This window comes from Olleya sediminilitoris (genome assembly GCF_016785945.1).
Lineage (GTDB): Bacteria > Bacteroidota > Bacteroidia > Flavobacteriales > Flavobacteriaceae > Olleya > Olleya sediminilitoris.
The window spans coordinates 1-95570 of sequence record NZ_JAEMEF010000014.1 but is presented as its reverse complement, the minus strand read 5'-3'; the positions used below and the strand labels follow the sequence as shown (position 1 = coordinate 95570).

The window sequence follows — 95570 nt, the reverse complement described above, 5'->3', positions numbered from 1 at the left end:
TGATACCAGCAACACCAGAAAACAATTTAAAGCGCACTTTACCTTAAAACGTTAAGACGCTTTAAAAACTAATAGTAATACACAAAAAAAAAGCCTGAACATTATGTTCAGGCTTTTTTTTATAAAGTATAATTACTAGAAGTTATTACTTAACTTCAAAGGTGATTTTAAGGTTAACTCTAAAGTCAACTACTTCGTCATCTTTTACACTAGCACTTTGATCTTGTACATACACAGATCTAATATTTTTAACGCTTTTAGATGCGTGCTTTACTGCTTTTTTAGTTGCGTCTTCCCAGCTTTTTTCTGAGTTTGATAATACTTCAATTACTTTTAATACTGCCATAATATTTTGTTTTAAATTATTGATTGTCCTTTAAAATTACGAATATTAAATTAGAAACGTGTAAGTTTCAAATTCAATTAGAACAATAAAACAGATAAAAGGTAGTATTTATTGGTTTAAATTAACCATTTATAGCAACAACTGAATTTACTTTACCTGCTAACATTTCTTTTAGCATATTTTCAATTCCGTTTTTTAAAGTAAAGGTTGATGAAGGGCATCCACTACATGCGCCTTGTAAAATAACTTTTACGGTTTTAGTAGTTTCGTCGTAAGACTCAAATTGAATGTTTCCACCATCACTAGCAACTGCTGGTTTAACATACTCTTCTAGGATGTTTACAATTTGTTTAGAGGTGTCATCAAGAGTTTCAAAGTGAGCTTCAACTTTTTCGATAGTTTTTTCTTCTACTTCTGGTGCATTTGGAGAAACAATCTCTTTAGCGTCTTCAATGTATGTTCTAATAAATTCTCTTAGCTCAAAAGAAATATCATTCCACTCTGCAATATCATATTTTGTTATTGAGACAAAATTTTCGTCAAAAAAGACACTTTTAACAAACGGAAAATGAAATAATTCCGTAGCCATAGGTGATGGTTTTGCAGTTTCGATTGAAGTAAACTCGTAAGATGCAGTTACTAATTTTTTGTTAGCCACGAATTTTAAAACTGAAGGGTTTGGCGTGCTTTCCGTGTAAACGGTAACTGCAACTTTTTTAGTTTCAGCATTTTCATTGACAACAACACCATTGTTATTTAAGTAGCTTTCTATTTGTTGTGCCACTTCTTGTTTTACATCATCCCATTGTACAATGTTATAGCGTTCTATAGCAATAAAATTACTAGAGATATATACTTTTTTAACGAAGGGTAGATAAAATAATTGTTGCGCTAAAGGAGAGTCTTTAGCGTCGTCTATGTTATTAAATTCGAAACTTTGATGTTTAGTAATAAACTGGTTTAATTCGAACTTTAATATGGCTGGATTTGAGGTTTCTTGTGTTGAAACTTTAAAATTACTCATCTTTGTTTTTTTTTACAAAAATACTAAACATAATAATAGATATCTATTATATTTATGTTTTACTGAATCAGGAGTTTATTACAAAATGTAAGGTTTGTATTATAAAACTATTTATATTTAAATCTTTAACTTTTAGGATTGAATTTATTTGCTCTAAATTTATATATTTGAGTTTTATTTATACTTTTTAAGTTAAAATCAAGTTATTAATTTAATAGTTTAGCTTTTATATAACTAACCAACCTACCTCGAAAAAAGAATTATGAATTTAAAAAACATATTTTTATTAGCTGTTGTTACAATTTTTGGATCACAGTTTGTTAATGCCCAAGAGGGTTTACCTATATATTCTGATTATTTAACGGACAACTATTACTTAATTCACCCTTCTATGGCTGGTGCAGCAAATTGTGCTAAGGTTAGAATAACTGGTAGACAACAATGGTTTGGTGATGATGATGCGCCTAAATTGGTGACTGCTAGTGTTAATGGTCGTATTGGTGATGGTCCTTCTGGTATTGGAGCCATTGTTTATAGTGATAAAAATGGTTACCACTCTCAAACAGGAGCGTATTTTACTTATGCACACCATTTAATGTTTTCAAGAAGTACTACAGATTTAAATCAGTTATCATTTGGTTTAAGTGCTGGAGCAATACAATATAAATTAGATGAGACTTCTTTTTTAGCTGATGGATTTGATCCAATTATTGCTGGTATAGAGCAGTCTGCAACTAACTTTAATGTAGATTTAGGTATGTCTTATTTTTTATATAATTTTTACGCTCATGCTACAGTTAAAAACCTTTTAAACAATGAAGGTGTTAATTTTAACGAGCAAGGTTTAAGTTATGATAATTTAAGAACATATTTAGTCTCTGTTGGAAATACCTTTGGAAGTTACGGAAGTGATTGGTCTTTTGAACCGTCTGCGATGTTTATGTACAGAGATGCTACTGAAGAGGCTTCTTTTGATATTAACCTTAAAGCATATAAGTCTGTTGACTTTGGTAAAGTTTGGGGAGGATTATCTTACAGACGTAGTTTAGATGGAGCAGAATTTGTTGATGGCACAGGTGTAAGTAGTCAAAAATTACAATATATAACGCCAATTTTAGGTGTAGAGGTTAATAACTTTGTGTTTGCGTATACTTACAGTTACCAGTCAAACTCTGTGGTGTTTAATAATGGTGGTTTTCATCAATTAACATTAGGGCTTAACTTTAATTGTGGTAAAGAAAGATATACCTGTAATTGTCCTGCAATTAACTAGTCTATTTTAAAATCTTATAAGAAAGCCTCGATTTAATCGAGGCTTTTTTATGCCTAAAACTATTGTGTTTTTAGTTCTTTTACATCAATGGTTCCGTTAGGAGAAATAACGTAATAGGTTGGTTTTATTTCTGTTTTAACTATTGGTTCTACTATTTGCGCTTTAGGCTTTGGTGTAAATTGTAATTTTATTTCCATACCAATCTGTACTACAGGTTGTAAAATAGAAGGGTTTATTACTACATCATAATTTTCATAGGTTAAAGGCTGATAGTAATATGAGGTTTGCTTTTTAGCTTCGGTTACTCCTTTATCTTGTTTTAATGCTTGAAATGAAATACTATTAAATGCTTGATAGCTTTGATAAAAATCTTTAGGGAAGTAACAATATTTTTGATCTGCCATCATAACATGGTATTCAGAAAGGTTAAAACCTAAAAGGGTATAATACTTTTTTTTATCATCAATTAAAGCTAATAATTCTGTTTGAAGATTTTTATAGACTTGAGCTATATTATCTATAAAATAATCCACTTTTACTAAGTTATAAATTTCATTTTTTGCACATGCAGTTAATATGTTTTCAAATTGTTGTGTGTTATTAAATTTAATATGGATGTTTTGTTGTAGCTCAAAACCCTTAGGAACTTCCGTATATGTTTTACTAAATAGCTTTTTGGTGACTTCTACTTCATAAACAGGTACAAATGAGATAACATCAATAGCAATATCCTTGTCAAGTATACCAAATTGAAGTAATTCAGTTTTAATCAGATTGACACGCTTAGTCATTAATTGATTAGTTATTTCTGCAGTTTGACCAATTTGAGATACATTAAAAACAGCAGTATACGAGGTTGCTTTTACGTTTTGTAATGCTCTAACATCAATAACAATAGTACTGCTTGGATTTAATTTTGGAGTAATATGTTTGGGAGTGTTACCATATACTATGGCGTTGCCAGTAGCAATATTTTGTCTAGATAAAGTTTGATTGTAGTTACCTTTATGCTGTGAAAAAGCATTTAAAGTAATAATTAGAAATAATAAAAATAGCTTGGTTTGTTTCATGATAAATTTAGTTTTAATTTAAGTAAACTTAACCGCAACTTTATTGATTTAAAAACTACAATGAGTGTAATAGCTGTATGACTTAGTATGTCTGTATTGTAAATTAGTAAAGTCAGTAGTTTTGACTAGTTTAATTATAAATAGCTAAAACCTGAATTTTAATTAATGGGTTAAAGTACGTAAGTTTATGTTTTATAAAACTTATTAATGAAAAATTTCAAATTAATATTAATCTGCATTTTATGTTTTGTGTATTGTAATACAATTAATGCTCAGCAAAATTTAGAAAGTAAAAAAGAAGCTACTTTTACAGTAAAGGGAGAGGTTATAGATAAGGATAGCTTTGACCCAATATCAAAAGTTAATGTACAAGTTAATGGTGGCTCTTACACAAGTACTAGTTTAAGTGGTGATTTTAGAATTAATGTTAAGATTGGTGACGAAATTATGATTAGTCATAAAGATTTTGAAACCATTTATTATACCGTTAAGTCGGATGACGATATCAAAGTAGAGGTGCAATCTTTAATAAAAGGTGTGTCTTATAAAACAAAACAAAGTAAAGTCCATTCGTTTGAAAGTATTATAGATTCAGCGCTCTTTTATAAAAAAATATCAGCCGAAAAAAGCATTCAATTTATAACAGAGAGTATTCCTAAAAGCAATTCGGTTAAACAAAACGCAGAAGCCTTTGAGGTTTTAGCAGATGTGTATATGCACTGGAAACAGTATGATCTTGCTGTAACAAACTACAGGATAAGTATTAAAAATGTCAACTCAAAAGACGTCCAATTAAAATTAGCAAAAGCCTTTTACCATAACAAAAACTATCAAGAAAGTTTAGCGTTATATAATAGTTTAAAGTCTCCAGATTTATCCAATTGGCAAAATGTAATACGTAATGAAGGTTTGGGAGATGTCTATGTAGCTATTAAGCAAAACACTAAAGCTGAAACCGCTTATAAAAAAGGTTTAGAGGTTGCAGAAGTAAACAATATTAAGCGTAAAGTTACAGACCTTAACTCTAAACTAGGTCAGGTATATACTTCTGAAGGAAAAAAACGTAAAGCAGAGGTTTTACTTGAAAATTCAGTTGCACTTGCAGCTCAAGAAAATAAAACACGAGAGGTCGAGCAAAAAATAAAATTTGCAGATTTTCAAAACGAAAAACGTTCATATAGTGAAGAGATTAAAATGAGAAAAGATATTATCAATGATATTGATATAATCGAAAAAGACTCAATCATTTCAAACGAAAGTAGTTTAACCAAACAGAAGCAAAATTATAAAATTGGTAATGCTTATTTTCTTCAAAAAGAATACAATGAAGCCATTCCGTATTTAGAAAAAAGTATTGAAGAAGCAGATGTAAAAGAAGATTTAATTGTAAAAAAAGATGCCACCAAAAAGTTGACAGATGCTTACGTGGAGTCTGGTAATTTTACCGAAGCTAAAAAAACCTTTGAAGAATATGTCAAAACAGTTGATCAGCTTTATATTAAAAAAGAGCAAGAAATATCACAAGCAGCACGATTTAATAAAAGCATAGCAGAAAAACAAAATAGGATAACAACCCTTGAAACAGACCGTAAATTAACTTTAAGTCAAGTTGCACTTTCAGAAGAAAAAAATAAAAGGCAGCAGTTAATAATTTATTCATTAATTGGAGGATTATTCCTGTTAGCTTTAACAGCTTATTTAATGTACAAGTATATTAAACAGCAAAAATTAGCTAACAATTTGCTAGCATTAAAGTCATTACGTAGTCAAATGAATCCGCATTTTATTTTCAATGCATTAAACTCGGTTAACAGTTTTATTGCTACAAATGATGAGCGTACAGCAAACAAATATCTTTCAGATTTTTCTAAACTCATGCGTGCAGTTTTAGAAAACTCTGAAGAAGATTTTATTCCGCTACAAAAAGAAATTGAGTTAATTCAATTATATACAAAACTAGAACATTTCAGGTTTAAAGATAAGTTTGAATTTCAAATAAACGTCGATAAAAATATTGATATCGAAGCCTATAAAATTCCACCAATGTTGTTACAACCTTATATTGAAAATGCAGTTTGGCATGGCTTACGTTATAAAAAAGAGATGGGGTTATTAGATATATCAATAACCAAAAAGCAAATAGGTGTCATAACAATAACTATTGCAGATAATGGTATTGGACGCAAAAAATCTAAACAATTAAAGACCGAAAATCAGCAAAAACATAACTCTAAAGGATTAGGTAATATCACAAAAAGAGTATCTATTTTAAATCAAATGTATAAAGACAAAGTAGATGTTTTTATTGACGATAATAGCGCAGAAGGTGATGTTGGGACCAAAGTCGTAGTAACTATAAAGAAAGATTAATCATGACATTAAAAGCAATATTAGTAGAGGACGAAGCACAAAGCAGAGCCATATTAAAAAACTATCTAACCAAATACTGTCCAAAAGTAGAGATTTTAGGCGAAGCCGAAAACATTAATCAAGCCTTAGAGTTAATACGTACTTTAGAGTTAGATTTGGTTTTTTTAGATGTAGAGATGCCCTACGGAAATGCATTTGACCTATTAGATAAAGTCGGTAATCGCGATTTTGAAACCATATTTGTAACCGCTTATAATAATTACGCTGTGGATGCTTTAAATGCTCACGCATCCTATTATCTAATGAAGCCTATTGACATAGACGAGTTAATTAAAGCTGTAGACTATGTTTCCGAAATTAAATCAAAAGAAGACGTCTTACAAGACCAGGTATTAATACCAAAAACAAATACAGTAGCAGGTAAAATAACCATTCCGCAACAAGATGGATTTGAAGTCTTAAATACCACAGATATTTTGTATTGCAAGGCAGACGATAATTACACTGAAATTTATTTAAAAAACGACAAAAAAAAGCTAGTTAGTAAAACATTAAAATATTTTGAAGATGCTCTAACATCATCAGGATTTGCACGTGTACACAAAAGTTATTTAGTAAACGTATCCGAAGTCATTAAGTACGTAAAAGGTAAAGGCGGAAGTGTTATATTAAGCAACCAAAAACAAATCATGGTATCAGCATCCAAAAAGTCTGATTTATTATCTTATTTTAACTAAACAAAACTATAAGTATGCCAATAATAAAACCAGTAAACGGTAAAACACCTCAAATATCAGAAGACTGTTATATTGCAGAAAACGCTACCATTGTAGGCGATGTACAAATAGGACAACAATGTAGTATCTGGTTTAATGCTGTATTACGTGGAGACGTCAATTATATAAAATTAGGCGATAAAGTTAACGTTCAAGATGGAGCAGTAGTACATTGTACTTATCAAAAATACCCAACCATAATAGGTAATAATGTGTCCATTGGACACAATGCAATAGTCCATGGTTGTACCATTAATGATAATGTTTTAATAGGTATGGGTAGTATTGTAATGGATAATTGCGTTGTAGAAAGTAATAGTATAATTGCAGCAGGAGCAGTCGTAACCCAAAATACGGTTGTAGAGTCTGGTAGTATTTATGCAGGCGTACCAGCAAAGAAAGTAAAAGATATTAGTAAAGAATTAATAAATGGAGAGATCAATCGTATTGCAGATAATTACGTTAAATATTCAGGTTGGTTTAAATAATATTTGGGCGTTACCACAAGGGTCGCGTCATCCATTATATCTTTTTTTGCCATACATGGCAGCAAAAAAAGGATGCCATTTCTACCGCTAACGCAACATGTCGCAAGAGTTAGATTCAATAGTAAGGATAAGTTCCTCAACAGAAGTTAACGCTTCAATTTTTGTAGACGATAAAAAAGTTGACAACGTCGTGTTGTTTTGACTTAGTATAATAGGGTAGTTATAAGATTTGTTGTTAAATCTTTTTTCAAACTCATCACTATGTAAAAACTCAATATTTAAAGCAGTTCGTTTTCTAAAATCTTTCCAAATAGTATTCTCTCTAAAAGCATCAAAAGTCAAAGCGCATAAACTACAAGCATATGTTTTAGGGCTAAATAATTTATGCGCAATATCTATTGCTAAGTTTTTTAAACCAGATTTGGCATTGTAAACAAATATTAATGTAGTCATGTAGACTAGGTCGTAATTAATACACCTTAATTACAAGATATTTATACTAACAACAATACCTTCGTTACTTCTTATATTACAAACAGTATCATCTTCAAAAATTAAATATTGACCTTTAATACCTTTTAAAACTCCAGTATAATTTGCGGTTTTTTTAAAGTTTAAAGATTTAGGTTTTTTAGGATATTGTAACACCGGAAACTCAATAGTTGTTTCTTCGTTATCCTCAATAAAAAACTGCATAGCTTCCTCAGGTATAAATGGCTTTAATTTATCTCTCCATTCAATTAAGTTTTCGTCTTTAATTTCATTTTTAAGCATGGTTCTCCAATTGGTTTTGTCACCAACGTGGTCTTTTAAAGCAACTTCAGTAATACCAGCTAGATAACGGTTTGGTACTTCAACAATCTCAATAGCTTCATGGGCACCTTGGTCTATCCAACGTGTTGGTACTTGACCTTTTCTAGTTACTCCAACTTTTACATTGCTAGAATTAGCTAAATAGACTATATGAGGTTGTAATTGTGCTTGTTTTTCATAGGCTAAATCACGATCTTCAATATCCAAATGCGCTTTGCTTAATTCTGGTTTCATGATCCAATCTGCTGCTTGTGGCACATCAAAAAAGCAACTTTTACAAAACCCTTGTCTGTAAATAGGCTTATCTAAATGGCAATTTAAACACTCGTAACCCACAAAATTAATAGTTAAGGTTTTGTTTAGTAATTGGTTAAAATTTATAAAGTCGTTTTTAAACACCAAATAGTAGTTAATGGGTTTAGAAAACTCGGTTTGCATTTTTGTTAACACACCTTGGTAGGTCATAAAAAAAAGTATTATTTTTAAAACTTAAAGATACAAATAACTATGCCAATACCTCTTGTAAATTCTATTGCATCTTGGTTTTTGAAAAAACGTTTTCATCAAATAGAATTGTTTTTAAAGTACCCAAACGAGGTCCAACAAGAACTTTTATTTAGCTTATTAGATATTGCAAAGGATACCGAAATTGGTAAACAGCACCAGTTTTCTTCTATTAAAAATTATGCAACTTTTGCAGATCGTGTTCCACTTTGCACCTATGAAGATGTACATGATAATATTGAGCGCGCACGACGTGGCGAACACAATATATTTTGGCCAAAACCAATAAAATGGTTTGCTAAATCTAGTGGGACAACAAGTGCAAAAAGTAAATTTATACCAGTTAGTAGTGACAGTTTAGAAGATTGTCATTATGCAGCTAGTAAAGATTTATTGTGTATGTATTTAAATAATAACGAGGACTCACAGTTGTTTACAGGTAAAAGTCTTAGGCTTGGTGGAAGTAAAGAACTTTACAAACAAAACGGAACTGTTTTTGGAGATTTAAGTGCTATACTAATAGACAATATGCCTTTTTGGGCAGAATATAGTAGTACACCTAGTAGTAAGGTTAGTTTAATGAGTGAGTGGGAAACTAAAATGGCTGCTATTGTTAACGAAACAATTAATGAAAACGTAACCAGTCTTGCTGGAGTACCAAGTTGGATGTTAGTATTACTTAATAATGTGTTGGAACAAACGGGTAAATCAAGTTTGTTTGATATTTGGCCAAATCTAGAAGTTTATTTTCATGGAGGAGTAAGTTTTAATCCTTACATAGAGCAATACCGAAATGTTTTACCTAAAAAGGATTTTAAGTATTATGAAATTTATAATGCTTCTGAAGGTTTTTTTGCTATCCAAGATCAAAACTACACAGGTGATTTATTGTTAATGTTGGATTATGGTATTTTTTATGAGTTTATACCAATGGATACTTATGGAACTAAAAATCAAAAAGTAATTCCGTTAAGCGAAGTACAGTTAAATAAAAATTATGCTGTTATTATAACCACTAACGCAGGTCTTTGGCGTTATATGATTGGTGATACCATCAGGTTTGTATCTATTAGTCCTTATCGTATAAAAGTTTCAGGACGTACAAAACATCATATTAATGTTTTTGGTGAAGAGTTGATTATTGAAAATGCTGAGGATGCCTTAAAAAAAGTATGTATTAAAACAAGTTCGGAAATTGTAGACTACACTGCTGCGCCAATATTTATGGAAGGTAAAGAAAAAGGTGCTCATGAGTGGTTAATAGAGTTTAAAACACCTCCTGCAGACATTAATTATTTTAATGAATTATTTGATAACGCACTTAAAAGTTTAAATTCTGATTACGAAGCTAAACGTTATAATAATATGACGTTAAATAAGCCAACCATACACATTGCTAGAGAGCAGTTGTTTTATGATTGGTTGAAACAAAACAATAAGCTTGGAGGTCAGCATAAAGTCCCTAGGTTGTCTAATACACGTCAGTATTTAGACGAGCTATTGATTTTAAATAGATAGTCTAAAAGAATTAATCTCTTATAGTTTAACAGGGTGAAATAGGTGTAATTATTTGTAAATCAGTTAAATATTACATATATTGGTAGTGCTATTAGTTTGACTTTGGGGAGAGTCATATTATAATTAATCAAAAAAACCACTTTAAACTTTAGTTTAAAGTGGTTTTTTATGTAATCTGATTTTATGATTAAGACACAGCTTTTAACTTTTTTATAGTGGTCTTACTTAGTTTTTGTTCTGCATAAGATTTAGTTACGCTAAGTTTCTTTGTCTCGCTTCCTGGTAACTCAAACATTGCGTCAGTCAATATTTCTTCACAAAGACTTCTTAAACCACGTGCTCCCAATTTGTATTCTATAGCCTTTTGAACAATAAATTCTAAAGCACCATCTGTAATACTTAATTCTATTTCATCCATTTCAAACAACTTTTTGTATTGTTTGATAATAGCGTTTTTAGGTTCGGTTAAGATTGCTCTAAGTGTTTTACCATCTAAAGGATCCATGTAAGTTAATACAGGTAAACGTCCAATAATTTCTGGTATTAGTCCAAAGTCTTTTAAATCTTTAGGTATAATATATTGTAATAAGTTGTCATGGTCTACAACGTCTTCTTTTATAGAAGCACTATAACCAACAGCTTGCATGTTTAATCGTTTAGAAATTACGCGCTCAATACCATCAAAAGCTCCACCAGCAATAAATAAGATGTTTTCAGTATTTACTTCAATAAATTTTTGATCTGGATGTTTACGACCACCTTTAGGCGGAACGTTAACTACTGTACCTTCTAATAATTTTAGTAAGGCTTGTTGTACACCTTCACCAGAAACATCTCTTGTGATTGATGGGTTGTCACTTTTACGTGCGATTTTATCGATTTCGTCAATAAAAACAATTCCTTTTTGAGCTTTGTCTAAATTGTAATCTGCAGCTTGTAATAAGCGTGTTAAAATACTTTCTACATCCTCACCAACATAACCAGCTTCTGTTAATACTGTAGCATCAACAATTGCTAAAGGTACATTTAACATCTTAGCAATGGTTTTAGCCATTAATGTTTTACCTGTACCAGTTTGACCAACCATAACAATATTTGATTTTTGAATCTCGATATCATCATTACTTGGTGGTTGAAGTAAACGTTTGTAGTGGTTGTATACAGCTACAGACATTACTTTTTTAGTGTATTCTTGGCCAATAATATATTCGTCTAAGAATGCTTTTATTTTTTGTGGTTTTTTTAGTGTTAACTCGGCAGACAGATCATTAGATTCTTCTTCTTTAGATTCTTCTATAACAATACCATGCGCTTGTTGTATACATCTGTCACATATGTGCGCATCTAAACCTGCAATTAATAAATTGGTTTCTGGCTTTTTTCTACCACAAAATGAACATTCTAATTCTTCTTTTGCCATTTTTTTGTATTAATAAAGTGAAGTTAACAGGATTAATATAATAGATGGTAATCCTGTTAATGGCATCACTAGTAAATTTTATAATTATTACTTTCGAGCTAAAATCTCGTCAATCATTCCGTATTCTTTAGCTTTATCAGCTTTCATCCAGTAATCTCTGTCGCTATCATTGTATACTTTATCGTAATCTTGACCAGAGTGCTTACTTATAATTTTGTAAAGTTCTTCTTTAAGTATCAAGATTTCTCTTGCAGTAATTTCAATATCACTAGCTTGACCTTGAGCACCTCCTAATGGTTGGTGTATCATTACTCTAGAGTGTGTTAAACCACTACGTTTTCCTTTTTCTCCTGCACATAATAATACAGCTCCCATTGATGCTGCCATACCAGTACAAATTGTAGCAACGTCAGGTTTAATAAACTGCATTGTATCATAAATACCTAATCCTGCGTATACACTTCCTCCTGGAGAGTTTATGTATATCTGGATGTCTTTATTTGCGTCTGTACTTTCTAAAAACAATAATTGTGCTTGTATGATATTAGCAACTTGGTCGTTAATTCCTGTTCCTAAAAATATAATACGATCCATCATTAAACGAGAAAACACATCAAAGATAGCAATGTTCATTTGACGCTCTTCAATAATGTTAGGTGTTAAGTTAGTAGGATACATACTACTAATTATTTTGTTGTAATATGTACTACTTATACCTTGGTCTTTTATAGCAAATTTTTCGAATTCTTTTCCGTAATCCATAGTTTGAATAAATGTTATTTTTATTGAAAAAATTAGGCGTTGCTTAGTCTTGCTAAACAACGCCTAAAGATAATGATTATTTTGTTAAACCACTGCCAATAGAATCTTATCAAATTGATAAAAATCCATCACGTAATTTATGCTTTATCACCATACACCTCTTTTACAAAAGCATCATATGACATTTCTTTTGCTTTGATGTTTGCTTTTTCTTTATAAAGATCTAGTAATTTTTGACTTACTACTTGTTCAGAAATACGTCTAACTTCGTCTTGGTTTCCTAAAACACGTGCAGCGATATCATCTAATTCTTTTTCAGAAGGATTTAATTGACCAAATTGTGCCATTTGCATTTTGATCATGTTTTTAGCGTTAGTTTTAACGTCTTCAAAGTCTACTTTAAGATCATTGTCTTGCATTAATTTACCTTCAATTAATTGGTAACGTAAGCTTTTTTCTGATTTTTCGTATTCTTCTTTAGCAGTTGCTTCATCCATTTCTTTTTCACCTGCAACTTGCATCCATTTAGTTAGGAATTCTGCTGGTAAATCAAATTTAGTGTTGTCTACTAGATGTTCTGTAACATCATTTAAAAGCTTTTGATCAGATTGCTGTACAAATTGCTTTTCTGCATCTTCTTTAATTTTAGCTTTTAATTCTGAAGCAGATTTTACGACGTCTTTACCAAATAATTTATCAAATAACTCTTGATCTAAGTCAGCAGCTTCACGACTGTTAACTTCGTTGATTGTAAAAGTTACTTCAATATCTAAACCATGTGCATCATCGTGTTGTATTTTTAATGCATTCATTAATTCATGATCATCTTCGTAAAGTCCTTTAGTTTTTAAAGTAATGACGTCTCCTGGTTTAGCACCAATAAATTTCTTTTCAGTAGCTTTACCTTTAAACTTGTCTAAAGTAATTGTAACAGTATTGTCAATTTCTTTATCCTCGTTTTTAAAAGTACCAGTAATTTCGCTATCCTTTTTTACTTCAGTTTCTGAAGTGATTTTACCATATTGGTTTTGGATACGCTCAATTTGCTCGTCAATCATTTTGTCATCAGCAACGATGTTGTAATGAGTGATTGCTTTTTTACTATTTAAATCTACGCTAAATTCTGGAGCAAGACCTAATTCAAATTCAAAAGAAAAAGAATCAGAATCCCAGTTTATTTCGTCTTGTTGTTTAGGTAATGGTTGCCCTAAAACGTCTATTTTTTCTTCAGTTAAATACTTGTTTAATGCATCTTGAAGTAATTTATTTACCTCATCAACTAATACAGCTTTACCATATTGTTTTTTTACCATTCCCATTGGTACATGACCTTTTCTAAATCCTGGGATGTTTGCTGTTTTTTTGTAATCTACTAAGATTTTTTCAACTTTATCGTTATAATCTTCTTTAACGATGTCTACTTTTACTACAGCATTTAATGCATCAATGTTTTCTCTTGTAATATTCATTATATATGATATAAAGCCCAATTGGGCAATTAACACTAGTTTTAATATCCTCAAGTATTTATGAGGAAATTATCTAACAGAATTTTATAAAGCAAGCTTTTATTTTGATTTTTTCTGTTAAAAAGGTGTGCAAAAGTACTACTTTTTTACAGTATTACAAAGTTTTTAACGTCTTGTGTAACAGACTATTTTTAAGTGTTACTTAGTTTTGGTATCTGTCTTTATAAAGGATTGCAATAACCATTGTAAAATAGATAATAAAATACTAAATAAAATTGCAGTCCAGATACTTGAAACTGCAAATCCATCAATAAATTTATCGGCTAATAAAATCATTAATCCATTGACAACAAATAAAAATAGCCCTAAGGTTAGTATTGTAATTGGTAATGTTAATATTACTAAAATAGGTTTTACAATTAGGTTTAAAATAGATAGTACTATTGCAACAATAATAGCTGTAACGTAATTATCTAAATACACACCATTTAATACGTGTGCTAAAGCAAATACAGCAATAGCGTTAATAAGTAATCTTATAATTAAATTCATAATAGGTTTTTATTTATTAGACTTTAATTTACAAAATTTGTTACAGCATCGTAAAATTCTTTAGGGTTTTCTGCGTGTAACCAATGCCCAGCATTAGATATGGTTATAATATTAGCTTTAGGGAAATGGTTTTTTATTAAAGCTTCATCTTGATTACCAATATATTCGCTTTTATCTCCTCTTAAAAATAATGTGTCTTCTTCAAATTTAGCATGTAATGGTAAAGCTTCGCCAACTTCAGAAACATTATCTGTTAATGCTTGTAGGTTTAGTCTAATACCTAATTGACCTTTTTCTACCCAATATAAGTTTTTTAATAAAAATTGTCTTGTGCCTAAATCAGATACATAATTGGCTAATTGTTTATCGGCTTGACCACGACTTTTTAAAGTTGAAAAATCTAAGCTATTTAAACCTTCTAAAATAGCATCATGGTGTATTGGGTAAAATCTTGGAGAAATGTCAGCAACAATAAGTTTGCTAACTAATTCTGGGTACAATGTTGAAAACAGCATAGCGGTTTTTCCTCCCATTGAATGACCTAAAAGTATAGCGTCTTTTATGTTATGATAATCAAAATAGTGTTTTAAATCTTCTGCTAAAGCTTCGTAATAAAACGCATTGTCATGAAAACTTCTACCATGATTACGTTGGTCTACTAAATGAACTTGAAAATCTTCAGCAAATTGATTGCCTAAGGTTTTCCAATTATCACTCATGCCCAAAAAGCCATGTAAAATTATAAAGGGCTTACCTTCGCCTAAAATATTAGAATGTAAAAGCATAATAATTATTTTAGTTTGTTTTTATACATATTTACTACGTTTTCAATACCTAAATATAAACTTTCAGATATTAAAGCATGTCCAATAGAAACTTCTAAAAGGTCTGGTATGTTTTGTTTAAAAAATTGGATATTATCTAGAGATAAATCGTGTCCAGCATTTACACCAAGCCCTAAATTATTGGCTAGTTTGGCACATTCTGCGTAAGGTAATATTGCTTTTTGATTACCTAAATTATATTGGTGAGCAAAAGCTTCAGTATACAATTCAATTCTATCTGTTCCTGTTGCTTTAGCACCTTCAATTTGGTTTAAATCTGGATCTACAAATATTGATGTACGTATGCCTTTCTTTTTAAACTCAGAAATAACGTCTACTAAAAAATCTTTATTTTTAATCGTGTCCCAACCTGCATTACTAGTTAAAGTATCAATACTGTCTGGTACTAAGGTGACTTGGGTAGGTTGGATTTTTAATACCATTTCCATAAATTTAGGAATTGGATTCCCTTCAATATTATACTCAGTATACACTTCTGGTTTTAAATCGTAAGCATCTTGGTATTTAATATGACGTTCGTCTGGTCTTGGGTGTATTGTCACACCTTGTGCTCCAAAACGTTGTACGTCTTTTGCAAACTGAACGACGTTAGGTGTGTCACCACCACGAGAGTTTCTTAAAGTTGCTATTTTGTTAATATTTACGCTTAATTTTGTCATAACATGCAATAATTTAAAACACAAAAATACAAAGTATAAGAGGCTTTTTGTGCTAAAATTTAATTAATTTGCACAAACAAAAGTTTTTATAAAATGAACCTTTCTGATTACATAATAAACGATATTAAACCACTACTTAACACAAGTGTTGTAAGTGATTTGCAATTACTGTTTAATCAACTAACATATTCTCATATTCCTATTAAAAACGAAGCTGATGTCTACTTAGGGTGTGTGTCAGAGAATGATGCACATTGTTTTCAAAAAGTACAAGTGATTTCTGATTGTAGTTATGCTATTGAAGGTTTTTTTGTAAGAGAAGAGGCAAACTGGTTAGATGTTTTGGAGGCTTTTGCACAAAACGCTACCAATATAATGCCTGTTTTAAATGAAAGAAACAAATATCTTGGCTATTATGAGCTAAATGATATTATAGGATTGTTTAATGAAACACCATTTTTCTCTGAAAATGGAGCAATTTTAATTGTTGAAAAAGGATTGCAAGATTATAGCTTTAGTGAAGTTAGTCAGATTGTTGAAAGCAACGATGGTAAATTATACGGAGCTTTTATTTCTAAAATAGAAAATGATGTAGCTCAAATTACCTTAAAAATCGGAAATGTAGGATTAAGTGAGGTCATGCAAACCTTTAGACGTTATAGCTATAATATTGTGTCTGGTCATGAAGAAGATAGCTATTTAGATGGTTTAAAAGAACGCTCTGATTATTTAAATAAATATTTAGACATGTAATTATGAAAGTTGCAATATATAGTCAATTTCAGAAAAAAAAACCATTAGCCTCTTTGGAGGTTTTGTTAGAAGTACTTCAAAAAAGAAATATTGAAATAGTAATTGAAGCTAATTTTTATAAAGGCATTTTGCCTAAAATAAAAACGGAGTATAATACTTTTTCTTTATTAGATGCTAGTTTTGATTTTTTAGTAAGTATTGGAGGTGATGGTACAATATTAAGAGCCATTACATTAGTTAAAGACTTAAATATTCCAATTGTAGGGATTAATACAGGAAGACTAGGTTTTTTGGCAACCATACAGCATGACGAGATTGAGGATGCTATTGATAATATAATTAACAAGCAGTATTCTATTTCAGAACGCAGTTTATTAACTATTGAAAGTTCTGAAGATAATGCTGAAATAAATAGATGTAATTTTGCTTTAAATGAAATTGCTGTAAGCCGAAAAAATACAACGTCCATGATTACGGTTGAAACCGAACTTAATGGAGAGTACCTAACCAGTTATTGGAGTGATGGTTTGATAATATCGACACCTACAGGGTCTACAGGATACTCATTAAGTTGTGGTGGTCCAGTTATAACACCTAATGCAGCAAGTTTAGTGTTAACACCAATTGCACCTCATAATTTAAGTGCAAGACCTTTAGTTATAGAAGATACAACTGTTATAACTTTAAAAGTTGATGGTAGAGAAAAGCAACACTTAGTCTCTATGGATTCTAGAATTGCAACTTTAACCAATAAAACGACTATCACTATAAAAAAAGCACCATTTACTATAAAAATGATGGTCTTTAAAAACGAAACTTTTCTTGATACTTTGCGCAAAAAGCTACTTTGGGGAGAAGACAAACGTAATTAAAACAATAAAACCCTGTTAAATCTGTTTAAAAGTGTAACTATTTCAATCAAATTGTTATAGGCTAATCTTATTTATTATATTTGCAAACTTTGAATATTTATGAAGCAGTTAACACTTTTAGTACTAACATTTTTTTGCATGCAATTTAGTAGTGCACAAATCAACGAATTTGGGTTGTATTTGGGTGGTTCTAATTTTATTGGAGATGTAGGTGCTACAGATTATATTGCACCTAACCAATTAGCTGTTGGAGCCATTTATAAATGGAACCGAAGCACAAGACATTCTTATAGAATATCATTAACTTTTTCAGAACTAGAAGGGATAGATAAAAACTCTGACGATCCAAGTAGACAAATAAGAGGTTTAGAATTTAGCAATCAAATCATTGAGTTAGCTGCAGGAATCGAGTTCACTTTTTTTGATTTTAATTTACATCAAGGCGGTTTTGTATCTACACCATATATATTCACTGGCGTAACAGCAACACAACATGATAATTTTTATTATAATAATTTAGGCGAAATACAATCTGAAGATTCTAATAGTATAGCTATAGGTATTCCAATAGTTTTGGGTTACAAAGCCACGATTTCTCCTAGTTTTGTACTAGCATTAGAAGTCGGAGCACGTTATATTTTTTCTGATGAGTTAGATGGAAGTGTTCCTGATAATTCTGAATTAGAAAGTTTAAGTTTCGGTAATTTAAATAATAATGATTGGTATACCTTTACTGGTATTACTTTAACATATACCTTTGGGAAAAACCCATGTTATTGCGGATATTAAATTGGATTTATTAAACCACATACAAAAACAAAACTTGCCAGAGCATATCGCCATAATAATGGACGGTAATGGTCGTTGGGCAAAACAAAAAGGAATGTTACGTGCTTTTGGACACGAAAACGGTACAAAATCTGTACGTCATACAGTAGAAGCTTGCGCAGAATTAGGCGTTAAAAATTTAACGTTGTATGCATTTTCTACTGAAAACTGGAAACGTCCTAAATTAGAAGTAGATACATTAATGAGACTTTTAGTCGCTTCATTAAAAAAAGAAATCAAAACACTTCGTGACAATAACATTAAATTAAATGCTATTGGAAACCTAAAATCTTTACCCAAAAAAGTATACAAAGAGTTACAAGAGGTTATTGATTTAACTAAGGAAAATACGCACATGAATCTTACTTTAGCCTTAAGCTATGGGTCAAGAGAGGAGCTATTAAATGCTGTTAAAGAAATCAGTACTAAAGTTAAAAATAATATAATTTCTACAGAAAAAATTGACGAAACCGTATTTAATGCACATCTTTACACGCAAAGTTTACCAGATGTAGATTTACTTATAAGAACAAGTGGAGAGCAACGCATTAGTAACTTTTTGTTATGGCAAATAGCTTATGCAGAATTGTACTTTACAAAAGTACTTTGGCCAGACTTTACAAAGCAACACCTATATGAGGCTATTATTGAATATCAAAAAAGAGAACGACGATTTGGGAAAACCAGTGAACAAATTAGCTAAACAATTACCATTGAAAACATTATTAAACTACACATTGTTTGTCATTGCTTTTTTAAGCACAATAACAATAAGCGCTCAAGACTTAAATTACGAAGACGGTAAAAAATACACAATTGCTGAAATCACAGTTAAAGGAAACACAAACTTTAGTGAGCAAACCATCATAACTTATTCTGGATTAAGAAAAGGTACCGAAATAATGGTTCCAGGAGAAGAAGTTAGTAATGCAATTAAAAAACTTTGGAAATCAAATCTTTTTAGTGATATAGAAATGTATCTATTAAAAGTAGAAGGAGATAGCGCTTTTCTAGAAATTAGATTATCAGATTTACCAGAATTAAAAGAAGTTAAAATAACAGGTGTTAAGAAAGGTAAACACGAAACTATTTTAAAAGAGAATAAGCTTCAAAAAGGCGCAAAAGTAACAGAGAATTTAATTACTACTACTCAAAATTACTTAGAGAATAAGTATAAGAAAAACGGTTTTCTTAATGCTGATGTAAAAGTAAATACTTTTGATATAGCTAATGATACTATTGATAAGCCTTTTGTTAATATGATTGTTGCAATTGATAAAGGAGAGAAAGTAAAAGTTAAGAATATTGATTTTGAAGGTAACACTGTTTTAAGCGATAAAAAGCTTAGAAAAGCAATGAAAAACACTAAAAAAATCAACCCTATCAGAATATTAAAACGTTCTAAATTTATTGAAGCTGATTTTAAAGAGGATCTTTCAAGTGTGGTTGATAAATACAAAGAAATAGGGTATAGAGATGCTAGAATTGTTGCAGATACTCTAATTAACAATAATGACAAAACAGTATCTCTAAATATAGCTGTTGAAGAAGGAGAAAAATATACTTATGGAGATATCACTTTTATTGGTAACACAGTTTACTCTGATGAAGTTTTAAAAAGATTATTACGTATAAATAAAGGAGATACATATAATGGTATCGAACTTCAAAAACGTATTGCAGATGAAACTAGACCTGATGGAGAAGATATCACTAATTTATATCAAAATAATGGTTATTTGTTTTCTACAATTAATCCGGTAGAGGTAAATGCAGATGGTAATGTTATTGATATGGAGATTAGAATATCTGAAGGTAAACCAGTTTATTTTAACAAAGTAACAGTTACAGGTAATCAAAAGACTAATGACCACGTTATTTACCGTGAGATCAGAACAAGACCAGGAGATTTATATAGTAAAGAAAACGTTGTTAGAACAATTAGAGAATTAAGTCAGTTAGGTTTCTTTGATGCTGAGCAATTAACACCAAATTTTAAAAATCCAAATCCAGAAGAAGGTTCTATTGATATGGAATATGCTTTAGTAGAGTCTGGATCTAGCCAAATCGAACTACAAGGTGGTTATGGTGGAGGTGGTTTTATTGGTACTTTAGGGTTGTCATTTAATAACTTTTCAATAAAAGATTTATTTAAAAAAGATGCTTACACTCCTGTTCCTATGGGTGATGGTCAAAAGCTAGCATTACGTTTACAAGCTAGTAGATTTTTTCAAACCTACAGCTTTTCTTTTTCAGAACCTTGGCTAGGAGGTAAAAAGCCAGTACAATTTTCAACGTCTATATCTCAAACCAAACAGTTTTTATTTGATGCAACTACTGGTAATGCAGATAAAGACAAACGTTTTAATATCACAGGTATTACAGTTGGTCTTGCTAAACGTTTATCTATTCCAGATGATTATTTTACATTATCTCAAGCGGTTAGTTTTCAGCATTATAACTTAAAAAATTATCAAACTGGATTATTCACGTTTGGTGATGGTTACTCTAATAACTTGTCATATACTTTAGGTTTAAGTAGAAATAATACATTTAATGATCCAATTTTTCCAATGGGTGGATCTAGTTTTACAGCAACAGCTAAGTTGTCTTTACCTTATTCATTATTTAGTAGTACAGATTATGATGCTTTAAAAGAGGAAAGAGACACCAATGCAGATATTGCAAACGATTCTGATGCTAACTCACTTTTAAGATCACAAGCAGCAAATAGAGTTAGTGAAATTGATCAAGAACGTTACAAATGGCTAGAGTTTTATAAAATTAAATTTAGAGGTGATTGGTATACAAAATTAGTAGATAAATTAGTCCTTAGGCCAAGTGTTGAATTTGGGTTTTTAGGAGCTTATAATCAAAATAGAGGAGTAATCCCTTTTGAGCGTTTCTTTGTTGGAGGTGATGGTTTAGGAAGTTACAGTCTAGACGGTAGAGAAGCTGTAGCACTTCGTGGTTATCAAAACCAAGCTTTATCTTCTTCGGATGGAGGGACAATTTATAATAAGTTCTCTTTAGAATTAAGATACCCAATTACATTAAAGCAATCTGCTAAAATTTATGCTTTAGGATTTTTAGAAGCAGGTAATTCTTATGATAGTTTTAATGAGTATGATCCATTCGCTCTTAAAAGATCTGCAGGATTAGGTTTAAGAATTTTTATGCCAGCCTTTGGTTTATTAGGTATTGACTTTGGTCATGGATTTGATCCACAGAATGGAGAGGTATCAAAGCATGGATGGGAGACGCACTTCATAATCGGTCAACAATTTTAATTTAATGTAGTTTAACCCAATAAAACCATTAAAATAATAACTAGAGTTTTTTTATTTTTTTTATTTTTGGCACGATATTTTCTAATACCATAACAGGGATTTGATTAAAGAATTAAAATTTTTAACATTAAAATTCGTTATTTTGAAAATATTAAACTAAAAAAAGTACTAACCATGCAATGTTAAACTTTATTTTGAGTTTATTAACAAGAAATAATTAAACCATATCCAAAATGAAATTAAAAGTTCTTATTGTAATTTTGATGCTTACAGCAGTTTTTTCTGCTAATGCACAACGTGGTGTTAGAATTGGTTATATTGATACAGAGTATATTTTAGAGAACATTCCTGAATATACTGAAGCTACAGGTCAGTTGGAAAGTAAAGTACAGAAATGGAAAACTGAAATTGAAACTAGTTTAAAAGGAATTAAGCAAAAAAGAGAAACGCTTAATAACGAAAAAGCACTTTTAACAAAAGAGTTGATTGAGGAGCGTGAAGAAGATATTTTTTTTGAAGAAAAAGAAATTTTGGATTATCAACAAAAACGTTTTGGTCCTAATGGAGATTTGATGATTCAAAAAAGACAGTTAATGCAGCCTGTTCAAGATCAAATTTTTCAAGCAGTTCAAGATATTGCTAAAGCCAAAAAATACGATTTTGTTTTTGACAAATCTGCAGATGTGGTTATGCTTTATTCAGCAGAACGTTTTGATATGAGTGATTTAATTATCAGAACAATTTCAAGAGCTTCAAAACGTACTCAAGCCAAAAATAAAGCAGAGCGTAGAAATGCTAAAGATGAAGACGCTGTAATAGAAGTTAATGATGCACAAGAGGCAAGACAAAAAATATTAGACGACAAAAAAGCAGAAAGAGAAGCGGCTACAGCAAAACGCAAACAAGAAATACTTGATGCTAGAGAAGCTAAGAAAAAAGCAGCAGCAGAGAAGAGAGCTAAAATTCTAGAAGATAGAGCTAAAGCAAGAGAAGAAAAGCTTAAAGAACGAAACGGTACCAATGATTCTGAAAAAACAGAAGATGGTATTGACTAAAAAACAGTTCTGACGTTTTATTAAGTTAAGAGCATAAATTTAAGAATAAAGAAAATAAAAAATTAGTAAATAAAGCTTTTGAAAAAAGTTACATAAGCTAAATAACAGAAAATCTTAGAAGACCGTCAAAATGCTAAAGAAGAAAAAGAGAGCACAGAAGATTAGAGCAACTAAGACAAATACAAATAATTTATAACACACAAATACTATTTTAAAAATGAAACAATTTAAAACACTTTTATTTGCTGCAGCATTATTTATTGGAGCGACAAGTTTTTCTAATGCACAAACAAAAGTTGCACATGTTAATACAACAGAGCTTGTAGCGTCTATGCCATCTATGAAAGCTGCTCAAGCTGAAATGGAAAAAATGGGTAAGACGTTTGAGGCTGATATCCAAGAAATGGTTAAAGAATACCAAACTAAAGCAAAGCAATACGAGGCTGAAGCTGCAACAAAAACTAACGAACAAAACCAACAACGTGGTGAAGAGTTAGCACAAATGCAACAAAGTATTCGTCAATTTCAAGGTGATGCACAAACACAATTACAAAAAAAAGAAATGGACTTATTAAAACCAATCACAGATAAAGCTAAAGCAGCTATATTAAAAGTTGGTAAAGCACAAGGTTTTAATTACGTATTAGACTCTTCTCAAGGTGGTGGTGTTATCATGGCTGAAGGAAAAGACCTTATAAAAGACGTTCAAAAAGAATTAGGATTTTAATATAAAATCCTTTTAAATTAAAATTAAGCTGTCTAACTTTAGACAGCTTTTTTTCTTTAAAATTATGAGTAAACAACCCATTGGTATTTTTGATTCTGGAGTAGGTGGAACATCCATCTGGAAAGCAATTCATGGATTACTTCCAACTGAAAATACAATTTATCTAGCAGATAGTATTAATGCGCCTTATGGACCAAAAGGAAAAGAGGCTATCATAGCGCTTTCTGAGAAAAATACAGAGCATTTATTAGAACAAAACAGTAAATTAATTGTTGTGGCTTGTAATACTGCTACAACTAATGCTATAGGCTATTTAAGAGAAAAATATAATGTACCATTCATAGGTATTGAGCCTGCTATAAAACCCGCTGCTTTACAGACACAAACTAAGGCTATTGGTATATTAGCTACAAAAGGAACTTTAAGTAGTGAACTATTTAATAATACTTCACAATTATATAATAATGGTGTTACTATAGTAGAGCAAGAAGGTGAAGGCATCGTGCAATTAATCGAGGCTGGTCTTATTTACTCTGACCAAATGACGGAATTACTTGTTAATTATTTAAAACCAATGATTAAATCTAATATAGACTATTTAGTTTTAGGCTGTACACATTATCCTTATTTGATACCTCAATTATCAAAAATTTTACCTAAACATATTAAGATAATAGATTCAGGTGATGCTGTTGCAAATCAAACAAAGCTAGTTTTAGAAAAGTATAATTTAGTAAATAATGCTAAAATTAAATCTGATAACTTTTTTTATACAAACGGAAAGCCAAAGGTTATGAAAACACTTTTGAATAACGTATATGACGTTAAGTATTTGAAATTTTAATCAACAAAAAAACCACGACATTTAAAAATGCGTGGTTCATTTATATAAATTTAAGCTTTAATTATATATTCTCTGCGTCTCTAAGACCTTGAATATAACTAGCTTTTTGTATCTGACGTCTGTTTTTTACAGATGGCTTAGTAAAGTACTGCTTCTCTCTTAAGTTTTGCATAACTTTTACGTTTCTGTGCTTACGTTTGTAACGTTTTAGTGCACGTTCTATATTTTCGCCTTCTTTTATTTCAATTCTTAACATATCTTAATTTTAAATAGGATGCAAATATCTATTAAATAATAATATTATTCAAATTAAAATTGCACTTTTTTTAATATTTTGTATTAAATATATTGTATCAGGATTATCCTAAATACGTTTTTAAGATCTTACTCTTAGATGTTTGACGTAAACGTCTAATACCTTTTTCTCTGATTTGTCTTACACGCTCACGTGTTAAATCAAAAGTACGACCTATTTCATCTAGTGTCATAGCTGGTTGATCACTTAATCCAAAGTTAAGTCTAATCACGTCACTTTCTCTAGGCGTTAGTGTTTCTAAAGCTCTTTCAATTTCAGTGTTTAAAGATTCGCGCATTAAGTTTGTGTCAGGATTTGGTGACTCGTTAGAGCTTACTAAATCATATAAACTATAATCTTCTCCTTCTTTTAAAGGTGCATCCATTGACACGTGTCTGCTAGAAATTTTCATAGATTGCTTAACATCACTGATAGTTAAGTCTAATTCTTTTGCAATTTCTGACGCACTAGGTGGTCTTTGGTTAATTTGCTCTAGGTGAGAAGTTACTTTTCTTATTTTGTTTATTGACCCAATTTTATTTAATGGTAGTCTTACAATTCTTGATTGTTCTGCTAAAGCAGATAAAATTGCTTGTCTAATCCACCAAACTGCGTAAGATATAAATTTGAATCCTCTAGTTTCGTCAAAACGTTTTGCTGCTTTAACTAAACCAGCATTACCTTCATTTATTAAATCTGGTAATGTTAATCCTTGATTTTGATATTGTTTTGCAACAGAAACCACAAATCGTAAGTTAGCAGTCGTTAATAAATCTAATGATTTTTGACAACCTTCCCTTATTTTTTGGGCTAATTCAACTTCCTCTTCTGCTGTAATCATGGGAAGTTTACTTATGTCTTGTAGGTATTTGTCTAGTGATTTAGATTCACGATTGGTAACTTGCTTGGTAATTTTTAATTGCCTCATTCAGTCCAGATTATTTAATGTTATTTTAACAATCTAACAATATAAATGACAAATCCTAATATTTAACACTTTCTTTTGAAAAAAAGTCTCAAATCATTAAATTTCATCAAATTTTGAGTTTTAAACGAGGAATTAATGTTAAAATTTCTCAAAAATTAATCTTTGGTTTTCTTTTTACCAAATAATCCTTTGATAGCATCCTTTACTTGGTCTTTAGGTGCTTCGGTATTTGTGTTTGATGTTGTGTCTTTTGGTGTTGCTGTGTTACCGTTGTTTAATAAACCTCCAATAACATCTTTTACACCTCCATTTGATTGTGTAGTTGTGCTATCGCTATTTTGTGATTGATTACCTCCTAAAATATTTCCAACAACATCTGTTAGTTTACCTTTTCCTTTATTAATTAGTTTTTGTTTTTCAATTTCTATTAATTGTGAGGTTAATGTTTTTACACCGCTTGTCAAGTCGGTTTGCACTTGTGGTTGTGTTGTGTTACCTGTTATATTAGCTGTAACCGGAATGGTTATATTGTTTACAGAATTATCATCTATTTTACTAATTAAACTATTAACGTCATTACCAAGATATTTTGCAGGTACATCAAAAATTATTTTATAGTCCATAGTGTTGTTAAATGTATGTGACCCATCAATGGTCATTTTTATATCCTTATAATTAATGTCAAATGGTTTTACTGTAACTTGCCCATTGTCAAACGATAGTTTTGTTTTTAAATCTTGAAGATTCAATTTACTAAAATCTAAAAAGCTTAGTTTGTTTTCTAGTAGTGAAAATAATTGTTCGTTTTTAGGTTGAATTTGTGTAGTTAATAATTCCGCGAAAGCGTCACCAGAAATACTATTTAAAAGTGGTGTAAAATCTTGTCCTAATTTACCTGATAAATTAATTGTACTATTAAGTTTACCTTGTAACGCCTTTGTAATTGGAGCTATGGCTTGTAGTAAGTTTAGATCGTTAAAAGATTGTGTGATGTCAAAGTTTTTGGCGCCTACATTCATGTTAAATGTTGGTTGCTCTGTTTTTGTATCTACTAAACCTTCTAAGGTTAGGTTACCATTAAAAAGACTTGAAGACACGTTGTTAAGTTGTGCTTTTTCGTCTGCTATTTTAAGGTTTCCTTTAACGTCTTTTAATATTAGGTTGTCATAGTATACTGTTTTTGCATCTGCTGTAATTGAACAATCTAAAAAAGCAGGTATTTTTAAAGCTGTTGCTGGTTCTGCACTTTGGTTAACAGGTGCGTCGCTTCCTCCTTCTACCATAAAATCACTAATTTTAAAGGTGTTAGATTGTAGGTTGAAATCTCCTTTTAGCTTTTGATCGCTTAGTAAAAAGCCTAATAAATTGTTTACAGTACCTGTAGCGTTTAAATCTGTTGTACCTGTAGATGCTATAAACTTGTCTAAGGTTATTGTGCCAGGATTAAAATTAACTGAAGCTTGATTTATGTTTATAGGATTTACTATGTCTGCTGATGAAAACACAAAATCTGATAACTCGATACTTCCATTATTTTTTATTCTTTCATAGGCATTAGTTTCGATAGCATTCATATCAAAACTTGTATTTAGTTTAGCTTTAAGTATTCCTTTTAATTCGTTTTCCAGCTCTATTGGATAGGCTTGGTTTAGGTTGCCAAGATTTAAAACACCATCTAAATGAGCGTCTACTAACATGTTTTTAGTTAAGTTTTTTATGGTAGCTGAACTTTTAAATTGATCTTGATCTATTTTAAAGTCTAAGGTGTTTAGATTTACATATGTGTCATCTACGTTTCCTGATTCGTTTTTTATTTGAGCATTAATACTAATGTTTTCTACACGCTTTGGTAAATCTGCAAATTTAAACGACGCATTATTTGATAAAACATTAATGTCTAAGATTGGTATAGTTGTTTCGGTAGCTTGCCCTTTGACTATACCATTAATTTTAAAATTACCTGAAGTATCAACATTGTCTAAGTTTTTTGCGTAAGTTTTTGGTATAACAGCTAAAAAATCTTTAAAGGTCGAACCTGGGTTTTCAAAGCTTATGTCAATATTTTGTCCTCCTTCTATTAGTTGTACAAATCCTTTAAATTCTAATGGTAAATCATTAATTAAAGCTTTGTTATCTTTAAATGTGTATTTGCTGTTGGTTAAATCTAAATCTAATAAAGCATCAAGCTTGATACTGTTATTACTTAAATATTCTGTTCCGTCAAAACTAAATGTTACGTTAGCTTCCGTTTTTGTGTCTAATTCGGACACGTCACCAGAAAATGTTCCGTTACCAGAATGATTTAAATTGCTGATTTTAAATATGGTATTTATGCTTTCATCTAGATAATTAAAAGCACTATTGTTTAAACTGTAGTTTTCAATATCAAAAGCAAACCCTTTGCTTGACGTTTCGGTTGTTGTAGCAGTGTTTGAAGATGCTTTTGCAATGTCCCAATTAACTTGACCTTCGGCATTGGTTTTTAAATTTACTAAAGCATCATCAATATTAATAGAGTTTACTATTATAGGATCTTCTTCGGCATTCTTAAATAGTTCTTTAATAGACATATCTAAAGACAATACTTTTACTTTGGCTAAAGTGTCGTTAGCAAAAGGTTTGAAGTTTGTAATAACTAAGTTGTCTAAAGTAACGTTGGCTTGTGGAAAGCTACTTATAAAACTTAAGTTTACGTCATCAAAGTCAACTTTAGCATTGACGTTTTCATTTATATAATTACGCACCATATCCTTAATTTGACTTTGAAAAATAAAAGGACTTGCAATTAATAATGTTATTAATATTAATAGTGATATACCAGCGATTTTTAGTTTTTTCTTCATTAAATTAAGAGTTAAGGGTGCAGTTTTATTTATGTTTAAACTAAATAAATAGTTGCCTTAACAAAAGTATTTAATAAAAGTTTAGCATTTGTTAAAGTAGGTTTAATTCTTGGTTGTTTTTAAGTTTAAATCGTTTTTTAAATAAGTAGACTCCTAAATATAAAAAAGGAGTGTCTATTAAAGCGATAAGAACTTTAAATATAAATCCACTAATTAGTAAACCGTAAAACTTGTCCCAGCCAATTTCTCCAAAACTACACAGTAAGAATAAGACTGAAAACGTGTCTACAAATTGAGATAAAAAGGTAGAAAAATTATTACGTAGCCATAAATGTTTACCATTAGTCATGCGTTTCCAAAAATGATAAATTTGTATATCTACTAATTGTGCAAGTAAGTAAGCCATCATGCTGGCAAACACAGCGATAATTGTATTTCCAAAAACTGTTGTAAATAAACCATCAGACACAGGTGACCAATTTGTAGCAGGTACTGTATTAGCTGTAAACACAATTAATAATGAGAAAACGGAAGCAAAAATACCAGCAATAACAATTTGATTAGCACGTTTTTTACCATAAATTTCACTAATTAAATCGGTTATTAAAAAGGTGATTGGGTAAGGGAGTATTCCAACAGAAATTTCAAATAATTTAGCACCAAAAATGGTAATATCAAATGGGTACCAATAAAAAAATTTTTGAAAAATAAGATTAGAAACCACTAATGAGGTTATAAAAAGTGCTCCAAGAAGCAAATAGATTTTTTGAGCTAGTAATTTATCTTTTATTGACATAAAAACTTATTAACAGATTTGATAAAGATAAGAACTAAGTGAATTTCTTTTAGTTATTTTGCTGAAGAAATTATGCAAGAGATTAAAACAGTTTACATAGCGTTAGGAAGTAATAAAGGCGAAAAGTTTAAAAACTTACAAAACGCTGTAGATGCTATATTTACAGAAGTTGGTAATGTAGTTGCTATTGCAAAAGTTTTTGAAAGTAAGGCGTTGGGTTTTGAAGGAGATGATTTTTTAAACACTTGTATTGCAGTACAAACTACTTTTAAAGCAAAAAAAGTACTGCGTGTTTTACAGCAAATAGAAAAACAATTAGGTCGTTTGCCTAAAAAATCGGCAGGCTATCAATCAAGAATTATAGATTTAGATATTATCTTTTTTGAAGATGAAGTTATTAATGATAAATATTTAATAGTACCACATCCCGAAGCGCATAAGCGTCGTTTTGTATTAGAGCCTTTACAGCAAATTGCATCTACGTTTAATCACCCAGAATTTAATGTCACTGTCGATCAGTTATTAGACCAATGTAAGGATCACACAGCTTTAGAATCTTTAAATATCTGGTTAAAAAATCCTAATAAGCAATTTGATTTTTCTAATCATAATTATATTGCTATTGAAGGTAATATTGGTGCAGGAAAAACAAGTTTGTCTACTCAAATAGCAAAAGACTTTAATGCTAAATTGGTTTTAGAGCGTTTTGCAGATAATCCGTTTTTACCAAAATTTTATAAAGAGCCTCAACGGTATGCTTTTACCTTGGAAATGTCTTTTTTGGCAGATCGTTATCAGCAAATTACAGATGATTTAAATCAGTTAGACTTGTTTAAAGATTTTATAGTCAGTGATTATGATGTATTTAAATCTTTGATTTTTTCTAAAATAACGTTGCAACCAGACGAGTTTAAGTTATACCGAAAGCTGTTTTATTTAATGTATAAAGACATAGCTAAGCCAGATTTATATGTGTATTTATATCAAAATACAGAGCGTCTTCAGGCGAATATAAAAAAGCGTGGTCGTAAATACGAAAGCGAAATTGAAGATGATTATTTAGAAAAAATTAATGCAGGTTATTTAGAGTTTTTGAAAAGTCAAACCGAATTTAATGTCAAAATAATTGATATTTCTGATAAGGATTTTGTAAAAAACAGAGCAGATTATTTATGGTTGTTAAAACAAATTTGTAAAAATGAAGCCTAATATTATTACCACAAAACCTATTGTTATAGTTGGCTTAAAAGCAAACTTATCTTTTATAACCAATGGTTCAGGAACAGCTAAATTGGCTAAGCAATTTATGCCAAACCGCAACCAGGTTTTAAACCGTATTGGGACAGAGAAGTTTTCAATTCAGGTATATGATCAATTTAATTACAATAAAATGTCACCTAACACATTATTTGAAAAATGGGTAGGCGTAGAGGTGTCAAATGCAGATCGTTTGCCAGGTAATATGGAAGTCTTAACGATACCATCTGGAGAATATGCTGTTTTTAATTACAAAGGAAAACCAGAAAATTTTCTAGAAGCTTGGCAATATATACATACAATTTGGTTGCCTAATTCAGAGTTTGAAATAGACGACAGACCTCATTTTGAAAAACTACCTGAAGATTATCATCCTTCAAATCCAATAACAGAAGAGGAGATTTGGGTGCCTGTAAAATAATTATTACGCTTTTAATTTACTAAACAAATCCCAAGTTACAACACCACAACTAACACTAATATTAAGAGAGTGTTTTGTTCCAAACTGCGGGATTTCAATAACCACATCACTAGCGCTAACTACATCTTGTGCTACACCTTTAACTTCGTTACCAAAAACTAAAGCGTATTTAGTGTTGGCTTCAACTTTAAAATCGTCTAACATAGTCGCATTTTCAGCTTGTTCAATTGCGCAAACTTTTATATTGTCAGCTTGTAGTTTTTCAACTAAATCCATAGTGTTTTCAACATGTTCCCAAGTAACAGTATCTGTACTTCCTAAAGCTGTTTTATGTATGTCTTTATGTGGTGGTGTAGCAGTAATTCCGCATAAATAAATCTTTTCAACTAAAAAGGCATCACTAGTTCTAAATACACTTCCAATATTATTTAAGCTTCTAATGTTGTCTAAAACAATAATAATAGGTGTTTTTTTAGCAGACTTAAAGTCGTTAATACTTAATCTATCTAGTTCGCTATTTTTTAATTTTCTCATGTTTGTTTTCTGTAATTTGTACAAGTCGTTAAAGTGACAATCTGTAACGCTACATTGTGGATAATTATCTATAACTTAAATCAATTTGACTTCAATAAAAATCAATATTTAGTTACATTGCAAACTTAATAAAAACGTATATCCTTTGGCAACAAAAAGCAAAAAAGTCACTCCGTTAATGAAGCAATATAATACCATCAAGGCTAAATATCCTGATGCGTTATTGTTATTTAGAGTTGGTGACTTTTACGAAACATTTGGGGAAGATGCAGTAAAATCTGCTGGAATTTTAGGAATCACCTTAACCAAAAGAGGAGCAGGTAGTGATAGTGAAACTGAGTTAGCTGGTTTTCCGCATCATTCAATCAACACCTATTTGCCAAAGTTGGTCAAAGCAGGAGAGCGTGTTGCAATTTGTGACCAATTAGAAGATCCTAAACAAACCAAAAGTATTGTTAAACGTGGTGTGACAGAGTTAGTGACTCCTGGTGTTGCGTTAAACGACGAGGTGCTTCAATCTAAAACCAATAACTTTTTATGTTCGGTTTATTTTGGAAAAGTTAATATCGGAATTTCATTTTTGGATATCTCAACAGGTGAGTTTTTGACCTCTCAAGGTAATCAAGAATATATAGATAAATTACTTCAAAATTTTAGTCCAAGTGAAGTCTTAGTTGCTAAGCCAAAACGAAATAAATTTACAGATAGTTTTGGTGAAGATTTTCATACCTTTAATTTAGAAGATTGGGTGTACCAACCAGATTATGCTAACGAAACGTTATTAAAACATTTTGATACTAAATCATTAAAAGGATTTGGTGTTGATGGTTTAGCTGAAGGTATTATAGCTTCAGGATCCATTCTACATTATTTAGCCGAAACGCAGCATAACAAACTACAGCATATTTCTTCAATTTCGCGTATCGCGGAAGATGATTACGTTTGGATGGACCGTTTTACTATCCGAAACTTAGAGCTGTATAATTCTACCAATAATAATGCAGTAACTTTATTAAATATTATTGATAAGACCATTTCGCCAATGGGAGGACGTTTACTTAAACGTTGGTTAGCATTGCCTTTAAAACAAATAGATCAAATCAAGCAACGTCACGAGGTTGTGTCTTATTTAAAGACAGATACTGTGGTTTTGGATAAGATTCAACATCACATAAAATTAATAGGAGATTTAGAGCGTTTAATTTCTAAAATAGCCACCCAAAAAGTTAGTCCACGTGAGGTTATTCAGCTTAAAAATTCGCTTGAAGCTATTATTCCTATTAAGGGATTAGCAACTAATTGTGATAACGAGTCTTTAAAAGTGATAGGAGATAATTTACAAAGTTGTAATGTACTTCGCGAAAAAATTAAAGAAACCTTAAACGAGGAAGCTCCAGTTAACATCCTTAAAGGTAGTGCGATTGCAGCAGGATTTTCAACCGAGTTGGATGAACTTAGAGCATTGTCCACCTCAGGTAAAGACTATTTGGATAAAATGTTGGAGCGCGAGAGTGAGCGTACAGGTATTACTTCGCTTAAAATTGCATCAAACAATGTTTTTGGGTATTATATTGAGGTAAGAAATACACATAAAGATAAAGTTCCGGAAGAGTGGATAAGAAAGCAAACGTTAGTTAATGCAGAACGTTATATTACTGAAGAATTAAAAGAATACGAAGCTAAAATCCTAGGAGCAGAAGAACGTATTATGGCTATCGAGCAAAAATTGTTTGCAGATTTAGTCCTATGGATGAATCAATATATAAAGCCTGTACAGCAAAATGCATATCTAATTGGTAAAATAGACTGCTTATGTGGCTTTGCACAATTAGCAACCGATAATAATTATGTCTACCCTATTTTAGATGACTCTCATGATTTAGATATCGTAGATGGTCGTCATCCAGTTATTGAAAAACAATTACCAATTGGCGAACCTTATATTGCTAATAATGTGTTTTTAGACAGAGAAAAACAACAAGTTATAATGATTACTGGACCTAACATGTCTGGTAAGTCTGCTATTTTACGTCAAACAGCTTTAATTGTATTGTTAGCTCAAATAGGAAGCTTTGTGCCAGCAAAAGAAGCTAAAATTGGTGTTGTAGATAAAATATTTACTCGTGTTGGTGCAAGTGATAATATATCTATGGGAGAATCTACGTTTATGGTAGAAATGAATGAAACAGCATCCATATTAAATAATATTTCAGATAGAAGTCTAGTCTTGTTAGATGAAATTGGGAGAGGGACCAGTACTTATGACGGAATTTCTATTGCTTGGGCTATTAGTGAGTACCTTCATGAACATCCAGTAAAACCCAAAACATTATTTGCAACGCATTACCACGAGCTAAATGAAATGACGGAAACCTTTGAGCGTATAAAAAACTTTAATGTTTCAGTAAAAGAACTTAAAGACAATGTATTGTTTTTACGTAAACTAGTAGAAGGAGGAAGTGAACATAGTTTTGGTATACACGTGGCTAAAATGGCAGGAATGCCACAACAGGTTTTAAAAAGAGCTAATCAAATATTAAAAAAACTAGAAAAAAGTCATTCTAGCGAAGAATTGACAGATAAAGTTAAATCTATGCAAGATGAGATGCAATTAAGTTTCTTTAATCTAGACGATCCATTACTTGAAAATATCAAAGATGAGATTTTACTTACAGATATTGATACCTTAACACCAGTAGAGGCTTTAATGAAGCTAAATGAGATCAAGCGTATGTTGTTGAAAAAGAAGTAAATAAAAAATAATTTAAAATTTTTTCAAAAAAAGCTTTGTAGTTCTTATAAAAGTCCTAAATTTGCACCCGCAATCACATCATTGCACGTTCATTTAAAGACTGCGAAAGTAGCTCAGGGGTAGAGCATCACCTTGCCAAGGTGGGGGTCGCGGGTTCAAATCCCGTCTTTCGCTCTGAGACTTTCTTATAATATACCAATGCTGAAGTGGTGGAATTGGTAGACACGTTGGACTTAAAATCCAATGTCCATTAGGACGTACGGGTTCAAGTCCCGTCTTCAGTACTAAAGCCTTATCAATATTTGATAAGGCTTTTTTTATGCACAAAAACTTCCTTGTGTTGTTGCCTTAATAGTTTTTTTATTTTGGAATCCTTTTTGATTATATTACGCTAGTTAATTTATTCTATAGTATTATGATTCTAAAAAATGTTGTTTCAATAATTTTTTCTTTTTTATTAGTTTCTGTCGCTTTTGCGCAAGATTTTACGGTATCAAACATTAAAGAGTTTGATCAAGCTATTGGTCAAGTAAAGCCTGGAAGTACGATTATTTTAAAAAATGGAATTTGGAAAGACGTAAACTTAAAAGCTTATGGTCAAGCGACTAAAGATGCACCTATAATTATTAAAGCTGAAACACCAGGTAAAGTGGTTTTAACAGGTGATTCTAGTTTAAGTATTTATGGAGAATATGTTATTGTTAGTGGATTATGGTTTAAGGATGGTGTAACAACATCAAAATATGTGATTCAGTTTAAAAAGGATAGTAAGACTTTTGCAAACAACTGTAGATTCACAAACTCGACTATTTCAAATTATAAAGTAAAAGATGAGGATAATAAAAATCATTGGGTAGATTTATGGGGGAAAAATAACCGAGTCGATCATAATAATTTTACAGGTAAAACATCTTCTGGGACTACTTTGGTAGTTTGGTTAAAAGGAGATGCGCATATAGAGAATAATCATATTATTGATTATAATTTTTTTGGACACAGACCTGACTTGGGTGAAAATGGAGGAGAGACTATTAGGATTGGTACAAGTGCAAATTCTATGAAATCTTCTAAAACTATAGTTGAAAATAATACGTTTAAAAATTGTGATGGTGAAATCGAAATTATTTCTAATAAATCTGGAGATAATATTTATAGAAACAATTTGTTTTTAGAAAGTAAAGGTACTTTAACCTTAAGACATGGTAATAATGCTTTGGTGGAAAATAACGTGTTTTTAGGAAATACAGTAGCTAATACAGGTGGAATTAGAATTATTAATGAAGGTCATGTGGTTAGAAATAACTTATTAGTCGGACTAACAGGAGATGGTTATAGAGGTCCTATTGTAATGATGAATGGCGTGAAAAATTCACCATTAAATAGATATCACCAAGTAAAAAATGTTGAGGTTGTAAATAATACAATTATAAATTGTGGCCCTATTACTTTTGGGTCAGGGAAGGATAAAGAAAAAACTTTAGCTCCAATAAATACAACATTTGCTAATAATATTATATCTAATACAACAGGTGCTTCAGTTTTTGAAGCGAAAGATGATATTAGTGGAATTACTTTCAGTAATAATATTGTTGATAGTCAAGCAACAGTAGATCCATTATTGTTTACTAAAGCTTCAATTGATTGGAAGATGTTTAAGGCATTACCAATGCCTTCAATTAATAATCCTGTTTTAAAACAAGTTTTACCGACAAAAAATGCTTCAGATAATGATATCACTGGATCAGTTTGGGCGGTTTATGTAGCAGGTGCTTTCAATCTTGAAAACAAAAAATACCCTAAGGCATTGACGGTTAGGACAGGTCCAGGTTGGAAGCCTGTAATTGAAACTCCTAAAGTTAAATCCATTTCTGTTGATATTGGTGTGGATCCAGGAGTTGGAACATTAAGAAAAGTTATATCTAAAGCAGGTAACGGAGATGTTATTAGTTTAAAACCCGGGATTTATTACTTAGACAAACAAATTAAAATAAAATCTAATTTAAAGATTAATGGTTCTCCTGATGGTAAAACAATAATTATGGCTAGTTCTAAACTAGAAAAGCCTCTTAGTTATTTATTACGTGTTAGTGCAGGAATAACTGTTAGTATTACTAATATTACATTTGATGGCTCAAACAAGACTCCTGTAAAATATGCAATAGTTTCACCAGATAAAATGGAATCTGATCTATATAATCTAACCATAGATACTTGTGTTTTTAAGAATTTTAAAAATGATAGTGGAGGCGCTATAATTAAAGGGTATTCTGGGACAAGAGCCGAATTAATGTTAATTAAAAATTCTAGATTTGAAGATAGCTTTAGAGGAATAAATCTATCATATGAAAAAAATCAAGGTCAGTTTAACGCAAATAACCTAATTATCGAAAACACCATTTTTAATAATATTGAAGAATTTGCCATAAATTACAAGCGTTCCATTATAGATTCAAATATAGAAGGAGGTAATTTAATGATTGATCATTGTGTGTTTAATAAAGTTTCTAATAAAGAAAAAGGAAGCATAATAAAAGTTAAGGGTATCCACCAAGTTACTATACAAAATACTGTATTTGATAATAGTTTTTTAATTAAAATACCTGTAGCACTAGAGGGTAGTAGTAATAATATTTATAATTGTTTATTCCACGATAGTGGATTTGTAAAAGTGTCTAAAGGAGCTTCAGAAAGTAATATCATTTATAAAAGCCCTAAATGGGAAGATAAGAAAAAGTTTATTCCAGGTAAAAAATCACCTTTACTTAAAAGCAATAATCAAATTGAGACCATAGGATTAATTAATTAAAAACCTTTTTAAATGTATATCAAAAAATCACTAATGGTATTAAGTATTTTGATTGCTCAAAATGTACATAGTCAAGTTTTATTAGAAGCTAATGAAGCAGGAAATACTTATGAAGATATAAATGCAGTTTTAGCACCTGGTTATGATGTTATTGAGGCTCCTGATTGTAATCATTCTCAATTTGGAAGACATATACAAGAGGTGTTTGATAAAGAGTTAAATAAAAATGTATTTAAGTTTTCTATTCATACTAGTCCTGATAATGACCGTTGTAAAAAATACGATAGACAACGAAATGAGATTAAAACCTATGCCTCATCTCCAAATTATTTAAAAGCAACTAAAGGTGAAACGGTTGAATATAAATGGAAATTTAAATTACCAAAAGATTTTAAGGTGTCTTCCAGTTTTACTCACATTCACCAAATTAAATCTGTAGGAGGTCCTTATGCGTCAATTCCTATGATCTCTTTAACATTAAGAAAAGGTACAAAAGATAAGTTAGAGTTGCGTTATACATCCACAAACAAACAAGCAACTATTAAAACAATGGTCTTAGATCAAATTAAAGGGCATTGGGTTGAGGTAACAGAATTGATTACTTTTTCTAATAAAGGATCATATGCTATTGAGTTGAAAAAAGTTTTGACAAATGAAACTGTTTTTTCTTATGAAAATTTAAAAATGGACATGTGGCAAGAGGAAGCTTTGTTTTCACGACCAAAATGGGGAATTTATAGAAGTCTAAATAATAGCCAAGATTTAAAAGATGAAGCTTTGCTTTATGCAAGTTTTAGTATTCAAGAAATAGATTTAAAATTAACAGCTCAAAAATTATTAGATTGCGCTATTCCTAAAATATTAATGTCCAAATCTACAGATACTTTTTTGAATATTAAATCTGTTAAACCAAAAGATAATAACGCATTTGTTTTATTTGATAATGAGGCTAACTTAATTGGAGAATTTAAAATTGATAAAAATAATATTGATACCACTGGTTTAGCAGTCGGTAATTATTTTATGGTGTTTTATAAAAATAGTAAAGTGTTTAAAGTCATTAAGTATGTAATTAATTAACATTAAATCAAATTTTTGAATAACTTGTAAAATAGCCTAAAATCCTATTTTTGTATAGGTTTTGAGTGTTCAAATTGACGATTTTTTATTTTTTGATAATATTTATTAAGTATTTTGTTTTATTGATATTAAAAAAAAACCATATATTTGGTAAACCAGATTGGTAAACCAATTATTTGTGTTATGAAAAAGTTATTCTTTTATTCTGTTTTATTACTTACTTGTATAGCTTGTAGTGATTCTGATGAACAAACTGAAGCACAAAATTTAGGTTCTTCTACACTCGATAATCCTGATGATAACCAATCTTCAGATAATAGCCAAGATAACTATGCAAATATTGATTTTTCAAATTGGAAAGTCACACTACCTGTAGACGAAAACAATAATGGTAGTCCAGATGAATATCAACCAAGTACATTAATTAATGGTGGTTACCGTACAAACGCTTCAATTTTACCATTTATGTATGATGATGTTGATGATCAATCAATTGTTTTTTACACTTATCCAGAGGTTTCTACAACAAATAGTTCGTATTCAAGGACAGAGTTAAGAGAGCTTATAAACCCTTCAAATTCAAAAGAAAATTGGACTTTAGAAGAAGGAGGAGTTATGGAAGGTCGTTTAAATTTGGTTGATATTTCAGAAGATAATAATAGTAATAATCAATATCATAAAACTATAGTAATGCAAATCCATGGTATCATATCTCAATCAGATATGGATACACATGGTTTTACTTCAAATAATGGACCTCCTTTAATTAAAATACGTTGGATTAATGGGTTTATTTGGTCTTATAAAAAATCATTAGTAGACCCAACAACTTCAGGAGATGATTTACTTGACGTAACAAGTGCTACATGGTCAGATGAATCTACAAATATGGGTTACGTAGGTTTTGAACCTTTTGATTTTAAGATAACTGCATCTTCTGGAAAATTAGAGTTGCAATTAAATAGCCTAACACCCTTAATATATGAGGATGTTAGCCTTGCTAAGTGGCCATTTGAAAATTACTTTAAGGCTGGTAATTATTTAGGTACTACAGACGCTAATGCATTTTCTTATGTAAAATATTACCAACTAAACATTAATCACTAATTTCTAAATAACTAATGAAAAAACTCGTTTTAATCTTTTCAATTTTAATGCTTTGTAACGCTTGCAAAGACGCTTCAGTAGAGCCTAAAGTAGTTTCTAATATCAATGAGCTTAATGATGCGATACAAAACGTAAAAGCAGGAGACCAAATTGTTTTAGCAAATGGTGTATGGAAAGATGTTGAAATTAATTTTTCAGGTCAGGGGACTGAAGCAAAGCCAATTATTTTACGAGCTGAAACACCAGGAAAAGTAACTATAGAAGGTGTTTCTAATCTTAAAATTGGAGGTGATTATTTAGAAGTACACGATCTTCATTTTAAAAATGGTTACACACCATCACGCAATGTTATTCAGTTTAAAATTAACGATACTTTAATTGCTAATCATAGCAAAGTTACAAATTGTGTTATTGAAGAGTTTACGCAGCCTGATAGAGACGTAAGTGATCATTGGGTTGAATTCTGGGGACGTCATAATGAGCTTAGTAATAATTACATTGCTGGAAAATCTAATTTTGGTCCAACAGTAATGGTTATGTTAAAAGGTAACCAACACATAAAAAATTACCATCAAATAGTTAATAATCATTTTGGTCCAAGACCAAGAAAAGGTGGTCCTCACGGTGAAACTATGCAAATAGGAGATAGTGGGACATCAATGACACCATCACATACCAATGTTGAAAATAATTTGTTTGAGCGTTGTAATGGTGAGGTCGAAATAATTTCTAGTAAATCCAATAATAATACTTTTAAAAATAATGTCTTTTTTGAAAGTGAAGGTTCTTTAGTGTTAAGACATGGTAATTATGCTACTATCGATGGAAATATTTTTATAGGTAATGATAATTCAGAATTTATAGGAGGTATAAGAGTTATAAATACTGGTCACTGGATTACTAATAATTATTTTTACAAATTAAAAGGAAGTACGTTTAGAGCGCCTTTAGCTGTAATGAATGGTATTCCTAAATCGCCTTTAAATAGATACAACCAAGTAACAGATGCTGTAATTGCTTATAATACATTTGTAGATACTAAAACTCCTTTTCATTTTAGCGTTGGTTCTAATGTATCACAAAGTGAAGTTTTGCCTAAATCAGAAATTAGATCTGCAAGACCAACACGTACTGTAGTTGCAAATAATATTTTATATAATCAAACTCCATTTGAATACCCAATCAAAAACTACGATAAAGTAGATGGTGTCTTGTTTAAAAATAATTATACAAATAGCGCAAACAAAAGTGAAGTGCAACCAGAAGGTTTGCAAACGGTTGAACTAGATGTTCAAGAGGTTAGTAAAAGCTTGAAGGTCCCAACTTATGATACTAAACAAATCTATTCTGGTTTTGATTTTGAAACCATAACTACAGATTTATTTGGTAACAAACGTGACAAGGATAATAATAGTTTAGGCGCAATTATTAATACCAATAATCATAACGATTTATACAATCAATCAAATTATGGTACTAGCTGGTTTAAAAACCAAAAAAATGATTCAGTTTCGCAAACGATTGAGATTAGTACAAGTCAAGAATTAGCTAACGCCATTTCTAATGCTAACTCAGGAGATATTATTAGTTTGAATGCTGCTGAATATCAAATAAACCGATCACTTCCAGTTGATAAAAACATTACAATCACTTCAAAAGATAAAAATAATAAAGCGCAATTAGTGTTTACTTCTGAGGGAACAGCTTTTCAAATGAAACCAAAAGGAATACTTCATATTGAAGATGTAGTTTTAAAAGGAAATAACAATCAGTCAGCTTTTAAAACATTAGATAAAAACATGAAAAGTGCTTACGGATTATGGTTAAAAAATACCGAAGTAAGTAACTTTAAAAGTGTGCTTGAAGTTTCAAAAGGGTCATTTTCAGATACCATTTCAGTAACAAATTCAATTATAAAAAATTGTAAAAGCGGAATCCAATTAAACAAAGAAACCAATGATAAAGGAGATTATAACAGTGAGTTTGTTTACATAACAAACAACACATTTACCAATGTAGATCAAGATGTTTTAAATTATTATCGTGGTGGTTATGACGAGTCTACAATAGGAGGGAACTTAGTCTTTCAAAATAATACAATTACAAAGTCAGGTCAAACAGACAAAGACAATATATTGATTAAAACAAGAGGTATTGTTAATGTCATTTTTGCTAACAATTCATTTATTAATAATCCTGTAAAATATATCTCCATTCTTTGGGGTGAAAAAGGCCAAAAGCCAGAAAACAATGAGGTTAAGAACTCTGGTGAGATTAAAGTGGTTCAAAATTTAAAATTGAAATTAGTCTATTAGTACTGAATCACTTTAAAGCCTTTTGAATTAAAATAATTAAATACACTTACTAAATAGGTAGCAAAGTAATTTGCTGCCTATTTTAAAAATAAAATCCAAAATGAAAAACTCGCTATTTACCTTCGTTGTATTATTAACATTGTTTGCTTGTAAAAATGAAACAAAGTCTACAGAAACAAAAGCAGAAACAAAATCTACAATTACCAAAAAAGAAATAAAAGCACCAAGCGATGTTATTCCGTTTATGGATAAATGGAAAATCCTTTTAGGTGACGGAACAAAATCTGAAGATTTATTAGGTTTCCAAAAAGATGGTTTTTTCTATGTTGAAACTGAAAATGAAACGGATTGGGTAGTTTATAAAACACCAAATTCTGGTATTACTTCAAAAACGTCTAGTAATACGAGAACAGAATTAGGTGAAAAAAAACATTGGATTCCTGAAGAAGGCGGAAAATTAACAGGAACTTTAAAAGTAAAACACGTATCAACTACAGGTGATGCAACCAAATCGTCTGCTTTTTCAGTGGTTGTTGGTCAAATTCACAGTGGTGAAGGTCACGAAAACGAACCTTTAAAAATTTATTACAAGAAATTTCCTGGTCATACAAAAGGTTCTGTATTCTGGAATTATGAAATCAATACAAAAGGGGATAATGCTGGTCGTTGGGATTATTCGACAGCTGTTTGGGGTAATGATTTTTCTAAAGTTGGTAAAGACGCAACAACTGCACCAAATGAGCCTGTTGATGGTATTGCTTTAGATGAAGAATTTAGCTATGAAGTTAATGTATACAAAGGCATTATGTATTTAACCTTTACAAGTGAAGGTCATGAAACGGTAACATTTACTAAAAGCTTAATCAAAACAGATTTCCCTACAAAAGCATCTATTCCGCAACAAATTATAGACAGTTATTTATCACGAAGAAAAGTAAGTGAAGAACGTGAAATAGCATATGATGGTGAAATAAATTACTTTAAACAAGGTGCATATAATCAAGCCAATGTTAAAACAGGTTCTAAAATCTACGAAGGTGATATTGCTAAACAATACGAAAACGGAAGTTATGCTGAGGTTTGGTTTAAAACTGCAACCGTAGGAGAAGCAACAGCGCCAAAAAAATAAAGATGAAAAAAATAAAAAACACAACATATAAAATCGCACTATTTGTAATAATAGCATTTATGTTTTCATGTAAAAATGAAAATAATACTACTACTGCAAATACTTCAGATACAAAAACATCCCAACAACATCCTAAACTTATTTTAACTGCTCAAGGTGTAAAAGGCATTAGAGCACAATTAGGTACTATTCCAATTTTTGATAAATCTCTACAAGCGGTTAAAGAAGAAGTTGATGCTGAAATTGAGGCAGGAATCGATGTGCCAATTCCTAAAGATTATTCTGGTGGTTATACACATGTTGTACATAAAAAAAACTGGTTTATTCTTCAAAAAGCTGGTTTGTTATATCAAATTCTAGACGACGAAAAATATGCCAAGTATGTAAAAGACATGCTAATGGAATATGAAGCATTGTATAAAACTTTGCCATTACATCCCAAAACAAGGTCTTATGCAAGAGGAAAATTATTTTGGCAATGTTTAAACGATTCTAATTGGTTAGTCTATGTAAGTCAGGCTTACGATTGTATCTATAATTATTTAACCGAAGAAGAACGAAACAAGCTAGAAACAAATTTATTTAGACCATTTGCAGATCACATTTCTGTAGATAGTCCGCAATTTTATCAACGCGTTCATAACCACAGTACTTGGGGAAATGCCGCTGTTGGAATGATTGGGTTGGTTATGGATGACGAGGAATTAATCAATCGAGCGTTATATGGAATTAAAGATTTAAAATTAGATGCTAATAAAAAAGATGACGATGGTGGATTTTTAAATAAAGACGGAAAAGCAGGTTTTTTAGCCAATATCGAAGAACCTTTTTCGCCAGATGGTTATTATAATGAAGGACCTTATTACCAACGTTACGCTATGTATCCTTTTTTGGTTTTTGCAGAAGGGTTACATAATGTAAAACCTGAGCTTAAAATATTTGAATATAAAGAAGGCGTACTTCTAAAATCTATAAATGCATTATTAAATTTATCTGATTCAGATGGCGATTTCTTCCCACTAAACGATGGTCAAAAAGGAATGTCGTATTACACAAATGCTCTAGTAACTGCTGTAGATGTATCTTATCATTTTGGAGAACAAGATTCTGGTTTATTATCAATAGCAAAACAACAAGATAAAGTATTGTTAGACGATTCTGGTTTAGCTGTTGCGCTTGGTATTAAAAACGGAAAGGAAAAACCGTTTACTAAAAAATCTATCAACTTATCTGATGGTTCTGAAGGAAAACAAGGTGGTGTTGGTATTTTAAGAAATGAGAATTTAGAGCTGGTTTTTAAATACGCAGCGCAAGGATCTAGTCATGGACACTATGACAAATTATCGTATTCATTTTATGAAAATGGTGAAGAAGTAATTCAAGATTATGGATTATCTCGTTTTGTAAATATTGAACAAAAAGGAGGTGGAAATTACTTAAAAGAAAATAAAACATGGGCAAAACAAACCATTGCGCATAATACAGTGACTCAGAATGAAACTTCTCACTTTTCTGGTAAATACGATATAGGAAGTTTATATCATTCCGATTTAAATTATTTTTCTTCAGAAAATAAAAACGTGCAAGTATTAAGTGCTATTGAAAAAAATGCATATCCAGGTACAACTATGCTTCGTACAATGGCTATTATAAAAGATGAAGATTTCGAAAAGCCATACATGCTTGACATCATGAAGGTCACTTCCGCTACAGCGAATCAATATGATTTTCCTTTTTATTATTTCGGACAAGTATTACAAACAAACTTTGAGTACAATTCACCTGAAGTATTAAAACCGTTAGGTTCTAAAAATGGCTATCAACATTTATATTTAGAAGGCTCAGGAAAAGCATCAGAGGACAACACTAAGTTTTCATGGTTTAACAATAATAAGTTTTACTCATTAACAACTGAAACTTCAGCCAAAGACGAATTATTATTTGCTAGAATCGGTGCAAACGATCCCGAGTTTAATTTACGTCGTGATCCAGCCTTAATATTGAGAGCTAAAAACTCAAAAAACAGAACTTTTGTTTCAGTAATTGAAGCACATGGAAGCTATAGTCCAGTTTCAGAATCTGCAGTAAATTCTAACAGTAGCATTAAGCTAATTAAAACAGTTTTAGATTCTGAAGATTATACAGCTATTGAAATTACTAATATAAATGGTAATGTAAAGTTGTTTATTACTTCTAATACCAACAATCTAAAAGAAACAAAACATAACATAACAATTAACGGTAAGAGCTTTGAATGGTCAGGTTCTTATTATTTCAAATAAAATAAAACAATTAAAAAATGAAAAGATTTAGCGAAAAGTACATTGTAGCAAAAGACATGGAATGGGAAAAACTTGGAGGAGGAGTTTCTAGAAAATTTTTAGGTTATGACAATCAGATCATGATGGTAAGTGTAAAATTTGAAAAAGGAGCATTAGGTGCGCCACATCAACATTTTCATACTCAAGCTACTTATTGTGTGTCTGGAAAGTTCGAATTTGAAATTGATGGTGTAAAGCAAATTGTAGAAGCTGGAGATGGTGTTTACATCGAACCAAATTTATTGCACAGTGCAGTTTGTTTAGAAGAAGGACAGTTGATAGATACTTTTAGTCCAGTAAGAGAAGACTTTTTAACAGGAGATGGACCTTCTTATTTTAGTGATAAAGAGTAGTTTAGTAAAGTATTGTGCTTAGGCTAAAGTATCTGGTTTGTTTTGAATAGCTAGTCTATAAGCGTGTTAAGAGCAAATGTTTGCTAAATTAACTCAAACATTTGCTATTTTAACATATAAATTTTACGAAAACGTTGTAATTAACATTTTTTTATATATATTTGGTTAACCAATCTGGTTGACCAATTTTTTTTGTTTAAATTTGAAGGAATATTAACTGCAAAAGTAGTATTTGATTTTATTGAACTTTAATTGGGATTTGTTTCATAACTTATCATGACCAGCAAACTAACTCAAAAAGTAAATTAATTATTATGGTTAAAAAAATGAAATTCGCATTATTACTAATGCTTTTTGCTAGTTTTTCTGTTTTAGGGCAATCAACTAAAACAGTTAAAGGGACAGTTGTATCTGCTGCAGATCAACTTCCCATTCCAAGTGCAAATGTTTTAATAGCAGGTGCAAATGATGGTACTTATACAGATTTTGATGGTAATTTTCAAATCACTGTAAAAAGTACAGATGTTTTAGTGTTTTCATATGTCGGTTATATGTCTCAGTCGGTTCCTGTACTTGATAATACAACGTTTAATATAGCTTTGCAAGAAGATTCAAGTCTTTTAGATGAAGTTGTAATTGTTGGTTATGGTACTCAAAAGAAAAGCCATTTAACAGGTGCTATATCTAAAGTGACAAATGAAGATTTAGATCAAATAGCTGTTTCAAGGGTGGATGATGCCTTAGTAGGTCAAGTTTCTGGTGTAAACATTGCTGCAACTGAAGGTGAAGCTGGTTCTGCTCCTACTATTAGAATTAGAGGTACGGGTTCTGTCTCAGGTAGTTCAGATCCTTTAGTTGTTGTGGATGGGATTGTTGTAGATAATGATTATTTAGGTTCTATGAATATGAACGATGTAGAATCTTTTGAGGTGTTAAAAGATGCTGCTTCTGCTGCAATCTATGGTTCTCGTGGAGGTAATGGTGTAATCATGATAACTACTAAAGAGGGTAAGGCAGGAAAAACTAAATTTACTTACAATACTCTAACGGGGTTTAAGGAGGCGAGACAAAGTGAGGATTATTACTTTACTGTTGCAGAAACGGTTGAAGCTGAGTTAGCTGCAACAGGGACTTTGTCCGACAGAACTAGGTACAAGCAGTTAATAGGTGTTGATAATGATTGGCAAAATATAATTTTTGATGGTGGTGTAATTACTACTCATTCATTTAGTGCTAGAGGAGGTAATGATAAAACAAAGTTTAGCACATCTATTGGTTATATCCATGACGAAGGTGTTTTGTTAACAGATGAGGTGAAAAATTACAGTTATAAATTAAGATTAGATACTAAGCTAACAGATAAACTTTCTATGGGTATAAATCTTAATCCTTCTTTTAACGATAAAAGACGTTTTGATGGATCAACTCATGATATTTTAAGACAAACGCCATGGTTACCTGTTTACCATGATGCTAATACTATTAGATATGTTGATAGAGATAATTATCCAGATGTACAAATTGGTGATTATGCAACGCAGCGTCATTTTGATAATTATGATCTATATGGTGATGGAAGTACATTAGTTGATATTAGTAATACTTCAAATACTAATCCTGCAGCAAAAGTTATAGAGCGCCAAAGAAATGAGTATAAACTTAAAATGAGAGGTAGTTTTTATGGAAAATATGATTTTACAGATAATTTATCAATTAAAAGTACTATCGGAGGTGATTATCAAAATACTGTAAGAGAAAGAAATCAAGGTCCTTTAGCAAGTCGTAATGGAGAGTCTGCAGTCCAATTTGATGAAGAAAAAATAAATGTATCTAGATTAGTTTCGGATAACTTTTTGTCTTACGATAAAGAATTCGGAGATCATGATGTAGCCGCTATTTTGGGTGCATCTTCAGAGTTAGTGAAAGGAGAATATAGAGCAGCTAGGTTAACGGGTTATAATCCTGATTTTGAAGGAACATTAGGAGGAACAACAACAGTCGGAGCTGGAAATGAATTTGAATATAAGCAGTCATTGTTTTCATACTTCTTGAGAGTTAATTATGCTTTTGATGATAAATATTTAGCATCTATTAGTTTAAGACGTGATGGAAGTTCAGTTTTTGGTGAGGATACAAAGTATGGAACTTTTCCTGCAGCTTCTTTAGGTTGGAATGTTTCAAAAGAAGATTTTTTAGCAGATAGTGAAGTTGTAAGTAATCTTAAGTTTAGAGTAAGTTATGGTGTAACAGGTAATAATAGTTTAAGAATAGCGTCAAACTCTGTTCTAAATGACAATGCTTTAGTTAACTATTACCCATCATTATCTTTGATTTCTGGCTTTAGTTATGGAGGAGACTCTGCAATTAGTGCAATTAATATTGCTAATCCAGACCTAAAATGGGAACGTTCAATAGAAATTAATCCAGGTATTGATTTTGGATTATTCAATAATAAAATAACAGGTTCTGTTGATGTTTATAGAAGAACAAGTGACCAACTATTATTATCCAATCCAATTTCTAATACAACAGGTTTTAGTGAGGCTTTAGTTAATATTGGTAAAGTTGAAAATAGTGGAATTGAATTAGAGTTAAGAACTAAAAATGTCAATACAAGTAATTTTAAATGGACTTCAACAATTTTAGCATCAAGAAATAAAAATGAACTAGTAGACTTTGCAGATTCAAATGGACAAATTCAAAATGTAGACTCTAAAAGAGCTGCAGAGTGGATTAACCAAGTAGGTCAACCTATTTCTTCTTTTTATGGTTGGGTAGTAGATTCTGATATTCCTTTAGAATATATAAGTAACCCTTACCATCCAGTAGGAGGAGAAGCTCAAGATGTATATGTTAAAGATTTAAATGGAGATGGTGTTATCGATGATGATGATAAAACTAAATTAGGAGATCCTTATCCGGATTTAGTTTGGAGTTTAACTAACGATTTTCAATTTGGAGATGTTGATCTAAGCTTTATGTTTCAAGGTAGTCATGGTGCTGAAATTAGAAATATGGGAGATCAGTATTTGTTTAATCATTTTAATTCATCTCAAGATTTTATTTCCAGTACACCAAATCAAGAGTTTATTAAAGAGAAAATCTTTACAGATGACATTATTCAAGATGCATCATATATAGCTTTAAGAACTGTTAGTATTGGTTATAATTTTACAGGAGATTTATTAGATAAAACATTGTTTACTAAAGCCAGGGTTTATGCTACTGGTCAAAATTTACTATATGTAACAGCAGATGATTATACAGGGTTTAATCCTGAGTCTGTTAATACAACAAGTGCAACAACTTATGGATATCAAAGAGCAGGTTCTCCTATTCAAAGAACAATTTCATTAGGTTTAAACCTTGAGTTTTAATTTTAAAAAAAAAGATAAAATGAAAAAATATATAAAAACAACAGCTACATTATTGGTTGTATTATTAGTCTCTTCTTGTGAAGATTTTTTATCGCCAGAACCAACATCTGTATCTAATGCAGAAACCTTTTTCGAAACAGAAGCAGACTTAGAGCTTGCAGCTGTGGGTATGTATGATGCAATTCAGGGAATTAACTCAACAACTACAACAGACAATCATGGTCTTCAAGTTGATTTTTATGTTCAGGAAATGTTAAGTGATAATACTAGATCAAAAAATATAGGAGGAGAAGGAGAGTCTGCACAATTTGAGAGCTTTAATGTACAAGCTACTAATGGTATAGTAGATGATTATTATAGAAGTAACTATCAAACAATATATAGAGCAAATGTAGTATTAGAAAACTTAGATGTTGCAGGAGATAATGCTGCAAGATATGAAGCTGAAGCAAAATTTGTAAGAGCATATGCCAATTTTAATTTAGTACGTTCATTTGGTGATATTCCTCTATTAGATAGAGTTATAGGTATTGCTGATACAGATGTGCAATTTTCAAGAGTTGATAAAGACTTAGTATATGATTTAATAATTAGTGACCTAACAACAGCAGTTGCAGGTTTGGATAATACATATAAAACCAGAGCTTCTAAAGCTGCTGCTCAAGCATTATTAGCTAAAGTGTATTTAACAACAGGTACTAATTATACTTTAGCACAGACGTTATGCGAATCTGTAATGAGTTCAGGATTTATGCTGGAACCTAATTTTAAAGATGTGTTTTACAACGAATTAAATGATGAGGTAATCTTTGCTATCGATTACATTGGTGATTCTGCAGCAGACAGTCAAAATTATTCAGCAGAATGGTTAAATGCAGTTGGAAGAACAGCAGGTGTTAACTATACGACTCAAGAAGTCAGAGATGCATTAACAGCATTAGGTGGAGATAGGTCTACTATTTCTTTTAGACAAGACCCTTTACAACCTTCACAATACCAGGTAGCTAAATATTTACCAATTGATGATTCTAATCTAGACGTTACAGCTTCCTCTAGTAATCCTACTTTAGCCGGAAATGACTGGATTGTGATTAGATATGCAGATGTCTTATTGATGCATGTAGAAGCTATTATGGCAGGTCAGCAGTCTACTTCGGCTCAAGCTGCTTTAGATTCTTTTGAAGAGGTTAGAATACGTGCTGGTCTTACAGGTGATGCTGACGGAACCATAACTAAGCAAGAGTTATTAGATGAAAGACGAGTGGAATTAGCCTTTGAAAATCACCGTTTTTTCGACTTAGTTAGATTTAATGTAGCTCAAGATGTTTTGTCATCATTTTCTGATGATAATGATTATAATTTTAGCGCTACTGATTTGCTATTACCTATTCCTCAAAGGGAAATAAATTTAAGTCAAGGGGCTTTAAGCCAAAACCCTGGTTATTAATTTAAAAATATTGTAAGATGAAAAAACAAGTAAAAAAAATAATTACGATTACTACTTCAATAATCATGGCTATAACTATACAGTCTTGTGATGATTTTGAGAAATTCGAACCTTTAGACTCAAACTCTATAGCGGATCAAACACCTCCTCAAGCAGATTTTTCTTATTCTCAAGGTGAAGGTACAGCTGGTGATGAATGGATGAGTTATTCATTTGGTAACTTATCTTCTAGTGCAACTACTTATAGTTGGGATCTAGGAAATGGTACAACTTCAACTGATTTTGAACCAACAACTATTTATCCAGGTGAAGGAATGTATACAGTAACTTTAACAGCTTCAGATAATTTAGGAGTTTCAAGCACTTTTTCTGAAACTATTGAAGTTATTGAGCCAGAAGTTCCATCCGCAATTGTTCCAACTATAAATGAGGCTGGTTTTGAAGATGGTAGTGATGCTTGTGGTACCGCAGCAGATGGAAGAGACTGTTGGAGGAATAGTGATTTAGGAGGAGTAATTCAAATAACTTCAAGTCCAGTTCAAGAAGGATCACAGGCAGCAAAATTTCCGTCAGCTGGTGATCGTGTAGGATATCAAGAGTTAACAGTATCTCCTAATTCTGAGTATACTTTATCTTATTCTTATACTTTAAAAACTAATAATCCAGGTTCAATTACTGTTTCAGTTTTAGCAGGAGGAGGACATACAGATTTGACAGCTGCATTAGCAGCAACAATTGAAGATTTTGAAGGTACTGATCAAACTAGTGCAAGTGATTATGTTGGTGGGTCAGTAACATTTAATACAGGTGCTAATTCTACTATTTCTATATTGATTACTAATCAGGGAGAAGAAGCAAGAGTTGATAACTTTTCTATTATAGCAAATTAGTAAGTTGTTAATTTAAGGTTTTATATTTGCTCTTTAAACCATTAACTTAAAAACTATGAAGTTAGAGTCACTAACAAAGATTGAAAATTTTGATATTCAAAAACAAGTTATTTCTAAAATAGGTGATTTAATAAATTTTAAAAACCTAGAACCAGGAGATAAATTACCATCTGAAAGGATGTTATCTGAAAAGTTTGAAGTATCAAGAAGTCAAGTTAGGGTAGCAATTCAAAAGTTAGAGTTTTATGGATTATTAAAATCAATACCACAAAGTGGAACATTTGTAGCAAACATAGGTGTAATTGCTATGAATGGTATGATTGAAGACATATTAAGATTAGAAGATCCTAGTTTTAAATCGTTAGTAGAAACTAGGATTCTTCTTGAATTAAAAACAGCAAGATTAGCAGCTTTAAGACGAACAGATGAAGATTTAATAAAGCTAAAACATTGTTTAAAGGCTTATAAAAATAAAGTATTAAAAGGAGAGGATGCTGTACAAGAAGATTTGTTGTTTCATTTAGCCATTGCTAAAGCAAGTGGTAATAGTACAATGAATACTTTAATGTTAATGATCACACCAGAAATTATAACAAATTTCGAAAAATATCATGTCTGTGATAGCAGTTTAGCTAAATCAGGTATTGAAGAACATCAAGCTGTTTTTGAGGCTATTAAAAAACAAAAACCTCAATTAGCAAAACAAAAAATGAAAGAACATTTTAAAGTATTATATCAGTATTGTTATAATACTTAACTAATCAATTAGCATAGACTAAATGAAATTAAAAGGATTAAGATGGTGGGTAGTTGGACTAGTAGCATTAGCTGCAGTTGTTAACTACATAGACAGGCAAGCGTTTGGTGCCTTATGGCCAGATATAGCAAAAGATTTATTTCCAGAAATGGATAAAGATGGACATAAAGCTATTTATGGAACCATCTCAACAGTATTTATTTTATCTTATGCAGGAGGTCAAGCTCTGTTTGGAAAAATCTTTGATTGGATTGGAACAAGATTAGGGTTTGCACTATCAATTGGTGTATGGTCTATAGCAACAATATTTCATGCTTTAGCTCAAGGATTATTAAGTTTCTCTATATTTAGATCAATATTAGGAATAGCAGAAGCAGGAAACTGGCCAGGAGCAGCTAAAGCTAATGCAGAATGGTTTCCAACTAAAGAGCGAGCCTTAGCTCAAGGAATATTTAATTCAGGTGCTGCATTAGGTGGTATTGTAGCTTATCCTATAATAGGTTTACTATCAATATATTTTGCTTGGAAAGCAATATTTATAGTTGTTGGTACACTTGGTTTATTATGGTTAATACCTTGGTTATATATAGTAAAATCTGGACCTAAAACACATCCTTGGTTAACAGATAATGAGAAAAAATATATATTATCAGGACAGCTAAATCAGGATCTTGACGAAGATAGTAATTACGATGATGGTTATAACCCAAGTAATAGTGAATTGTTTAAACGAAAGGAAAGTTGGGGAGTAATAATAGCTTCAGCTGCTATCGATCCTATTTGGTGGCTCTTCATAGTTTGGATTCCAATATATTTATCCGAAGTTTTTGGTATGAATGTAAAAGAAATTGCATTCTCAGCATGGGTACCTTATGTAGGTGCAATGATTGGTGCTTGGTTTGGTGGTTTACTTGCTCAAAAGAAGCTTAATTTAGGATGGACTGTAGATAAGACTCGTAAGTATGTTATTACTTTAGGATGTCTAATTATGATACCTTGTTTTATTTTATTAAAATTCCCTGGTGCACCTAAAGTTTTAGTGGTTTTTGGAGTTGAAGAATCTGCTGCTATTACAATGGCTGATCCACAAGTTAAAAAAATCATGGATAATGAGGCATTCAAAGATTTAAAAACGGATAAAAGTTTTATTGAAAGCGTTGCAGGAAAAAGCATTGATGAAATCAAATCTAATTCTGAATTTAAGACAGTATATGAAACTGCTGCTTGGAAACTGCCAAAAGCAGACGCTTCAAAAGAAGAACGTTTATTACCAAAATACGGACCACCTTCAGAGTCTGGCATTGCTGCTCTTGGATCTTTATCAGAAATTAATAAAGCTCGAAATACTGCAGCTTTAATTGCAATTGTTATTATGGCAATATTACTGTTTGGTTTCCAAACAGTAATCGGGAATGTTCAAACATTACCAAGTGATATGTATAGTGGTAAAATTGTAGGTACTTTATCTGGTTTTGCCGGTATGGCGGCAAAATTAGGAGCAGCTGGTTTAACTATCTTAGTTACATTTATAACTACAGGAGGTAATTATACACCTGCATTTTTAATAGGTGGTGCTTTAACAATAATAGCTTTACTTGCTGTTTGGATTTTATGTCCAAAAATAGAGCCCTTAAAACCTATAAACCAATAAAAAGATAAATAATATATTTAATATTAGTAATAAAAATAAATTAAGAATATGAGTAATAAAGGTAAAGTAGCAATAGTTACAGGAGCAACAGGAGGAATTGGGTTTGAAGTAGCCAAAAGATTAGGTCATGATGGTTATACTGTTGTTTTAAATGGTATTGATGACGAAGCTGGAGCTGAAAGATTAAAAGAGCTAACTTCTGATGGGATTGATGCTGAATATTATGGATTTGATGTAACAAGCGAAGAAGCTGTAACATCTAACATCACTAAAATTGGTGAAAAATATGGACGTATTGATGTACTTGTAAATAATGCAGGTGGATTAGGAGGAAGATCTAGATTTGAAGAAATGACTACTGACTTTTACAGAAAAGTTATGGCTTTAAACCTTGATTCTGTGTTTTTTGCATCAAGAGCTGCTATTCCATTTTTGAAAAAAGGAGAACATCCTTCTATTATTAACTATACTTCTAACGCAGGTTGGACAGCAGGTGGACCAGGTGCAGGTATTTACGGTACATCTAAAGCAGGTGTACATGCAATTACTAGAGCTTTAGCTAAGGACTTAGCAGAATATGGTATTAGAGCAAATGCTGTATCTCCTGGAACGATAGATACACCATTTCATGCACAAATTAAAGCGACTAAGCCAGAAGTTTTTGCTTCTTGGGCAAATAACATTATGCTAGGTAGATTAGGTCAGCCAGAAGATGTGGCAGGAGTTGTATCATTCCTTGCTAGTAAAGATGCATCATTTATAACAGCAGAAACCATTCAAATTGGAGGTGGTCAAGCACTTGGTATTTAATACCTTTTAATTATAAAATATATTAAAGCCTTTCTTAAGAAAGGTTTTTTTTATTTAAATTTATTAGATAAAATAAATAAAAGATGAGTCAAATTGTAACCTTTGGAGAAGTTTTAATGAGATTATCGCCTTTAGGAAATAAAAAATTTATGCAATCTAATCGCTTAGAATTTTATTTTGGAGGTACAGAGGTTAATGTTGCTATTTCAATAGCTAATTTTGGAGGAAAAGTAAAGCATATTTCTTGTATATCGGACGATTTTGTTGGAGACACTGCTATTTCTTATTTAAGAAAATTTGGAGTCAAAACAGCTTCAATTGTTAGATCAAATAGGCCTTTAGGTGTATACTTTCTAGAAGTAGGTGCTGTTATGCGTCCTAGTTCAATTTCTTATAATCGATCCCATTCTTCTTTTTCTGAAATTAAACCTAGTATGGTAGATTGGGAAACGTCTTTAAAACAGTGTACCTGGTTTCATTGGACTGGAATAACTCCTGCTTTATGTGAAGGTGGTTATCATACATTAAAAGAAGGTCTTGTTTTAGCTCAACAAAAAGGTTTGAAGGTATCTGTAGATCCAACTTATAGAAGTGGTTTATGGAAATATGGAACTCATCCAAAAGAAACACTTTCTGATTTAATAAATTATTCTACCATATTCATTGGAGGTATAAATGAAATTAATGAATTACTAGACACTAATTTTAGTTATTCAAATGAAGATTTTATCGAAGCTAGTAAACAGTTAATTAATAAGTTTCCTACTATTAAAAAAACCTTTGATAAAATTAGAACACCTATTAATGCGTCTTGGCATAAAATAAGATCAAGAATGTGGAATGGCAAAGAGTTTAGAGAAACCGAAGATTTAGATATCACTCACATCGTCGATAGAATTGGAACTGGAGATGCTTTTGCAGCAGGATTAATATATGGGTTACAAAACTTTGATGACTATAAGGCTATGCAATTTGCAGCAGCAGCAAGCGCATTAAAACATACCTATGAAGGAGACGTTAATTTTTCAAATGTTAATGAAGTAATGAATATTTTAGAGGGTAATACTTCAGGACGATTTAACAGGTAGGTCTTTATTAGAAGATTGACGAATAATCAATTCTGATTTCAAAATATTTTTATTCAGACTTGGTTTCCATTGTTCGGTATTAATTCTTTTTATTAAGGTTTCGGCAGTTAGTTTACCTATTTTTTGACTGTGTTGATTTACTGTTGTTATTGAGGGACTAACAAAGGATGTAAATGGTTCGTTACCAAAACCAACTAAGCAAATGTCTTCAGGTACTTTTAAATTATTTTCGTTTAATATTTGAAGAGCACCTAAAGCAGCATTATCACTAGCAACATAAATTGCATCAGGACGCAATTTTAAATCTAATAATTGTTGCATTTTTAAACGACCATCTTCAATAGTTAAGCTACTTTCAATTAATAAATAGTCTTCTTGAGGTAAGTCATGTTTTTTAATAGCATCAATATAACCACGTATTCGGTTATTATATATACGTGTTCGACTAAAACCACCAATATGTGCTATGCGTTTGCAACCCTGAGTTATTAAATGTTCAACAATCATATGACTACTATCATAATCATCAATCCCAATGTAATCAACATTTAAATCATTTTCTCCTCTATCAAATAATACTAAAGGAATACCTTTAGATTTAATTTTCTCAAAATGAGATAAATCAACAGTTTCATTTGCCATAGAAGCGATTATACCATCAACTTGGGTGTAAAGTAGTGTGTCAATGCTGTCACATTCTTTTTTAAACGATTCGTTAGATTGCGTAATAATAATATTGTAACCTTTTTTATTTAAGACTTCTTCCATGTTTTGAATTACAGAAGAAAAAAAGTTACTATTAGTCCTTGGGACTATAACTCCAACCAGATTACTTTTTCCTTTTCTTAAAGCACTAGCTAAGTGGTTGGGTTGATAATTTAGCTCTTTAGCAACACGTTTAACAGCTGCTTTTGTTTTTAAGCTAATTCGTGAATCATCATGAAGCGCTTTAGATACTGCTGCAGGCGAAATATTTAAAACATTTGCAATGTCTTTTATAGTTGTTCTTTTTTTTTTCACCTAGTTTATATATATTTGCTTAAACGTTTAAGCAAAAGTATTATTAATACTTCAAAAATCAAAATATTAGTATTTTGATTTATTTTTTAAAATTTGGTTAAACGTTTAAGCAAACAATAACTAATTAAAAATATAGGATGAAAAAAGTAGTAACTTTTGGAGAAATCATGTTAAGATTAGCTCCACAACAATTTTTAAGATTTTCTCAAGCATCTAGTTTTGATGTTGTGTATGGAGGAGGAGAATCTAACGTAGCAGTATCTCTAGCAAACTATGGTGTACCTGTAGACTTTGTAACCCGTTTACCTAAAAATGATATTGGTGAATGTGCAATGATGGAAATGCGTAAAAGAGGTGTAGGAGTAGACAAAATTATATATGGTGGTGACCGTTTAGGGATTTACTTTTTAGAAACAGGAGCTGTAAGTAGAGGTAGTAAAGTGGTTTATGATAGAGCACATTCTGCTATTTCAGAAATCAAACCAGGAATGGTAGATTGGAAATCTGTATTTAAAGATGTAGCTTGGTTTCATTGGACTGGTATTACTCCAGCAATATCTCAAGGTGCTGCAGATGCTTGTCTAGAAGCTGTAAAAGTAGCTAGTGAAATGGGAGTTACTATTTCAACAGACTTAAATTATAGAGCTAAACTTTGGACATTTTGTGATGAAGCGCACAGAGAAAAAATAATGACCGAGTTAACTTCTTATTGTGACGTTGTCTTAGGTAATGAAGAAGATGCTGAAAAGCACTTTAACATTAAGCCTGAAGGATTAGATATAACTACTCAAGGTCATGATGTAAAAGCAGAAGCATTTTTATCTGTTTGTAAACAAATGATGGAAAAATTTCCAAGAGCCAAAAAAGTGATTACAACTTTAAGAGGTTCAATTTCTGCATCTCATAATACTTGGGCTGGTGTTTTATATGATGGTAAAAAAATGTACGAAACACGTCAGTACCAAATTACTGATATTGTTGATAGAGTAGGTGGAGGAGATAGCTTTATGGGAGGATTAATCTACGGATTATTAAAATATCCAGAAGATGATCAAAATGCATTAGACTTTGCTGTTGCAGCTTCTTGTTTAAAGCATACAATTAAAGGAGATGCTAACCTAGTAACTGTTGCTGAGGTTGAAAAATTAATGGGTGGAGACGCTTCAGGACGTGTAGCAAGATAATATTATGGCAAATTTTACAAGAATACAAGTAGCAGAAGTTATGAAACAAACAGGATTAGTTCCTTTGTTTTATAATGGAGATTTAGAAATTAGTAAAGCGGTTGTAAAAGCGGTTTATGATGGTGGAGCAAGGTTATTAGAGTTTACTGCTCGTGGTGATTATGCTCATGAAGTTTTTGGCGAACTTAATAAGTACGTTACAAAAGAATTACCAGGAATGATAATGGGAGTTGGATCTGTAACAGATGCTGCATCAGCATCAAGATTTATGGCTTTAGGAGCTAATTTTATTGTGACTCCAGTTTTAAGAGAAGATATTGCAATAGTCTGTAATAGACGTAAGGTGATGTGGTCACCTGGTTGTGGGACTTTAACCGAAATCTGTAGAGCAGAAGAGTTAGGTTGTGAGATTGTTAAACTATTTCCAGGAGGAACTTATGGAGCCGATTTTGTTAAGGCTATCAAAGGACCACAACCTTGGACAAGTATTATGCCAACAGGTGGTGTTGCTCCAACACAAGATAATTTAGAAGCTTGGTTTAATGCAGGAGTTACTTGTGTAGGTATGGGATCAAAACTTATTGCTAAACAAAGTGATGGGACTTATGATCTAGATAAAATTAAAGCAATGACAGAAAATGCTTTAAAAATTATTAGTTCACTTAAATAATACGTTATTTAGCAAACTTAAATATAACCCTTCAATTTAGTATTGAAGGGTTTTTTACTTAATGATGAATTACAATAAATCCATATTTTATATGATTATAAGTGCATTGGCTTTTGCACTTATGAATTTGTTTGTTAAATACCTTGAAGGTTTTAGCGTCTATCAAATTGTGTTTTTTAGAGCAATTGGGACCTTAGCTTTTACAATACCATTAATATTAAAACAGAAAATTCCTTTTTTAGGAACTCAAAAAAAACTTCTACTAATTAGAGCTGTTGTAGGTGTAATATCATTAACCAGTTTTTTCTTGTCATTAAATCATTTAGCTGTTGGTACTGCTGTTTCATTACGGTATACTGCACCAATTTTTGCTGCTATTTTAGCAGTATTTCTTCTTAAAGAAAAAATTAAACCATTGCAATGGATATTATTTTTAATAGCCTTTTCAGGAGTTTTGATTATTAAAGGTTTTGGAGAACAAATTAATACATTAGGATTAGTGCTAATATTTGTTTCTGCAATATCCAATGGATTAGTTTTTGTATTGATAAGAAAAATAGGAAAACAAGATAGCCCATTAGTAATCATAAATTACTTTATGCTAACCGCTTTAATTTTTGGTGGTTTAATGAGTATTTCTAACTGGAAAACACCAAGTCAAATAGAATGGTTAATTTTATTAAGTTTAGGTGTCTTTGGGTATGTAGGACAGTTATATATGACTAAAGCTTTTCAGACTGGTAAAACCAGTATTGTTGCACCTTTTAAATATGTGGAAGTTATCTTTACAATAGCAGTTAGTACCTTTTGGTTTCTAGAAAATTATAGTTTAATGGTGCTTTTAGGAATAGCCATAATAGTTATAGCGCTTATTAGTAATACACTATATGCATCTAAAAAATAAATCTAATTGTTTTGTTTTAAATAGTTGGTAATCTTTAACAAAGCTCCTGTGCTTTTATTAACAAAATTCTGATTTAGTAAACCAGTTTTAGATCTAAAAGCATCATCTGTTATAAGTTTATTAAGATGCATGGTTAGTGCATTTAAGCTGTCTATAGAAGTTACACCTCCATGTTTTATCATATCAAAAGCTTCAGGAAACTTACTATAGTTTTTACCAATTATAACAGGTATTCCAAAAACAGCAGGCTCTAGTACGTTGTGCAAACCAGTATTGCCCATTGCACCACCAACATAAGCAATGTCAGCATAGCTGTAGACTTTACTTAATAAACCAATAGTATCTAAAATAAAAACTTCAAATTGTTTTAAATCTTGGTGCTCTTTATTGCTAAATAATACAGATTTAACCTTCAAATTATCTTGTAAGGTTTCAATCTGCTTAGATTTTATATTGTGAGGAGCAATTATAAATTTAATAGGCTCTCCTTTGTAATTATTAATAAAATCTATTAGTAAGGTTTCGTCTTCAGGCCAAGAACTACCTACAACAATACACAATGTGTTATTTATAAAGGCCTCTATAAATGGTAGGTTATTGTCAATTTTTAATTGATTATTAACGCGATCAAATCTAGTGTCTCCAGAAACGGTTACTTGATTATAACCAATAGAATGTAGTAGTTTTTTAGAGTCTTCATTTTGAGTAAAAATATGGTCAAAAGCAAATAAAGCTTTTTTGGTTTGGCTACCATACCATTTAAAAAACGATTGATTATCTCTAAATACTGCCGAAATTAGTATGGCATTTAATCCTCTGTTTTTAACTTGTGACAAGTAATTTGGCCAAATTTCATATTTTACAAAAACAGTAAGTTCAGGATTAACTATATCAATAAAGCGTTTAGCATTACTTTTACTATCTAAAGGTAGATAGACTACAACATCTGCAAACGGAGCATTTTTTCTGATTTCAAAACCTGAAGGAGAAAAAAAAGTCAAAACAATTTTATGTTTAGGGTAATCCTCTCTTAAAATATTAAAAATGGGTAAGCCTTGTTCGTATTCGCCTAAAGACGCACAATGAAACCATAATGTATTATCATCTTTACTTAAATTGTTTTCAAGAATAGTAAAGGTTTCACGTCGTCCATCCACACCAAGTTTAAGCTTGTTGTTAAACAAACTTAATAGCTTTAAGGCTAGTTTTGCTAATTGGATAGCTATGTTATAAAGTAAATTCACGTATCTATTTTTGCTAAAATAAACAATTCATTGCTTAGCGTTTGGTATTTTTGTAAATTCGATAATTATAAATTAAAAGTAAAACTAAGTTTCTAACATTAGTTTACCACATATTTAAGCATGAAAAAAATACAAATGGTTGATCTTAAAGGTCAATATGCAGCTATAAAAAACGAAGTCGATAGTTCAATTCAAGAAATTATAGATAACACCAGTTTTGTAAATGGACCAAAGGTGCACCAATTTCAAAAAAATCTAGAAAACTACTTAGGCGTAAAACACGTCATCCCTTGTGCCAATGGTACAGACGCATTACAAATTGCAATGATGGGATTAGGTTTAGAACAAGGTGATGAGGTTATTACAGCAGATTTCACCTTTGCAGCAACTGTAGAGGTAATAGCATTGCTTAAATTAACACCAGTATTAGTAGACGTCAATCCTGATGATTTTAACATAAGCATAGACGCTATCAAAAAAGCCATTACGCCAAAAACTAAAGCAATTGTACCAGTACATTTGTTTGGTCAATGTGCAAATATGGATGCCATCATGCAAATAGCAAAAGAGCATAATTTGTATGTTATTGAAGATAATGCACAAGCCATAGGTGCAACTTACACATCTACAACAGGAAAAAAAGCAAAAGCAGGTACAATTGGTCATGTAGCCTCTACATCTTTTTTTCCATCTAAAAATTTAGGGTGTTATGGAGATGGAGGAGCCATTTTTACCAATGACGACGATTTAGCACACACCATCAGAGGAATAGTAAACCATGGTATGTATGAGCGTTATCATCATGATGTAGTAGGTGTAAACTCACGTTTAGACTCTATTCAAGCAGCAGTTTTAGATGCCAAATTACCAAAATTGGATAGCTATAATAACGCACGACGTGATGCAGCTAGAAAATACAATGCAGCTTTTGCAGACGTGCCACAAATTACAACACCTAAAACAGTAAATAATTGTGAAGGTATTTGTGATACATGTGACTGTCACGTATTTCATCAATACACGTTAAAAGTAGACAATGTGGACAGAGACGCATTGGTAAAACATTTAAATGCCAATAATATACCATGTGGAGTATACTATCCAATTCCGCTACATTTACAAAAAGCTTATAAGGATGAGCGTTATAACGAAGCTGATTTCCCTGTAACCAATCAATTAGTGAAACAAGTTATTTCTTTACCAATGCATACCGAGTTGGAAGACGATCAGATACACTTTATAACAACAACCGTTAAAGATTTTATAGCAAATAATTAGGGCGTTACCACAAGGGTCGCGCTGTCCGCTTAAATCTTTTTTTTGCCATTTGTGGCAGCAAAAAAAAGGATACCGCTACCATCCCTAACGCACCAACCAGCCAATGAAGATACTAGTAACAGGAGGTTTAGGATTTATAGGCTCACACACTGTTGTGCAGCTTCAAAAAAAAGGATACCAAGTAGTAATCATAGATAATCTATCAAATGCCTCATTGGATGTTTTAAAAGGGATTGTAGCAATAACAGGACAAGCACCAATTTTTGAAAAATTAGATTTAAAAAATAAAGCAGCAGTTCAGCAATTTTTTAAATCACACCAAGACATAAAAGGGGTTATACATTTTGCAGCAAGTAAAGCAGTTGGAGAAAGTGTAAATAACCCTTTAATGTACTATGAAAACAACATAACAACCTTAACCTATTTATTACAAGAATTAATAAAATTTAAAATATCAAGTTTTATTTTTAGTTCTTCCTGTACCGTTTATGGTCAAGCAGATGTCATGCCAATTTCAGAGTCTGCACCAATAAAACCTGCACTATCACCTTATGGTAATACAAAACAAATAGGTGAAGAAATTATACAAGATACTTGTAAAATTAATGCTGATTTAAAAAGTATAGCCTTACGTTATTTTAATCCAATAGGAGCGCATCCATCAGCAAAAATAGGAGAGTTACCTTTAGGTGTTCCTCAAAATTTAGTCCCTTACATTACTCAAACTGCAATTGGTAAAAGACAGCAGCTGTCTGTTTTTGGTAGTGATTACCCAACAAAAGACGGAACCTGTGTTAGAGATTATATTCATGTCGTGGATATTGCAGATGCACATGTTGTTGCCTTGCAAAGATTATTAGACAATAAAAACAATAGTAATTTTGAAGTCTTTAATTTAGGTACAGGAAAAGGAAGTACAGTTTTGGAGGTTATTCAAGCATTTGAAACCGTTTCAAAACAAAAACTAAACTATAAAATTGTAGAACGTAGAGCAGGAGATGTTGTATCTGCCTATGCAGATACTTCAAAAGCAAATTCGGTATTAGGCTGGACAGCACAATATAATTTAGAAGACGCAATGCAATCTGCTTGGAATTGGGAAAAAGCAATTAATAGTGATTAATAAATCCTAAGTCAAAGTTGTCTTTAATTATCAATCTAATAATTTAAGCGCCTTTGTTTTGTTGTATTGATATTAATGTACTGGTTAACAATATTTTAAACTTTGTGGTTCGTTATTGGTTAATATTCTTGTTTCCTTTGTAGCTAATGCAAATGATACAATAATGAAATTGATTACAGTAAAACGTCAGACAAGACAAGAAAACAGATTTACTCCCAAAATGGGACGATTAAGCGCCAAAGTGACTTATATTAAAAAGCACATGTTAGGCATACCAATTCAAACGCTTCATAAATATCGTGAAACGTACTACGGAGAAGTTAAAGATTGCAGAGATTGTAACCTTGCTAGATAAATAAAAAAAGCCTCGATTAAATCGAGGCTTTTTTTATGCTTTTTTCTTAATAAAACTGCCAACTATTAAGCAGCCCATTCCTACCATTACGGAGACGTCAGCAATATTAAAAATTCCGGTTCTAAATACACCTCCCAAATCTATATGTAAAAAATCTGTAACAGATCCATACACTATTCTATCGTAAACGTTAGCAATTCCTCCACCAATAATACAGCAAAAACCAACTAAGGTCATCGTGTCCATGGTTTTATCTTTAATAATATGTCTTAATACTAAAGCTAAAACAACAATAGGTAATACTAATAATAATGCAATACGTAATGTAGGACTAAAGTCACTACCCATACCTAAAAAGGCACCTTTGTTTTCAACATTATGAAGTGTAAAATACTGTCCAAATATTTCGGTTTCAGTTCCTGCAATAACATCTGCTCTAACAATAAATTTAGACACTTGGTCTAAAACTATGTTAAGCAGTATCAGTCCAATAATAAGTATGTTTCTACTACTCATTATTCTTTAATTTCAAGGGTTGCAGATGCCGTTTGTGCTTCTCTGTTTATTTTTTTTACTAACCCTTGTAATACTTTTCCAGGACCAACTTCAGTAAATAAAGACGCTCCATCTGTAATCATTTGTTGTACAGATTGTGTCCAACGTACAGGAGCTGTTAATTGAGATATTAAATTGGCTTTAATTTCGTTTTCATCAGTAATTGCAGTCGCAGTTACATTTTGATAAATAGGACAATTAGGTTTGCTAAAAGTTGTGTTTTCAATAGCTGCAGCTAATTCTTCCCTAGCAGGTTCCATCATTGGAGAGTGAAACGCACCTCCAACTGGTAACATCAAAGCACGTCTTGCTCCAGCGTCCTTCATTGCTTCACAAGCACGTTCTACAGCGCTTACTTCTCCAGATATTACTAATTGTCCAGGACAATTATAATTTGCTGCAACAACAACACCTTCAATTTTAGAACAAATGTCTTCAACAACATTATCTTCTAAACCTAAAACTGCAGCCATAGTACTTGGTTGTAACTCGCAAGCTTTTTGCATGGCTTGAGCGCGTTGTGAGACTAATTTTAATCCATCTTCAAAGCTTAATGCTCCAGCAGCTACTAATGCAGAGAATTCACCTAAACTATGTCCTGCAACCATTTCTGGTTTAAAACTATCACCTAAAGTTTTTGCTAAGATTACAGAATGTAAAAATATAGCTGGTTGTGTCACTTTAGTTTGTTTTAATTGTTCAGCAGTACCTTCAAACATAATGTCAGTAATGTTGAAACCTAAAATTTCATTAGCATCTTCAAATAAATGTTGTGCTTCTGGTGAGTTTTCGTATAAATCAAGACCCATTCCAGTAAATTGAGCGCCTTGACCAGGAAATATATATGCTTTCATTTGTGTGTTTTAATATTTTAAACAAAAATAGGGAATATATCTTAAAACCATAATTGGTTTTAAGTCTTCTATTTTATCCTTAAATTTATAATTGTTTTGTTGCAGCTTCAGCACAACGTTCGCCATCCATTGCTGCACTAATAATTCCGCCTGCATAACCACCACCTTCACCACACGGAAAAAGATTTGTAATTTCTGGATGTGCTAAAGTTTCTGTCCTTGGGATACTAACAGGTGATGAGGTACGTGACTCCACACCAATAATATTAGCTTCTTCGGTATAGTAACCTTTCATTTTATCGCCAAAAGCTTTAAATCCTTTTCTTAATGAGCTTCCTATCAATTTAGGAAACAAACTATGTAAAGGTGCACTTTTTAAACCTGGTTGGTATGAGGTTTCATTTAAACTGTTAGATAACTTGCCTTCTACAAAGTCTGTCATGCGTTGTGCAGGAGCTACTTGACTTCGTCCTCCAGCGGTAAAAGCTAATCGTTCTAAATCTTTTTGAAATTCTAATGCTTTTAATGGACCAAAGTGTTCGTATTTTTTAAGATCACGATCAGCATTAATTTCTACTACAATACCAGAATTAGCAAATTTATTATTTCGTCTAGAAGGAGACATTCCGTTAACTACAACCTCACCATTTGCAGTTGCAGCAGGTACAATAAAGCCACCTGGACACATGCAAAAACTATACACACCACGTCCATTTACCTGCTGTACTAAGCTGTATGAGGCAGCTGGTAATAAATCAGGTCTTGGACCTTCACAATGGTATTGAATGCTGTCAATAATATGTTGAGGATGTTCTGCTCTAACACCCATTGCAAAAGATTTTGCTTCAATAGCAATCTTTTTATCGTGTAGTAAATTAAAAATATCTCTAGCAGAATGCCCTGTAGCTAAAATTACTTTGTCAGTTATTAGTTCTTTTCCATTTAGCAGTTGGATGGTTTCAATTGTATTATCTTTAATAGTAAAATCTGTAACACGTGTATTAAAGTGTACCTCTCCTCCGTATTTTATAATGTTTTCTCTAATGTTTTGTACAACTTTAGGTAATTTATTTGTCCCAATGTGTGGATGCGCATCTACTAAAATTTGATCGGTTGCACCATGGTAAACTAGGTTTTCAAAAATACGACGTACATCACCACGCTTTAAGCTTCGTGTATATAATTTACCATCACTATAAGTACCTGCTCCACCTTCTCCAAAACAATAGTTAGAATCTTCATTTACAAAATGGTCTTGATTAATAGCTTTTAAATCGCGACGTCTATCTTTAACATTTGCACCACGTTCTAAAACAATAGGTTTAAAACCAAGTTCAATACAACGTAAAGCAGCCCACATTCCTGCTGGTCCAAAACCAATTATATGTATAGGTTTAGCTTTAGAAACATCTTTGTAATCAAAAGTATAATCAGAGGTTTCTGGTACAGGTTGATTAATAAATACTGAAACTTTATAATTGAAAATAATTTTAGGTTTTCTGGCGTCAATGGATTTTCTTAACACCTTAATCCCTGTGATTTTATCTCTTGAAATGGATAGCCATTCCGCAGATTTTTTAATTAAAATATCTGGAATTTCCTCTTCTTTTAAAGAAACACGTAATTGAATGTCTTTTACCATACTGCAAAATTAATCAAATTTGAGATAAAAGTCTTATTGTAAATTTTATCTTATTAAACTATTTGATATTGGTTATTACATATTACTTTTGTAGTCTACAATTTCTAAAATAAAAGACTTTGATTTCTAAATCTACCATTGACCAAGTATACGAAACTTCTAGATTAGAGGAGGTTATTGGTGATTTTGTTCAGCTTAAAAAAGCAGGAACTAATTTTAAAGGTTTAAGTCCCTTTTCAGACGAGCGTTCTCCAAGTTTTGTTGTCTCACCTGTTAAGCAAATTTGGAAGGATTTTTCTAGTGGAAAAGGAGGAAACGTTGTTGCTTTTTTAATGGAGCATGAACATTTTACTTATCCTGAAGCTATTAAATATTTAGCTAAAAAGTATAATATTGAAATTGAAGAAACAGAACAGTCTGACGAGCAAAAACAAGCTCAAGATAAACGTGAAAGTTTATACTTAGTTAGTGAGTTTGCTAGTAAGTATTTTCAGAATATATTACTTAATACAGATCAAGGTAAGTCTATTGGATTAAGCTATTTTAAAGAGCGAGGTTTTACAGATGAAACTATCAAAAAATTTAATTTAGGATATAGTTTAGATCAATGGAGTGCTTTTACTGATGCAGCTTTAAAAAAAGGTTATAAACTAGAATTTTTAGAAGCAACTGGATTAACTATTGTAAAAGAAAACAAACAGTTTGACCGTTTTAAAGGTCGTGTGTTGTTCCCTATACAAAGTATGAGTGGTCGTGTTTTAGGTTTTGGAGGACGTATACTAACTAACGATAAAAAAGCAGCTAAATATTTAAACAGTCCAGAAAGTGATTTGTACCATAAAAGTAAAGTTTTATATGGTATTTATAATGCAAAGCAAAGTATAGCTAAAGAGGATAATTGTTATTTGGTAGAAGGTTATACAGACGTTATTCAGTTTTATCAAACAGGAATTAAAAATGTTGTGTCTAGTTCTGGAACAGCTTTGACAAGCGATCAAATTAGATTAATTAATCGTTTGACAAAAAATATAACGGTATTATTTGATGGTGATGCAGCAGGTATGCGTGCCTCTTTAAGAGGTATCGATTTAATTCTTGAACAAGGTATGAATGTAAAGGTTTGTACTTTTCCTGAAGGCGAAGATCCAGACAGTTTTGCAAAGTCAAATACACTTGAAGAATTAAAACAATATTTAGATGATAATGCTAAAGATTTTATACAATTTAAGGCTTCGGTATTATATGAAAGTGCTAAAAATGATCCGATAAAAAAAGCAGAAACGGTTAGAGATATTGTTAATAGTATTGCTAAAATTCCGGATAGAATTAAAACCGAAATTTATATTCAAGAGTGTGCTAGAATCATGGATATTAGCGAAGAAGTACTGTTTACTACCTTAGCACAATTAACAAAAAAGGAAGAAACAGAAGTTGGTAAGCAATCTAAAAGTGCAAAACCAAATCAGGCGTTTGATGTTATTAAACCCCAAGCTCCTGTTAAAAAGGTAGATGTACAATATGAGCTTGAACGTAAAATAATTGAAATTTTATTACTGTATGGTGATCGTACAGAGGATTTTGAAGATCTAATATTAAAAGAAAATGATAAAGGTCATCTAGAGTTAGAGCCAATTATACAGCAATCTAAAGTATTTGAAAAGGTGTATTTGGATCTTCAAGAAGACGAAATGGAGTTTTTAAACCCAATGTTTAAGGATATATATTATGCTATAATTGAAGCTTTAAATCAAAATCCTGAGTTTAAAATTGAAAATATTATAAATACTATAGATCCTATTTTAGCTTCAGAAATCACTTCTATTTTAATGGAAGACGAACGTTATGAGCTATCAGATTGGAAGCGCAATAATATTTTCCCTAAGACAAAAAAAGACACAGTATCACAGCTTGTAAGTGATACTATTTTGAGATTACGTTGCTTTTTGATTGATCAAAAGGTAACGCGGTTTCAAAGAGAAACCCTTCAAGATAAAACTATGATAAACCGAGAAATCCTTGAAGAAGTCAAGGATTACTCAGGTTTAAAAATGTTATTGTCTAGAAAATTAAATAGAGCTTTGTAGCTCTAAGCTTTTAGATTGATTAACTAAATCAATTAGATTAGTTACATTAAGTTTTTTCATTAACCTAGCTCTGTAGGTACTTACTGTTTTTTCATTAATCTCTAGCTCCTGTGCTATTTCTTTGTTTCGTTTTCCGTTAGATAAAAGTTTTAAAACTTCTACTTCTCTAATAGATAGCTTTTTGTAGTACGTATTTTTGCCAGAATTTTTATCTAAAGCTATTTTTTTAGAAAGCTTAGGGCTGATGTAAATTCCTCCTAAATATACCTTCATAACAGCTTCTTTTAGCGTTATTAAGTCTGTTGACTTATTAACGTAGCCATCAGCACCAGCTTTAATAGCGCTTATAGCATAAACCTCTTCTTGCTGTGCACTGTAAATAATTACCTTTAAGTCAGGATGTTCTTTTTTAATACGTCTTAATACGCTAATTCCATTAAGCTTAGGTAAGTCGATTTCACAAATTAAAATGTCAGTAGTGTACTGTTTTAAGGCGTCAAATATAGCTTCGCCATCTGCAACAGTCTGGACAATTTTAATGTCTCTAGAGTTTGCATAAATCAATTCCAGTCCCTTTGTAACAATGGGATGTTGATCTGCAACCATTAGTTTAACCATGGTCAAATTGTTTTTTAAAGTACTTTTTAAAAAAAGTACAAGTTATAGAATAATAATAGCATCGTAAAGGTATGTAAAATTATACTATTTATGACGTTTAGATTAAATCTTTAGGAATTTCGCAAACAGGAATTGGATTCATTTTATGTAAGTTGCTGGTATTGTATCTTTTAAATATTTTGAAAACTTCTTTTTCTCTTCCTTCAAAGTCATTTTCTGTTTTTCCTTCATCATTCATTGACATGGCCCATTCCAATTCTGGATAAGATGCACCAATTTGGTCTTCGTCACTTCTAGCATCACCAAACAGCCCATCGCTAGGTGCAGCATTAATAATAGATTCTGGTACTTTTAAAAATTGACCAATAGTATACACTTCGCTTTTAAGTAAATCAGCAATTGGGCTTAAATCTACACCACCATCACCATATTTTGTGTAAAAACCAACACCAAAATCTTCTACCTTATTACCAGTTCCAGCAACTAATAAACCTAATAAACCAGCATGGTAATATAAGGTTGTCATACGTAAACGTGCACGTGTATTAGCTAAAGCCATATCAACAGTAGCTTGTTGACCTTCAAGAGAGACCTCATTTTTAAACTCTTCAAAAACAGGAGTTAAGTCAGATACTATTCCTTCTACATTTGGATAGCGTTCTTTAAGTTGTTTAATGTGTTCTTGACCTCTAGATACATGACTAGCAGCTTGGTGTATTGGCATTTCAATACATAAGACTTTTAATCCAGTTTCAGCACAAAGGGTAGAGGTTACAGCACTATCAATACCACCAGAGATCCCAACAACAAAACCATTAACTTTTGCGTTAGTAGCATAGTCTTTTAACCATTTTACAATATGTTTAACAACTTTTTCTGTTTGCATAATCAAAGAATTTTAAGCAAAGTATAGTACCTTTGCCTAACAAAAATAAAGCAAACCCATTAGTAATAAAAATTAAGAGACCTTAACTTTTATGAGAGTATTCATTTTAATAGTATCATTATTTTTTTTATTGTTTTCTTGTCAAGATGATAATAAGCTTGAAGCGCAAATTTCAAAAATTGATATTAATGTAAATATAGAACGTTTTGATATCGCTTTCGCGGAAGCTGAGCCAGCCAATTTACCTGCTTTAAAAGCTGATTTTCCGTTTATGTTTCCAAGACAATATGATGATGCGTTTTGGTATAATAAAATGCAGGATACATTACAGCGACAATTAAGTGAAGAGACCATAAAAAAGTTTCCTGCTTTAAAAACTGAAACAAAAGACATAAAAAAAATGTTTCAGCATTTAAAATATTACTTTCCTACTTTTAAAACACCACGAATAATAACAACAACCTCTGACGTAGATTATAAAAATAAAGTTATTGTTACAGACACAATTGCAATTGTAGAGTTGGATACTTATTTAGGAAATGACCATTTTTTTTATGATGGCTTACAATCCTATATAGTAGCAAACATGACGCCTGATCAAATTGTAGTTGATTTAGCAAATGCTTATGCAGAAAAATATGTTTTAAACAGCAGACGTAAACACCTTTTAGATGAGATGGTTTATTTTGGAAAACTACTATACATAAAAGAAAAGGTCATTCCGTTTATTTCAGATGCTCAAAAAATAGGATATACACAGCAACAATTAGATTGGGCTTTTGCAAATCAAGAGCAAATATGGAAATACTTTATCCAAAAAGAACTGTTATACAGTACAGACTCTAAATTACCAAATCGATTTATCAATCCTGCACCATTTTCAAAATTTTATTTAGCAGAAATTGATAACGAATCACCAGGTAAAATAGGGCAATTTATAGGTTGGCAAATAGTAAAAGCATACATGAATAATAATGATGTGACTTTAAACGAATTACTAAATACGCCAGCACAAACCATTTTTAATAAATCATATTATAAACCAAGAGAATAATGGCTAATAAAACTTCAGAAATTACATTAACAGTTCAGTTAGACGAAAACAAAGTTCCAGAAAAATTAAACTGGACAGCTCAAGATGGAGGTATTACTAATGCAGAAGCAAAAGCAATGATGTTATCTGTTTGGGATAGTGCTGCTCAAGAGTCTTTACGTATTGACTTGTGGACAAAGGATATGCCAGTAGATGAGATGAAAGTGTTTTTTCATCAAACATTAGTAGCTATGAGTAATACTTTTAATAGAGCAACTCAGGACGAAAAGATGACAGCAACCATGAAAGATTTTTGTGACTATTTTGCTGAAAAGTTAGAGCTTAAAAAATAAGTTTTCTAAATTATTTATAATAAAAAACGCGAACCATTTGGTTCGCGTTTTTTTATAATGAAAATTACGTTTTATTCACCTAAAAAAGGATATCTGTAATCTACAGGAGTGACAAAAGTTTCTTTAATCATTCTTGGAGACACCCAACGTAGTAAGTTTAATGCACTACCAGCTTTGTCATTAGTTCCAGATGCTCTAGCTCCACCAAATGGTTGTTGTCCTACAACAGCACCTGTTGGTTTGTCATTAATGTAGAAGTTTCCAGCACAGTTTTTTAAAGCTTTAGTAGCTTCTACAACAGCGTATCTATCTTGAGCTAAAATTGCTCCAGTTAATGCATATTCACTAGTTTGGTCAACTAATGTTAATGTTTCAGAAAATTTATCATCTTCATAAACATAAATTGTAATTACAGGACCAAATAACTCTTCTTGCATAGTTGTGTATTTAGGATCTTCAGTAACAATAACTGTAGGCTCTATAAAGTAACCTTTAGATTTGTCATGATTACCACCAACTATAATCTCTACATTGTTGTCTGTTTTTGCTTGGTCAATGTATTTAGCTAATTTGTCAAAAGATCCTTCATGGATTACAGCAGTAACAAAGTTGCTTAAATCTTCAGGAGATCCCATTTTAAAAGAATTTACATCTTCTATAACATAATCTTTTACTTCGTTCCAAATGCTTTTAGAAACATACGCTCTAGATGCAGCACTACATTTTTGACCTTGAAACTCAAAAGCACCTCTTACAATTGCGGTAGCAACTTGTTTTGGATGAGCGGTTTTGTGTGCAACAATAAAATCTTTCCCTCCAGTTTCTCCTACTATTTTAGGGTAAGTTTTGTAATTATGAATGTTATTACCTATTTGTTTCCACAGTTCTTTAAATACATATGTAGACCCTGTAAAGTGTAAACCAGAAAAATCAGGACTAGCTAATACAGTATCAGTAATCATTACAGGATCACCAAAAACAACGTTTATAACTCCAGCAGGTACACCAGCTTCTTTAAAAACGTCCATAATTACTTTAGCAGAATATATCTGAGAATCACTAGGTTTCCATACTACAACGTTACCCATTAAAGCCATACAAGCAGGAAGGTTTCCAGCAATAGCAGTAAAGTTAAAAGGTGTAACAGCATAAACAAATCCTTCAAGTGGTCTGTATTCTAAACGATTCCAAGCATCACTAGTACTTTCTGGTTGGTCATGATAAATCTCAGTCATGTACTGTACATTAAAACGTAAAAAGTCTATTAACTCACACGCAGCATCAATTTCGGCTTGGTGTACAGTTTTTGACTGTGCAATCATTGTAGCTGCATTAATTTTAGCTCTGTAAGGACCTGCAATTAATTCGGCAGCTTTTAAAAATATTCCAGCTCTGTGCTCCCAAGGTGTATCAGCCCAAGCTTCTCTTGCTTCTAAAGCTGTAGAGATTGCTTCATCGATATGTTTTTGTTCAGCTATAGCGTGTGTTCCAACAACATGTTTGTGGTCATGTGGAGGAGACATAGTGTTTGTTTTATCTGTTGTAACATCTTTACCATTAATATACATTGGTACATTAATTTGACTGTTAAACATTGTTTTGTAAGCGTCTAAAACTGCTGCTCTTTCTGGTGATCCAGGAGCATAACTTTTTACAGGTTCGTTAACAGCAATTGGTACATTGAAAAATCCTTTTCCCATGATAAGTGTTGTGTTTGTAGTTTAAAATTTAAAGTACAAAGTTAAGGATTTTTGTTGGGTTATTTGTGTTAGTAAAATTGTAAAATTAAGCGAGCTTAAAACGTTATAAATAACTTTGAGTATCTTATTAGGTAAGATTAATTTATGGCAAAAGGCGCACTTAATTTAAATGTAGGAATAGCTACATTAAATTTTTTGGTGGTCGTAAAATTAACCATATTGTAGTGTCCCTTCATAGCTCCAAAAGGAGATGTAAGTAGGCAACCTGAAGAATAAGTATGAGATTCGCCTGGTTTTAAAACAGGTTTTTGTCCAATAACACCTTCGCCAGTTACAATAACAGGTTGGTTTAAGGCATCATAGATGGTCCAATGTCTTGCATTAAGTTGGACTGAATCTTTGCTCTGGTTTTCAATGGTAACTTGGTACGCGAATGCAAAGTTAATTTTATAGTCTTTATAAAATGTACCTTCAAATTCCGTTTCTACCGTAATTTTTATTCCTCTTGTAACTTGTTGAACCATTATGTAAGCCATTTGCTTATTGTAAAAATAATAAAATATATTTTAAGTTAAACTTATTTGTGTGTGTAACTGCCTTTTTAACAATTAATTAGTGATTCCAACCGAGTTAATTTCGCCTAAACCTATGATTTTATCATATCTAGCACCTAATTCTCTGTAGTAAACTAAAACTTTATAGTTGTTTTCGGTTTGCCAAAAATTACCACCAATAGTATATTGGTCTACGTCACCTTTATTATTAACAATAGCATATTTGTAATTATAATATCCTTGTTTTAATAAAATAGCTTTGCTATAAACGCCTTCTTCCTCATAGTATTCTAATTTTGTTGCATCCTCTATTTCATAATTATTAAAATTACCAAAGACATAAATGTGACTGCCTTCTTCTAGTTTGGGATATTGAAGCGCAAAGTGTACCCAAGCATAATCTGCTTCAGTTTCTGGTTGGTCAGAATTTAAAGCGTTAATAAAAAAGTTTCCGTTAAGATCTGGATTATAGGTGTATTTTTGATTTGCTCTAGACGTGTTAGTGTATAAGTACGTTTGGTATAAATCTTCTAATCTTATGTATTGGACACCATTGTTTGCAGCTCTTATTTCTTTGTTTTCAAAACTTAAAAATTCATTACCTCCAAAAAAGCTTGAGGCTTCTGTGTATCTATAAGTTAATTCGTTAGCTAAAATATACTGAGGTTCTAAATCTGTGATTGCATTTTTAATATTATTATTTTGAATTATAACAGTTTTTACTGTTTTTTTAGGGTTTACAAATTGAATTGTACTTGAGCTTATTGCAATGTCAACCGATTGTTTCTCGGCAATTGTTGATACATCTCTAGAGCGCTTTATCTGTACTCCAACATCTGCTTGTTGTTGATAAACCATAAATTTTCTACTAAAAACAATATCATCATAATCGTCATAAATTGTCATGATGTAATTACCTGTCACTTTTATGTTTTTGGTGTACTGATTTGGTATAGATAGGTTGTAATGCGAGTAAGTTTGAAGTGTATTAAATGAGTTTTCATAATCTCTTATGCGTTGTTCATCAAACCCTTCAAGATATTCTGATTTAACTAAATTTGAAGGAGTCCAATCAAAATTATAATGTTTAATTTCGTAATAATAATCTTCTTCATCTCCATTTAGGGCATCAAACTCTAATGTTATGGTTTCTCCTAAAGCTATGATTGGTAGTTGGCTTTCAGTTGTTCCTCCATTAAAATAGATAGATTTAATATAGTCAGGAGGAATGATTTCTTCAACTTGAGCAAAACTGCAGTAAGAAATAAGTAAAAAACAGATGTGGTGTATGGTGTTTTTGGACATTTAAAAAGTAGCTTTAAATAACAAATATAATCAATTTCTATGCCTAAGCTGTTTGCTTTATTTAGAATTGTTATAAATAAAGAAACAACAGTGTTAACCTCAAAGTAAATTTGTTATAAATTTGTATTTTTGCTCGGATTTTTAAGCCTTAAAAATCACAATCAGTATAACTATTAACCAATAGATTTATAATATGTCAAACGACATTAAGATTAAAAAAGGTCTGGATATTAAATTAGTCGGAGCAGCCGAAAAGGTTACCGAAACTGCTATTGTTAGCAATTATTATTCAATTAGACCGGAAGATTTTCATCAAGTTACCCCTAAATTAATAGCTAAACAAGGCTCAAAAGTAAAAGCAGGAGAACCTGTTTTTTATGACAAAGCTAATGAAGCTGTAAAATTTGTTTCACCTGTTTCAGGAGAAATTATTGAGATAGCTCGTGGTGAAAAAAGAAAAATTATTTCAGTAAAAATTCAAGCAGACAAAGAACAATCATTTCAGGATTATGGTAAGCTAGACGTAAATTCAGCTTCAGCTGAAGCTATTAAAGCACGTTTACTAGAGTCAGGATGTTGGGCATTTGTAAAACAACGTCCTTATGATGTTATTGCAAAGCCAGATGGTCAGCCTAAAGCTATTTTTATATCAGCTTATGCAAGTGCACCTTTAGTAGCAGATTTAGATTATGTGTTACAAGGTAAAGAGACGCAATTGCAAGCAGCAGTAACAGCTTTAAGCAAATTGACAACTGGTAAAGTTCATGTTAGTGTTGCTAAAAAAGGTAATTCGCCTTTAGCAGGATTATCAGATGTTACTTTACACAAAGTGTCTGGACCACATCCATCAGGAAATGTTGGGACGCAGATTAACAAAATAGACCCTATTAATAAAGGTGAGGTTGTTTGGACAGTAAATGCTCAAGACCTTGTTATTATTGGAGACTTATTGTTAACTGGCCAGTTTAATGCAGAGCGTATTGTAGCTTTAGCAGGTTCTTCTGTGAAAAAACCACGTTATTTTAAAACTAAATTAGGAAGCGAAATCGCAACTATGGTTTATGATAACGGAGTTGATAAAGACGGAAATGATCGAATCATTTCAGGAAACGTTTTAACAGGTAAGCAAGTTAAGCCAGATGGGTTTTTAGATTATTACAGTAACACAATTACTGTAATTCCTGAAGGTGATGATTACGAGTTTTTTGGATGGAATAAGCCAGTTTTTAATAAAGTGTCAACATCAAGAGCTTTAACTTTTTCATGGTTAACACCAAACAAAAAGTTTGACTTAAATACCAATACAAACGGAGAACATCGTGCTTTTGTTATTACTGGTAGTTATGAAGAAGTGTTTCCTTTAGATATCTTTCCAATGCAAATTTTAAAATCTTGTATGTATAAAGATTTAGATGAAATGGAAGCTTTAGGTATGTATGAGGTTGCACCAGAAGATTTTGCTTTAACAGAATTTGTATGTGTGTCTAAACAACCACATCAAAAGATTATTAGAGAAGGATTAGATTTAATGCTTAAAGAAATAGGATAATGGGCTTAAAAAGTAATTTACATAATTTAAAAGAAAAGTATAAAGGAACCAAAATGGCTCCTGCGTTTAACGCCATTCATACTTTTTTATACTTGCCAAATGAAACCACTCATGGTGGAACGCACATTAAGGCAGCAGATGATTTAAAACGTACAATGAATATTGTAATCATGGCTTTAGTACCATGTTTAATATTTGGTATTTTTAACGCAGGTTACCAGCATTATGCAGCTATTGATGCAGCATCAGGAGTTATTAGAGAAGCCTCTTTGTTTAGCAACTTTATAACTTGGGACAACTTTGTTGTTGGAGCTTGGACTGTGTTACCATTAGTAATTGTATCCTATGGAGTTGGTCTTATTGTTGAATTTATTTTTGCAGTAATCAAAGGTCATGAAGTAGAAGAAGGTTACTTAGTAACAGGTATGTTAGTGCCATTAATAGTGCCAGTAGATATTCCATTATGGATGTTATCTGTAGCAGTAATTTTTGGTGTAGTAATAGGTAAAGAAGTTTTTGGAGGTACAGGAATGAATATTCTAAACCCAGCATTAACCATTCGTGCTTTCTTGTTTTTTGCATACCCAACATGGATGTCAGGAGATAAAGTTTGGGTACATGAAGCGGTTGAGCGTGCAGGAACTGCAGATGCAATTTCAGGAGAAACATTATTAGGTGCTTATGCACAAAATAGTAGTTTAGCTGGAATTGATTATATGGATATGTTTTTTGGATTTATTCCAGGATCAGTTGGAGAAACCTCTAAATTATTAATCATCATTGGAGCTCTATTTTTAATCTTTACAAAGGTTGGAAGCTGGAGAATTATTATCTCTACTTTAATAGGAGCTTTAACAATGGGATTAATATTTAACGGAGTTGTTTCTGCTGAGTGGATTGGAGAATCTAGCAAATTTTACGGATTAATGAATGTACCATTCTGGCAGCATTTAATTATTGGTAGTATTTTATTTGGTGCTGTTTATATGGCAACAGATCCAGTAACTGCCTCTCAAACAAATAAAGGGAAATGGATTTATGGATTCTTAATTGGTTTCATTTCAATAATGATCCGTGTATTTAATCCAGCGTATCCAGAAGGTGTATTTTTAGCTATTCTATTAATGAATGTCTTTGCACCAACTATTGACCATTACGTAATACAAGGAAACGTAAAACGCAGAATGAAACGTTTAAAAGTTAAAACAGCATAATCATGGCAATGAACACAGATAAAAATTCATATACTGTAATATTTGCAATTGTAATGGTGCTTGTTGTAGGGTCTTTATTAGCCTTTACTGCAGCAACCTTAAAACCAAATATTGCTGAAAACAGAAGAATGGAAAAGCAACAGAATATTCTGTATGCTATGGGAGTTAACGGTAACGAAGGTGATGGAGACATAACTTTTGTATCTACAGATAAAGTCGCTGACGATTTTAAAAAGTACATCACTAAACAATTAGTTATTGAAAATGGTGTGGCTAAAGAAGATGATGAAGCTTACTTAATCGATATTAAAAAAGAACAAGCAAAAGCTAAAACTGGTGGAACAAGACGTTTACCTTTATTTGTTGGAGAAAAAGATGGCGAAACATTTTACATCGCTCCAATAAGAGGAAAAGGACTTTGGGATGCTATTTGGGGTTATGTTGCTTTAGACCAAGATATGGTTGTAAAAGGAACATTTTTTGACCATGCTGGTGAGACACCAGGTTTAGGAGCAAATATCAAACAACGTTACTTTATGGACGATTTTTATGGTGAAAAATTATTAACTGAAGCAGGTGTATTTAAAGGTATTACTGTTGCTAAAGGTAATAATGATCCAAAAAACGAAATTAAAGACGATAATGAGGTTGATGCATTAGCAGGAGCAACTATCACAGGTGATGGTGTGTCTGCAATGATTAAAAAAGATTTAAAGTTATACCAACCGTATTTCGAGAATTTAAAAAAACTAGCTAGCAATTAATTATGGGACTACTTTCAAAAAAAGACGCAAAGTTAATAACAGACCCTTTAGCAGATAACAATCCTATTACTATTCAAGTTTTAGGTATTTGTTCTGCTTTAGCTATTACCGCAGAGTTAAAAGCGTCGTTGGTAATGGGTATTGCTGTAATGTTTGTATTAGGAATAGGTAACGTAGTTATCTCTTTAATGAGAAACATTATACCTTCTAAAATTAGAATTATTGTACAACTTATTGTAGTTGCTGCTTTAGTAATTATTGTTGATCAAGTATTAAAAGCTTTTGCTTACGAGTTAAGTAAAACACTTTCAGTATTTGTTGGTTTAATTATTACTAACTGTATTATTATGGGACGTTTTGAAGCTTTTGCTTTAGCAAACAAACCTTGGAGGTCTTTCCTTGACGGAATTGGTAACTCTTTAGGTTATGCAGTCATCTTAATAATTGTTGGTTTTTTTAGAGAACTTTTAGGATCTGGTACACTTTTCGGAATACCAGTTTTAGGAGATCCAATCGAAAAAACAGGAGTGTACGCATTAGGTTACGAAAACAACGGATTTATGTTAATGCCTCCAATGGCATTAATAATTGTTGGACTTATCATTTGGGTACAACGTAGTAGAAACAAAGCATTAATCGAAGACTAAAAATATTATGGAACATTTAGAATTATTTTTCAAGTCGATTTTTATAGACAACATGGTATTTGCAGTATTCTTAGGAATGTGTTCTTACCTAGCAGTATCTAAAAAAGTAGCAACAGCTGTTGGATTAGGTGCAGCAGTAATATTTGTATTAGCTATTACTGTGCCTTTAAACTGGTTATTAGATCAGTACATTTTACAACCAGGTGCATTAACTTGGTTAGGTGCAGAATATGCAGATTACGATTTAAGTTTCTTATCATTTATCATGTTTATTGCAACTATTGCAACAATGGTACAATTGGTAGAGATAGTGGTAGAAAAGTTTTCACCATCATTATATAACTCTTTAGGTATTTTCTTACCTCTTATTGCAGTAAACTGTGCCATCTTAGGTGGATCCTTATTTATGCAGTCAAGAGAAATCGAAACTTTAGGTTTAGCATTTAACTATGGTATCTCTTCAGGTATCGGATGGTTTTTAGCTATACTTGCTATTGCAGCTATTAGAGAAAAGATTAGATACAGTAATGTACCTGCACCATTAAGAGGATTAGGAATCACATTTATCATTACAGGATTAATGGGAATTGGATTCTTAAGTTTTGGAGGTATGTTAACTGGAGGAGATGAAGAAGCTCCTAAAAAGGAAAATACAACAGCAGTGAAAACTAAAGTTGAAGAAACAAAAGAATTAGCTAACAATACTAAAATAATAGAGTAATATGATTTTAGCAGCAGGAACAACAGGAACAGTAATAGTAACTGTAGTAGCTTTTTTACTTATAACATTAGTATTAGTAAGTTTACTACTTTTTGTAAAACAAAAATTATCACCATCAGGTCCAGTAAAGATCTTAATTAATGGTGAAAGAGAAATTGAAGTATCTTCAGGAGGATCTTTATTATCAACTTTAGGTAGTAATAAAATCTTTTTACCATCAGCTTGTGGTGGAGGTGGTACTTGTATTCAATGTGAATGTCACGTTTTATCTGGTGGAGGTGAAGCTTTACCAACAGAAACACCTCACTTTTCAAGAAAAGAATTAGCACATGGTGCACGTTTATCTTGTCAAGTAAAGGTTAAGCAAGACATGGAAATCACAATTCCAGAAGAAGTATTCGGAATTAAAAAATGGGAAGCAACTGTAGTATCTAACTACAACGTGGCAACATTTATTAAAGAGTTTGTAGTTGAAATTCCAGAAGATATGGACTACAAAGCAGGAGGTTATATTCAAATAGAAATTCCTAACTGTACAGTTAATTATTCAGAGATGGATATTACTGCACATCCAGAAGATCATCCAGGTGAGCCTAACAAGTTTGAGGCAGATTGGGATAAATTTGGTTTACGTCCTTTAGTAATGAAAAATGATGAGTTAGTAGAAAGAGCATACTCTATGGCTTCTTATCCTGCAGAAGGAAGAAGAATTATGCTTAACGTACGTGTCGCTACACCTCCTTTTGATCGTGCCAAAGGTGGCTGGATGGATGTTAATCCAGGAGTTGCATCTTCATATATTTTTAACCAAAAGGTTGGTGATAAAGTAACTATTTCAGGGCCTTATGGTGAATTCTTTATCAACGAGTCTGATGCAGAAATGCTTTACGTTGGTGGAGGTGCTGGTATGGCTCCAATGCGTTCTCATTTATACGAGTTATTTAGAACTATCAAAACTGGTCGTAAAGTTACGTATTGGTATGGTGGACGTTCTAAAGCTGAGTTATTCTACATTCACTATTTTAGAGCATTAGAAAAAGATTTCCCGAACTTCAAGTTCTTTATTGCATTATCAGATCCAACGGAAGCTGATAACTGGAAATTGAAATCAGATATTAATGACGAGTCTGGTGATGGATTTGTTGGATTTATTCACCAAGTGGTAATAGACCAATATTTATCTAAGCACGAAGCTCCAGAAGACATAGAGTTATATTTCTGTGGTCCTCCTTTAATGAACCAAGCAGTTCAAAAAATGGGAGAAGATTTTGGTATTGATGATGAAAATATCAGATTTGATGACTTTGGAGGATAGAAATAATCAAATGATTATAAAGTTTTCTTAATATATAAAAAGCTCGATACGAAAGTGTCGAGCTTTTTCGTTATTTGTAATATGAGAAAAGCAGCACTTATTATTTTAATTATTGTCACATTAGTGCTTTTGTTTTACCAATTAAATCCAAAACCTATTAAGCATTTTGTAAATGCAGTTACTAAAAAAGTACAACTTTTAGATAAAGATAGCTTAACAATAGCCTCTAGAGTGAATACTCCTAAAGGTTTTGTGCGCGTAAATTATCCAAAGGGAAGTTTTCAAGAGTATCTTAGACATTATAATTTAAAACCTTTTGGTAGTAAAATTATAAATTATGATAATTCAGTATATTATTGGCAGAAAGGACATATTGGTATTTTGGAAGTTCCAGTACCAAAAAACGGTTTACAGCAATGTGCAGATGCACTAATTAGAATTAGAAGCGAATATCTTTGGGATACCAATCAAAGGGATAAAATAGGTTTTAATTTTACTTCAGGACACTATTGTTCTTGGTCTAAATATGCAAAAGGTTATAGACCTAAAGTTAATGGAAATAAAGTTACATTTAATAAAACAGCACGAGAGGATTATAGTAAGTCTAATTTTTATAAGTATTTAAACTTGATTTACATGTATTCAGGGACATTGTCTTTGTATAATGAGTTAAATGCTATTACACAGATTCAGGATCTTAAGATTGGTGATATGTTAATTCTTGGAGGTAGTCCAGGACATATTGTAATGATTACAGACGAAGCGATTAATAGCAAAGGCCAAAAGTTGTTTTTGTTGTTTCAAGGTAATACACCTGCTCAAAGTGTTCATTTAGTAAAAAATTTAGAAGATCCAATCAATTCTCCTTGGTATGATCTTAAAATGAATGCCATCATTCCTGTGTCCAACTACATTTTCTACAATTCCAAATTTGTAAGGTTTAAGTAATTTGTTGTCTGGCTTTTCTTCCGCGAAAGCGAAATAAACTTTATTTTTGTAGTATGAGTAAAGCATTATCAAAACAAGAGTTACATAACTTGGCTATGAATCATGTTGGTAAAGATTTAGAACAACGTGGTTTTGAATTTATAGCTATAAATAGCCAATTAAAAAGGCATCCACAATTTGTTTGTATGGATAAAAATAAACAGTATTATTTCGTGGTTGTTCGTGCAGTTATCTTACCAGAAAATGCTAATAATTATGATGTTGTTTGGATGGAGTCCTTTAAAAAGCATGCATTTGAAAAAAATGCAAAAGTACTTTATGCTGGTGTTGGATTAGGTAACCCTAAAGGTGAAGATTTACCAATATATCTTAATGAAGAATACTTAATTGAATATAACGGAATACAATTATTAGAATCTAATTTAAATTAAGATGAAAAAAAGTCTATTAGCCATTGTGCTTTTGATTGTAATGGGTTGTAAAAAACAACCTGAATTACTTAAAATATCTGGTCCTGTATTTGGTACCAGTTTTAGTGTGCAGTATTTTGACTTAGATGGTCGTGATTATAATAAACAATTTGATAGCTTATTTACTATCATAAATAAGTCCATGTCCAATTATCAGGCAGATTCTGATATTTCTAAAATTAATAGAAACGAAGCTGTTACTGTAGATCAACATTTTAAAAATGTATTTGAAGGTTCAAAACAAATTTATCGTGAAACGGAAGGTGTTTTAGATCCTACTATTGGACGATTGGTTAATGGATGGAACTTTGGATCAGAACACACAAAAACGGCTTTAGATAGCGCAAAAGTAGATAGTTTGATGCGTTATGTTGGTCTTAATCGTGTTGGAATTAAAAATAATAAAGTTATAAAATCTAAGGAGGCTTTTATAGATTTTAATTCTATTGCTAAAGGGTATGGTGTAGATGTTATTGCAGATTTTTTAGAGTCTAAAAGTATCAAAAATTATATAGTAGATATAGGTGGAGAGCTTCGTGCTAAAGGGATTAACCTTAAAAAAAATAAAGGATGGACAGTTGGAATAGAAAATCCAAATTTTGATGGTTCTCAATCCTATGATAAAACGATAGTACTAAGCAATCAAGCTATGGCAACTTCTGGTACATATCGTAAATTTAAAATTGATAAAAACGGAAACAGATATGCACATATCATAAACACCAAAACGGGATATCCTACTAAAACTAATATTTTAGGAGTATCTGTAATTACAAATACGTGTATGCTGGCAGATGGCTATGCAACCGCTTTTCAAGCAATGGGATTACAAAAACTGGATTATTTTTTAGCAAAGCATCCAGAACTAAAAGTATATGTTATTTTTGAAGGTGACAATGGAGAATTGGAGTCTAAAGCATTTAATGGATTTAAAACAAATTAGTTTAAAAAGCATTGTACATTAGTAGTAACCAACCAGAAACTAAAAGTAATCCTCCAATAGGAGTTACAGGTCCAAGAAATTTTAATTTTTTACCTTTTGCGTCAGACAAAATTAAACCGTAAATACTAAACGAAAACAATATTATACCTATCACAAAACACCAATAAATACTGTTAGATATTTGACCTTGACCGTAACCTAAAGCCAGTAAAACAATAGCGTGATACATTTGGTATTTAACACCAACTTCAAAACTATGTAGCTGATCTGTTGTTAATATTTTTTTTAAAGCATGTGCACCAAAAGCTCCAAAAATAACAGCTAGCATCCCGAATAAAGCGCCTGTTGCAATTATAGTTTGCGATGTCATAAATTTATATTTAGGTTATTGTTTTTTGTAAACTACAGGTATAATTTCACCTTTTGCTAAGCAGTATTTTTCTATCGCTTTCGCGGAAAGTTTAGCCGTATAATCAACTTCATTTACCATAAAGCCAATAGCTCTTAGTTTGTTAAAGTAGTCGTAGCCATACACACGTACATGATCATATTGACCAAAAATTTCAGCTCGTTCTTTTTTATCGGTAATACTATCGTCCTCAAAAGTGGTTTGTCTACTTAAATCTTGCGGAATTTGAAATACACCATATCCACCAGGTTTCATTACACGACATAGCTCTTGCATAGCTTTAGTGTCGTCTGGTATATGTTCTAACACATGATTACATAAAATAATATCATAGGTGTCATCTTCAAACGGAAGGTCGCAAATATCTGCTTTTACATCTGCAATAGGAGACAGTAAATCTGTAGTTGTGTAATCTAAATGATTTAAAGCTCTAAACCGATTTAAAAAACATTGCTCTGGTGCAAAATGCAGTACTTTAAGTTTTTCAGAACTAGAAGTGTTTTCAGATTCAAAAAAATTAGTTTCGTTTTGTAAATACAACCATAACAATCTGTGACGTTCTAAAGATAGAGTAGAAGGTGATAAAACGTTATTACGTTGTTTACCATAGCCATAAGGTAAAAAACTTTTAAAGCTTTTACCATCAATAGGATCTGTAAAGGTGTTTCCTTTTAAAAAAAACGCTAAAACTGGTCTAATAATATAGCTCAACCTTATTAATAAAGGTCTCGGTATCACGTTTAATATTAGTTTAAAAAGACGTTTCATTTAAGCTTTTGCTAATTTCTTTTGCAAAATTAAGTCAGTAATAGTATCCCAAAGTGCAATACGTTGTTGTAAAGCTTGTTTAGCAGTAGTTAATGTTTCTTCCCATTTATTACTGTCATTACCACATAACTCTTCAATCATTTTTAAAGATAAAGGACCATGTTCATCTCCATCTAACTCAATGTGTCTGTTTAGATAGTAAGATAATTTACTAAAAGATTGCTCTTCGGTTTTTGAATGTTTTATAATTTGAAAAAACATATCAGGTATAATATCCTCTCTACCAAAAGTAAAAGCAGAGGCAATAATATGAGGTTTATTTGTTTGTATAGTTTTAAAAGTATAATCTATAAACTGATAAGTTTTAGAATTTAAATTTATGTTATTTGCAGCTTCTTCTACTGTTTGTCCTAAAGTTAAATTAGCTATAAATTGTTTGATTTTAGTCGTATCTGCACCAATTTGCGTCATAGCATCTAAGTACATTTCAAAATGACTTTTAGCTTCACCAAGCTCATTAACATCACTTTCTTCGCCTAAAACAATTTCGTTTATAAATCTTGACGTTGCAGGATTAGATACAGGTAGCCAAGGTAACGTTGTTGTAGTTAAATGGTTTTGAAGTGCTTTTAAAAGTGACATAAAATCCCAAACAGCATATACGTGCTGTTCCATAAAAAGTTTAATATCATCAAGATTTGATAATACCGAATATAATTTATGGTTATTTAATGTTTCTCTTAAAGGCTGTAATTGCTGTTCTAAACTTTCAATTGTCATAAATTTATAGCACTAAAGGGGTTTGTCTAAATTCATCTTCTTCATTACTAGTAATACCCAAAGCTTCATATATGTAAGCAAAAGTGGATAGTAATTCTGGTTTACCATCTACAATTGCAACATCATGTTCAAAATGTGCACTTGGCTTACCATCTAAGGTCGTAATAGTCCAACCATCTCTGTGTTGCTTAATGCGTTGTGTACCAAGATTAATCATAGGTTCAATTGCTACAACCATCCCTTCAATAAATTTCTTACCACGACCACGTTTACCATAATTTGGCATTTCTGGATCCTCATGCATTTTAGTACCTAAACCATGTCCAACAAGTTCACGTACGACACCATAACCATGATCTTCGCAATATTTTTGTATAGCATAACCAACATCTCCAACACGATTACCAACTTTTAGTTGCTTGATTCCAGCGTATAAAGATTCTTTAGTAACTTGAAGTAGTTTTTCAGTTTCTGGGTCTATTTCACCTACTGCAAAAGTATAGGCATGATCACCATAATATCCATTTAAAATAGAGCCACAATCAATAGATATAATATCTCCATTTTCTAAAGGCGTATTATTGGGTATACCATGAACCACTTGAGAGTTTGGACTCATACATAAGGTGTTAGGAAAATCATATAATCCTAAAAAACCAGGAACAGCACCTAAATCTCTGATGTGTTCTTCAGCAATTTTATCTAATTGTAATGTGGTAACACCTGGTTTTACTGCTTTAGCAACTTCACCTAATGTTTTAGAAACAACTAATGCAGCTTCGCGCATTAATTCTATTTCTTCTTTTGTTTTAACTATAATCATGGTTCAAAAAAATATGTGCAAATATACTTAAAATAAACCGCTTTATTAATTTTGAAGACATGACATTTAGCAGGTTTTAAAGTATTTTGATATGGTATTTTTGTGTTATAAAAATTACAATTATGTTTACATCAGTCACTGCAGAAGAAGCAGTAAAAGTTATAAAATCTAATAATAGGGTTTATATTCAAGCTGCAGCTGCAGCACCACAATCTTTAATACAAGCAATGACCAAAAGGCATGAAGAGTTAAGTCATGTCGAGATTTGTCATTTACATACCGAAGGAGAAGCACCTTATGCAAATCCAGAATTAAAGGATAGTTTTCATGTTAATTCTTTTTTTATCGGAAAAAATGTGAGACATACTTTAAAAGCAGGAAATGGATCTTACACTCCTGTTTTTTTAAGTGAATTACCAATTTTGTTTAAACGTAATATCATTGATTTAGATGTCGCTTTTATTCATGTCTCTGTTCCAGATAAACATGGATATTGTTCTTTAGGAGTTTCTGTTGAAGCGACATTGGCAGCAATTGATAATGCAACAACTGTTATTGCTCAAGTTAATAGGTATATGCCCAGAACACATGGAGCAGGAATTATACACGTATCCGAAATAGATACTTTTGTTGAAAGTCATCAACCTTTACCAGGTCATGATGTAGTAAAACCTAATGCTATTGAAAATAAAATTGGCGATTTTGTAGCTAATTTAATTGAAGATGAAAGTACTTTGCAAATGGGAATTGGAAGCATACCAAATGCAGTGCTAACTAGATTGACTAATCACAAAAACTTAGGGTTACATACTGAGATGTTTTCGGATGGAGTTATAGATTTAATTTTAAATAATGTCATAAACGGAAACTATAAAGCTATTAACAGAGGACGTGCATTATCTACTTTTTTAATTGGATCACAACGTTTGTATGATTATGTAGACGATAATCCTTTTGTAGAAATGCGTGCATCTAATTATACTAATGATGTGTCGATAATTAAACAAAATCCTAAAATGGTAGCTATTAATAGTGCTATAGAAGTAGATGTTACTGGACAAGTTTGTGCAGACAGTATAGGTGCACACATGTACTCTGGAGTAGGAGGTCAGATGGATTTTATAAGAGGTGCTTCTTTAAGTCAAGGCGGAAAAGCAATCATAGCATTACCATCGGTTACAAAAAATGGAATTAGTAGAATTGTACCAACATTAAAACCAGGAGCAGGTGTGGTAACAACACGATCACATGTGCATTATGTAGTTACAGAATATGGTGTAGCTAATTTGTTTGGTAAAACAATCAAGGAACGTGTGAAAGCTTTAGTAGAAATTGCGCATCCAGACCATAGAGAGCAAATAGATAGGCAATATTATGATTTAATAAAATATTAAAACTTAAACCATTTTTTTTTCTTTGGCTTAGCTAATTGTGGTGTTTCGTTGGTTAACATTTGGTAGATTTCTCCCCAACCTAAGATGCCACCAATGTTGCGGTCGTCTATAAAAAGGTCTGCATGTATTTTTCTGCTTGCTTCATTTTTAAAGACTTCTTCAGGAAAACTTTGATTAACAGCATAAAAAGTAATGCCATTATCTTTACAAAATGAGACTGCTTCATCTAATTTTTTACCGTGTCTGTAGGTCCAAAGTATAAGTCTATGTCCATCTTTTTGAAGACGTTTAAGGGTTTCAAAAGCAAAAAGGCGAGCTTGTCCAATACTTGGATAAGCATCTTCTACTATTGTACCATCAAAATCTACAGCAATTATAAGTCCTTTGGAAAGTTTCATTTTAATAAAATTGAATTCAAAAATACAATATTAATGACAAATTAATAATCATTATTATATGGTGAAACTAAAAAGTGTATCAATTTATATTGATACACTTTTTAGTTGAAGTTATTTTGATTCTTGTAGCTTAGATTAAGCTATTACAAGTCATTGCTTCAGGTTGATCTACTCCCATTAATTTTAAAATAGTTGGAGCCATATCACCTAAAACACCATCTTTGATAGTTTTTAAGTCTTTATCAATTAAGATTAAAGGCACTGGATTTGTTGTGTGTGCAGTGTTAGGTGAACCATCAGGATTAATCATAGTTTCACAATTACCATGGTCTGCTATTAATAAGGTGGTATAGTCATGTTCTAAAGCGGTAGTTACAACTTGTTTTACACATTTATCAACGACTTCACAAGCTTGTATTGCTGCAGACATTGATCCTGTGTGACCAACCATATCACCATTTGCAAAATTTAAACAAACAAAATCTGCTGTTTCGTTTTCTAATTCTGGTACTAATGCATCAGTTAACTCAAATGCAGACATCTCTGGTTTTAAATCGTAAGTAGCAACTTTTGGCGAATTCTTTAAAATACGACTCTCTCCTTTAAAAGGGGCTTCTTGACCACCTGAAAAGAAAAACGTAACGTGTGGATATTTTTCTGTTTCGGCAATACGTATTTGTGTTTTGTTATTTTTTTCTAAAACTTCACCTAAAGTTTCAGTAATATTATCCTTGTCAAAAATTACTTTTATACCAGTAAAAGCATCACCATAATTGGTCATAGTTACATAGTATAAATTTAGTTTGTGCATGTTTTGCTCATGATGGTCGTTTTGGTATAACGCATCTGTTAGCTCACGTCCACGATCTGTTCTAAAATTAAAAAAGATAACGACATCATCTTCTTTTATAGTGGTTAAAGGTTGTCCTTCTGGATTTGTTTTTATGATAGGTTTAATAAACTCGTCAGTAACCTCTCCATCATATTGTTTTTGTATACTTTGTGATAAATTATCAGATAATTCACCAGTACCATTTACTAATGCGTCATAGGCTAATTTGATACGTTCCCAACGGTTATCACGATCCATAGCATAATAACGACCTGTTAAACTGGCTAGCTTTGTATGTTTGTTTTTGGTAAAGTCTTCTAAGTCTTCAACAAAACCTTTTCCTGATTTTGGGTCTACATCACGTCCATCTGTAAAGGCATGTACATAAGCGTTTTTTATACCTGAAGCTTCGGTAGCAGTAATTAACCCTTTTAAATGGTTAATATGAGAGTGTACTCCACCATCACTTAACAAACCTAAAAAATGAATGTTTTTATTTTCCGCTTTAGCGTAATTAAAAGCATCTTGTAAAACTTGTTCTTGAGCTAAAGTATTATTATCTATTGCTAAGTTGATTTTTGCTAAATCTTGGTATACTATACGTCCTGCACCAAGATTCATGTGGCCAACTTCACTATTTCCCATTTGACCTTCGGGCAAACCAACATGTAATCCATCTGTACGTAGTTGCGCATTTGGATAATTGGTATATAAACTATCTATAAAAGGTGTGTTAGCATTATCTATTGCAGAGACTTTTGGATCAGGCGATTTTCCCCATCCATCTAAAATCATTAAGATTACTTTTTTGTTCATTTTATTAGATTTTGTTTATACAAATATAAAAACAAAAGTCCTGCAATTGCAGGACTTTAAGGTTTGTTTACGATAACGATTTAGTTAATCGAATATTTTTCAATGGACTCTCTAATATGTTCTATACGATTGTCAGGATCTGGATGTGTGCTCTTAAACTCTGGCTGTCTGTTAGGTCCAGCAGCTGTTTTTAAAATTTCCATAACAGCTATCATTTCTTCTGGATTATATCCAGATTTAATCATGAATTTTACGCCTAAATCATCACTTTCTAATTCGTCATCACGACCATTAGTTAGTAATTTTGTCATACCATATTGTTGAATAAATCCACCAGCATCTGCACCTACAGATCCAGCGGTTGAAAGTCCCTGCCAAAGCTCGGAATTGGCAATACGCTCTGCACTATGTTTACCTAAAACATGACCAATTTCATGACCTAATACACCAGCTAATTGGTCTTCGTTTTCTAGTTTAGCAAATAAAGCATAGGTGATAAATATTTGTCCTCCAGGCAACGCAAATGCATTTATAGTATTTGCGTCTGCTAATAAGTGAAACTCATAGTTATATGGTGTTTCTTTGGCGATACTATTATTTACTAGCTTGTTACCTACATTGTCCACTAAGGTTTGATAAGTTTGATCTGGATAAAGCCCACCATGTTGAGCTGCCATTTGATCACGACTTTGTAAACCCATTTGTATTTCTTGATCAGGAGTCATAGATATGGCTTGTTTTTTTCCAGTGTATGGATTTATTTCTTGCTGGCTGCAATATTTAAATCCAAAAAAAGCTGCAATACACAAGCCTATAAGTAGTCTTCCTTTTAAATTTCCTCTCATTTTTAATTAAAATTGTTAATATTACAATTTACAAAAGTTCTGGGTTAATATCTAATATGTTTTGGTTTAAGTACTGATTTATAAATGTTTCGGTAAAAGAATCACTTCCGGATAAAGCTTCTTTTTTTAATATTTCAGTAATATTTAATTTTTGATAGGCTTTTAAGTAGTCAAATGAAAGTGCTTTGTAGCTAAAGTGCCAAGGTTCATATTTAAAACCTTTACGGATAGCATTATCTGTATATACTAAATAAAACCCATAGGTAGCAGCATTAACATCCATCCACTCTTTTAGTTTACAATACGGTCCATTATTATGAAAATTACTTGGCAATAAAACACTTCTAGGTTGTTTGACATTAGTTTGGTATATGTCAATATCTGTTCCCCAATGGTGACGAGATGTACCTGGTATGGTAGAGTATTCTATAATTTTTTTAATATTATCTTGATCAGATAATCCTTTGGCTTTGTTGCTTTTAAATTTACGTTCCCAAATGCGTTTTTGATGAGCAAATCCTCTGTAACTAGAAACGGCTCCTATACTAATTCCGTCCTTTAAAGCAGCGGTCTGCATTTTTTTGAATGCTAAATGAGCTTCTTCTCTTAGGTTATACCCATTTCCGAACAGTTTAGGTTGTCCTTTTCCTATTAATTCTTCATTTGAAATTACAGTTTGATAAAAAGCAAATTGAGGTAAACTTGCAATTGTAAAGCAAATAGTTAATACGATTTTTTTTAAAGTTTGTTTTTTCATTTTAATGATTTATGCATGGTGTAATGTGGACCAACTTCGGGAATATTAAATTGCGTTCCTATCGTTTCAAATCCATTTTTCTTATAAAAATTTAAAGCTACAATTCTAGCATTAAACCAAAGCTTGTTTATGTTTTTACTTTTTAAAAAATTAACTCCATGCGTTAGTAATAGCTTTCCGAATTGTAATCCTTGAAACTCTTCCAAAACACCCATTGCACGTAATCTATATTGATTTGAGTCTTTAAATAAAGGGGATTGATCTGCTACAAAAGTGCAAACTCCAGCAAGTTGGTTTTTGTAAAATAAACCAAAATGATATGTGTTACTTAAATCATCTTGCAGAATATAACAAGCTTCAATTGGTTTGCCTTGTCTTAATACTGCGTGCCTGACAGGTATTGTGTCGCTTCCTTTAATAGGTTGGATTGTAATGTCCTTTTGTGATAATGTATCTAAGCTATTTTGCATAGGTGTTAAAACTAGAATAAATGTAAATATGATATTTCAAAATTAATTAATTTTGAATAAAAAAAAGTAATGTCTATTAGCTTTAAATTAATTGAAAAGGAAAATATTATTCCTCTAATTCAGAAATTATCTAATCATAAAAATTCAGATGCTATTCTAAAAGAACGTTTTGCCGAGATGATTACTCAAAATTATGAATGTGCAGGAGTTTATGATAATGACAACTTGATTGGTGTTTCTGGAATGTGGTTTCAAACAAGACATTATGCAGGAAAAAGTATGGAGGTTGATCATGTCTATATTGAAGCTGAATACCAAGTACAAGGTTTGGGTAAGCAGTTTTTTAAATGGATGTATGCGTATGCTAAAAGTAAAGGTAGTACGACTTCAGAGTTAAATACCTATGTGCAAAATTACCCTTCGCATAAGTTTTATTATAACGAAGGGTATGAAATTTATGGATATCACTTTTTTAAAACCTTGTAGTTTTAATACGTTATGTAAATGTATCCAGAATAACTTTTGTTTTCTTCAGGAAGTTGTAATACATAAAAATAAGTACCTACAGGTAATTTACTTCCTTGATTACCAACTACCGTTTTATTAGAAATTCCATTAAATGTATTGTCATAATTTTCGGCATCATAAACAACTCTTCCCCAACGATTAAATATTTTAAGATTGTTTTTAAAAAGTTCTACTCCTCCAATTACAAAATTATCATTTAGACCATCGTTATTTGGGCTAATACCATTATAGACTGTTAATCCGTCACTTCCAATTAAGGACCCAAAAGTTATAACTGAATAGTCATTTGGTATAAACTCTATAGAGCTTATTGTTCCATTGTTAATATCTCCAGTTATAGCAGAATTACCTAAGTCCATCCATTTGTTTTCAACTTCACTCCAGCCAACAATTCTTAAATTCATTAAGTCATCAACAAGGTTATCTATTTGGCTTTCTTGATTCCAGGTTAAAGTAACAAATGTTTCTGTGCGACCATCAAAATCCCAAAATTCTTCAATATTGACTTGGTTAATAATACTTTCAGAGATAGAAGTGTCAAAATTAGTGTTGAATGTAGAAGGGAAATTTGGATCTTCATTATAATATGCAGCACTAAATTTTTCAGGTCCAGTCTGATTAGGTGTAATTAAAGGTCTAAACTTATCATCTTGACCAATTGGGAAAATAAAAGATTGATTAGTGGTAGCAGATGCATAACCATCAACATGTCTTAAATCATCTTCGAGTGTATAAATAGCATTTCCAAAATAATCTAAAGAAACATTTGGAGTCAATCTTGGTGTGATAATATCTCCAATTATATAATCTAGTCCGTTTGTTATTTGAGTGTTTATTTGAAGGTAAAGATGATTATCTACAGCAACTTCGACATCGTAAAATCTAGGCACGTTTGTACCTGAAATTGTTATTGGATTGTCTTCGTTATAAAAACCTGCTAAACCAACATTTTGATTAAATGGACCGTCATTTTGTAAATCTACATGAAATCCAATTTGTCCTTGATTATGAATTTGGATATTTCCAAAATTATGAAAAGCTTCTTGTGCAATACTAATATTAAATACTAGTAAGGCTATAATTATTATAGTTCTCATAGTCTTTATTATTTATATGCTGTGAATAAAACAACAACATTATCTGATTTGTTTGTAACATTAATAGTGAAACCATTTGTGTTAAATGAAGTTAAACTTGCTAAGGTTCTACCAACAGCATTACCATTTTGATTACCATACCTTAACCCTATACATCTTGTACTTGACGCATATCTAGAAATATCATTAATAGAATTTCCACTACCACCTACATATATAACTTGTTGTGTAATTGTTCCAGAATCGTTTCTAGCAAAACCATTCATTGATCCAAAAGAATTGGCAATTCCTGTATTATTATCTCCAACACCATTATCAGAATCTAAATCTAATGTTTCTACATTAGCATGAGCTACAAAAGTTATAGATGAAGGTTCAAATGGTAAACCCGTTATTGTTTGATTTCCTGTAGCGGTAATAATAAACTGTCCAACATATGTACTTGAAGGCCCAACTTCACCTTGAATACCTTGTGGACCAACTGCTCCATCAACACCATCAGTACCATCGTTTCCGTCTGCTCCAGCAGGACCTTGCGGTCCAGTTTCACCTTGAATACCCTGAAGACCTTGAGGTCCAATTGCTCCATCAACACCATCAGCACCATCGTTTCCGTCTGCTCCAGCAGGACCTTGCGGTCCAGTTTCACCTTGAATACCTTGAAGACCTTGAGGTCCAACTGCTCCATCAACACCATCAGCACCATCGTTTCCGTCTGCTCCAGCAGGACCTTGTGGTCCAGTTTCACCTTGAATCCCTTGAAGACCTTGAGGTCCAATTGCTCCATCAACACCGTCAGCACCATCGTTTCCGTCTGCTCCAGCAGGACCTTGTGGTCCAGTTTCACCTTGAATCCCTTGAAGACCTTGAGGACCAACTGCTCCATCAACACCATCAGTACCATCGTTTCCGTCTGCTCCAGCAGGACCTTGTGGTCCAGTTTCGCCTTGAATACCTTGAAGACCTTGTGGACCAACTGCTCCATCAACACCATCAGTACCATCGTTTCCGTCAGCTCCAGCAGGACCTTGCGGTCCAGTTTCACCTTGAATTCCTTGAAGACCTTGAGGACCAACTGCTCCATCAACACCATCAGCACCATCGTTTCCGTCTGCTCCAGCAGGACCTTGCGGTCCAGTTTCACCTTGAATTCCTTGAAGACCTTGAGGACCAACTGCTCCATCAACACCATCAGCACCATGGTTTCCGTCTGCTCCAGCAGGACCTTGCGGTCCAGTTTCACCTTGAATACCCTGAAGACCTTGTGGGCCAACTGCACCATCAGCACCATCGTTTCCATCTGCTCCAGTAGGACCTTGCGGTCCAGTTTCACCTTGAATACCCTGAAGACCTTGTGGGCCAACTGCACCATCAGCACCATCGTTTCCATCTGCTCCAGTAGGACCTTGCGGTCCAGTTTCACCTTGAATACCTTGTGGACCAACTGCTCCATCAACACCATCAGCACCATCGTTTCCGTCTGCTCCAGCAGAACCTTGTGGTCCAACTATGCCAACAGTTGTAGTTTGATTACTTTCGTTTGTGTAAGTAACAGTTCCATTCCCATTATCAATAAGAGTTGTTATTGTTTCTTTGATTTCAACATTTGTTCCATTTCCGGAAGAGTGGTTTGCTATTGTATTTCCTGATGTGACAGTTGGTAATACACTAGAGGTTAGAGATGATAAGTTAATAGATTGGTCACCACCAGCATCAGTAATAGTAAGTTCAGTTCCATTAAATGATATGTCTGTATTCAATTCGTTAGTAGTATCTGCATCAGCATCTTGTATGTTAATATCTATATTTCCACCATCTTCAAGAGCAACGTTTACTTCTTCAAGTGGAGTTGTTACCGTAGAAGAAATGATTTGATTATCAGTATTATCTAAGTAAGGTGTTAAGTCGATATTATTAGGGTTCCCTTCTTCGTCTGTATAAGTTATAATATTGTTTGTTGGATCTATTTCTATGGTAGTTAAAGTTTCTAGGTTTGAAATATCAATAATAGTCGTTTGACCATCTTCATCAGTGTAAGTGAAAGTTCCATCATTATTGTCAACAATAGTTGTTAATGCTTCTAAGTTAGCAACGATAGCAGATAAGTCTAATTGAGTTATAATACCATCTTCATCTGTATAATCTATGTTGGTATTATCAGCATTTACAGCAATAGAAGTTAAAGTTTCTAGGTTAGCAACATCAATAATAGTCGTTTGACCATCTTCATCAGTGTAGGTGAAAGTTCCGTTGTTGTTGTCAACAATAGTTGTTAAGGCTTCTAAGTTAGCAACGATAGCAGATAAATCTAATTGAGTTACAATACCATCTTCATCTGTATAATCTATGTTGGTATTATCAGCATTTAAAGCAATAGAAGTTAAAGTTTCTAGGTTTGAAATATCAATAATAGTCGTTTGACCATCTTCATCAGTGTAAGTGAAAGTTCCATCATTATTGTCAACAATAGTTGTTAATGCTTCTAAGTTAGCAACGATAGCAGAT

The 95570-nt window shown here is 31.7% G+C and carries 86 protein-coding genes, 2 tRNA genes and 1 pseudogene; 52 read left to right on the top strand and 37 right to left on the bottom strand.

Annotation, left to right across the window (positions count from 1 at the left end; all coding sequences use genetic code 11):
* Positions 1 to 145: 145 nt before the first annotated feature.
* A complete protein-coding gene (locus JAO71_RS13855; protein WP_116823491.1) occupies positions 146 to 346 on the bottom strand; it encodes a dodecin family protein in 201 nt (66 codons plus the stop codon).
* 121 nt (positions 347 to 467) lie between these two features.
* Positions 468 to 1370, bottom strand: a complete 903-nt coding sequence (locus JAO71_RS13850) for a NifU family protein (RefSeq protein WP_054852651.1) — start codon at positions 1368 to 1370, stop codon at positions 468 to 470.
* A 262-nt stretch (positions 1371 to 1632) separates the two neighbouring features.
* Between JAO71_RS13850 and JAO71_RS13845 the strand changes: the two genes are divergently transcribed.
* A complete protein-coding gene (locus JAO71_RS13845) occupies positions 1633 to 2643 on the top strand; it encodes a PorP/SprF family type IX secretion system membrane protein (RefSeq protein ID WP_028290215.1) in 1011 nt (336 codons plus the stop codon).
* Positions 2644 to 2702: 59 nt separating this feature from the next.
* On the opposite strand, the gene JAO71_RS13840 is transcribed toward JAO71_RS13845, so the two are convergent.
* Entirely contained in the window at positions 2703 to 3713 is a 1011-nt protein-coding gene (locus JAO71_RS13840) for an SIMPL domain-containing protein (protein ID WP_116823490.1), read from the bottom strand.
* 207 nt (positions 3714 to 3920) lie between these two features.
* On the opposite strand from JAO71_RS13840, the gene JAO71_RS13835 reads away from it, so the two are divergent.
* Genes JAO71_RS13835 through JAO71_RS13825 form a run of 3 tightly spaced genes read left to right on the top strand, consistent with a single transcriptional unit; the run spans position 3921 to position 7347 of the window.
* Complete coding sequence (locus JAO71_RS13835; protein ID WP_203001397.1) at positions 3921 to 6083, top strand: tetratricopeptide repeat-containing sensor histidine kinase; 2163 nt, start codon at positions 3921 to 3923, stop codon at positions 6081 to 6083.
* A gap of 2 nt (positions 6084 to 6085) precedes the next feature.
* On the top strand, positions 6086 to 6820 hold the full coding sequence (locus JAO71_RS13830; protein ID WP_203001396.1) for a LytR/AlgR family response regulator transcription factor: 735 nt from the start codon (positions 6086 to 6088) through the stop codon (positions 6818 to 6820).
* Positions 6821 to 6834: 14 nt separating this feature from the next.
* Positions 6835 to 7347 carry a gamma carbonic anhydrase family protein gene (locus JAO71_RS13825; RefSeq protein WP_203001395.1) on the top strand — a complete coding sequence of 171 codons (513 nt, stop codon included), beginning with the start codon at positions 6835 to 6837 and terminating at the stop codon, positions 7345 to 7347.
* Positions 7348 to 7434: 87 nt separating this feature from the next.
* Here the strand turns inward: JAO71_RS13825 and JAO71_RS13820 are convergent, their stop codons facing one another.
* Together JAO71_RS13820 and JAO71_RS13815 are read right to left on the bottom strand one after the other, a co-directional pair.
* Positions 7435 to 7800, bottom strand: a complete 366-nt coding sequence (locus JAO71_RS13820) for a GTPase (RefSeq protein ID WP_203001393.1) — start codon at positions 7798 to 7800, stop codon at positions 7435 to 7437.
* A 30-nt stretch (positions 7801 to 7830) separates the two neighbouring features.
* Positions 7831 to 8625: a DUF2797 domain-containing protein gene (locus JAO71_RS13815; protein ID WP_054852657.1), complete on the bottom strand. Its 795-nt coding sequence runs from the start codon at positions 8623 to 8625 to the stop codon at positions 7831 to 7833.
* Positions 8626 to 8667: 42 nt separating this feature from the next.
* On the opposite strand from JAO71_RS13815, the gene JAO71_RS13810 reads away from it, so the two are divergent.
* The gene (locus tag JAO71_RS13810; protein ID WP_203001391.1) at positions 8668 to 10182 is read left to right on the top strand and encodes a GH3 auxin-responsive promoter family protein; all 1515 of its coding nucleotides are present in this window, start codon (positions 8668 to 8670) and stop codon (positions 10180 to 10182) included.
* A gap of 187 nt (positions 10183 to 10369) precedes the next feature.
* On the opposite strand, the gene clpX is transcribed toward JAO71_RS13810, so the two are convergent.
* The 6 genes from clpX to JAO71_RS13780 all read right to left on the bottom strand — a co-directional run bounded on the left by clpX (position 10370) and on the right by JAO71_RS13780 (position 15889).
* Positions 10370 to 11602, bottom strand: a complete 1233-nt coding sequence (gene clpX, locus JAO71_RS13805; RefSeq protein ID WP_028290207.1) for an ATP-dependent Clp protease ATP-binding subunit ClpX — start codon at positions 11600 to 11602, stop codon at positions 10370 to 10372.
* An 87-nt stretch (positions 11603 to 11689) separates the two neighbouring features.
* Complete coding sequence (gene clpP / locus JAO71_RS13800) at positions 11690 to 12364, bottom strand: ATP-dependent Clp endopeptidase proteolytic subunit ClpP (protein WP_028290206.1); 675 nt, start codon at positions 12362 to 12364, stop codon at positions 11690 to 11692.
* A gap of 137 nt (positions 12365 to 12501) precedes the next feature.
* Complete coding sequence (tig, locus tag JAO71_RS13795) at positions 12502 to 13833, bottom strand: trigger factor (RefSeq protein WP_028290205.1); 1332 nt, start codon at positions 13831 to 13833, stop codon at positions 12502 to 12504.
* Positions 13834 to 14031: 198 nt separating this feature from the next.
* Entirely contained in the window at positions 14032 to 14385 is a 354-nt protein-coding gene (locus JAO71_RS13790; RefSeq protein WP_116823485.1) for a phage holin family protein, read from the bottom strand.
* A 23-nt stretch (positions 14386 to 14408) separates the two neighbouring features.
* A complete protein-coding gene (locus tag JAO71_RS13785; RefSeq protein ID WP_203001389.1) occupies positions 14409 to 15170 on the bottom strand; it encodes an alpha/beta fold hydrolase in 762 nt (253 codons plus the stop codon).
* A 5-nt stretch (positions 15171 to 15175) separates the two neighbouring features.
* Positions 15176 to 15889, bottom strand: coding sequence for a pyridoxine 5'-phosphate synthase (locus tag JAO71_RS13780; RefSeq protein ID WP_028290202.1), 714 nt, complete (start codon positions 15887 to 15889; stop codon positions 15176 to 15178).
* A 93-nt stretch (positions 15890 to 15982) separates the two neighbouring features.
* On the opposite strand from JAO71_RS13780, the gene JAO71_RS13775 reads away from it, so the two are divergent.
* The 8 genes from JAO71_RS13775 to murI all read left to right on the top strand — a co-directional run bounded on the left by JAO71_RS13775 (position 15983) and on the right by murI (position 24258).
* Positions 15983 to 16642, top strand: coding sequence for a CBS domain-containing protein (locus tag JAO71_RS13775; RefSeq protein ID WP_028290201.1), 660 nt, complete (start codon positions 15983 to 15985; stop codon positions 16640 to 16642).
* A gap of 2 nt (positions 16643 to 16644) precedes the next feature.
* The gene (locus JAO71_RS13770) at positions 16645 to 17514 is read left to right on the top strand and encodes an NAD kinase (RefSeq protein ID WP_116823482.1); all 870 of its coding nucleotides are present in this window, start codon (positions 16645 to 16647) and stop codon (positions 17512 to 17514) included.
* Positions 17515 to 17613: 99 nt separating this feature from the next.
* Entirely contained in the window at positions 17614 to 18303 is a 690-nt protein-coding gene (gene porG / locus JAO71_RS13765) for a type IX secretion system protein PorG (RefSeq protein ID WP_116823481.1), read from the top strand.
* 1 nt (position 18304) lies between these two features.
* On the top strand, positions 18305 to 19045 hold the full coding sequence (locus tag JAO71_RS13760; RefSeq protein WP_028290198.1) for an isoprenyl transferase: 741 nt from the start codon (positions 18305 to 18307) through the stop codon (positions 19043 to 19045).
* Positions 18978 to 21632 (top strand): BamA/OMP85 family outer membrane protein, encoded by a 2655-nt coding sequence (locus JAO71_RS13755; protein ID WP_116823480.1) that lies wholly within the window; start codon positions 18978 to 18980, stop codon positions 21630 to 21632. Before JAO71_RS13760 ends, JAO71_RS13755 begins: the two co-directional genes overlap by 68 nt.
* Positions 21633 to 21865: 233 nt before the next feature.
* The gene (locus JAO71_RS13750; protein ID WP_236011287.1) at positions 21866 to 22687 is read left to right on the top strand and encodes an OmpH family outer membrane protein; all 822 of its coding nucleotides are present in this window, start codon (positions 21866 to 21868) and stop codon (positions 22685 to 22687) included.
* A 217-nt stretch (positions 22688 to 22904) separates the two neighbouring features.
* Positions 22905 to 23414: an OmpH family outer membrane protein gene (locus tag JAO71_RS13745; RefSeq protein WP_028290196.1), complete on the top strand. Its 510-nt coding sequence runs from the start codon at positions 22905 to 22907 to the stop codon at positions 23412 to 23414.
* Between the two features lie 64 nt (positions 23415 to 23478).
* A complete protein-coding gene (gene murI / locus JAO71_RS13740; protein ID WP_203001387.1) occupies positions 23479 to 24258 on the top strand; it encodes a glutamate racemase in 780 nt (259 codons plus the stop codon).
* 61 nt (positions 24259 to 24319) lie between these two features.
* Here murI and rpsU read toward each other — a convergent pair whose 3' ends face one another.
* From rpsU to JAO71_RS13720, 4 genes are all read right to left on the bottom strand, one after another.
* The gene (rpsU, locus tag JAO71_RS13735; protein ID WP_028283445.1) at positions 24320 to 24514 is read right to left on the bottom strand and encodes a 30S ribosomal protein S21; all 195 of its coding nucleotides are present in this window, start codon (positions 24512 to 24514) and stop codon (positions 24320 to 24322) included.
* A gap of 103 nt (positions 24515 to 24617) precedes the next feature.
* Positions 24618 to 25481 carry a sigma-70 family RNA polymerase sigma factor gene (locus JAO71_RS13730; protein ID WP_028290194.1) on the bottom strand — a complete coding sequence of 288 codons (864 nt, stop codon included), beginning with the start codon at positions 25479 to 25481 and terminating at the stop codon, positions 24618 to 24620.
* A gap of 155 nt (positions 25482 to 25636) precedes the next feature.
* Entirely contained in the window at positions 25637 to 28324 is a 2688-nt protein-coding gene (locus tag JAO71_RS13725; protein ID WP_203001385.1) for an AsmA family protein, read from the bottom strand.
* Between the two features lie 91 nt (positions 28325 to 28415).
* Entirely contained in the window at positions 28416 to 29120 is a 705-nt protein-coding gene (locus tag JAO71_RS13720; protein WP_054852666.1) for a queuosine precursor transporter, read from the bottom strand.
* A 72-nt stretch (positions 29121 to 29192) separates the two neighbouring features.
* Here JAO71_RS13720 and folK point away from each other — a divergent pair, with 72 nt between their 5' ends.
* Both folK and JAO71_RS13710 read left to right on the top strand, forming a co-directional pair.
* The gene (folK, locus tag JAO71_RS13715; RefSeq protein ID WP_028290191.1) at positions 29193 to 30329 is read left to right on the top strand and encodes a 2-amino-4-hydroxy-6-hydroxymethyldihydropteridine diphosphokinase; all 1137 of its coding nucleotides are present in this window, start codon (positions 29193 to 29195) and stop codon (positions 30327 to 30329) included.
* The gene (locus JAO71_RS13710) at positions 30319 to 30798 is read left to right on the top strand and encodes a GyrI-like domain-containing protein (RefSeq protein WP_203001383.1); all 480 of its coding nucleotides are present in this window, start codon (positions 30319 to 30321) and stop codon (positions 30796 to 30798) included. Before folK ends, JAO71_RS13710 begins: the two co-directional genes overlap by 11 nt.
* Before the next feature lie 3 nt (positions 30799 to 30801).
* Here the strand turns inward: JAO71_RS13710 and JAO71_RS13705 are convergent, their stop codons facing one another.
* The gene (locus JAO71_RS13705) at positions 30802 to 31332 is read right to left on the bottom strand and encodes an RNA methyltransferase (protein WP_116823476.1); all 531 of its coding nucleotides are present in this window, start codon (positions 31330 to 31332) and stop codon (positions 30802 to 30804) included.
* A gap of 145 nt (positions 31333 to 31477) precedes the next feature.
* Between JAO71_RS13705 and mutS the strand changes: the two genes are divergently transcribed.
* The 17 genes from mutS to JAO71_RS13620 all read left to right on the top strand — a co-directional run bounded on the left by mutS (position 31478) and on the right by JAO71_RS13620 (position 55215).
* Positions 31478 to 34084 (top strand): DNA mismatch repair protein MutS, encoded by a 2607-nt coding sequence (gene mutS / locus JAO71_RS13700; protein ID WP_203001381.1) that lies wholly within the window; start codon positions 31478 to 31480, stop codon positions 34082 to 34084.
* Between the two features lie 102 nt (positions 34085 to 34186).
* Positions 34187 to 34258: transfer RNA gene (locus JAO71_RS13695), tRNA-Gly, on the top strand.
* A 26-nt stretch (positions 34259 to 34284) separates the two neighbouring features.
* Positions 34285 to 34368, top strand: a tRNA-Leu gene (locus tag JAO71_RS13690).
* A 131-nt stretch (positions 34369 to 34499) separates the two neighbouring features.
* Positions 34500 to 36890, top strand: a complete 2391-nt coding sequence (locus JAO71_RS13685; RefSeq protein ID WP_203001379.1) for a polysaccharide lyase 6 family protein — start codon at positions 34500 to 34502, stop codon at positions 36888 to 36890.
* A gap of 12 nt (positions 36891 to 36902) precedes the next feature.
* Positions 36903 to 37970, top strand: coding sequence for a heparin lyase I family protein (locus JAO71_RS13680; RefSeq protein WP_203001377.1), 1068 nt, complete (start codon positions 36903 to 36905; stop codon positions 37968 to 37970).
* 183 nt (positions 37971 to 38153) lie between these two features.
* Positions 38154 to 39077, top strand: coding sequence for a polysaccharide lyase family 7 protein (locus JAO71_RS13675; RefSeq protein WP_116823472.1), 924 nt, complete (start codon positions 38154 to 38156; stop codon positions 39075 to 39077).
* Between the two features lie 14 nt (positions 39078 to 39091).
* Positions 39092 to 41392, top strand: a complete 2301-nt coding sequence (locus JAO71_RS13670; RefSeq protein ID WP_116823471.1) for a chondroitinase-B domain-containing protein — start codon at positions 39092 to 39094, stop codon at positions 41390 to 41392.
* Positions 41393 to 41492: 100 nt separating this feature from the next.
* On the top strand, positions 41493 to 42521 hold the full coding sequence (locus JAO71_RS13665) for a polysaccharide lyase family 7 protein (protein ID WP_203001375.1): 1029 nt from the start codon (positions 41493 to 41495) through the stop codon (positions 42519 to 42521).
* Between the two features lie 2 nt (positions 42522 to 42523).
* A complete protein-coding gene (locus JAO71_RS13660; RefSeq protein ID WP_203001373.1) occupies positions 42524 to 44803 on the top strand; it encodes an alginate lyase family protein in 2280 nt (759 codons plus the stop codon).
* Between the two features lie 17 nt (positions 44804 to 44820).
* Entirely contained in the window at positions 44821 to 45195 is a 375-nt protein-coding gene (locus tag JAO71_RS13655) for a cupin domain-containing protein (protein WP_013870376.1), read from the top strand.
* A gap of 326 nt (positions 45196 to 45521) precedes the next feature.
* Entirely contained in the window at positions 45522 to 48572 is a 3051-nt protein-coding gene (locus tag JAO71_RS13650; RefSeq protein ID WP_236011285.1) for a SusC/RagA family TonB-linked outer membrane protein, read from the top strand.
* Positions 48573 to 48591: 19 nt separating this feature from the next.
* The gene (locus JAO71_RS13645) at positions 48592 to 50019 is read left to right on the top strand and encodes a RagB/SusD family nutrient uptake outer membrane protein (RefSeq protein ID WP_116824513.1); all 1428 of its coding nucleotides are present in this window, start codon (positions 48592 to 48594) and stop codon (positions 50017 to 50019) included.
* Positions 50020 to 50036: 17 nt separating this feature from the next.
* Positions 50037 to 50909, top strand: a complete 873-nt coding sequence (locus JAO71_RS13640; RefSeq protein ID WP_203001371.1) for a PKD domain-containing protein — start codon at positions 50037 to 50039, stop codon at positions 50907 to 50909.
* Positions 50910 to 50964: 55 nt separating this feature from the next.
* Complete coding sequence (locus tag JAO71_RS13635) at positions 50965 to 51666, top strand: FadR/GntR family transcriptional regulator (protein ID WP_203001369.1); 702 nt, start codon at positions 50965 to 50967, stop codon at positions 51664 to 51666.
* Between the two features lie 22 nt (positions 51667 to 51688).
* Complete coding sequence (locus tag JAO71_RS13630) at positions 51689 to 53317, top strand: MFS transporter (protein ID WP_203001366.1); 1629 nt, start codon at positions 51689 to 51691, stop codon at positions 53315 to 53317.
* Between the two features lie 48 nt (positions 53318 to 53365).
* Complete coding sequence (locus JAO71_RS13625) at positions 53366 to 54127, top strand: SDR family NAD(P)-dependent oxidoreductase (RefSeq protein WP_028290176.1); 762 nt, start codon at positions 53366 to 53368, stop codon at positions 54125 to 54127.
* A gap of 83 nt (positions 54128 to 54210) precedes the next feature.
* The gene (locus JAO71_RS13620; RefSeq protein WP_203001364.1) at positions 54211 to 55215 is read left to right on the top strand and encodes a sugar kinase; all 1005 of its coding nucleotides are present in this window, start codon (positions 54211 to 54213) and stop codon (positions 55213 to 55215) included.
* Here the strand turns inward: JAO71_RS13620 and JAO71_RS13615 are convergent.
* Complete coding sequence (locus JAO71_RS13615; RefSeq protein ID WP_054852681.1) at positions 55195 to 56235, bottom strand: LacI family DNA-binding transcriptional regulator; 1041 nt, start codon at positions 56233 to 56235, stop codon at positions 55195 to 55197. The two genes, JAO71_RS13620 and JAO71_RS13615, sit on opposite strands and share 21 nt — an antisense overlap.
* Before the next feature lie 137 nt (positions 56236 to 56372).
* On the opposite strand from JAO71_RS13615, the gene JAO71_RS13610 reads away from it, so the two are divergent.
* The 3 genes from JAO71_RS13610 to JAO71_RS13600 all read left to right on the top strand — a co-directional run bounded on the left by JAO71_RS13610 (position 56373) and on the right by JAO71_RS13600 (position 58993).
* A complete protein-coding gene (locus tag JAO71_RS13610) occupies positions 56373 to 57419 on the top strand; it encodes a sugar kinase (RefSeq protein WP_028290173.1) in 1047 nt (348 codons plus the stop codon).
* A 4-nt stretch (positions 57420 to 57423) separates the two neighbouring features.
* Positions 57424 to 58089, top strand: a complete 666-nt coding sequence (locus JAO71_RS13605; protein ID WP_116823463.1) for a bifunctional 4-hydroxy-2-oxoglutarate aldolase/2-dehydro-3-deoxy-phosphogluconate aldolase — start codon at positions 57424 to 57426, stop codon at positions 58087 to 58089.
* A gap of 61 nt (positions 58090 to 58150) precedes the next feature.
* Positions 58151 to 58993 (top strand): DMT family transporter, encoded by an 843-nt coding sequence (locus JAO71_RS13600; protein WP_394370871.1) that lies wholly within the window; start codon positions 58151 to 58153, stop codon positions 58991 to 58993.
* Between the two features lie 2 nt (positions 58994 to 58995).
* Here the strand turns inward: JAO71_RS13600 and JAO71_RS13595 are convergent, their stop codons facing one another.
* Entirely contained in the window at positions 58996 to 60237 is a 1242-nt protein-coding gene (locus tag JAO71_RS13595; RefSeq protein WP_203001362.1) for a 3-deoxy-D-manno-octulosonic acid transferase, read from the bottom strand.
* A 120-nt stretch (positions 60238 to 60357) separates the two neighbouring features.
* Here JAO71_RS13595 and JAO71_RS13590 point away from each other — a divergent pair, with 120 nt between their 5' ends.
* From JAO71_RS13590 to JAO71_RS13580, 3 genes are all read left to right on the top strand, one after another.
* The gene (locus JAO71_RS13590; RefSeq protein ID WP_236011283.1) at positions 60358 to 61515 is read left to right on the top strand and encodes a DegT/DnrJ/EryC1/StrS family aminotransferase; all 1158 of its coding nucleotides are present in this window, start codon (positions 60358 to 60360) and stop codon (positions 61513 to 61515) included.
* Positions 61516 to 61618: 103 nt separating this feature from the next.
* Positions 61619 to 62638, top strand: a complete 1020-nt coding sequence (gene galE / locus JAO71_RS13585) for a UDP-glucose 4-epimerase GalE (RefSeq protein ID WP_116823460.1) — start codon at positions 61619 to 61621, stop codon at positions 62636 to 62638.
* Between the two features lie 163 nt (positions 62639 to 62801).
* Positions 62802 to 62993, top strand: a complete 192-nt coding sequence (locus JAO71_RS13580; protein ID WP_203001360.1) for a hypothetical protein — start codon at positions 62802 to 62804, stop codon at positions 62991 to 62993.
* 33 nt (positions 62994 to 63026) lie between these two features.
* Here the strand turns inward: JAO71_RS13580 and lspA are convergent, their stop codons facing one another.
* The 3 genes from lspA to JAO71_RS13565 form a co-directional block, all read right to left on the bottom strand.
* Positions 63027 to 63509 (bottom strand): signal peptidase II, encoded by a 483-nt coding sequence (lspA, locus tag JAO71_RS13575; protein WP_203001357.1) that lies wholly within the window; start codon positions 63507 to 63509, stop codon positions 63027 to 63029.
* Positions 63509 to 64402 carry an ACP S-malonyltransferase gene (fabD, locus tag JAO71_RS13570; RefSeq protein ID WP_203001355.1) on the bottom strand — a complete coding sequence of 298 codons (894 nt, stop codon included), beginning with the start codon at positions 64400 to 64402 and terminating at the stop codon, positions 63509 to 63511. Before fabD ends, lspA begins: the two co-directional genes overlap by 1 nt.
* A gap of 85 nt (positions 64403 to 64487) precedes the next feature.
* On the bottom strand, positions 64488 to 66044 hold the full coding sequence (locus JAO71_RS13565) for an NAD(P)/FAD-dependent oxidoreductase (protein ID WP_203001353.1): 1557 nt from the start codon (positions 66042 to 66044) through the stop codon (positions 64488 to 64490).
* Between the two features lie 119 nt (positions 66045 to 66163).
* Here JAO71_RS13565 and dnaG point away from each other — a divergent pair, with 119 nt between their 5' ends.
* Positions 66164 to 68128, top strand: coding sequence for a DNA primase (dnaG, locus tag JAO71_RS13560; protein WP_203001351.1), 1965 nt, complete (start codon positions 66164 to 66166; stop codon positions 68126 to 68128).
* Here dnaG and JAO71_RS13555 read toward each other — a convergent pair.
* Both JAO71_RS13555 and nadE read right to left on the bottom strand, forming a co-directional pair.
* On the bottom strand, positions 68111 to 68746 hold the full coding sequence (locus tag JAO71_RS13555; protein WP_116823456.1) for a response regulator: 636 nt from the start codon (positions 68744 to 68746) through the stop codon (positions 68111 to 68113). The two genes, dnaG and JAO71_RS13555, sit on opposite strands and share 18 nt — an antisense overlap.
* A 97-nt stretch (positions 68747 to 68843) precedes the next feature.
* Positions 68844 to 69632 (bottom strand): NAD(+) synthase, encoded by a 789-nt coding sequence (gene nadE / locus JAO71_RS13550; RefSeq protein ID WP_203001349.1) that lies wholly within the window; start codon positions 69630 to 69632, stop codon positions 68844 to 68846.
* Positions 69633 to 69723: 91 nt separating this feature from the next.
* Between nadE and gldB the strand changes: the two genes are divergently transcribed.
* Both gldB and gldC read left to right on the top strand, forming a co-directional pair.
* Complete coding sequence (gldB, locus tag JAO71_RS13545) at positions 69724 to 70686, top strand: gliding motility lipoprotein GldB (protein ID WP_203001347.1); 963 nt, start codon at positions 69724 to 69726, stop codon at positions 70684 to 70686.
* A complete protein-coding gene (gene gldC, locus JAO71_RS13540) occupies positions 70686 to 71018 on the top strand; it encodes a gliding motility protein GldC (RefSeq protein WP_028290159.1) in 333 nt (110 codons plus the stop codon). Before gldB ends, gldC begins: the two co-directional genes overlap by 1 nt.
* A 71-nt stretch (positions 71019 to 71089) precedes the next feature.
* Here the strand turns inward: gldC and pruA are convergent, their stop codons facing one another.
* From pruA to JAO71_RS13525, 3 genes are all read right to left on the bottom strand, one after another.
* On the bottom strand, positions 71090 to 72718 hold the full coding sequence (gene pruA / locus JAO71_RS13535; protein ID WP_054852696.1) for an L-glutamate gamma-semialdehyde dehydrogenase: 1629 nt from the start codon (positions 72716 to 72718) through the stop codon (positions 71090 to 71092).
* Between the two features lie 137 nt (positions 72719 to 72855).
* Positions 72856 to 73242 carry a Co2+/Mg2+ efflux protein ApaG gene (gene apaG, locus JAO71_RS13530; RefSeq protein WP_054852697.1) on the bottom strand — a complete coding sequence of 129 codons (387 nt, stop codon included), beginning with the start codon at positions 73240 to 73242 and terminating at the stop codon, positions 72856 to 72858.
* Positions 73243 to 73326: 84 nt separating this feature from the next.
* Positions 73327 to 74577, bottom strand: coding sequence for a type IX secretion system plug protein (locus JAO71_RS13525; RefSeq protein WP_203001345.1), 1251 nt, complete (start codon positions 74575 to 74577; stop codon positions 73327 to 73329).
* Positions 74578 to 74770: 193 nt separating this feature from the next.
* On the opposite strand from JAO71_RS13525, the gene JAO71_RS13520 reads away from it, so the two are divergent.
* From JAO71_RS13520 to JAO71_RS13480, 9 genes are all read left to right on the top strand, one after another.
* Positions 74771 to 76126, top strand: a complete 1356-nt coding sequence (locus tag JAO71_RS13520) for a Na(+)-translocating NADH-quinone reductase subunit A (RefSeq protein ID WP_203001343.1) — start codon at positions 74771 to 74773, stop codon at positions 76124 to 76126.
* Positions 76126 to 77340, top strand: a complete 1215-nt coding sequence (locus tag JAO71_RS13515) for an NADH:ubiquinone reductase (Na(+)-transporting) subunit B (protein WP_028290154.1) — start codon at positions 76126 to 76128, stop codon at positions 77338 to 77340. Before JAO71_RS13520 ends, JAO71_RS13515 begins: the two co-directional genes overlap by 1 nt.
* Before the next feature lie 2 nt (positions 77341 to 77342).
* On the top strand, positions 77343 to 78104 hold the full coding sequence (locus JAO71_RS13510; protein WP_028607284.1) for a Na(+)-translocating NADH-quinone reductase subunit C: 762 nt from the start codon (positions 77343 to 77345) through the stop codon (positions 78102 to 78104).
* 2 nt (positions 78105 to 78106) lie between these two features.
* A complete protein-coding gene (locus JAO71_RS13505) occupies positions 78107 to 78751 on the top strand; it encodes an NADH:ubiquinone reductase (Na(+)-transporting) subunit D (RefSeq protein WP_028290152.1) in 645 nt (214 codons plus the stop codon).
* 7 nt (positions 78752 to 78758) lie between these two features.
* Entirely contained in the window at positions 78759 to 79472 is a 714-nt protein-coding gene (gene nqrE, locus JAO71_RS13500) for an NADH:ubiquinone reductase (Na(+)-transporting) subunit E (protein ID WP_036599962.1), read from the top strand.
* Position 79473: 1 nt separating this feature from the next.
* Positions 79474 to 80787: an NADH:ubiquinone reductase (Na(+)-transporting) subunit F gene (gene nqrF, locus JAO71_RS13495; RefSeq protein ID WP_028290150.1), complete on the top strand. Its 1314-nt coding sequence runs from the start codon at positions 79474 to 79476 to the stop codon at positions 80785 to 80787.
* 81 nt (positions 80788 to 80868) lie between these two features.
* Positions 80869 to 81735 (top strand): DUF4846 domain-containing protein, encoded by an 867-nt coding sequence (locus tag JAO71_RS13490; RefSeq protein ID WP_203001341.1) that lies wholly within the window; start codon positions 80869 to 80871, stop codon positions 81733 to 81735.
* Positions 81736 to 81788: 53 nt separating this feature from the next.
* Entirely contained in the window at positions 81789 to 82166 is a 378-nt protein-coding gene (locus tag JAO71_RS13485) for a Na(+)-translocating NADH-quinone reductase subunit F (protein ID WP_203001339.1), read from the top strand.
* Between the two features lies 1 nt (position 82167).
* Entirely contained in the window at positions 82168 to 83148 is a 981-nt protein-coding gene (locus JAO71_RS13480; protein WP_203001337.1) for an FAD:protein FMN transferase, read from the top strand.
* Between the two features lies 1 nt (position 83149).
* Here the strand turns inward: JAO71_RS13480 and JAO71_RS13475 are convergent, their stop codons facing one another.
* The 4 genes from JAO71_RS13475 to map are packed head-to-tail and all read right to left on the bottom strand — an operon-like array spanning position 83150 to position 85928.
* Complete coding sequence (locus JAO71_RS13475; RefSeq protein WP_116823448.1) at positions 83150 to 83518, bottom strand: DUF423 domain-containing protein; 369 nt, start codon at positions 83516 to 83518, stop codon at positions 83150 to 83152.
* Between the two features lie 15 nt (positions 83519 to 83533).
* Complete coding sequence (locus JAO71_RS13470; RefSeq protein ID WP_203001335.1) at positions 83534 to 84325, bottom strand: class I SAM-dependent methyltransferase; 792 nt, start codon at positions 84323 to 84325, stop codon at positions 83534 to 83536.
* Positions 84326 to 85105, bottom strand: a complete 780-nt coding sequence (locus tag JAO71_RS13465) for a DUF3050 domain-containing protein (protein WP_203001333.1) — start codon at positions 85103 to 85105, stop codon at positions 84326 to 84328.
* A gap of 4 nt (positions 85106 to 85109) precedes the next feature.
* Positions 85110 to 85928, bottom strand: coding sequence for a type I methionyl aminopeptidase (gene map, locus JAO71_RS13460; protein ID WP_028290143.1), 819 nt, complete (start codon positions 85926 to 85928; stop codon positions 85110 to 85112).
* Between the two features lie 122 nt (positions 85929 to 86050).
* Here map and JAO71_RS13455 point away from each other — a divergent pair, with 122 nt between their 5' ends.
* Positions 86051 to 87322 (top strand): acetyl-CoA hydrolase/transferase family protein, encoded by a 1272-nt coding sequence (locus JAO71_RS13455; RefSeq protein WP_028607278.1) that lies wholly within the window; start codon positions 86051 to 86053, stop codon positions 87320 to 87322.
* On the opposite strand, the gene JAO71_RS13450 is transcribed toward JAO71_RS13455, so the two are convergent.
* The 5 genes from JAO71_RS13450 to JAO71_RS13430 all read right to left on the bottom strand — a co-directional run bounded on the left by JAO71_RS13450 (position 87319) and on the right by JAO71_RS13430 (position 91440).
* On the bottom strand, positions 87319 to 87720 hold the full coding sequence (locus JAO71_RS13450) for a BT0820 family HAD-type phosphatase (protein WP_028607277.1): 402 nt from the start codon (positions 87718 to 87720) through the stop codon (positions 87319 to 87321). The genes JAO71_RS13455 and JAO71_RS13450 overlap by 4 nt on opposite strands.
* Positions 87721 to 87850: 130 nt before the next feature.
* The gene (gene gpmI / locus JAO71_RS13445) at positions 87851 to 89368 is read right to left on the bottom strand and encodes a 2,3-bisphosphoglycerate-independent phosphoglycerate mutase (RefSeq protein ID WP_203001331.1); all 1518 of its coding nucleotides are present in this window, start codon (positions 89366 to 89368) and stop codon (positions 87851 to 87853) included.
* An 80-nt stretch (positions 89369 to 89448) separates the two neighbouring features.
* Entirely contained in the window at positions 89449 to 90213 is a 765-nt protein-coding gene (locus JAO71_RS13440) for a M48 family metalloprotease (protein ID WP_028290139.1), read from the bottom strand.
* 28 nt (positions 90214 to 90241) lie between these two features.
* On the bottom strand, positions 90242 to 90970 hold the full coding sequence (locus JAO71_RS13435) for a M15 family metallopeptidase (protein WP_203001329.1): 729 nt from the start codon (positions 90968 to 90970) through the stop codon (positions 90242 to 90244).
* Positions 90967 to 91440 carry a GNAT family N-acetyltransferase gene (locus JAO71_RS13430; protein WP_203001327.1) on the bottom strand — a complete coding sequence of 158 codons (474 nt, stop codon included), beginning with the start codon at positions 91438 to 91440 and terminating at the stop codon, positions 90967 to 90969. Before JAO71_RS13430 ends, JAO71_RS13435 begins: the two co-directional genes overlap by 4 nt.
* A 69-nt stretch (positions 91441 to 91509) precedes the next feature.
* Between JAO71_RS13430 and JAO71_RS13425 the strand changes: the two genes are divergently transcribed.
* Positions 91510 to 91926 (top strand): GNAT family N-acetyltransferase, encoded by a 417-nt coding sequence (locus tag JAO71_RS13425; protein WP_203001326.1) that lies wholly within the window; start codon positions 91510 to 91512, stop codon positions 91924 to 91926.
* A gap of 2 nt (positions 91927 to 91928) precedes the next feature.
* Here the strand turns inward: JAO71_RS13425 and JAO71_RS13420 are convergent, their stop codons facing one another.
* The gene (locus JAO71_RS13420) at positions 91929 to 93065 is read right to left on the bottom strand and encodes a gliding motility-associated C-terminal domain-containing protein (RefSeq protein WP_203001325.1); all 1137 of its coding nucleotides are present in this window, start codon (positions 93063 to 93065) and stop codon (positions 91929 to 91931) included.
* Between the two features lie 8 nt (positions 93066 to 93073).
* Positions 93074 to 95570, bottom strand: a pseudogene (locus JAO71_RS13415) (hypothetical protein); the annotation flags it as partial.

What these genes read in the sequence shown, in the direction of transcription:
- JAO71_RS13850 (WP_054852651.1), bottom strand. Translation starts at nt 1,370, where the DNA reads ATGAGTAATTTTAAAGTTTCAACACAAGAAACCTCAAATCCAGCCATA.
- JAO71_RS13705 (WP_116823476.1), bottom strand. Translation starts at nt 31,332, where the DNA reads ATGAGAAAATTAAAAAATAGCGAACTAGATAGATTAAGTATTAACGAC.
- JAO71_RS13780 (WP_028290202.1), bottom strand. Translation starts at nt 15,889, where the DNA reads ATGACAAAATTAAGCGTAAATATTAACAAAATAGCAACTTTAAGAAAC.
- JAO71_RS13515 (WP_028290154.1), top strand. Translation starts at nt 76,126, where the DNA reads ATGGGCTTAAAAAGTAATTTACATAATTTAAAAGAAAAGTATAAAGGA.
- JAO71_RS13815 (WP_054852657.1), bottom strand. Translation starts at nt 8,625, where the DNA reads ATGACCTACCAAGGTGTGTTAACAAAAATGCAAACCGAGTTTTCTAAA.
- apaG (WP_054852697.1), bottom strand. Translation starts at nt 73,242, where the DNA reads ATGGTTCAACAAGTTACAAGAGGAATAAAAATTACGGTAGAAACGGAA.
- JAO71_RS13600 (WP_394370871.1), top strand. Translation starts at nt 58,151, where the DNA reads ATGATGAATTACAATAAATCCATATTTTATATGATTATAAGTGCATTG.
- JAO71_RS13590 (WP_236011283.1), top strand. Translation starts at nt 60,358, where the DNA reads ATGAAAAAAATACAAATGGTTGATCTTAAAGGTCAATATGCAGCTATA.
- fabD (WP_203001355.1), bottom strand. Translation starts at nt 64,402, where the DNA reads ATGAAAGCATATATATTTCCTGGTCAAGGCGCTCAATTTACTGGAATG.
- JAO71_RS13480 (WP_203001337.1), top strand. Translation starts at nt 82,168, where the DNA reads ATGAAAAAAAGTCTATTAGCCATTGTGCTTTTGATTGTAATGGGTTGT.
- JAO71_RS13490 (WP_203001341.1), top strand. Translation starts at nt 80,869, where the DNA reads ATGAGAAAAGCAGCACTTATTATTTTAATTATTGTCACATTAGTGCTT.
- JAO71_RS13790 (WP_116823485.1), bottom strand. Translation starts at nt 14,385, where the DNA reads ATGAATTTAATTATAAGATTACTTATTAACGCTATTGCTGTATTTGCT.
- JAO71_RS13645 (WP_116824513.1), top strand. Translation starts at nt 48,592, where the DNA reads ATGAAAAAATATATAAAAACAACAGCTACATTATTGGTTGTATTATTA.
- JAO71_RS13425 (WP_203001326.1), top strand. Translation starts at nt 91,510, where the DNA reads ATGTCTATTAGCTTTAAATTAATTGAAAAGGAAAATATTATTCCTCTA.
- JAO71_RS13820 (WP_203001393.1), bottom strand. Translation starts at nt 7,800, where the DNA reads ATGACTACATTAATATTTGTTTACAATGCCAAATCTGGTTTAAAAAAC.
- JAO71_RS13770 (WP_116823482.1), top strand. Translation starts at nt 16,645, where the DNA reads ATGAAAGTTGCAATATATAGTCAATTTCAGAAAAAAAAACCATTAGCC.
- JAO71_RS13505 (WP_028290152.1), top strand. Translation starts at nt 78,107, where the DNA reads ATGGGACTACTTTCAAAAAAAGACGCAAAGTTAATAACAGACCCTTTA.
- JAO71_RS13580 (WP_203001360.1), top strand. Translation starts at nt 62,802, where the DNA reads ATGAAATTGATTACAGTAAAACGTCAGACAAGACAAGAAAACAGATTT.
- JAO71_RS13455 (WP_028607278.1), top strand. Translation starts at nt 86,051, where the DNA reads ATGTTTACATCAGTCACTGCAGAAGAAGCAGTAAAAGTTATAAAATCT.
- clpX (WP_028290207.1), bottom strand. Translation starts at nt 11,602, where the DNA reads ATGGCAAAAGAAGAATTAGAATGTTCATTTTGTGGTAGAAAAAAGCCA.
- JAO71_RS13475 (WP_116823448.1), bottom strand. Translation starts at nt 83,518, where the DNA reads ATGACATCGCAAACTATAATTGCAACAGGCGCTTTATTCGGGATGCTA.
- JAO71_RS13605 (WP_116823463.1), top strand. Translation starts at nt 57,424, where the DNA reads ATGGCAAATTTTACAAGAATACAAGTAGCAGAAGTTATGAAACAAACA.
- JAO71_RS13510 (WP_028607284.1), top strand. Translation starts at nt 77,343, where the DNA reads ATGGCAATGAACACAGATAAAAATTCATATACTGTAATATTTGCAATT.
- tig (WP_028290205.1), bottom strand. Translation starts at nt 13,833, where the DNA reads ATGAATATTACAAGAGAAAACATTGATGCATTAAATGCTGTAGTAAAA.
- JAO71_RS13665 (WP_203001375.1), top strand. Translation starts at nt 41,493, where the DNA reads ATGAAAAACTCGCTATTTACCTTCGTTGTATTATTAACATTGTTTGCT.
- gpmI (WP_203001331.1), bottom strand. Translation starts at nt 89,368, where the DNA reads ATGAACAAAAAAGTAATCTTAATGATTTTAGATGGATGGGGAAAATCG.
- JAO71_RS13775 (WP_028290201.1), top strand. Translation starts at nt 15,983, where the DNA reads ATGAACCTTTCTGATTACATAATAAACGATATTAAACCACTACTTAAC.
- JAO71_RS13470 (WP_203001335.1), bottom strand. Translation starts at nt 84,325, where the DNA reads ATGAAACGTCTTTTTAAACTAATATTAAACGTGATACCGAGACCTTTA.
- JAO71_RS13830 (WP_203001396.1), top strand. Translation starts at nt 6,086, where the DNA reads ATGACATTAAAAGCAATATTAGTAGAGGACGAAGCACAAAGCAGAGCC.
- rpsU (WP_028283445.1), bottom strand. Translation starts at nt 24,514, where the DNA reads ATGTTAAGAATTGAAATAAAAGAAGGCGAAAATATAGAACGTGCACTA.
- nadE (WP_203001349.1), bottom strand. Translation starts at nt 69,632, where the DNA reads ATGCAAACAGAAAAAGTTGTTAAACATATTGTAAAATGGTTAAAAGAC.
- nqrF (WP_028290150.1), top strand. Translation starts at nt 79,474, where the DNA reads ATGATTTTAGCAGCAGGAACAACAGGAACAGTAATAGTAACTGTAGTA.
- JAO71_RS13630 (WP_203001366.1), top strand. Translation starts at nt 51,689, where the DNA reads ATGAAATTAAAAGGATTAAGATGGTGGGTAGTTGGACTAGTAGCATTA.
- JAO71_RS13660 (WP_203001373.1), top strand. Translation starts at nt 42,524, where the DNA reads ATGAAAAAAATAAAAAACACAACATATAAAATCGCACTATTTGTAATA.
- JAO71_RS13710 (WP_203001383.1), top strand. Translation starts at nt 30,319, where the DNA reads ATGAAGCCTAATATTATTACCACAAAACCTATTGTTATAGTTGGCTTA.
- JAO71_RS13745 (WP_028290196.1), top strand. Translation starts at nt 22,905, where the DNA reads ATGAAACAATTTAAAACACTTTTATTTGCTGCAGCATTATTTATTGGA.
- clpP (WP_028290206.1), bottom strand. Translation starts at nt 12,364, where the DNA reads ATGGATTACGGAAAAGAATTCGAAAAATTTGCTATAAAAGACCAAGGT.
- JAO71_RS13640 (WP_203001371.1), top strand. Translation starts at nt 50,037, where the DNA reads ATGAAAAAACAAGTAAAAAAAATAATTACGATTACTACTTCAATAATC.
- gldC (WP_028290159.1), top strand. Translation starts at nt 70,686, where the DNA reads ATGGCTAATAAAACTTCAGAAATTACATTAACAGTTCAGTTAGACGAA.
- pruA (WP_054852696.1), bottom strand. Translation starts at nt 72,718, where the DNA reads ATGGGAAAAGGATTTTTCAATGTACCAATTGCTGTTAACGAACCTGTA.
- JAO71_RS13685 (WP_203001379.1), top strand. Translation starts at nt 34,500, where the DNA reads ATGATTCTAAAAAATGTTGTTTCAATAATTTTTTCTTTTTTATTAGTT.
- JAO71_RS13825 (WP_203001395.1), top strand. Translation starts at nt 6,835, where the DNA reads ATGCCAATAATAAAACCAGTAAACGGTAAAACACCTCAAATATCAGAA.
- JAO71_RS13465 (WP_203001333.1), bottom strand. Translation starts at nt 85,105, where the DNA reads ATGACAATTGAAAGTTTAGAACAGCAATTACAGCCTTTAAGAGAAACA.
- JAO71_RS13750 (WP_236011287.1), top strand. Translation starts at nt 21,866, where the DNA reads ATGAAATTAAAAGTTCTTATTGTAATTTTGATGCTTACAGCAGTTTTT.
- JAO71_RS13620 (WP_203001364.1), top strand. Translation starts at nt 54,211, where the DNA reads ATGAGTCAAATTGTAACCTTTGGAGAAGTTTTAATGAGATTATCGCCT.
- JAO71_RS13725 (WP_203001385.1), bottom strand. Translation starts at nt 28,324, where the DNA reads ATGAAGAAAAAACTAAAAATCGCTGGTATATCACTATTAATATTAATA.
- JAO71_RS13655 (WP_013870376.1), top strand. Translation starts at nt 44,821, where the DNA reads ATGAAAAGATTTAGCGAAAAGTACATTGTAGCAAAAGACATGGAATGG.
- JAO71_RS13835 (WP_203001397.1), top strand. Translation starts at nt 3,921, where the DNA reads ATGAAAAATTTCAAATTAATATTAATCTGCATTTTATGTTTTGTGTAT.
- lspA (WP_203001357.1), bottom strand. Translation starts at nt 63,509, where the DNA reads ATGAGTAGTAGAAACATACTTATTATTGGACTGATACTGCTTAACATA.
- JAO71_RS13625 (WP_028290176.1), top strand. Translation starts at nt 53,366, where the DNA reads ATGAGTAATAAAGGTAAAGTAGCAATAGTTACAGGAGCAACAGGAGGA.
- JAO71_RS13610 (WP_028290173.1), top strand. Translation starts at nt 56,373, where the DNA reads ATGAAAAAAGTAGTAACTTTTGGAGAAATCATGTTAAGATTAGCTCCA.
- JAO71_RS13435 (WP_203001329.1), bottom strand. Translation starts at nt 90,970, where the DNA reads ATGAAAAAACAAACTTTAAAAAAAATCGTATTAACTATTTGCTTTACA.
- JAO71_RS13680 (WP_203001377.1), top strand. Translation starts at nt 36,903, where the DNA reads ATGTATATCAAAAAATCACTAATGGTATTAAGTATTTTGATTGCTCAA.
- JAO71_RS13785 (WP_203001389.1), bottom strand. Translation starts at nt 15,170, where the DNA reads ATGCTTTTACATTCTAATATTTTAGGCGAAGGTAAGCCCTTTATAATT.
- JAO71_RS13565 (WP_203001353.1), bottom strand. Translation starts at nt 66,044, where the DNA reads ATGGTAAAAGACATTCAATTACGTGTTTCTTTAAAAGAAGAGGAAATT.
- JAO71_RS13845 (WP_028290215.1), top strand. Translation starts at nt 1,633, where the DNA reads ATGAATTTAAAAAACATATTTTTATTAGCTGTTGTTACAATTTTTGGA.
- JAO71_RS13650 (WP_236011285.1), top strand. Translation starts at nt 45,522, where the DNA reads ATGAAATTCGCATTATTACTAATGCTTTTTGCTAGTTTTTCTGTTTTA.
- JAO71_RS13675 (WP_116823472.1), top strand. Translation starts at nt 38,154, where the DNA reads ATGAAAAAGTTATTCTTTTATTCTGTTTTATTACTTACTTGTATAGCT.
- folK (WP_028290191.1), top strand. Translation starts at nt 29,193, where the DNA reads ATGCAAGAGATTAAAACAGTTTACATAGCGTTAGGAAGTAATAAAGGC.
- gldB (WP_203001347.1), top strand. Translation starts at nt 69,724, where the DNA reads ATGAGAGTATTCATTTTAATAGTATCATTATTTTTTTTATTGTTTTCT.
- nqrE (WP_036599962.1), top strand. Translation starts at nt 78,759, where the DNA reads ATGGAACATTTAGAATTATTTTTCAAGTCGATTTTTATAGACAACATG.
- JAO71_RS13430 (WP_203001327.1), bottom strand. Translation starts at nt 91,440, where the DNA reads ATGCAAAATAGCTTAGATACATTATCACAAAAGGACATTACAATCCAA.
- murI (WP_203001387.1), top strand. Translation starts at nt 23,479, where the DNA reads ATGAGTAAACAACCCATTGGTATTTTTGATTCTGGAGTAGGTGGAACA.
- JAO71_RS13810 (WP_203001391.1), top strand. Translation starts at nt 8,668, where the DNA reads ATGCCAATACCTCTTGTAAATTCTATTGCATCTTGGTTTTTGAAAAAA.
- JAO71_RS13670 (WP_116823471.1), top strand. Translation starts at nt 39,092, where the DNA reads ATGAAAAAACTCGTTTTAATCTTTTCAATTTTAATGCTTTGTAACGCT.
- JAO71_RS13420 (WP_203001325.1), bottom strand. Translation starts at nt 93,065, where the DNA reads ATGAGAACTATAATAATTATAGCCTTACTAGTATTTAATATTAGTATT.
- JAO71_RS13555 (WP_116823456.1), bottom strand. Translation starts at nt 68,746, where the DNA reads ATGGTTAAACTAATGGTTGCAGATCAACATCCCATTGTTACAAAGGGA.
- JAO71_RS13855 (WP_116823491.1), bottom strand. Translation starts at nt 346, where the DNA reads ATGGCAGTATTAAAAGTAATTGAAGTATTATCAAACTCAGAAAAAAGC.
- JAO71_RS13730 (WP_028290194.1), bottom strand. Translation starts at nt 25,481, where the DNA reads ATGAGGCAATTAAAAATTACCAAGCAAGTTACCAATCGTGAATCTAAA.
- map (WP_028290143.1), bottom strand. Translation starts at nt 85,928, where the DNA reads ATGATTATAGTTAAAACAAAAGAAGAAATAGAATTAATGCGCGAAGCT.
- JAO71_RS13525 (WP_203001345.1), bottom strand. Translation starts at nt 74,577, where the DNA reads ATGTCCAAAAACACCATACACCACATCTGTTTTTTACTTATTTCTTAC.
- JAO71_RS13635 (WP_203001369.1), top strand. Translation starts at nt 50,965, where the DNA reads ATGAAGTTAGAGTCACTAACAAAGATTGAAAATTTTGATATTCAAAAA.
- JAO71_RS13450 (WP_028607277.1), bottom strand. Translation starts at nt 87,720, where the DNA reads ATGAAACTTTCCAAAGGACTTATAATTGCTGTAGATTTTGATGGTACA.
- JAO71_RS13840 (WP_116823490.1), bottom strand. Translation starts at nt 3,713, where the DNA reads ATGAAACAAACCAAGCTATTTTTATTATTTCTAATTATTACTTTAAAT.
- JAO71_RS13485 (WP_203001339.1), top strand. Translation starts at nt 81,789, where the DNA reads ATGAGTAAAGCATTATCAAAACAAGAGTTACATAACTTGGCTATGAAT.
- porG (WP_116823481.1), top strand. Translation starts at nt 17,614, where the DNA reads ATGAAGCAGTTAACACTTTTAGTACTAACATTTTTTTGCATGCAATTT.
- JAO71_RS13755 (WP_116823480.1), top strand. Translation starts at nt 18,978, where the DNA reads ATGAGGCTATTATTGAATATCAAAAAAGAGAACGACGATTTGGGAAAA.
- galE (WP_116823460.1), top strand. Translation starts at nt 61,619, where the DNA reads ATGAAGATACTAGTAACAGGAGGTTTAGGATTTATAGGCTCACACACT.
- JAO71_RS13720 (WP_054852666.1), bottom strand. Translation starts at nt 29,120, where the DNA reads ATGTCAATAAAAGATAAATTACTAGCTCAAAAAATCTATTTGCTTCTT.
- JAO71_RS13520 (WP_203001343.1), top strand. Translation starts at nt 74,771, where the DNA reads ATGTCAAACGACATTAAGATTAAAAAAGGTCTGGATATTAAATTAGTC.
- JAO71_RS13440 (WP_028290139.1), bottom strand. Translation starts at nt 90,213, where the DNA reads ATGAGAGGAAATTTAAAAGGAAGACTACTTATAGGCTTGTGTATTGCA.